At 47.7% G+C, this 115343-nt stretch carries 77 protein-coding genes and 2 tRNA genes (2 of these 79 cut by a window edge); 46 read left to right on the top strand and 33 right to left on the bottom strand.

The features are described from left to right. Nucleotides 1-10096 carry the 3' portion of an IPT/TIG domain-containing protein gene (locus I5M27_RS10025; protein ID WP_200506075.1) on the top strand. It extends 4625 nt beyond the left edge of the window, so 10096 of the gene's 14721 nt are visible here — the last part of the coding sequence; the start codon falls outside the window, past its left edge; the stop codon is at nucleotides 10094-10096. 266 nt (nucleotides 10097-10362) lie between these two features. Here the strand turns inward: I5M27_RS10025 and I5M27_RS10030 are convergent. From I5M27_RS10030 to I5M27_RS10040, 3 genes are all read right to left on the bottom strand, one after another. Further along, nucleotides 10363-10436 (bottom strand) — tRNA-Asn (locus I5M27_RS10030). A 132-nt stretch (nucleotides 10437-10568) separates the two neighbouring features. Then, nucleotides 10569-10997 (bottom strand): QcrA and Rieske domain-containing protein, encoded by a 429-nt coding sequence (locus I5M27_RS10035; protein WP_200506076.1) that lies wholly within the window; start codon nucleotides 10995-10997, stop codon nucleotides 10569-10571. Then, on the bottom strand, nucleotides 10981-11844 hold the full coding sequence (locus I5M27_RS10040; protein ID WP_234462476.1) for a 3-hydroxyacyl-CoA dehydrogenase NAD-binding domain-containing protein: 864 nt from the start codon (nucleotides 11842-11844) through the stop codon (nucleotides 10981-10983). The genes I5M27_RS10035 and I5M27_RS10040 overlap by 17 nt, the downstream gene beginning before the upstream one ends. A gap of 294 nt (nucleotides 11845-12138) precedes the next feature. On the opposite strand from I5M27_RS10040, the gene I5M27_RS10045 reads away from it, so the two are divergent. From I5M27_RS10045 to I5M27_RS10055, 3 genes are all read left to right on the top strand, one after another. Further along, complete coding sequence (locus I5M27_RS10045) at nucleotides 12139-12780, top strand: histidine phosphatase family protein (RefSeq protein WP_200506077.1); 642 nt, start codon at nucleotides 12139-12141, stop codon at nucleotides 12778-12780. Between the two features lie 75 nt (nucleotides 12781-12855). Then, nucleotides 12856-13566, top strand: coding sequence for an acetolactate decarboxylase (locus tag I5M27_RS10050; RefSeq protein ID WP_200506078.1), 711 nt, complete (start codon nucleotides 12856-12858; stop codon nucleotides 13564-13566). A gap of 66 nt (nucleotides 13567-13632) precedes the next feature. Then, the gene (locus tag I5M27_RS10055) at nucleotides 13633-14445 is read left to right on the top strand and encodes a rhomboid family intramembrane serine protease (protein ID WP_200506079.1); all 813 of its coding nucleotides are present in this window, start codon (nucleotides 13633-13635) and stop codon (nucleotides 14443-14445) included. Nucleotides 14446-14507: 62 nt separating this feature from the next. On the opposite strand, the gene I5M27_RS10060 is transcribed toward I5M27_RS10055, so the two are convergent. Further along, nucleotides 14508-15977: a hypothetical protein gene (locus I5M27_RS10060; protein ID WP_200506080.1), complete on the bottom strand. Its 1470-nt coding sequence runs from the start codon at nucleotides 15975-15977 to the stop codon at nucleotides 14508-14510. 353 nt (nucleotides 15978-16330) lie between these two features. Between I5M27_RS10060 and I5M27_RS10065 the strand changes: the two genes are divergently transcribed. The 5 genes from I5M27_RS10065 (at nucleotide 16331) to I5M27_RS10085 (ending at nucleotide 21250) form a co-directional block, all read left to right on the top strand. After that, entirely contained in the window at nucleotides 16331-16486 is a 156-nt protein-coding gene (locus I5M27_RS10065; RefSeq protein WP_200506081.1) for a hypothetical protein, read from the top strand. Nucleotides 16487-16583: 97 nt separating this feature from the next. Continuing rightward, nucleotides 16584-18311, top strand: a complete 1728-nt coding sequence (locus tag I5M27_RS10070) for an ABC transporter substrate-binding protein (RefSeq protein ID WP_200506082.1) — start codon at nucleotides 16584-16586, stop codon at nucleotides 18309-18311. A gap of 26 nt (nucleotides 18312-18337) precedes the next feature. Then, nucleotides 18338-19657, top strand: coding sequence for an ABC transporter permease (locus I5M27_RS10075; protein WP_200506083.1), 1320 nt, complete (start codon nucleotides 18338-18340; stop codon nucleotides 19655-19657). A gap of 15 nt (nucleotides 19658-19672) precedes the next feature. Next, nucleotides 19673-20728: an ABC transporter permease gene (locus I5M27_RS10080; RefSeq protein ID WP_200506084.1), complete on the top strand. Its 1056-nt coding sequence runs from the start codon at nucleotides 19673-19675 to the stop codon at nucleotides 20726-20728. A gap of 288 nt (nucleotides 20729-21016) precedes the next feature. Then, on the top strand, nucleotides 21017-21250 hold the full coding sequence (locus tag I5M27_RS10085) for a hypothetical protein (RefSeq protein ID WP_200506085.1): 234 nt from the start codon (nucleotides 21017-21019) through the stop codon (nucleotides 21248-21250). Between the two features lie 97 nt (nucleotides 21251-21347). Here the strand turns inward: I5M27_RS10085 and I5M27_RS10090 are convergent, their stop codons facing one another. Further along, nucleotides 21348-21734 (bottom strand): T9SS type A sorting domain-containing protein, encoded by a 387-nt coding sequence (locus tag I5M27_RS10090; protein ID WP_200506086.1) that lies wholly within the window; start codon nucleotides 21732-21734, stop codon nucleotides 21348-21350. Nucleotides 21735-21894: 160 nt separating this feature from the next. On the opposite strand from I5M27_RS10090, the gene I5M27_RS10095 reads away from it, so the two are divergent. The 3 genes from I5M27_RS10095 (at nucleotide 21895) to I5M27_RS10105 (ending at nucleotide 25047) form a co-directional block, all read left to right on the top strand. Then, nucleotides 21895-23004 (top strand): NAD(P)/FAD-dependent oxidoreductase, encoded by a 1110-nt coding sequence (locus I5M27_RS10095; RefSeq protein ID WP_200506087.1) that lies wholly within the window; start codon nucleotides 21895-21897, stop codon nucleotides 23002-23004. A 233-nt stretch (nucleotides 23005-23237) separates the two neighbouring features. Then, entirely contained in the window at nucleotides 23238-24353 is a 1116-nt protein-coding gene (locus tag I5M27_RS10100; RefSeq protein ID WP_200506088.1) for a type III polyketide synthase, read from the top strand. Continuing rightward, a complete protein-coding gene (locus I5M27_RS10105) occupies nucleotides 24343-25047 on the top strand; it encodes a methyltransferase domain-containing protein (RefSeq protein WP_234462477.1) in 705 nt (234 codons plus the stop codon). Before I5M27_RS10100 ends, I5M27_RS10105 begins: the two co-directional genes overlap by 11 nt. 799 nt (nucleotides 25048-25846) lie before the next feature. Here I5M27_RS10105 and I5M27_RS10110 read toward each other — a convergent pair. Continuing rightward, on the bottom strand, nucleotides 25847-27301 hold the full coding sequence (locus I5M27_RS10110; RefSeq protein WP_200506089.1) for a hypothetical protein: 1455 nt from the start codon (nucleotides 27299-27301) through the stop codon (nucleotides 25847-25849). A gap of 251 nt (nucleotides 27302-27552) precedes the next feature. Between I5M27_RS10110 and I5M27_RS10115 the strand changes: the two genes are divergently transcribed. Beyond that, the gene (locus tag I5M27_RS10115) at nucleotides 27553-28209 is read left to right on the top strand and encodes a porin family protein (protein ID WP_200506090.1); all 657 of its coding nucleotides are present in this window, start codon (nucleotides 27553-27555) and stop codon (nucleotides 28207-28209) included. 90 nt (nucleotides 28210-28299) lie between these two features. On the opposite strand, the gene I5M27_RS18800 is transcribed toward I5M27_RS10115, so the two are convergent. The 4 genes from I5M27_RS18800 to I5M27_RS10135 all read right to left on the bottom strand — a co-directional run bounded on the left by I5M27_RS18800 (nucleotide 28300) and on the right by I5M27_RS10135 (nucleotide 31999). Then, nucleotides 28300-29583 (bottom strand): gliding motility-associated C-terminal domain-containing protein, encoded by a 1284-nt coding sequence (locus tag I5M27_RS18800; protein WP_200506091.1) that lies wholly within the window; start codon nucleotides 29581-29583, stop codon nucleotides 28300-28302. Nucleotides 29584-30353: 770 nt separating this feature from the next. Next, nucleotides 30354-30908: a type 1 glutamine amidotransferase domain-containing protein gene (locus tag I5M27_RS10125; protein WP_200506092.1), complete on the bottom strand. Its 555-nt coding sequence runs from the start codon at nucleotides 30906-30908 to the stop codon at nucleotides 30354-30356. A gap of 117 nt (nucleotides 30909-31025) precedes the next feature. Continuing rightward, complete coding sequence (locus I5M27_RS10130; RefSeq protein ID WP_200506093.1) at nucleotides 31026-31544, bottom strand: acyl-CoA thioesterase; 519 nt, start codon at nucleotides 31542-31544, stop codon at nucleotides 31026-31028. Nucleotides 31545-31639: 95 nt separating this feature from the next. Further along, a complete protein-coding gene (locus I5M27_RS10135) occupies nucleotides 31640-31999 on the bottom strand; it encodes a glycosyltransferase family protein (protein ID WP_200506094.1) in 360 nt (119 codons plus the stop codon). Between the two features lie 299 nt (nucleotides 32000-32298). Here I5M27_RS10135 and I5M27_RS10140 point away from each other — a divergent pair, with 299 nt between their 5' ends. The 4 genes from I5M27_RS10140 to I5M27_RS10155 all read left to right on the top strand — a co-directional run bounded on the left by I5M27_RS10140 (nucleotide 32299) and on the right by I5M27_RS10155 (nucleotide 36561). Beyond that, the gene (locus tag I5M27_RS10140; RefSeq protein WP_234462478.1) at nucleotides 32299-32919 is read left to right on the top strand and encodes a C40 family peptidase; all 621 of its coding nucleotides are present in this window, start codon (nucleotides 32299-32301) and stop codon (nucleotides 32917-32919) included. Nucleotides 32920-33210: 291 nt separating this feature from the next. Then, entirely contained in the window at nucleotides 33211-33936 is a 726-nt protein-coding gene (locus I5M27_RS10145) for a YkvA family protein (protein WP_200506095.1), read from the top strand. A 307-nt stretch (nucleotides 33937-34243) separates the two neighbouring features. After that, nucleotides 34244-34948: a M48 family metallopeptidase gene (locus I5M27_RS10150; RefSeq protein ID WP_234462479.1), complete on the top strand. Its 705-nt coding sequence runs from the start codon at nucleotides 34244-34246 to the stop codon at nucleotides 34946-34948. A 170-nt stretch (nucleotides 34949-35118) separates the two neighbouring features. Then, nucleotides 35119-36561: a T9SS type B sorting domain-containing protein gene (locus tag I5M27_RS10155; protein ID WP_200506096.1), complete on the top strand. Its 1443-nt coding sequence runs from the start codon at nucleotides 35119-35121 to the stop codon at nucleotides 36559-36561. An 821-nt stretch (nucleotides 36562-37382) separates the two neighbouring features. Here the strand turns inward: I5M27_RS10155 and I5M27_RS10160 are convergent. From I5M27_RS10160 to I5M27_RS10180, 5 genes are all read right to left on the bottom strand, one after another. Then, a complete protein-coding gene (locus tag I5M27_RS10160) occupies nucleotides 37383-37646 on the bottom strand; it encodes an acyl carrier protein (RefSeq protein WP_200506097.1) in 264 nt (87 codons plus the stop codon). Nucleotides 37647-37653: 7 nt separating this feature from the next. Further along, on the bottom strand, nucleotides 37654-41076 hold the full coding sequence (locus I5M27_RS10165; RefSeq protein WP_200506098.1) for an efflux RND transporter permease subunit: 3423 nt from the start codon (nucleotides 41074-41076) through the stop codon (nucleotides 37654-37656). A 177-nt stretch (nucleotides 41077-41253) separates the two neighbouring features. Then, entirely contained in the window at nucleotides 41254-42384 is a 1131-nt protein-coding gene (locus I5M27_RS10170; RefSeq protein ID WP_200506099.1) for an efflux RND transporter periplasmic adaptor subunit, read from the bottom strand. A gap of 54 nt (nucleotides 42385-42438) precedes the next feature. Next, on the bottom strand, nucleotides 42439-43788 hold the full coding sequence (locus tag I5M27_RS10175; RefSeq protein WP_200506100.1) for a TolC family protein: 1350 nt from the start codon (nucleotides 43786-43788) through the stop codon (nucleotides 42439-42441). Nucleotides 43789-43801: 13 nt separating this feature from the next. Then, nucleotides 43802-44416, bottom strand: coding sequence for a TetR/AcrR family transcriptional regulator (locus I5M27_RS10180; protein ID WP_200506101.1), 615 nt, complete (start codon nucleotides 44414-44416; stop codon nucleotides 43802-43804). Nucleotides 44417-44635: 219 nt separating this feature from the next. Between I5M27_RS10180 and I5M27_RS18720 the strand changes: the two genes are divergently transcribed. The 4 genes from I5M27_RS18720 to corA all read left to right on the top strand — a co-directional run bounded on the left by I5M27_RS18720 (nucleotide 44636) and on the right by corA (nucleotide 47972). Further along, nucleotides 44636-44758, top strand: a complete 123-nt coding sequence (locus I5M27_RS18720; RefSeq protein ID WP_262896448.1) for a hypothetical protein — start codon at nucleotides 44636-44638, stop codon at nucleotides 44756-44758. A 94-nt stretch (nucleotides 44759-44852) separates the two neighbouring features. Next, nucleotides 44853-45878 (top strand): phenylalanine--tRNA ligase subunit alpha, encoded by a 1026-nt coding sequence (pheS, locus tag I5M27_RS10185; protein WP_200506102.1) that lies wholly within the window; start codon nucleotides 44853-44855, stop codon nucleotides 45876-45878. Nucleotides 45879-46012: 134 nt separating this feature from the next. Beyond that, nucleotides 46013-46873: a bestrophin family protein gene (locus I5M27_RS10190; protein WP_200506103.1), complete on the top strand. Its 861-nt coding sequence runs from the start codon at nucleotides 46013-46015 to the stop codon at nucleotides 46871-46873. A 148-nt stretch (nucleotides 46874-47021) separates the two neighbouring features. Then, nucleotides 47022-47972, top strand: coding sequence for a magnesium/cobalt transporter CorA (gene corA, locus I5M27_RS10195; protein WP_200506104.1), 951 nt, complete (start codon nucleotides 47022-47024; stop codon nucleotides 47970-47972). A gap of 300 nt (nucleotides 47973-48272) precedes the next feature. Here the strand turns inward: corA and I5M27_RS10200 are convergent, their stop codons facing one another. Both I5M27_RS10200 and I5M27_RS10205 read right to left on the bottom strand, forming a co-directional pair. Next, nucleotides 48273-50678: a glycoside hydrolase family 65 protein gene (locus I5M27_RS10200; RefSeq protein WP_200506105.1), complete on the bottom strand. Its 2406-nt coding sequence runs from the start codon at nucleotides 50676-50678 to the stop codon at nucleotides 48273-48275. A 26-nt stretch (nucleotides 50679-50704) separates the two neighbouring features. Then, nucleotides 50705-51481, bottom strand: a complete 777-nt coding sequence (locus I5M27_RS10205; protein WP_200506106.1) for a beta-phosphoglucomutase family hydrolase — start codon at nucleotides 51479-51481, stop codon at nucleotides 50705-50707. Nucleotides 51482-51716: 235 nt separating this feature from the next. On the opposite strand from I5M27_RS10205, the gene I5M27_RS10210 reads away from it, so the two are divergent. Together I5M27_RS10210 and I5M27_RS10215 are read left to right on the top strand one after the other, a co-directional pair. Next, the gene (locus I5M27_RS10210) at nucleotides 51717-52010 is read left to right on the top strand and encodes a hypothetical protein (protein WP_200506107.1); all 294 of its coding nucleotides are present in this window, start codon (nucleotides 51717-51719) and stop codon (nucleotides 52008-52010) included. A 961-nt stretch (nucleotides 52011-52971) separates the two neighbouring features. After that, nucleotides 52972-54615, top strand: coding sequence for an ABC-F family ATP-binding cassette domain-containing protein (locus I5M27_RS10215; RefSeq protein ID WP_200506108.1), 1644 nt, complete (start codon nucleotides 52972-52974; stop codon nucleotides 54613-54615). 105 nt (nucleotides 54616-54720) lie between these two features. Here the strand turns inward: I5M27_RS10215 and I5M27_RS10220 are convergent, their stop codons facing one another. After that, nucleotides 54721-55470 carry a DUF2490 domain-containing protein gene (locus I5M27_RS10220; RefSeq protein ID WP_200506109.1) on the bottom strand — a complete coding sequence of 250 codons (750 nt, stop codon included), beginning with the start codon at nucleotides 55468-55470 and terminating at the stop codon, nucleotides 54721-54723. Nucleotides 55471-55719: 249 nt separating this feature from the next. Between I5M27_RS10220 and I5M27_RS10225 the strand changes: the two genes are divergently transcribed. From I5M27_RS10225 to phoU, 9 genes are all read left to right on the top strand, one after another. Then, entirely contained in the window at nucleotides 55720-57180 is a 1461-nt protein-coding gene (locus tag I5M27_RS10225; protein WP_200506110.1) for a TolC family protein, read from the top strand. Between the two features lie 21 nt (nucleotides 57181-57201). Then, nucleotides 57202-60540, top strand: a complete 3339-nt coding sequence (locus I5M27_RS10230) for an efflux RND transporter permease subunit (protein ID WP_200506111.1) — start codon at nucleotides 57202-57204, stop codon at nucleotides 60538-60540. Next, nucleotides 60537-61661, top strand: coding sequence for an efflux RND transporter periplasmic adaptor subunit (locus I5M27_RS10235; protein ID WP_200506112.1), 1125 nt, complete (start codon nucleotides 60537-60539; stop codon nucleotides 61659-61661). Before I5M27_RS10230 ends, I5M27_RS10235 begins: the two co-directional genes overlap by 4 nt. Before the next feature lie 645 nt (nucleotides 61662-62306). Continuing rightward, on the top strand, nucleotides 62307-63599 hold the full coding sequence (locus tag I5M27_RS10240) for a porin (protein WP_234462480.1): 1293 nt from the start codon (nucleotides 62307-62309) through the stop codon (nucleotides 63597-63599). 42 nt (nucleotides 63600-63641) lie between these two features. After that, entirely contained in the window at nucleotides 63642-64526 is an 885-nt protein-coding gene (locus I5M27_RS10245) for a phosphate ABC transporter substrate-binding protein (RefSeq protein ID WP_200506113.1), read from the top strand. Between the two features lie 28 nt (nucleotides 64527-64554). Further along, nucleotides 64555-65760 (top strand): phosphate ABC transporter permease subunit PstC, encoded by a 1206-nt coding sequence (gene pstC / locus I5M27_RS10250; protein ID WP_200506114.1) that lies wholly within the window; start codon nucleotides 64555-64557, stop codon nucleotides 65758-65760. A 3-nt stretch (nucleotides 65761-65763) separates the two neighbouring features. After that, the gene (gene pstA / locus I5M27_RS10255; protein ID WP_200506115.1) at nucleotides 65764-66648 is read left to right on the top strand and encodes a phosphate ABC transporter permease PstA; all 885 of its coding nucleotides are present in this window, start codon (nucleotides 65764-65766) and stop codon (nucleotides 66646-66648) included. A 111-nt stretch (nucleotides 66649-66759) separates the two neighbouring features. After that, nucleotides 66760-67512, top strand: coding sequence for a phosphate ABC transporter ATP-binding protein PstB (gene pstB / locus I5M27_RS10260; RefSeq protein ID WP_200506116.1), 753 nt, complete (start codon nucleotides 66760-66762; stop codon nucleotides 67510-67512). 264 nt (nucleotides 67513-67776) lie between these two features. Then, nucleotides 67777-68520 (top strand): phosphate signaling complex protein PhoU, encoded by a 744-nt coding sequence (gene phoU, locus I5M27_RS10265; RefSeq protein ID WP_200506117.1) that lies wholly within the window; start codon nucleotides 67777-67779, stop codon nucleotides 68518-68520. Between the two features lie 70 nt (nucleotides 68521-68590). Here phoU and deoD read toward each other — a convergent pair whose 3' ends face one another. The 3 genes from deoD to I5M27_RS10280 form a co-directional block, all read right to left on the bottom strand. Continuing rightward, the gene (deoD, locus tag I5M27_RS10270) at nucleotides 68591-69289 is read right to left on the bottom strand and encodes a purine-nucleoside phosphorylase (protein WP_200506118.1); all 699 of its coding nucleotides are present in this window, start codon (nucleotides 69287-69289) and stop codon (nucleotides 68591-68593) included. Nucleotides 69290-69550: 261 nt separating this feature from the next. Then, nucleotides 69551-71464: a PKD domain-containing protein gene (locus tag I5M27_RS10275; protein ID WP_200506119.1), complete on the bottom strand. Its 1914-nt coding sequence runs from the start codon at nucleotides 71462-71464 to the stop codon at nucleotides 69551-69553. Between the two features lie 648 nt (nucleotides 71465-72112). Further along, complete coding sequence (locus tag I5M27_RS10280; protein ID WP_200506120.1) at nucleotides 72113-72691, bottom strand: HutD/Ves family protein; 579 nt, start codon at nucleotides 72689-72691, stop codon at nucleotides 72113-72115. Nucleotides 72692-73486: 795 nt separating this feature from the next. Between I5M27_RS10280 and I5M27_RS18805 the strand changes: the two genes are divergently transcribed. From I5M27_RS18805 to I5M27_RS10300, 4 genes are all read left to right on the top strand, one after another. Further along, a complete protein-coding gene (locus tag I5M27_RS18805) occupies nucleotides 73487-76339 on the top strand; it encodes an InlB B-repeat-containing protein (protein WP_200506121.1) in 2853 nt (950 codons plus the stop codon). A gap of 305 nt (nucleotides 76340-76644) precedes the next feature. Further along, complete coding sequence (locus I5M27_RS10290) at nucleotides 76645-79053, top strand: TonB-dependent receptor (protein WP_200506122.1); 2409 nt, start codon at nucleotides 76645-76647, stop codon at nucleotides 79051-79053. 34 nt (nucleotides 79054-79087) lie between these two features. Further along, entirely contained in the window at nucleotides 79088-80311 is a 1224-nt protein-coding gene (locus I5M27_RS10295; protein WP_200506123.1) for a DUF4374 domain-containing protein, read from the top strand. Nucleotides 80312-80390: 79 nt separating this feature from the next. Beyond that, entirely contained in the window at nucleotides 80391-81620 is a 1230-nt protein-coding gene (locus I5M27_RS10300; RefSeq protein WP_200506124.1) for a PepSY-associated TM helix domain-containing protein, read from the top strand. Between the two features lie 466 nt (nucleotides 81621-82086). Here the strand turns inward: I5M27_RS10300 and I5M27_RS10305 are convergent, their stop codons facing one another. After that, entirely contained in the window at nucleotides 82087-84801 is a 2715-nt protein-coding gene (locus I5M27_RS10305) for a DUF7619 domain-containing protein (protein WP_200506125.1), read from the bottom strand. Nucleotides 84802-85081: 280 nt separating this feature from the next. On the opposite strand from I5M27_RS10305, the gene I5M27_RS10310 reads away from it, so the two are divergent. Continuing rightward, on the top strand, nucleotides 85082-85234 hold the full coding sequence (locus I5M27_RS10310; protein ID WP_317193584.1) for a T9SS type B sorting domain-containing protein: 153 nt from the start codon (nucleotides 85082-85084) through the stop codon (nucleotides 85232-85234). 101 nt (nucleotides 85235-85335) lie between these two features. Here I5M27_RS10310 and I5M27_RS10315 read toward each other — a convergent pair. After that, nucleotides 85336-85407, bottom strand: a tRNA-Arg gene (locus I5M27_RS10315). Nucleotides 85408-85544: 137 nt separating this feature from the next. Beyond that, nucleotides 85545-86738 carry a Pycsar system effector family protein gene (locus I5M27_RS10320; protein ID WP_200506127.1) on the bottom strand — a complete coding sequence of 398 codons (1194 nt, stop codon included), beginning with the start codon at nucleotides 86736-86738 and terminating at the stop codon, nucleotides 85545-85547. A gap of 342 nt (nucleotides 86739-87080) precedes the next feature. On the opposite strand from I5M27_RS10320, the gene I5M27_RS10325 reads away from it, so the two are divergent. After that, nucleotides 87081-90863 (top strand): metallophosphoesterase, encoded by a 3783-nt coding sequence (locus I5M27_RS10325; RefSeq protein ID WP_200506128.1) that lies wholly within the window; start codon nucleotides 87081-87083, stop codon nucleotides 90861-90863. A gap of 143 nt (nucleotides 90864-91006) precedes the next feature. Next, a complete protein-coding gene (locus I5M27_RS10330) occupies nucleotides 91007-92059 on the top strand; it encodes a DUF6268 family outer membrane beta-barrel protein (RefSeq protein ID WP_200506129.1) in 1053 nt (350 codons plus the stop codon). 104 nt (nucleotides 92060-92163) lie between these two features. Here I5M27_RS10330 and I5M27_RS10335 read toward each other — a convergent pair whose 3' ends face one another. From I5M27_RS10335 to I5M27_RS10350, 4 genes are all read right to left on the bottom strand, one after another. Then, nucleotides 92164-93561: a gliding motility-associated C-terminal domain-containing protein gene (locus I5M27_RS10335; RefSeq protein ID WP_200506130.1), complete on the bottom strand. Its 1398-nt coding sequence runs from the start codon at nucleotides 93559-93561 to the stop codon at nucleotides 92164-92166. 1260 nt (nucleotides 93562-94821) lie between these two features. Next, nucleotides 94822-96309: a T9SS type A sorting domain-containing protein gene (locus I5M27_RS10340; protein ID WP_200506131.1), complete on the bottom strand. Its 1488-nt coding sequence runs from the start codon at nucleotides 96307-96309 to the stop codon at nucleotides 94822-94824. Between the two features lie 652 nt (nucleotides 96310-96961). Next, the gene (locus tag I5M27_RS10345; RefSeq protein WP_200506132.1) at nucleotides 96962-97702 is read right to left on the bottom strand and encodes a methyltransferase family protein; all 741 of its coding nucleotides are present in this window, start codon (nucleotides 97700-97702) and stop codon (nucleotides 96962-96964) included. A 310-nt stretch (nucleotides 97703-98012) separates the two neighbouring features. Next, on the bottom strand, nucleotides 98013-98591 hold the full coding sequence (locus tag I5M27_RS10350; protein ID WP_200506133.1) for a SixA phosphatase family protein: 579 nt from the start codon (nucleotides 98589-98591) through the stop codon (nucleotides 98013-98015). Nucleotides 98592-99039: 448 nt separating this feature from the next. On the opposite strand from I5M27_RS10350, the gene I5M27_RS10355 reads away from it, so the two are divergent. From I5M27_RS10355 to I5M27_RS10370, 4 genes are all read left to right on the top strand, one after another. Beyond that, nucleotides 99040-101433, top strand: a complete 2394-nt coding sequence (locus I5M27_RS10355) for a TonB-dependent receptor (RefSeq protein ID WP_200506134.1) — start codon at nucleotides 99040-99042, stop codon at nucleotides 101431-101433. A 92-nt stretch (nucleotides 101434-101525) separates the two neighbouring features. Continuing rightward, a complete protein-coding gene (locus I5M27_RS10360) occupies nucleotides 101526-102797 on the top strand; it encodes a PepSY-associated TM helix domain-containing protein (protein ID WP_200506135.1) in 1272 nt (423 codons plus the stop codon). Nucleotides 102798-103236: 439 nt separating this feature from the next. Beyond that, nucleotides 103237-104406 (top strand): DmpA family aminopeptidase, encoded by a 1170-nt coding sequence (locus tag I5M27_RS10365; RefSeq protein ID WP_200506136.1) that lies wholly within the window; start codon nucleotides 103237-103239, stop codon nucleotides 104404-104406. 230 nt (nucleotides 104407-104636) lie between these two features. Then, on the top strand, nucleotides 104637-105929 hold the full coding sequence (locus I5M27_RS10370) for a hemolysin family protein (protein WP_200506137.1): 1293 nt from the start codon (nucleotides 104637-104639) through the stop codon (nucleotides 105927-105929). 152 nt (nucleotides 105930-106081) lie between these two features. Here I5M27_RS10370 and I5M27_RS10375 read toward each other — a convergent pair whose 3' ends face one another. The 4 genes from I5M27_RS10375 to I5M27_RS10390 form a co-directional block, all read right to left on the bottom strand. Continuing rightward, on the bottom strand, nucleotides 106082-106429 hold the full coding sequence (locus I5M27_RS10375) for a histidine kinase (protein WP_200506138.1): 348 nt from the start codon (nucleotides 106427-106429) through the stop codon (nucleotides 106082-106084). A gap of 48 nt (nucleotides 106430-106477) precedes the next feature. After that, a complete protein-coding gene (locus I5M27_RS10380) occupies nucleotides 106478-107728 on the bottom strand; it encodes a PAS domain-containing protein (RefSeq protein WP_200506139.1) in 1251 nt (416 codons plus the stop codon). Nucleotides 107729-107963: 235 nt separating this feature from the next. Continuing rightward, nucleotides 107964-109169, bottom strand: a complete 1206-nt coding sequence (hflX, locus tag I5M27_RS10385; RefSeq protein ID WP_200506140.1) for a GTPase HflX — start codon at nucleotides 109167-109169, stop codon at nucleotides 107964-107966. 134 nt (nucleotides 109170-109303) lie between these two features. After that, complete coding sequence (locus I5M27_RS10390) at nucleotides 109304-110014, bottom strand: c-type cytochrome (RefSeq protein WP_200506141.1); 711 nt, start codon at nucleotides 110012-110014, stop codon at nucleotides 109304-109306. 171 nt (nucleotides 110015-110185) lie between these two features. On the opposite strand from I5M27_RS10390, the gene I5M27_RS10395 reads away from it, so the two are divergent. Both I5M27_RS10395 and rfbC read left to right on the top strand, forming a co-directional pair. Next, the gene (locus I5M27_RS10395; protein WP_200506142.1) at nucleotides 110186-111304 is read left to right on the top strand and encodes a glycosyltransferase family 4 protein; all 1119 of its coding nucleotides are present in this window, start codon (nucleotides 110186-110188) and stop codon (nucleotides 111302-111304) included. Nucleotides 111305-111344: 40 nt separating this feature from the next. Further along, on the top strand, nucleotides 111345-111887 hold the full coding sequence (rfbC, locus tag I5M27_RS10400; protein WP_200506143.1) for a dTDP-4-dehydrorhamnose 3,5-epimerase: 543 nt from the start codon (nucleotides 111345-111347) through the stop codon (nucleotides 111885-111887). 130 nt (nucleotides 111888-112017) lie between these two features. On the opposite strand, the gene I5M27_RS10405 is transcribed toward rfbC, so the two are convergent. Next, nucleotides 112018-113313: a UDP-N-acetylmuramoyl-tripeptide--D-alanyl-D-alanine ligase gene (locus tag I5M27_RS10405; protein ID WP_200506144.1), complete on the bottom strand. Its 1296-nt coding sequence runs from the start codon at nucleotides 113311-113313 to the stop codon at nucleotides 112018-112020. 27 nt (nucleotides 113314-113340) lie between these two features. On the opposite strand from I5M27_RS10405, the gene I5M27_RS10410 reads away from it, so the two are divergent. Next, nucleotides 113341-115343, top strand: partial view of a T9SS type A sorting domain-containing protein gene (locus I5M27_RS10410; RefSeq protein WP_200506145.1) — the 5' portion only. It continues 262 nt past the right edge of the window; the window shows 2003 of its 2265 coding nt (coding positions 1-2003); it begins with the start codon at nucleotides 113341-113343; its stop codon lies beyond the right edge, outside the window.

Raw genomic sequence — 115343 nt, forward strand, 5'->3', positions numbered from 1 at the left:
GGTTTCCGGTTCCACGCTGTACGTGGGCGGCGATTTTTATAATGGTTACGGCGCACCCCGTAATTACCTGGCAGCTTACAACCTGAATACCGATGCGCTGATTTCCGGTTTTAACCCGAATTTGAACGGCCGGGTGAAAGCACTGGCTCTGGACGGCACAACGCTGTACGTGGGCGGTGAATTCACGACGATCAACGGTCAAACCCGCAACCGCCTTTCTTCCTTCGATATCGGTACCAATTCCCTGACTTCCTGGAATCCAGGTGCCAATAGCACCGTGTTTGCTCTTGGTGTAAATACAACGGCATTATATGCAGGGGGGTATTTTTCAATTGCAGGCGGGCAAAACCGCTACGGTGTTGCGGCAATAGATAAGGTATCCGGTACAGCTACTTCCTGGGATCCCGGCCTTAACAGCCATGTAGAAGAAATTCTGGCAACGGATACCAGGGTAATATTGGGTGGTGCCTTTACTCAGGCTAATGGTCAGCCTGTAAACCGGGCGGCCATTTACGGTGCTTCGGGCAACGCCCCAGTCTTTACACCACAATTCAATAATTCGGTATTGACTTTTTCGCTCAATTCCGATACCCTTTTAACCGGTGGCAGCTTTACCACGGCTAACGGCGAAACCCGCCAGTATATGGCTGGTTTTACCTTAGATGCCACGCCAACCATTATCTCCTTTTCCCCAGTAAGTGGTCCGGCAGGTACCGTGGTAACGGTAACCGGCTCGGGCTTTACCGGTGTAACTTCTGTAACCCTGAACGGCGTGAACGTTCCGGTTTACAATGTAACCAGTACTACCCAGTTCACTTTTACTGTTCCGGCCGGCGCTACTACCGGGCTTATCGCCGTTACAGCAGCCACCGGCACAGGTACCAGCTCGCAGGTATTTACGGTGCTGCCGGCAGTAGCTATTACCAGTTTTACGCCCACCAGCGGCAAAGCCGGCGACGCGGTAAACATTTACGGCAACGGTTTTACGGGAGCAACTTCGGTAACCTTTAACGGCACAGCTGTTCTAAGCCCTTCGGTTTACAGCAATACCCATATTTACGCTGTTGTTCCGGTCGGAGCTACTACCGGCCCGATCGCCGTTACGTCTCCTGCCGGAACCGGTACCAGCGACCAAGATTTTGTAGTGATTCCTTCCCCAACCATTACTAGCTTCTCGCCGGGCAGCGGCCCTTCAGGCACCATGGTTACTATTACCGGCACGAACTTTGGTGGTTTGAATGCGGTGAAGTTCAACGGCACAAATGCTTCTAACTATACCCTGATTTCTTCCACTACTATTACGGCAGAAGTTCCGGGTGGAGCAACCAGCGGATCTATCTCAGTAACCGCTGCGGGTGGTACCGGCACTTCTGCGAGCAGTTTTACGGTGGTGACTTCTCCGGAGATCAGCAGTTTCTGGCCGCCAAGTGGCCCGGCGGGCACCGTAGTTACCATTTACGGTAACTACTTTACCAATGCCACGGAGGTAAGCTTTAACGGTGCCAATGCGCTGGCCTTTAACGTGGTGAACAGCACCCAGATAAACGCCACCGTACCGGTTGGCGCTACCGACGGCCTGATTCGGGTAACAACTCCAAGCGGTACTGCCACCAGCGCTACGATCTTCGATGTAACCCCGAGTGTAACAGTAAGCTACGCCTACGGTCCTTCGAATTCTTACAATGCAGCAGCTATCGGAAATACTATTACGGTACACGGCTCCGGTTTCTCTGGCGCTACTTCTGTGGAATTTAACGGCGGCACGGGTACTAACCTGGTGGTGACCAGCTCCTCTCAACTCACGGTAACGGTTCCGGTTGGTGCCCAGACTGGTCCGATCAGTGTAACCACACCTTTCGGCACCGGCACCATGACCACCGACTTCAACATTATACCCGCGCCAACTATTACGAGCTTTACGCCAAGTTTTGCTACGGTAGGTTCTTTGATTACGATTTACGGAACGGGTTATGCCAGCGGCGGAACAGTAACCTTCGGCGGCAATGTGAACGCTACTTACCTTTACAATTATGGTCCGAACTTCATAACCGTAGCGGTACCTACCGGTGCCAGTACCGGTCTGCTCTCGGTTACGACCCTGGGCGGAACGGCCACTTCGGCTACGGTATTTACCGTAGTAGGGGCGCCTACCATCACTGCCTTTTCTCCGGATAACGGCTTACCGGGTACTTCGGTAACCATAACCGGGACCAACCTGACGGGTACGAACCAGGTGAACTTTAACGGTACGCCGGCTACTTTCAGCAACGTAACCAGTACCTCGCTTACCGCTGTAGTACCAGCCAATGCCACTACCGGCCCGATTGCGGTCTACACGCCGGCTGGCTACTATACTACTGCCAGCAATGGCGCTGCTGGCGTATTTACCGTGCTAAGCCTGGTACCAACCATCAGCAGTTTTACCCCAACCGGTGGTCCGGAAGGTACTTTGGTAACGGTTTCCGGTACCAATTTTACCGGTGCTACCAGCGTTACGGTAGGGGGTGTGCCGGCCATCAGTTTCTCGGTGCAATCGGCAACCAGCCTGACGCTCTATATCCCGACAGGCGCTATTACCGGCCCGATCGTGATCACGAACCCAAGTGGGACAGCTACCAGCGCCACCAATTTTACAGTAGTTCCGGCACCGGTCATTACTTCGGTTTCACCAAATAGCGAAGTAGTAGGTGCTTCGGTGGTGATCTATGGCAGTAATTTCCAGAATGCCAGTTACGTGGGCTTTAATGGTACTTCAGCTCCGGGTTATGTGGTGAATAGTTCGGGCACCGAAATTACCGTTACGGTACCAGCTGGTGCCACCACAGGTCAGATCAGGGTTACTACGCCGGGAGGTACTACATACAGCAGTAGCAACTTTACCGTGTTGGTGCCAGCCCCAACCATTACTACCTTCTCCCCGGCCAGCGGTCCGATCAACACCGCAGTTACCATTACCGGTACAAACTTCACCAATGTCAGCAGTGTGCGGTTCAACGGCATTGCTGCCGGCTTTACTCAGAATTCCGCTACCAGCATTACGGCTACCGTACCGATTGGTACCAGCACCGGCCCGATCACGGTTACTACGCCGGGCGGCACTGCAACTTCTGCCACGGACTTTATCTTTATCCCGGCTCCGGTACTTTCTTCGCTGGCGCCAACAAGCGGAGGGGCCGGTACCGTAGTTACCCTGTCCGGCGGCAACTTTCAGAATACTTCGGCAGTGCGCTTTAACGGCGCCCTGGCTTCCGGATACGTAGTGAACGGAAACGGTACCCAGATCACAGTTTCTGTGCCTGCCGGGGCGAGCACCGGTCCGGTAAGCGTTACTACGCCGGGCGGTACCGCCACAAGCACCGGTAATTTCACGGTACTTAGCGCGCCAACCATTTCCGGTTTCACGCCGGCAAGTGGCCCGGCGGGTACCAACGTGGTAATTACGGGGACTAACTTAAACACTACTACCGGCGTGAACTTTAACGGTACCCTTGCAGGTTTCACTGTGAATTCCGCTACCCAACTTACCGCCACGGTGCCGGCCACTGCAACTACCGGTTTCGTAACCGTAATCTCGGGCGGCGGCTCCAACAGCAGTGCCGATCCGTTTACTGTGATACCAACAACGCTGGCAGCTTTCGATCCGGTTTGCGAGACTGGCAGCGCCTTTAGCTTAAGCGGAGGTTCGCCGGCGGGCGGCACTTATTCCGGTCCGGGCGTAAGCAGCAATCAGTTCAATCCGGCTACAGCCGGCGTAGGTACGCACACCATTACCTATACCTATACCCTGAACAGCATAATCACCAGCGCTACTCAAACCTTAAACGTAGAAGCCCGGCCAACTGTAACGCTGGCCTCGCAAAATGCAGTTTGTCAGGGAACGGCGGCTTTTAACCTGGGCGGTGGTTCGCCAGCTGGCGGAACCTACTCTGGTACGGGGGTGAGCGGTGGCCAGTTTAACCCAGCCGTGGCAGGAGTTGGCACCCATGCAATTACATATGCTTACACGAATGCCGCGGGTTGCAGTAGCTCCGCAATCCAACAGCTGACCGTATTGCCAACACCGACGTTTGCCAGCTCCGCCACCCAGGTTTGTAGCGGACAACCGGTAACGCTTACGGTTAGCAACGCCGGGGCGGGCGCTACTTATGCCTGGAGCACAGGTGAAACTACGGCCAGTATTACCGCTTCGCCAACTGTGCAGACCACCTATTCTGTAACAGTAACCAATGCTGCCGGTTGTACTTATCCGTTCAGCCAGCAGGTAACTATTAACCCGTTTACCTCGGCTCCGGGCGTGGTAAGCCAGCTCCAGCCGGTAGATAATTCCAACGGGTTGAGTTTGCCAATTACTTTCTCCTGGAACGGTACCGGTCAGGTTTCTACCTATGACCTTTACATATGGCCTGTCAGCGGACTGAAACCTGTTACGCCAACGGCAGCAGGCATTAATTCTTTGCAATATACCTTCTACGGAACCCTGCCTTACGGCGCGCAATATAACTGGCAGGTAGTGGCGAAGAACACCTGTTTCACCACCAATGGGCCAGTCCTTACCTTTGGCTTACGCGAGTTGCCGGACCTGCGGATAACCCTGATCCAGAATCCGGATACGGTTTATGCCGGGCAGACCATGCAAATGAGCTGGAATGTTACGAATTTTGGTTTGGGTAGCACGCTGGCGCAACAATGGCGCGATGAAGTGTGGCTGAGCCAGGATTCAGCTTTCAATGCAGCAACTGCCATAAGAGTGGGTGATTGGGGAAATACTACCTTCCTGCAAGCCAATGCGACTTACATTACCAACGCTACTTTCCCGGTGCCGTATTCTCAGGCCGGCTATTACTACGTTTTTGTGAAAGCGAATACGGGTTCCCTGCTGGAAACCAACCTGAATAACAATCGCCTGCGGGCTACTGGTCGCACTTTGATGATCGTGCCGACTACTCCTGACCTGACGGTGGAGAACTTCGTGTCGCCGCCGGATCCATCGGTAAGCTACACTGACGTTACTATGCGCTACAATGTATATAACCGTGGTTCTGTGGCCGCTATTGCCCATCGGTACGATGAGTTTTTTATCTCGCCGGATACCATTCTGAATATCAGTCAGAATACCGGCCGCCTGGCGTTGGGTCCGAATGCCATTTCGCTGGGCCGCCGCCTGGTAACCGATACCCTGCTTACCAATGGGCATTACCAGCGTACTGTAACCGTGCGTATTCCGCATACCGAATTCGGTACCCGTTACTTTTATGCTTATACTGATACTGATAACCAGCTCTTCGAAACGGCCAGTACCAACAACGTGAATCGTCCGGTACCGGTCGAGATCATCCTGCGGCCGCCGGCGGATCTTATTCCGATCGCGCTGAATGCCCCGGCTAACATGATCGCCGGAGCCACTGCTGCTATTACCTGGGATGTACGGAACGCAGGCAACAATCCCCCGGTAGCCGAAGAACGGTACTGGAGCGATAATTTCTGGCTGAGCCCGACCGCTACCTTCGATCCGGCAACTGCCATTCCGGTAGGAACACTCAATATATTCGGAGGCGATACCCTGGGCGTGCAGCATCACTACCGGCGTAGCGTGAACCTGAATATTCCGAACGGCATTTCCGGCACATATTACGTTTTCGGCCACGCTGATTATGTAGCAGGGGCAGTGCGAGGCAATGTGTTCGAATACAACCAGGAAAGCAACAACATGCTGCGCTCCGGCGCAATAAACGTAGGCTTGACTTTTGCTGACCTAAACCCTGCCGTTTTCAACGGACCAACCAGCGTGGATGCGTTCCAGACCTTTACGATTAACTACACGGTGCAGAACACTAATTCTGCCGTAGGCGCCGCTTCCGGTTCCTGGACCGATGCTGTATGGCTGCATAACCACAACAGCAGTGCCGCGAACTGCTCGCCGTTAGCCACCGTAACCCGTAGCGGTCCATTGGCTCCGGGTGCCACTTACTCCGGTACCATGACGGTTTCTATTCCGCGTTACATCGACCCGGGCACCTACGACCTGGTGCTCCGAACCGACAACGGCGGCACCGTGTACGAATACAACCTAGAGAACAACAATGACCTTCGTTATACTTTCACCTATAATTATTCCGATGATCTGGAACTCACTGCGTTGGCAACCAGTGGGGCCGCGCTTTCCGGCCAGACCATTCAGGTGAATTTCAGCGTAGAAAACCAGGGCGCCTTCCGGACGCTGGCAACCGGATGGGCCGATCAGTTCTATCTTTCTGCGGATGCCAGTCTGGATGCCAGTGACCTGCTGCTGAACACGGTAACCCGCAACGGTGACCTGAACATCGGGGAAAGCTACAACGGATCAACTACAGTTCGAATGCCGCATGGCCTTCAGGGTAATTATTTCCTGATCGGCAAAGCCGGAGTGCGTGATGGTCGTGGAACCTGCAACGGGATTGCTTCCAGCGTGCTCGTGGATACTGACCCGGCCAATAACTTCCGGACCATCGGTTTACCAATTACCCTTACGCCACCAAGCGACCTGATCCCGGTAACCTACACTCTGCCAACCGACGTGGTAGCCGGGCAGCAGGTTACTATTCCGTTCACTATTCAGAACCAGGGAACAGGCGCTACTTTGGAAGGAAACTGGGACGACGGAATTTATCTGAACACTTCGCCTACTGTGAACGGGGCTGTGCGCATTGGTACGGTACGTCACGCGGGTACCCGTGGTGCCGGGCAGAGCTATTCAACTTCCATTACGACCACCATTCCGGCTTATATGGCAGGCAACTACTATATCTTCCTGGTAACGGATATTTCCGGCGTGAGCGGCTATATTCCAAGCCAGCACTGGGGCGGAGCTGTGCAGTACGGCACTGTGTATGAACATCAGCAAGAACTTAATAATGTGGTACAGGGCAGTATCCTGATCCGGGTGCCGCAACCAGCTGACCTGGTAGTTACCAGTGTAACGATCCCGGCCAACCGTAAACTGGGGGAAATGATGACGGTTCATTACGAAGTGAAAAACCAAGGCGTGAACCCGGCCATCGGCCAGTTGAAAGACGGCTTGTTCCTGAGTCTGGATGCTACCTTAAACGGTGCTATTGATCAGCTTTTTGCCACCAGTACCGGAAACGTTGTTCTTGCTCCGAACCAGACTTTCAGCGGTACGGTGCGTTCCCGCCTGCAGGGCCTAATGCCGGGCACCTATCATGGTCTGATGGCTACCAACCTGTTCAATGACATTTACGAAGGTCTGACCGCCAGCCCGGCTGCGAACAATAACGTGACCGGTGCCGGCAACCAGCTGGATCTGGGTGTGAACGTACTGCCATTGCGCACTCCAACCAGCTTCCCGCTCATGAAAGATTCGGTAGTATATTACCAGGTAAACCCGGGTGAGAACAAAGATATGGTGCTGACGCTGACGAGTAATCATAGCCTGGGTCAGAATGAAATGTACGTAGCCTATAACCGTGTACCGACTCCGGCTGATTACGATTTCATTTATCTGAACCAGGTAAGCACGTCCCAAGAGATACTGGTGCCAACCACCGGGGCGCTGCCGTATTATGTGCTGGTGAAAACGCCTTATCAATATTCCGGTTTGCAAACCGCTACGCTATACGCCGATACCCTGGGCTTCCAGGTGCGAAGCATAACCGCCAATAAGGTAGGCCGCGGTCGTGTAACTACCCAGGTGCTGGGTGCCGGCTTCCGTCGCCTGAAAACCGGAACCAACGGCTACCCGGCCACGCGATACTACCTGACCAAAGGCAACAACCCGGCAATTAGAGCCGAAGCCCAGGTGCTGAAATACCATAACAGTACCGAAGTAACGTTGCGCTGGCGCCTCGATACCCTGAGCGTAGGACTATACAATGTGGTAGCCGACAACAACGGTACCCGCGTGCAACTGACCAACGGCCTGACCGTAGAGCCGGCTCAACCGCTGAACGTGGATTTTGCCACTATTATTCCGCAGGTGGTGCGTGTAAATTCGCATGCCAACTGGACCTACTTCCTACAGAACAATTCGAATGTGGACGTACCTTACTGGGAATTCCAGTATGAGTTGCCGCCTGGCCAGAATCCGGTGATCACGCATACACCGAACGTACGGAAGAAAAGCGATTTCTATGCGGGCGCAGCCAGCAGCACTCTGCGTAACCGGATGGACAATGGCCTGACCGAAGTTTTGCCGTTCGTAGCGCGCGATTTGCGCCCGGGTGAGATTATTCAGGTAAACCTGCGCCTGACCCCAACCGCTACCGGCGGGTTTCCGGTGGTATGGAACCAGGCTGCTTTAACGGAAGAATGGTACACCCGTCAAACTCTTGATCACATTGACCGTTACCGCGCCGCCGTACTGGCCAAGCCAGCTGATTTCCCGGCCGGAGTAGCCAACCTGGCTGCTAATGCTACGGCCTGGCAAGACAGCCTGCGCCGCTACTACGTGAGCCAGGGGCTTCTTGATACAATAGCCCTGAAAGCCCCGAAACTGCGCACCGGTTACACGGCGCTATCCAACAGCGTGCAGATCCCGGGCGGGGTTTGCGGTACCTGGGGCGTTACAGAATGTGTGCGGCCGTTCCGTCCGGATCCGTTCGATGCTAATGTGTACCCGGCGGCCCTGATCGGTTGCGCTGATTCCATTGTGTTTACGTACAAAGGCCGCGGGGTTAGCTGCACGCAGGTAGTGGGTTCTCTGGATCCGAACCTGATAGCGGGGCCATCCGGAACCGGTCAGCGGAAAATGGTAGGCAATCAGCAGCGCTTGAGTTACCAGGTACAATTTGAGAACGATCCTTTACTGGCAACGGCGCCGGCCCAGGTGGTACGGGTAACCGTTCCGCTGAATCCGGCCTTCGATGCCCAGCAATTCCGTCTGGGTTCATTCGGTTGGGGAAATTACTTGTTTGAAACCCCGCCAAATTCCAGTTCTTATACTTCTGTACTCGATATGCCAGACAGCCTGGGTTACGACGTGCGGGTGCTGGGAACGGTAGACGTAGTGGGTCGCCGCCTGATCTGGCAGTTCGAAACCCTTGATCCGGCTACCGGCGTTGCTCCGGCTGATCCGAATAAAGGCTTCCTGCTGGTGAACGATTCTACCGGGCGGGGCCAGGGCTTTATTAACTACACCATTAAAGCTTCTCCAACGGCCGTAACCGGCGATACGCTGGCCGCGCAGGCTACTATTGTGTTCGATAGCAATCCGCCACTGGCTACTAACCGTTGGGTGAACCTGCTGGATGCTGTTGCGCCAACCAGTTTGATAAATGCGCTGCCACTGCCTTCGGTTGAACCTTCTGCTATTCTTACCTGGGCAGCAAACGACGATACCAATGGTTCCGGCCTGCTGACCTATGATCTGTATGTAAGCCAGGATGGTGGCCCTTTTGAACAAAAAGTAACGGGACTTACAGACAAAACCTACACCTTTAATGGGGAGCCAAAAGTTCGTTACGAGTTCTTTGTTCTGGCCAGAGACAGCGCTGAAAACCAGGAAGCCATGAAGTCAGCCTTTGAAGCGGTGCTCTTCCACGATCCGGGTACGCCGCTGCCGGTAGAACTGGTAAGCTTCAAGGCAACCCGTAAAGGACAGGACGCCCTGCTGGAGTGGCAAACCGCCGAAGAACTGGACAATGCTGGTTTTGAAGTGGAAGTGTCAGAAGATGGAAGAACCTTCAGGAAGTTGCAATATCTGGAAGCTAAAGGGCGAAACAGCCATTATAGTTACCTGGATGCCGGACTTAACAAAAAGGGAATGCGTTATTATCGTCTGAAACAGCTAGACCTGGATGAAAGCTTCAGCTATTCGCCGATCCGCACCCTGGATTTTGGCGATGTCAAAACTGTTACTACCGCCTGGCCAAACCCGTTCAGTTCGAACCTGTTCGTAAAACTGACCACCCAAATAGAAGAACCGGTAACCCTGGTAGTAACCGATGTGCTGGGCCGGGTGCGTTACAAACAGGAATTCAACCTGAAGCCTGGTAACCATCAGGTAGAACTTGAACTTGCCGAAAATCTGCCGGCCGGCCTTTACCTGCTGGAAGTGATCAGGAAAGAGAGCAGGGAAGCCCTGAAAGTGATCAGGAAATAAGCTTTCCGGCTAAAACTTAAAAAGCAGCCCCGGCAATACCGGGGCTGCTTTTTTTTTATGAGCTTTTGATGGGGGGGTACTGTGAAATTTTCTGTTTCGCCGCCTAACTATTGATCATGGTAATCAAAAAAAGTACTGAATTGGCTGGATAATCTGAAAGTGCGGCTTTCGAAATCAAGCGGCAGGGGATGGGAATAGGAATAGGAGCGTGCAAATTGTGTGCAAACAAAAAAGCCACTCAGATTGCTCTAAGTGGCTTTTCGTTGCTCCCCCTCTTGGGCTCGAACCAAGGACCCCATGATTAACAGTCATGTGCTCTAACCGACTGAGCTAAGGAGGAATCTTTTCTTCAGTTTCGCTGGTGCGTTGCTGAATTATGATGCAATATTACAGGGTTTTTTAATGCGGTGCAAGTGCTGCCGATAAATTTTTTTAAAGTTTTTTGTAAAATCCTGAAAACCAAAAGGAAAATTTAGTTCGAAATGATCAGCGTATTGCCCGAAAGCGCCGTTTGGTACTGCTTGAGTGGAAAACGGGCCGGGCCGGAAATTACCGCACCCTCAAAATCGAACTGCGAACCACAGCATTTGTCTTTCATGAATAGCTTCGAATCATCAACTTTTACTACCGCGCAGGTATCGGTGGACTGGTAAGTGCAGGTTTGTTCGAAGGCTAAATAACGGTTGGCATTCTGGCGGACCACAATTATGCCCCGCGCCCCCGCATTCAGGTAAACAAAACCCCTGTCCTGGCGCAAAGCCGCGTACTGAATGTTGGTCAGGTTCAGTTGCTGGCTCACGTGCACGTCCCGGATGTAAGGCCGTTGTTCCTTGTCATCGTCGGAGCAACTGGCCAGAAACGGTAGGGTTAAGAGTAAAAAAAGTCTAAGCCGTGTAATCATAAAATCCTCTGCCGGTTTTTCTGCCATGGTGGCCGGCTTCCACTTTCTGTTGTTGTATACGGTTCGGGCGGAACTTCGGGTCGTAATGAAACGCTTCGAACATAGACGAGGTAACCGAGAAATTCGTGTCCACCCCGATCAGGTCCATGAGCTGAAAAGGCCCCATTTTAAAGCCGCTGCTCTGCACCAGTTTGTCTATGGTTTCCAGGTCGGCCACTTTCTCTTCCAGAATTTTCAGGCCTTCTACGTAAAAATGGCGCGCCACCCGGTTTACAATAAAGCCCGGCGCATCGGCAGCGTGAACGGCTACTTTGCCCAGTTTTTCGGCCAGTTTATATACCGTTTCGGCTACTTCCGGGGCCGTAGCCACTCCCGAAATTACTTCCACCAGCTTCATGATATGGGCCGGATTGAAAAAGTGCATGCCTACCACGCGGGCCGGGTTCTGGATTTTAGCCGCAATGCGCGTGATCGGAATAGACGAAGTATTGGAAGCCAGAATGGTTTCGGAGCCGTTGATCATGGCCAGTTCCTGGAAAATGCTGTGCTTTACTTCCAAACGTTCTACCACAGCTTCTATTATAAAATCGGCGTGCACATCGTTCATGCTGCCGGTAAAAAGCAAACGGTCGAGCGTTTCCTGTTTTTCCGTGTCCGAAAGTTTGCCGCGCTCCACGGCTTTTTGCAGGTTGCTTTCAGATGTCTGGCGGGCTTTTTCTAAAACCGGCGCGTTTATATCGAATAAAATGGTTTGGTAACCGGCCTGCGCGCAGATCTGGGCAATGCCCTGGCCCATGGTGCCGGCGCCAACCACGCCAATGGTTTTAATATTTTCGAAAGCGATCATAACAAAAAACGGTATGGTTTAGAAGCAAAAAACTGAATATGCCGGTAAAAATAAAGATAATTTGGAGATTTGAAGATTAGAGAATTTGAAGATTGGAGATTTGAATATTTGGCGCTGGTTAATACGACTACCAGGCATTAGTTTTTAAGTTGAAAAGCATAGCGTTTTGTGAAAGTATTCGGACTACGAAATCCCCTGCTTTTAAAGGTTCTTTCCCATCTTCAAATTTCCAAATCTAGAATAACCCCTGCCATACTTTTGCGTTGAAAAACGGGGAGATAATATTGAAGATTTGTGGATACAACGGCAGGTTTACGGCATATTTTTCTGGTGCGGCACTACGAGCCCGATGTGGAGCGCAGCGGCTTTTTTAATTGCGAAGAAGCTACCCGTTTCCTTTCCGATTACGATGCTGCCAGCCTGGTGAAAACAGCTTTTACGCGCCCGGCCGGCTTGCCCGAGAACCTGCCGAAAGTATATTGCAGCACTTTGCCGCGCGCCAGGCAAACGGCCCGTTTGCTTTACGGCGAAGAGATTGAACTGGTGGAAAATGCCGATTTCAACGAGTTCCAGCGCAAAATTTTCCAGCTGCCCTTGTTTAAATTCCCCATAGAAGTGTGGCTCACGGCGGCGCGTTTTTCCTGGCTGCTGGGCTTAAACAGCCGCGGGATCGAAACTTTTCGGCAGGCCAGGAAACGCGCCATGCGCTGCGCCGAAACCCTGGCCGGCTACGCCGAAACCGAGGAAGAAGTGGTGTTGGTGGCGCACGGTTTTCTGAATGCCTTTATCCGACAGGCGCTTAAAAAACTGGGCTGGCGCATTGTTCGGCACGATGGCAATTCCTATCTGGGAGTAACGCAGCTGGTAAAACCCCATAGTTTGCAGGTGCCCGAAGAAATAGCCGCCATTTTGGCTGAAAAAAATGTTATGCGCTGAATTTTTCCGGAAACACAACCCTGTGCGCACTTTTTGAGTTTCGGGAGAAGAATTAGATTACGGCCTACCTGTTTTATGAAATACCTGTTTTACCTGAGTTTTCTTTTTGTGTTTTTTTCCTGTAGCAGCCGCGAACCAAAAAGGTTTCCGGTAGTGAAATATGCCGGCGCCATGCGCAACGTAACCGAAAACCAGGATACTACCAATCATATTTATTTAGATACCATTAATCCGCACCGCCGTTTGTATGGTTTGGGACCTCTGCAGGGCATGACCGGCGAGATCCTGATCATCGATGGCCGGCCGTATGCTTCTAAGATAAATGCCAAGGGCCGGAACCGGGTGCGGCAGACCTTCGAAGCGCGTTCGCCTTATTTTGTTTATGCCCACGTGAAAGCCTGGGATCCGGCCGAACTGCCCGAAGACAGCATACTCGATAACCGCAAACTGGGCATGTATCTCGAAGAGCTGGCGAAAGAAAGAGGTATTGATGTAGAAAAACCTTTTCCGTTTATGCTGCAGGGCGAATTCCGGAAAATGAAATACCATGTTTCGTACATGCCAAAAAAGAAAAAGAAGCACATGCCACCCGAATTCTTTACCGAAGAAAACGCTGATGTGATCATTATCGGATTTTTTTCCAAGCATCATCAGGGTGTTTTTACCGAACCCGGCTCAAACGTAGTAATGAGTTTCATGACAACTTCGGCCTCGCACATCGGACAAATTGACCAACTTACGCTGAAAGGAAAAAGGGTACAATTACTGCTACCCGAATTTCCGTAATCCGTTTTGTGGCAGGCAGTTTTCGGGCCCGGAACGGTAGCGTTTTCACCCTAAAAACTATTGCCTGTGGCTGCAGCTTTGCCTCGTTTTTTACATGACCCGGTGCAGGAAGACGGAAACCGTTTGCGGCGCAGTTTTTTGCCGGGGCTGCTTTTTGCGGGTTTAATGTGGCTGGTTTTTGTGCCGGCATTTTTCCTCGATCTGGAATTAGGGCAATACGGCCTGTACCCCCGGCGGAGTTTTGGTTTGCTGGGAATCTTAACCGCGCCGCTGCTTCACGCCGATTGGGCCCATTTGCTTTCCAATACGTTTCCTTTAATTCTGCTGGCGGCCATGGTTTTTTACATGTTTCCGCGAAGTTCCGGCTGGATCATGCTTCTGCTTTACCTGGCTTCCGGAAGCCTGGCCTGGCTCATGGCGCGTCCCGGGTATCACGTGGGGGCTAGTGGGGTGGTTTATGCGCTGGCCAGTTTTATTTTTTTCAGCGGCATGTTCCGCCGCGACCGCAACGCCGTTATGTTTTCGGTGGTCATTTTCTTTCTTTACGGCGGCATGCTTTACGGTATTTTTCCCGCCGAGGGCCGGGTTTCCTGGGAATCGCATCTGGCCGGCGGCATAGCCGGTATGTTTGCAGCGTTCTTTTTCCGGCACACCGAACTTTCGCCTGCAGAGCCAAAACCAGAGATCCGCACTGATTACGATTTTCCGCAAACCATTACCAACCCGCCGGCCATAAATGCTTCTTTTACCGGTCAGCCCCAGCTCGTAATTCGCTATACTTTTGTGCCTAAAAAGCCGGAAGAAGTAAAATTGCTGCTTTCAGAAAACCCGGAGCCCGGCATAAACCCGGAATCGCCGGAGGAAAAACCCGGCTTCTGAAATAAAAAAACGCTATACTTTTCAACCTGAAAAGTATAGCGTTTTTTGTTAGACCAGATTGCTTATTTTTCCTGGAGAATCCGCAGGATCTGTTCCCAGAGCGCCTCGTAAGGAATGATCTCGATCTCGGCGTAGGCATCGCCGGGCGCGGGCGTGTCGGCTAATTTATCGGCCAAAGCACGGCCTTTGCGGCGTACCTTAACAGGGTCCAGGTCTTCTTTTACCACCAGCATCAGCAATTTAAAGAAATACTGGGTGCGTAAACTGAAGTTATCTTTTAAATGTCGCCCCGAATATTTTTTCAGGCTTTCGATCCGGTACAAAAGCGCTTCCACTTCTTTCGATTTCAGGTAGTGCAGATATTGCAGGATCAGGATCGCTACGTTAAAGCCCTGTTTGTCTTTGCTGTATTCGGGTACCGCAATAACAAAAGACTGGTAACTGAACTGGCGTTTTAAATGCCCATCCGGGAAAATAAAGTACAGGTAGGCGCGGTAAAGTTGCCACCGTTCCTGGGCTGCCCGGTTAATTTTCTGAAAGAACGGGTTATTATAAACTTCCTCGATCAGCTTCGTGGCTTCGTTATAATTCCCTGCGTGCATGGCCAGCAGGAAGTAGTTTTCCATGAACGCAAACCAGTTATTCGAAGAACGGTTAAAGCTATCTACGGCTTTGGCGGCAAAAGCCAGGCCCTGGGTAAACTGCTTGTCGCGCAGGTGGGCGTAAACGTTTATAAATTTGTTGTAGCGGTCGTCGAAGCGTTTGGGGTTTATTTTCTTCTTTTGAAGCATGCGCTGCGCCTCTAACGTTATGGTTACAATGTCGGTGAAGTTATTGGTGAGTTCCTGGTACCAGATATTGGCTTTATAATAGGCCTCGAATAAACCAAAAGACTTGTATTTCTCCCAAAGGGCTTTTAAATGCTCAATATTGCTTTGCAGCGTAGGCAGGTATTTCTTTTTTGCACTTACCGACCGGTTTATTTCCAGTTTGGCCGTGTTGTAAATGGTTTCTGCTTCCTGTTCTTTTTGCAGCAACTCCTGATAACCCGGAATAAGCTTCGCTAAAGCTTTGTAACGAACAGCGCTGCCGGTTTGAGAATAAATGAACTGCAGTAGCTGGATCGAATTAACGATGGAAGAGGTGAGTTCGCTTTCCTGCGCTAACTTAAGTGCTTTGCGCAGGAGCTTTTCCGATATTTGATATTCGCCTTCTCTTATTAAAATATGGGCTTCGTAGATCAGGTTGAGGCATTCCTGTTCGTGCCGGTACGAAACCTTTAAAAAAGGATCGTTAAAATTCAGGAAATGCAGGTGATTAAGTAATTTCCGGCGCAGGCGGGCCCGGGTCATGCGCAGCTCGGCTGAATCAGGCGTTTTCTTTTTATTTTTAGGATCAGTTATTTTCCCTTGCTGGTAGGCCTGAAAAAGTGCCAGTTCTTTCCCTGGTTTTTTCTCGGTAAAGTTTAGCAAAGGCGCATTTTTTTGATGCCTTTTTGTTACAATTTGCACCAATTTTTCCAGTTCTTTCATTTTGGTAAGTGCATAAGTGTCTGATTTACAATGTAAATTGTAAATTATGGGGCGCTGGTGGGGTTAAAATAAGGTGTTGCTTTTAAGGGTGCTTTTTCCTTTTCTACGCGCTTTATTTGTTCTTCCTTTGTAAAAGGGATTTCAGGCTTATTTGTTACAAATAAGCAAAATTTCGTCTAAAGAAAAAAATGAAATCCTTTAAATTATGGAATAATAGCTTGATTTGATTGTGAAAAATTAGTTTGGTGCAATAGCGTAGCGTAAAAATTATTGTTACATTTAAGGGCATTGTTTCCTTTTATGCGGCTCTTTATTGGCTCACCTTTGCATAAACAATTAAACAATCACAAGCCATGATCGAATTATTAGTCGCCGCCCTTATTCAACTTGGTACTCTTACTGGTACGCCTACTGAAACTACAACTGCAGCTGCTGCTACTCAAACTACAGCTACCCCACCTCCAGCGCCAGGTACAGGCGGTACAGGCACTTGGGATGATAGCAACTAAGCCATTTAATTAGCACGCCTTCCTTTCAATTTTAAGACTTACGGATATTTTTTTCTTACTTTGTTTCTGAGCCCAGGTTTACGGGTTGCTGAAGCGCATGAAGAAAATTAGTGTTTACCTGTTTGTTTTATTACTGATCATAACGGGCTGCCGGCGCCCGCAACCAGCCGGCAACGAAGTGCGCATCCGCATGGGGCAAGACCCGGAAAACCTCAGCCCGGTGAGCTATACCAGTAAAGATGCTGCCCAACTGATTAACCTGCTTTACCAGAGTTTACTAACCGTAGACCTGGCCGATGGAAAACTGAAGCCTTTGCTGGCTGATAGTATGCCAACCGTGGTGAAGCAAGATAGTGTTTCGTTTTTTACGTACCGTATTCGTCCGGAAGCAACCTGGGCCAATGGTGCGCCGGTAACGGCCGCCGATGTGATTTTTTCGCTGAAAGCGATCAAGTGCCCGCTGGTTAATAACGAAAAGATCCGTCCTGATTTTGAATTTATTCAGGAGGTCCGGACAGATGCTGCCGACCCTAAAAAGTTTACGCTGGTTTGTAAAGGCTTTACGCCCGAACACCTGCTTATGAGCGGCGAACGCTTTTTTATAATGCCCGAGTATCTAGGCGACCCGCAGGGTTTGCTGAAGCCATTTACGTTGCGGCAGCTGCAAAATAATTTCGATGCCTTAACGCAAAACCCGCAGATCGCGCAGTTTGCCGAACAGTTCAACAGCGCCGATTTTACCCGCAACCCCGAAAAACTGCAGGGCAGCGCCGGTTATATTCTGGAAAACTGGACTACCGGCCAGCAGATACGGTTTAAGCGCAAGCCGGATTGGTGGGGAAATAAAACCTCGGAAGCCATTGGGCATCTTACGGCCAATCCCGAAAAAATAACCTTCCGCATAGTGCCCGACAACGCCGCGGCTTTGGTGGCTTTAAAAAACGGGCAACTGGACGTGTGGCAAAATGTTCCGGCCACGATTTTTCAGCAGCTGCGCCAGGATAAAACCCAATCCGGGAAATTTCAATTCTTCACGCCGCAAACCTATTCCTTTGTTTACCTGGGTCTGAACGGGCAATCCGAAAAATTCAGCGATCCGCGCACCCGCCGCGCCATGGCGCATTTGTTAGATCTGGATGCAATTATCAAAACTACCCAGCAAAACCTGGCCGTAAAAACTGTTGGCCCCATCAGTCCCGCCGACAAACGTTTTTACAATTCCGCAATTCAGCCTTATGCCTATAATGTAACCCGAGCCACCGAATTGCTTTTGCTGGCCGGTTGGCAGAAAAACGGTAGCGTTTGGGAGAAAAAAAGTAACGGGCAAACCATTCAGTTGAAATTGAATTTAAGCTACAACGCCAGTAATTCCGAATACGAAAGCATTGCGCTTATTTTTCAGCAGGCCGCTGCCAAAGCCGGCATTCCCGTAGCCCTGCAGCCGCTCGAAAACGGAGTACTTACCAAAGATCTGAAAGCAGGAAACTTCGATGGGTTTATTCGTTCGCTAACCGGAAATCCGTTTGTGTTCAATTTTAAACCCATTCTGCATTCCGAAAGTATCGGCCCGGAGGGGATGAATTATACCGGTTTTGGTACGCCGGAAAGTGACCGGTTAATTGAAGCGCTGTACACCAGTAATTCCGAAACCGAAAAAGCAAAAATGCTGAAACGTTTGCAGGAAATTCTGCACGACGAAAGCAATATGAGCTTTCTGTTCTTTCAGCAGGACCGCATTGTGGTAAACAAGCAATTGGGCAATCTTAAAATTTCGGGCATAAAACCGGGATATGATGTAAGCGCCTTTACTTTGCAGCAAGATTAAGCATGCTTAAAAAAGCCGGAAAACGTATGTTGATCCTGTTGCCGGCAATCTGGCTGCTGGCTTCGGCAGTTTTTCTGTTAAGCAAAAGCATTCCCGGCTCGGCTACTGAAATGCAGTTTGAGCAGGCGGCCGAAAGCGCGAACAGCAGCGCGAAAGCCGAAGCCCGGCAACGCGCGTACCGGCAGCTTTTGCACCGCACCGGCCAGGATCTGCCGCTCTTTTATTTTCGCGTGGGCACCGTTGCAGAACCCGATACGCTGCATGAAATATTTCCGGAAAATGACCGCGTTGCCTTAAAAAAACTGGTCCACACCTACGGAAACTGGCCCGAGATTTCGGCTTATTATTTAGCGCTGCAGCAATTTGAAAAAATACTTCCGGGGCAGAATATTCCGCTGGAAACCAAACGGAAAAGTCTGCAGTTTGCCGGACAACTTTTAGAAACTTCAGATCCGGTAAAGGCCAGAAAAACATTTACTGCGCTTCAAAAAATGCTATGTTTTCCAGCTGAAAAAGTGCTTTGTGATGATCTGGTAAACCTGCAGGCACGTTTTGAAAATGTAGTTGCGGCGCAAAAACCTGCTTTAAATTACCAACCGAAGTTTTTCTGGTACGGCACGCAAAATCAATATCACCGCTGGTTTGGGAATTTGCTGCGCAGTAACCTGGGTTACTCCAGCCGCGATATGCGCCCCGTTTCGGAAGTTATTTCCGAAGCCTTTGAGGTTACTATCTGGCTGGCCCTGGCGACTTTTGTATTGGTTGCTGTTTCGGGACCGGCAATCGCTATGGTTTTAAGCCGGAAAAGTATGCATAAGAGCCGCGGAATGGTTTTAGGTTTTCTTTACGCCCTGGAAAGCGTTCCGCTATTTATCGTGGCGCTGGTTTTTCTGTCGGTAGCCGGTTATCTGGGTTGGTTTGGAAGTAATCCGGAAGAAACGGGTATGGGGCTGGCAATTGCGGTGCTGGCTCTGGTAAATCTGCCATATTTTACAACCCAGGCGTTTGTGGCTTTGCAGGGCGAGCTCCGCGAAAATTACGTGCTGACGGCGAAAGCCAAGGGGTTGTCTGAGAATAAAGTTCTGTTGCAGCACGCTTTCCGGAATACCCTGCTGCCGCTTATTACCTTGCTGGCCGATTTTTTTCCGGTATTGCTGGCAGGTACAGTAGTTCTGGAAATTATTTTTTCGTTGCCGGGCATGGGGCGTTTGCTGGTAAGCGCAGTGCTGGCACGCGATTACGAAATTATTGCCGGCCTGGTATTGCTGACCGGTTTGCTTAAAATGCTGGCGCATTTGCTGGCCGATCTGTTTTATAACCTGGCCGATCCGCGCTTGCGAAATTAAACCTGAACAAATAAAATGATCTGGCAACGGCTGAAACGCGCAAGGCAACAACAATGGACTTTTAAACTGGCAGCGGTTTATTTGCTGGTTTTGCTGGTTTGTATGCTGTTTGCGCCGTTTTTATCAGCCGGTTTCCACCCCAATTTCCTCGATCTGTCTCAAACCTACCAGGCGCCTTTTTTCTTTCAGGCCCATTGGCTCGGTACCGATCAGCTGGGCCGTGATGTGTGGGCCAATTTGCTGTACGGCTGCCGCACCGCTTTTCTGGTAGCAGTTCCGGTAATGTTGCTGGCCCTGGTTGCAGGCACTGGTTTGGGAATGGCAGCGGCGTGGTTTGGCAATAAACTTTTGCATTTCAGGCGAGCTGCTGCGGTTAGTTTGGGTTTGTGGCTTTTTGCGGTTTGGTTCTACGGGTTTTACCGCGCAGATTTTTCTTCAGAATTAGATCAGAATGCTGCCGGCTTGCTGCGTGTCGGTTGGCTGGCTGTTCTTTCAGCGGTTGCAATCGTTTTAAACCGGCTGCTGAAAACGCTACCCTTTCTGGCCAAAAAAGTACCTTTGCCGCTCGATGAGCTGCTTTTGAAAACCATGGAAGTACTGGCATCGGTGCCCCGGTTAATATTGGTGTTGAGTTTTGCGGCCTTGCTTTCGCCGGGAATCGGGAACGTGGTTTTGCTGCTGCTGCTTACGTATTGGATTGGCCCGGCCCGGTTAGCGCGTGCCGAAACCCTGAAAATGAAACAGTTGCCTTATATAGAAGCGGCGCAGGCAAGTGGTTTGCCCGTTTGGCGAATTTTGAGTCGGCACGTTTTGCCCAATGCCGCCGCGCCCTTGGTTACGGCTTTTTGTTTCGGTCTAAGCGGACTTTTAGGCCTGGAAGCAACCTTGTCTTTTCTCGGAATTGGTTTGCCGCCCGAAACGCCCAGTTTGGGCCGGATGCTGGCCGGCGCCCGTCTGAATACCGATGCCTGGTGGTTGGTTTTATTTCCGGCTTTGCTTTTGTGCCTTACCATTTTAGCCATTCAAACCATCGGGCAGGCCTTCAGAAAGGCGCTGGAAGTTGAAAAGTAAGATGTGTTAGTGTTGCATTTGCTTGCTTTTTAAGGATGTTTTTAATTCGATTCGAAAAGCTTTTGACTTATTTTTATAGTATAAAAATTTGATATTCAGATAGTTAATAATTTAATATGTAATTTTGTTTGCTGAAAGCATAGCGTTTTTAGCTGAAAATTTGCTGTTACGTTGATAGTGGCATTGTCCTGTTTTTTTGAAAATTGCGGAGTTAATATTGTAGCATTATTGAAGTGTATTCCACCACCACGATATATAAAATTAGATTCTCACCCAAATTTTACCAAAATGGAAAGCGTAGTAAGCCAGAGTCCGAATTTTCTGAAAATGTTGTTCGGGGGCGTTAACAAAACCGCTGTAACCGAATCAAAAACGGTAGTTTCCACCATCGACGGCGATATTATTAGCCAGCGAGCGATGGACGCCGCTGTGAGAAACGGCAAGGGCGTGATGATAGGAGGTTTTTTTGTCGGCTCAACGCACAATTCCGACATAGACTTTGGATACACGCTTTCAATCTGATGTAGCAATAATTTTAATATCTCACCCTTTAAAATTGTTACCTTTCTGCGAAAAAAAAGCCCCCGGAAATCTCCGGGGGCTTTTTTGCTGCTGTTAATTATTTCAGCACAATTTTTCGGATCTCACTATAATCCTCTGCATCGAGCTTAATGTAGTATAAGCCATTGGCCTGCTTGCTCAGGTCAATGCTTTTGTTTACGCGGCCATCTACCGTAGGCAATATTTCCTGGTACACCACTGTGCCAATTACGTTTACCACCGAAAGGGTAGTCCGTTTACCGTTAAAGCCCGTAAGCGATAAATTCACAATGCCGGTACTGGGATTCGGGTACACGGTCAGGTTTTTATCATCACCTTCCTGCACCCGGCCCACCTCAATACTTCTTTTAAGCTTCGTGGCGGCCGGCGGCTCCATGGGTTTTACCTGGGCCCAACCGTGGCTGATAAGCAAAAAAGATAACAAAACGAGTAAGTTTTTTTTCATAGATAATAAATTAATAGATTGGTATAAATTGGTTTAACATTATAGTTAACGGGCTTTCAGGTTTGTGGTTATTGGATTCTGAGTGGTTTCTGCTGGTTTATGGGTATTATGGCGTTAAGTTAATTGCACTTAAAGAAGATAGCTGAAAAGCGCAGAATATATGGAGCAGGTAATCGTTATCGGGGGCGGACTGGCAGGGTTGAGCAGCGCTATGCTGCTGGCCCGGGCCGGAATTGGCGTTACGCTCATCGAGAAGAAAAATTACCCTTTTCACCGGGTTTGCGGCGAATACATTTCCAACGAAGTGCTGCCTTTTTTAGAAACCCTGGGTGTTGATTTAAACGCCTTAAACCCCGCCCGGATAAACCATTTCCAGCTTACTTCGCCATCGGGAAAAATGCTGCAGGCACCGCTCGATCTGGGTGGTTTTGGGATCAGCCGTTTTGTTTTAGATCATTATTTATACCAGCTGGCATTGCAACTGGGCGTGAAATTCAGACTGCAAACTACTGCCGAATCGGTAGTTTTTTCCGGAGATAAATTTACGGTTACGCTTTCCGACGGCACGGTTTTGCAAAGCGAAGTCGTTGCCGGAACCTTTGGAAAGCGCAGCAATTTAGACCGGCAACTCAATCGTTCCTTTTTCACGGCGCGCTCCCCTTTTCTGGCCGTAAAATATCACCTCAAAACCGATCTTCCCAAAAACGTAATTGCGCTCCATAATTTCGAGAATGGGTACGCCGGTATTTCTGCCATAGAAAACGACCGGTATTGTTTCTGCTATTTAACCACCCGCCAAAACCTGAAAACGCATAAAACGGTAGCTAAAATGGAGGAAAAAGTGCTGTGCCAAAACCCGCATCTGCAAAAGATCTTCCGCGAAAGCAAATTTCTGTACGCGCAGCCTGAAGTGATAAACGAAATTTCTTTCGCCCCGAAAACTGCTGTTGCTGATCATGTGCTCTGCGCCGGTGATGCCGCCGGGCTCATTACGCCGCTTTGTGGTAACGGCATGGCCATGGCTTTTCATGCCGGCAAAATTCTGGCCGAAGAAATTGCCGCTTATTTTCAGCACCGCAACCGCGCTCTTTTGGAAACCCGCTACACCATCGCCTGGCAAAATCAATTCAGTGCCCGTTTGCGCGTTGGCCGTGCCGTACAGCAGGTTTTCGGCAAGAAAATACTCTCCGAAATGGCCGTTAGCGCCTTGCAGAAAATGCCCTTCGCCGTGCAGTTCATCATGAAAAACACCCACGGAAAACCGTTTTGAGTTTCGTTATTCGTTATTCGTTGTTCGTTGTTCGTTGTTCGTTGTTCGTTGTTCGTTCAATTTTTGGGCATTCAAGTTACGAAGAAATCTAAAACGGGTTTTTTAAACACTAATCATTAACCATTACTTAAAAAACGCTAGGTTTTCGGGCTTAAAAAGTGTTGTTTAAAAATATCTTTTAGAAAACGGCCGGGGCTAAAACAAAAAGCCGCCGAATTACTTATAAGACTTCGATGAAGAGCTATATCTGTGCCATCGGCACTGCCAATCCCGCGCATAAAATTCCGCAAATGCAGATCGCCGGTTTCATGGCCGGTGCGCTGCAGTTCGATGCTGCCAATACCCGCAAACTGAACGCACTTTACCGTATTTCCGGCATCGAAAGCCGCTATACGGTGCTGGAAGATTACAGCCGCGCCAACGGCGATTTTGAATTTTTCCCCAATACCGCCGGCCTCGAACCTTTTCCGCTGGTAAGCCAGCGCATGCAGGCCTATCGCCAGCACGCCTTACCGCTTTCGCTGGAAGCCGTGCGCAATTGTTTCGAGCAGGTAGATGCATCTGATCCGCGCCAGAAAGTTACGCACCTGATTACCGTGAGCTGCACCGGGATGTATGCGCCCGGCCTGGATATTGAACTCGTAGAAGCGCTGGAATTACCTTCCCACACCGAACGGACATCCGTGAATTTTATGGGTTGCTACGCTGCTTTCAACGCGTTAAAACTCGCCGATAATATCTGCAAAGCCAACGCCGAAGCCAACGTTTTAGTGGTTTGTACCGAACTTTGCACGCTGCACTTTCAGAAATCCGTGGAACACGATCACCTGGTTTCCAATGCCTTGTTCGGCGATGGCGCGGCGGCGGTTTGGCTGAGTAGCAAGCCCCAATCCGGTTTTAACCTAGCGTTCGAAGCCTTTCATTGCGAGCTGGTGCCTTCGGGGAAAAAAGACATGGCCTGGCACATCGGCGATTTCGGGTTTGAGATGACGCTTTCGGCCTACATTCCGGAGCTCATAAAAAAAGGCATCAAACAATTTGCGGAGCGTATTCTGGATAAGCTGGCTTTGAAACCCGAAGCCATTAACTGGTTTGCCATTCACCCCGGCGGCCGCAAAATTCTGGAAGCCATTGAACAGGAACTCGGTATTACCAAAGAAGACAACCGTTTTGCCTACCAGGTTTTGCGCGAATTCGGCAACATGAGTTCGGTAACGGTATTGTTTGTGCTGCAAAAACTCCTGGCCGAACTGAAGCCCGAAAACGACGGCGAACACGTACTCAGTTTTGCTTTCGGCCCCGGCCTGACCATGGAAGCCATGCTGTTAAAGATCTGCCATGTTCGGTAAACGAAGCGAAGCCCTGGAGTTGATGGACGATCTGCAGCTGAGCAACGAAGCCCTGCGCCAAAACCTTGACGAACTCGAAACTATCAATACCTGGCTGGGCGGCTATAACGTAGTTTTAAAAACGCTATTGTTTCTGCAGCCAAAACTCGCGCAATTGCCCCGGCCTGTAACCGTTGCTGACCTGGGCTGCGGCGGCGGCGATACGTTGCGGCAAATGACCCGATGGTTCAGGAAGCAAAACCTGAAAGCTAGTTTAACCGGCATCGATGCCAACAACTTCATGCTGGAATATGCCGCACCCAAGGCACAACATTTTCCCGAAATTACCTTTCAGCAACACGATATTTTTTCCGAAGCCTTTAAGCAGCAGCGCTACGATGTGTTGGTGTGCAGTTTATTCTGTCATCATTTTTCGGATGAACAATTGGTGGAGCTTTTAAAACAAATTTACGCGCAGGCTAACGTAGCTGTAATCATCAACGATCTGCACCGCCACCCGCTGGCCTACTACAGCATTAAAGGCCTTACGCAAGTTTTTTCGAAATCTTATTTAGTGAAGAACGACGCGCCGCTTTCGGTTTTAAGGGCTTTCCGACGGAAGGAATTGGAAGCTATTCTGGCTGTTGCGGGTATTGCCAATTACCGCCTGAAATGGCAGTGGGCGTTTCGCTGGCAATTGGTTTTGTTGAAGTGATTTTTTTATCATCCTGCGTGTCCCGAAGTATTTCGGGGAGTGATAGGGAAGGATCTTGTCAATAAATAGTAGTTTTTCTGCTACAAAGGATAGCGTTTTCGATTATTCCGCCTCTTTTCGTCATTACCACTTTTCTTTGTGATTTCGAGGATAGGAGGGGTGTATTTAGGCTAATAAGAAAGTTTGCTATTGAGTTTTTATACTTGAAAGGATAGCGTTTTTATAGCAAGCTTTCGTTCTTAACTAATTCCCTTTTGCTTTCAATCAAGCTTTTTCCCTCAAGCCGGGCGGCTTCGTTTCTGCGTTCGCGGCTGCAACCCTTCCTGCCCTTGCGGGCTGCCTCGTTCCTCGGCACCGGAAGTCTTGGAGGCCGCTCTCACAGAAACTGGTGTCATTCTCCTTTGTAGCTGGCTTTCTTTTTAGTTTAGTTTTCTGGATAACGTGATTTTCAAGGTACGCTGCGCTGGCGATATCGTGTAGGGATAAAGTGAAAGAGTACGCATAAGTGGTGTCTCTACAGATAAATCTTAATTCGTGATTCTGATAATTCTCAAAATTCAGTAAATTCTGATTCAGAAAAATAATCCTTTAATCCCCTAATCTGATAAATCCCAATTCAGACAAATAATCCTGTCTATTATTTCAATCTCTTAAAATCGTGTTCAAATTCTTACCGTCTGCTTTAGCTGGCGGTTATAAGCGATTGCGGATCAAAGCCCGCCCCTGAATTAGGGGAGGGTTATGTGGGGGATTTTTGATCCTGAAAATCCTGATCCGGAATCAGCCATTTCCTGTTTCATTACTTTCTTTCATACAAGATCATTTTCACCTGCCCGCTTTTCCAGCTTTTCACAACCTGCCATTGCGTCTGCAGATCCGAAAGTTCCTCATCGGAAAAGCCGTTGAAAATATTGGAATAGAGCACCAATTTGTCGGTTTTCAGATCTTTAGGCTTGAAATGACGGATATCGTTATTCAGGTTGGTAATACTTAAAGGTGCCAGGTTAGGGTAATCGCTGCCTACGGTTTCTAAAGGAATATTTTTTTCGTCCAGAAAAGCGATGGCTTCCCGGCGCAGTTCGAAATAAGGGGTGTGCGCGAGGGTAGCATCCCAGCCTTTGGCCACGGAATCGGGGTAGATCCAGAAATGGCCCGTCAATAAACCCGGCAGCATAAATCCGTAGGTGATCTTTCGGAATAACCGGTTAGGAATGTGCGCTAATAAATAGCAGACCAGCAAAGCCAATAGCAGAAAAACGACCAGGTAATAGCGGTGCCCGATCGGGTTGGTGAAAGGCAGAAAAACCAGGCTGAATAAAAAAAACGGTATGGTAACGAGGGTAAAAAGTCTATATGTTTCCGGTGGAAATTGCAGGCGTTTGCGGAAGTAGTAAAGCAGCGTTACCAGGAAACCGAAACCAATAAACAAGCGGCCAAAATCGAATAGCCGCCAGGTAATTAAAGCTGCGTTGCGGATCATACCTTTCAGGCCGGCAAATTGCGACAAGGTGCCCCACTCCGAATCGGGATTGTAGCCGATCCAGCCGAAGTGCCGGAAATGCAGGATCTGCCAAAAAATTACGAGTAAACCGGCCGGTGCGTAAGTCAGAAACAGCGTAGTAAAATGCTTTAAAGTGCGGGTTTCCTTCTTTTCAAACCAGAACAAGCCGGCATCGGTCAGGAAAAGCGCGAACGCGGCAATGGTGCCCCGCGGACTGAGCAAACCCAGGAAAATAAGGCTGAAGATCAAAAGCAAGCGGCGTTTTTCCAGGATCTTATTCAGGCTGAAAAGGTAGAGGAAAACCAGCAACACATCGGGCGCTACCTGGGTGCACTGGGCTAAAAGGGTAGGGTCGGCAAGTAAAAGCAAAGCGGCCCAGGCGGCAGGATTTTCGGCCAGAAACTTCCGGCATAACTTTAAAACCTGCTGCACAATGCCCAGCGCAAATGGCAGAATAAGCAAATGGCTTACCACCAAACTTTTTCCGAAGATCTTCCAGCCCAAAGCCATGTACATGCCAAAGAGCGGCGGATAACCGGCTATGTTTTCGGGCACAAAAAGCGTACTGAAATTGGTGCTGAAATACCAGTTCCCGTAGCGCGAAGCCAGTAAAATGCTGTCCCAGAAAAACCCGTTGTTTATGGATAAAATTACCAGCAGCGCATAGCCAAAATATAGGAATCCCGGCAAAGTCCGCGCCGCCCAATGTTGGCTTTTTTCGGCAGAAACGGGCTTGTGAATGATAGCAGGCATGGCATTATTTTAATAAAACGCTATTAGTTTACCGCGAAAAACCCGGCCTTTAGATACCGTTAGAGAGAGGTTTTACGGCAGGACTATTCAGCAACGGCTAAAATACACATTTCCGGTTAACCGGGCATGTTTTGGCTTGTTGCCGATTGAAAATGAGGTGAAACATTATCACAGGGCGGAAGTATAAGAGGCAAAAGCAACCTTGAATTTTGGTTACGAAACAACCACGTACTAATTACCAAAATAAACCTATGAAAAAAATCTTCTTACTATTCGCGGGCCTTTCTTTAAGTTTCTGCACGTTGGCCCAGAATACCAACGTTACAACCCGTTTGCCCCAAAATCATAACTTGGAAGGGGGCGGCGGAAATGTCGATAATTCGGGCTTCGGGATCAAAGGCGGCGTGAATTTCAACCAATTGCGCGGCGACGATAAAGGCAATATTAACAACCTGAAAAACCTGACCACCTGGCACGCCGGTATTTACGGGCAATTCCCGGTAGCCGGTTCCCGCGTATTTTCCATTCAGCCCGAAATTTTATTCAACCGCCGGGCTTTCGAAGCGCAGGATACCGTGGAAATGAAAATGGATTACCTGGAAGTGCCGTTCCTGTTCGTATTCAACGTGCTCGATAACCTCAGCTTTCACGTTGGTCCGCAGGCTGGCGTATTGCTCACGGTGCAGGAAAATGAACGCGAACTCGGCGAATCTACCAAAGACCGGATGAACAGTTTTGTTTACGGAGCCGTGGGTGGGGTAGAAGCCCGGGTAAGTTTTGCGCGCGTGGGTGCCCGCTACCACTTAGGCCTGAACGAAATTTACAAAGAGCCCAGCACCATTGCCGGTAAAACGGTAGAAGATCTGAAAAACGGACAATTCCAGATCTACGTGGGCGTAGGATTTTAGCAATTAAAACTGTGAAAAGCAAAAAGGAAGCTTCTGCAAAGAGGCTTCCTTTTTTGTTTGGGATAAACGCTATGCTTTCTGCCTTGAAAACTACTTAGCCACTTCCAGCCAGCCTTTATAGGTTTTGTTCAGTTGCGGGTCGGAGAGTAGGTAATAATAGGTGCCGCTGCTGATGTTCCCTTTTGGCCAATCGTTGCGGTAATCTTGCTTTTCGTAAACCAGCACGCCCCAGCGGTTGTAGATTTTCAGGTCTAATTTGCGGTTGGTTGGCGTAGCAATTTCAAAGAGATCGTTGTGGGTGTCGTGGTTGGGAGTAATGATGTTGGGAACGAAAATGGTGTTGCAGTCGCGGTATTTAACTTCCATTTCATCCGAAAAACTGCTGCAGCGGTCCGATGCGGTTAACTTATAAATACCCGGTTTATTGATCGTGCGTGAAGCCATTTTAACGCCATCGTTCCACAAGTAAGTAAATCCGGGCTGAGCCAGAATATTGAGTTTCAGGGTTTGGTTTTCGCACAAAACGATATCCTTTCCGAGGGAAAAACCCAAAAACGGCGCTTTCAAACGAACCGTTACCGAATCGGAAACCGAACAACCGGCCGCTGAAGTAGCAGTAACCTTGTACTTCCCCGGCTGGCTCACAACTAGGTTTAGCGACGTTTCCCCTGAATGCCATTTGTAAGCAGCAAAGCCCGCTGCCGGAATTAACGTTACACTTTCACCTTCGCATAAAACGGTATCGGTAAAGCTGAAAAGCCTGCCGGGCTGGAACTGCTCAATTACAATGGTATCGGAAATAGAGCCGCAATCGTACGTGGCCGTTACCCAATACGTGCCGGGCGCGGTGGCGAAAATGTTTTGCGTGGTATCGCCGGTATTCCAGCGGTAAGTGGTGAAGCCTCGTTTGGTACGCAGCGGCAAGCGAAACGGACCTTGTGCGCAGATAACGGTATCGTTTCCGAGCTCAAAACCCGCAATGAAGCTGGGCTTGGTATCGATGCGAATAGTATCGGAAAGAAAGCCGCAGCCAAAATCAGCATTTACCCAATACGTGCCCGGCTGCGCAACCTGAATGGAGGCCGTGGTTGCGCCGGTGCTCCATTCGTAAGCCGCAAAACCAGCCGGTGCTGCAAGCGTTTGGTTAATGGGCTTGTTGTCGCAGTAAATTGTGTCCGGGCCGAGGTGTAAGCTGTAGTTTGTTGCCGTTACAGGAATTACGGAAACGTCGTCGAGGAAATAGGTGGCTGGGATTTCCCTAATTGTATCATTAAAGGAGAGGCGTTGAAAGTTGCTTGCCAGATTACTTTTAAAATTACCGATCGTTAAATATCGTTCACCGCCGGTAGCAGTATATAAACCTGATATCTTCACATATTGATTTGTATTCGTTAAAAGATTTCCTGAAGGATTGCTTATTTGCGGCGTTAAGAATAAATAATTGTTGCTAACACGAGTAGTGGATAAATAAGCTCCTATTCCATCTGTAGCTCCGTAATCAGGAAATGAGAATGTGCCGGAATCGCATCTAATGTAAAATTCGACCTGATAAACACAGTTAGCCTGTAATGATCTTAAAAGCTTTACTTGTGGAAATGCGCGTACTTCAGGTCCATTCCAGCTGTAATCCCATTTGTTATAAAGGTATAAGAAAATACAGCCTTGTCCTGATCTTGCATTATTGTAAATATTGTTGAAAGTGGTTTGTGGATCAACAGAAAAACAATCATTAAAATAAAGAGCAGGGTGATGGATGATGTTTGATTGGTTTAGTTGCGAATTAAACCAGTTATGAATAATTCTGGAAGACTGCTCAATCGTATCTATTACCACTGGGCCAAGCACTGTATCGCAACGAATGGCCTGTTCAAATCCTGGGTTTGGTACCAAATTCTGACTAAAACCGATACTGGTAAATGCGACAAACAGCAAAAGGAAAAATAATTTCGGGAAGGAAGCCTTTTTCATAGTTGGTGAGAGCCTGATTCTAGGAGACAAATATATTAATTATGTAACATGAAACAGCCAGATTTAAAGTTAATTTCTTGTTTCAGAAACGCTATCCTTCCGCCCTATAAACTAAAAAGCCCGGCATCGCTGCCAGGCTTTCTTTATAAAAACGGTATCGTTTCAGACTGAAAAACTCAGCGGTTATGCCGGCCTTCGGCAAATTCCTCGATCATCTTTTTGTTGAAGGCCGGGATATCGTCAGGTTTGCGGCTGGTTACTAAACCCATGTCGGTTACTACTTCTTCGTCTACCCAGTTGGCACCCGCATTTTTCAGGTCGGTTTTAATGCTTTCGTAGCTGGTCATTTTCCGGCCTTGGATCATACCGGTTTCTACCAGCGTCCAGGGGCCGTGGCAGATGGCGGCTACGGGTTTTTTTTCGCGCATAAAAGCGGCGGCAAAATCTACGGCATCGGGGTTCATACGCAGTTTATCGGGGTTCATTACGCCGCCCGGCAGCAATAAGGCATCGTAATCCTGGGGTTGGGCATCGGCCAGTTTTACGTCTACTTTCACTTTTTCGCCCCAGTCGGTGTGATTCCAGCCTTTTATTTCGCCGCTGTTCGGGGATATGATGTGCGTGGTGGCACCTTCCGCTTCCAGCGCTTTTCTTGGTTCCAGTAATTCTACCTGTTCAAAACCATCGGTAGCCAGAATGGCGATTTTCTTTCCTTCCAGTTTTCTGCTCATAATATATAACGTTTTTTTTAGTTTCGGGAAGGTTTATAAACGCGTGGAAACGAATTGGGTTTATAAAAAAAAGCACCGGTTCTGGGCCGGTGCTTTCAAATATTTAGCTGCGAAGCGTTATTTCGTTTCGGTTTCTTTCAGTTGTTTGCTCAGCCGCTTAATGCGTTCCTGGAAACCATCCGGATCGTAGTAGATCGCATCGTCGTCAAGAACTTCCAGCAGATCCATCAGGTCGTCGGAATGGTCGGTGGCTTTGCCGGTTTCAGTGCTGATGTAGCGGTACGTGGTCCAGAGCACCGATTTGAGTTTGGAGCGGGTTTCGTTTAGCATCACGCTTTCCACCACAATGGTAGAATTATCGAAATGAATGATGCGCGTTTGAAGGTGCACGGTTTCGCTGTGGCCGGCCGGGCGGAGGTAAGCGATCTGGTGATTGGTAACGACCCAGGCCGTGCGGTGCTGTTGCAGCAATTGCATCAGGTTTAGGGCGTAATGTTTTAGCGTATGTTCCTCGCGGGCGTTCAGAAAAACATCCAGGTAACGCACGTTATTCAGATGCCCCAGCGGGTCGCAATCCTGAAACCGGATCACGTACGTGCTTTCGGGGGTTTTGGGCAGCCTTTTGTTGGTTTCCATTTTTTACAGAAAAGGTGGTAGGCAAAGGTACGGTTCCGTTCGTATTTATTTCTGCATTTGGCCGAGAGTTTTTGGGGCCGAAAGTATAGCGTTTTTTAAGTCTTTTCCGGTTTGTGCTTTTCCGAATCGTGCACAGCCAGTCCGGCATTTTCACGGCCCACGCGGCGGGCTTCAGCTTCAAACTTATTGTTGTAATATCCTCTCCGGCAACTTTCTATTAAATACTTGCTCAGAAAACCCGCCAGGCCATGATCTTTATATTGCTGCACGTGGCAAAGTTCATGCTCTACCCAATAACGGTCTTTCAGGAAATCTTCTTTTTTTACGCCGCTCAGGTGAATCTGCCGCCCTAAAACCATGGCCACGTTCGGAGTTTTGAGCACCCAGCGGGCAATGCGCGCCAGCCACGAATGCTCTACAATATGGGCGCCGGCTGCCTGGATTTTGTGGTGCATAAACTTTTGTTAAATTGGTTAAATCCTGTTTTTAATTGTACTGAAATTGGCTGAAAGGGTTTTGCATTTAATCGTTTAAAATGGCATTTAAAACAGAGTAAGCGCCTTTCTGCAGGCTAAAGATTTGGTTGTTTGAAAAATGCTGTTTAATTTTACCCTTATGCCGGTGAACAATCTTGTAAAAAATTGCGCTCCCCGGCCCTGTTCGCAGGTTTTGAACCTCGGAAAAATAATAAAATTAAAACAAAACCGTTGGGCAAAAAAGCCCGAAACGGCATGTTTCACCTTAAAAGCCGATAATGAAAAATATAATTTTGAGTTGTTTCGCGATTGTTGCCCTTGGCCTTTCTTATTTCTACGAAGTAAAACCCGCCGACGCAAATTCCGAAACTCAGAATTTCACTTTCGAGAACGCTTCGCTGATCCCTTTTTCGCCGGACGGCAACCATACCACCAACCCTTTCGAAAAAGCGGCCAATACCCTTACCTACAAAGACTCCCTATTCTATAAATACTATTCCCAGAATTTCGCCGTAAACCTGGAATTCAACGAAGATAAAGAACTGCTCGAAACCGTGAACGAGTGGATCGGCACGCCTTACCGCAGCGGCTCCGCTTCTAAAAGAGGCACCGATTGTTCAGGTTTTGTAACCTCTATCTATAGAGAAGTTTACGGCATTAATTTAAGCCGCAGTTCCCGTTCCATGTTTCAGGATGTGAAGCGCATTAAAAAAGACAGCGTGCGCACCGGCGACCTGGTTTTCTTTCGCCGTTCGCCTAAGCAACCCATTTACCACGTAGGCATTTACCTGAAGAACGGCAAATTTGTGCACTCAGCCACCAACGGCGGCGTAATGATCAGCTCCCTGAAACAGGCCTATTACCAGCGCAATTATTACGCGGCCGGCCGCGTGAATTAAGAAACAGAAAACGCTATGGTTTTCCGGAAAAAAAGTCCGGCTTGTTGCAGAAACAAGCCGGACTTTTTTTGTTTCTTGCTTCTATATAAAACTTTGCTAATATTTGAAGTGAGCTCGTTACTTTTGCAAAACTATTTCAACCGGAAACAGTATATGAACAAGCACTGAAAACGGGTAAACACCGGGGCCGGAAATATGTTTTTATAGCATGCTGTTATTTTTCAGCAGCTTCAATTCCGGGTGCCGAAAGGCCATTCAGCTGTTCCGTATATATACAAATTCAACCAGAACATGGAAAACCAAGCAAACCAACAACAAGGCAAAACTGTTGCTTCTACTCCCTTATTTAAAGGTATTCTGAATCGCGCCGAAGGCTATTTAAAGCAACCGCTCCGCATCAAGCAATTACTCAACGACGCTTATAAAAAAGCCAGCGAGAAAAAAGATTTCGGCTCCATTGCCCACGAAGTCTGGGAAAACCTGCAGCAGCTCGGACGCATGATCAAGGCTTCTGTGGCCGGCGATTATCACGGCGTACCCACTTCTACGCTGGTTGGCGGAGTGGCCGTATTTCTGTATTTCCTTACGCCCATTGATTTTGTGCCCGATTTTATTCCGGTAGTAGGTTTACTCGACGATGTAAGTTTACTGGCCTGGTTTATGACCAGCATTAAAGAAGAAATAAACAAGTTTGCCGATTGGGAAGCTGCCGGCAGCGTTTCTCATAATGTTTCCGGTTCCGGTAAAGCCCTGGCCGCTAATAATTCCGGTTCAGAAACGGAAGCCAAAACTGCTAAAAAGAAAACCGAAAACGGGGCAAAGTCTGCTGAAGCCGAAGTGAAACATATTCCGGCCAAAAAGAACCCCATAGAAGAACACCCCACCGAAGAACACGCTACCAAACGCGCCGCAGCATCCGGCTCGGGCGAGCCCAACGTGCGCGCTTCTACTACTGACAGTACCCGTAATTCCAGCAAGAACCACGACGATTTCACGGCTGGCGGCAACGTGCGGTAGTTGAACCCAAGATTCGCTTTCAGAAGCCGGCTCCGTAAAAAGGGCCGGCTTTTTTATGTTTCTTCAGCTGAAAAACGCTATGCTTTTAAGGCTGAAAAGTCTTGCCTGCGGTTCCTTTAATTTTCTTTATAGCCTGCTCCCCGCCCAAACCCAAATTTCCATCTCTTAAATCCCGAACAACGAAACCCGCGAATTATTCTGAAAACCAACAACTAACAACCAATAACTAACAACTAAAAGCCGTATCTTTGCAGCCGGAAAGTTAAGAGTTGTTGTGGCCGTTTCTCCTGTATTAAAATCTGTTCAATTGCACATAGAAGGTGTGGGCACGGTATTGCTCGAAAAAACGCCGAAAGCCCGTTACATGCGCATCAGCATCCGGCCGGAAAAAGGCATCCGCGTTTCCTTGCCCCTGCGCGGGAGTTTTGATAAAGCGGAGGCCTTTGTGCACGAAAAACTGGACTGGATCAAGCACCACCAGCAGAAAATTGCGCAGCAGGAAAACCGGCTGACCCTTTTTACCGAAGAAACCGAATTCCGCACCTTTTCCCACCAACTAAAACTCGTTCCTTCCGAAAAGCCGGATGTAAAAGCCCGTCTGCACCAGGATTTTCTGGAGATCAGTTTTCCGGCTTACCGCCCGGTTACGGAACCCGCCTTGCAGCAAACCATCCGCCACGCCATAGAAGAAACTTACCGCCACGAGGCCAAAGTTTTTCTGCCCCAAAGGGTAGCGTTTTTCGCGGAAAGATTCGGGCTGCAATTTGGCAAAGTAACCATAAAAAAAGCCAGTTCGCGGTGGGGCAGTTGTTCGCATACCAACAACATTAACCTGAACCTGCATTTAATGCGTTTGCCCGAACGCCTGCGCGATTATGTTATTTTGCACGAACTGGCCCATATTACCGAGAAAAACCACGGTCCGCGTTTCTGGGCGTTGCTCGAGCAGATGTGCCCCGGCTCCCGGCAATTAGATAACGAAATGAAAACATACCGGATCGGGATTTATTGAAATTTTAGCAGTAACTTTGTGATGTTATCCTACAGGAAGCCAATATGTTTTCTAACCGCATCCTCTCTCTCTCAAACATGATTTGCCTTTTTCAGGCAGACAATCTTATTATTTAACGCTCTATTCTATAAGCAAATTTTTACCATTTTATGAGTATTCATACTAAAATCATGCGCGCTCCGCAGCTTCTGAAATTTATCTGCGTTTTAGTTTTTGCTTTCGCGCTGAACCAGGCCCAGGCCCAGACTGATAACCTGATGATCGTGAAATATGTGGACTGGAATTCCGGCTCCGGCGTAGGGGTAGTGATCTGGAACCCAACCCCCAATGTGGTAAACCTGAGCAATTACGAATTGCGCATTTACGGCAACGGCAGCAATACCGCCACCACCACTTCGCCGCTTTTAGGCACGCTGCAGCCCTGCGGCACCATCCTGGTAGGCAACGATGAGTACATCAATACCAATTGCCGCAATACGGCCAGCACCGCCAATTTTACTTCCTTTGGCCCCGGCGTGAATGGCAACGATATTGTAGTGCTGGCGCAAACCAACGGCCAGATTGTAGATGCCATTGGCCGAATTGGCTACGATGCCGGCAATAATAACAGCCAGAAAGTAGCCAACGTAAACGACGCTTTGTTTCAGCATACCCTGGAAAGAACTCCCGGCAATACTGCGCGTTACTCTTTAACTTCCGGCCAGTATAATCCGGGCGTTACCAACGCTGCCAATATCTGGCCGAACAACAAAACCACCAACGTTACCGGCTGGATCGTTTCCAACGCCAGCTGTATTACCAACAACTGGGCATCGGCAACAGCTACTGCCGATGCTGGTCCGGATATTACGCTGGCCTGTAAAACCACGGCTCCAATAACGCTGGCAGGCGCCACCGCCACCGGCAACGGCGTAACCGTGCAGTGGAGCGGCGGAAAAGGCACGTTCAGCAACCCGAATTCCCTGATCACTACCTACACGCCAAGCCCGCTAGATCACACCGGCATTAAGCTTACATTGCGCGCCACCAGCGGCTGCCGTCAGGTTACTGATTCGCGCATGATCTTTAACGGCGATTCTACCCAAACCGCTTTAGGCTTAACCTTTACCCCGCAAAACCCGATGATCGGCGATACGGTTACCTTCACGCTCCAAACGGCAAATCCAAACACCGTTATCTTAGGTGAATTCGATTACGGCGATGGTACGGCTGCTGAAATAAAAAGAATGGTTGCCAAACATGTTTACCGCAGCGCCGGTACTTTCGATGTAGAAGTTACTACCGCCAGCAGCGCTGGTTGTCCGCTTAACACATTAACGGCGCGCGTGACGGTAGCAGAAAAACCTGCCCCGGTAGAAGTAAAAATTCCTAACATCATTACGCCGAACAACGATAAACTGAACGACACTTTTAAACCGCAACTGCCCCCAACCACAACTTATGAACTGAAGATCTATAACCGTTGGGGCGTACTGATTTTCGAAAGCAACTCAGCAGATAAAACCTGGGACGGGAAAAATGTTTCGGCCGGCGTTTATTTTGCGCACCTGAAAACGGTATTCGTTTCCGGCGAAAAACTAGACAAGAAATTCCCGGTTACTGTTATTAAATAGAAAAACGGTATCCTTTTCCATTCAGAAAGTCAGGCTGCTCCGGCAGCCTGACTTTTTTGTTTTAAACCATCAGCTAAAGCAGACGGCTATGAGGGTTGTCTGAACACGATTTAAGTGATTTAGGGGATTTACAGGATTTTAAGATTGGTCCATTTTGGATACTTCGCTTTTACAGTGTGAATTGCTGCATCGAAAGCAACCACCCCCAACCCCTCCTTGGTAAGGAGGGAGCCTTTTTACTTTCTGCGTTATTTGACTTTTTAAGCTTAAAAGGATAGCGTTTGGGCCCTAAGGTTTAAAGAATAGCCACTCCATTTAAAGCTGGCTACAAACAGTTCCCCTCCTTGAAAAGGAAGGGCTGGGGTGGTTGTTTCAAGCATATCGCCAGCGCAGCGTAACCTGAAAACCAAGGTCTGAAGAAAACTAAAATAAAAGAAAGCTGACTACGGAGGAAAACAGACACCAGTTTCTGTGAGAGCGGCCTCCAAGCTTACCGGTGGCTTTAGCCAGCCCGGAAGGGCAGGAAGGGTTGCAGCCGCGAGCGCAGAAACGAAGCCACCCGGCTTGAGGTAGAAAGCTACCTAGGAAAGTGCAGAGTTATGAGTTAAAATTGAAAGTTAACTATGAAAACGGTATGCTTTTAACCTTCAAAAGTCAATAAGCAACCTTTCTTATCAGCTTAAACAGATCCCTCCTATCGTCGGGATGACGAAAAGAGTCGGGATGATCGAAAAAACGTTATCCTTTCAAACCCAAAAAACCTAATACCAAAAAAAAGCCCCCGAACGTATCCGGAGGCTTTTTTTAAAGGAAGCAAATTCTTAGATCCAGCTGAACTGCCGGGTCGTATGCGAAGAAACATACCGCACAAAGTCGCCTACGGTGCTAAGCTGAACTTCATCCGGAATTGTAATGTGAAATTTCTTTTCAACCTCCAGTATTACATCCACTACGTCCAGATTGTCGAACCCAAAATCCCGGCTCAGGTCCGAATTTTCCCGCAGGTGCGATGGTTTTAAGGCTTTGGTTCTGCTGATGATCCGGATCACTTCGGTCGCGATCCGATCGGTTTTATGAGTTAACATCTTCTTTTTATACAATTAATTCTTCCACACTTGCCGGCGCACCTTGCGGGTGCTTCTCCACATTTGCTAAACGATTTTTATTGCCGAAAATTTTATTTTTAAGCTTTTCATTTAGCAGATACATTACCGGAACAACCAATAATGTAAGGAAGGTTGCAAAAGCCAGACCAAAAATAATAGTCCAGGCCAGCGGACCCCAGAAAACAGCGCTGTTACCACCCACAAACATGTGCGGATCAAGTTCGCTGAACAAGGTAAAGAAGTTGATGTTCAGGCCAATAGCAAGAGGGATAAGTCCTAAAATAGCCGCGGTTGCTGTTAAGATCACCGGGTTCAGACGTGTTTTACCGCCCATTACAATAGCCTCCTTCAGTTCCATGCCCTGGCTGCGCAATACATCGGTAAATTCTACCAGCAGGATCCCGTTTTTCACCACAATACCCGCCAAGGCAATAATGCCTACGCCCGTCATTACCACCGAAATATTCATCCCGAAAATAGAGAAGCCCAAAAGCACCCCGATAATACTGAACAAAATTTCCGAAAGAATGATCAGCGGTTTGGAAACCGAGTTGAACTGCGTAACCAGGATCAAAAAGATCAAACCAAGCGACGTTAACAGGGCTACGCCCAGGAAATCGCCGGTTTCTTTCTGGTCTTCCTGCTCGCCGCCCATTTTAATTTCAAAGCCTTCCGGCGTATCGATCTTTTCCAGGGCTTTGCTGATGTTCCCCACCACTTCGTTCGCGTTATAACCTTCCAGCACGTTCGAACCAATGGTAATTACCCGTTTCAGGTTTTTCCGCTGAATACCCCCATAAGTAGTATTATATTCAATTTTTGCCACCGAAGAAATGGGCACCTGGCGCACCTGACCCGTATTCATATCGCGGAACGTAATGCTCATATCCATCAGCGCATCTATGTTTTTGCGGTATTTTTCCGCGTAACGCACCTGGATCGGGTATTCATCCTCGTCGCGCTTGAATTTGCTGGCTTCCGTACCGTAAATAGCCGTTCTGATCTCCGAACCAATTTGCGCGGTGCTCAAGCCTTCGCGGTTGGCGCGTACGCGGTCTATAGAAACGGTAAGTTCCGGGTTGCTGTCTTCCAGGTTCGAACGCAGATCTTCGATACCGGCAATCTGCAATGAATCTACGTAGCGCTCTACCTGGTTCGATAACTTGATCAGGCCCTGGTAATCTTCCCCGGAAACTTCAATGGAAATAGGTTTGCCCACCGGCGGACCGTTCTGTTCCTGTTCCACTACAATCTCCGCTCCCGGAATGCCTTTTACCGCATCGCGGATCTGGTTCAGGTACGTGCTGGTATTGGGGCCGGTGCGGTACTGGTATTCCTTGAACGCCACGCTCACTTTTCCTTTCTGCGATTCCGCCTGGAAAGAAGGGGAATTCGGATCGCCGGCACCAATGGCTACGTTCGAAATAATGGATTCCACGTCCGGGTTATCAGCGCCTACTACTTTTGTAACGCGTTGTTCCACGATTTTAGTAATGGAATCGGTCGTGGTTTGGTCGGTGCCTACGGGCAGCACAATGTAGGTGTAAATAAAGCTCGGGTCGCCTTTCGGGAAGAAATCTACTTTAGGCGAACGCACAACGGTAATCGCTATGGAAAGGAACAGTAAAACTACCATGCCTGCCATTACCATAATTGGTCGTTTGCCTACCAGCATCCAGCGCAGCACGCGTTCGTACCCGTTCATAAAAGCCGGCAGCACTTTCGTCTGGAAGCCGTTAATCCACTTCGTGAATACGTATTTATTCAGGGCAATGAACAGCATTACGAAAACCGTAAAGTTGGCCAAACCTATCCAGCCGGCCAGGTAGCAGATGCCTGCAAAAACCGCCAGGGCAATCATGGAGTAAAGGAAGACTTTGCGCGCTTTCGGAGAATTTTCCTCGCCTTCTTTTCCCATAAAACTCACCGCAAAAACCGGGTTCATTAAAAACGCCACGATCAGCGACGACATCAGGGTTAAGATCAGCGTGATCGGCAGGTAATACATGAACTTACCGATAATGCCCGGCCAGAAAAGCAAAGGCACGAACGGGGCCACGGTAGTGAGCGTACCGGCCAATACCGGCACAAACACTTCGCCGGCTGCCAGTTTCGCCGATTTTATAATGGGCAGGTGCATCTGGTGATGAATGCGGTGTGTGTTTTCAATTACCACAATGGCATCGTCCACCACAATTCCCAGGGCCAGCAGGAATGCAAACAACACGATCATGTTCATACTGAAGCCCATGGTTGGCATAATTAAGAAAGCCAGGAACATGGATAACGGTACCGAAAGCGCCACAAAAAGTGCGTTGGTGGTGCCCATAAAGAACATCAGGATCAGCGTTACCAGCACAAAACCGATAATAATGGTACCGATCAAATCGTTCAGCGTGTGGCGGGTTTCGTTACTCTGGTCGCCGGTAATGGTTACTTTCAGGTCTTTCGGGAACTGGGTTCCTTCCATTTCCTTTACAATAACGTTGATCTTATCCGACGCTTCGATCAGGTTTTCGCCGGAACGTTTTACCACGCTCAGGGTAATTACCGGTTTGTTATCGAGGCGGGCAAAGCTTTCGCGCTCTTTAAAACCATCTACCACTTCGGCAATTTCGCGCAAGGGAATGTTGCCGCCCGTAGCCGATTTAATTACGATGTTGCCAATTTCGTTCGGATCGGTGTACTGGCCCACTACGCGCACAGCCCGTTTCATTTCTCCTACCGGAATGGTACCGCCCGAAATGGTCATGTTTTCCATGGAAATGGCCTGGATCACGTCGCGGAAGGCAATTTTAGCAGCCTGCATCTTGTACATGTCCACGTTTACCTGCACTTCCTGATCCAGGGCGCCGATAATGTCTACCCGGGTAATTTCCGGCAGGGCTTCAATTTTATCCTGCAGGTCTTCGGCGTATTTCTTCAGGCGTTCAGCGCTGTAATTTCCCGAAAGGTTCACCGACATGATCGGGAATTCGGCAAAGTTGATCTCCCGCACGTCCGGCGCGTTCGGCATATCGGTCGGCAGGTCGGGTTTGGCTTTGTCTACAGCGTCTTTTACTTTCTGCTTCGCATCGGCCACGTCCACATCCGTGTTGAATTCCACGGTAATTAAGGAGAAATCCTGATTGGAAGAAGAGGTTACTTTTTTAACCCCGCTCTGCGATTTGATCTCCTTTTCGATGGGCCGCGTTACCAGGTTTTCCATATCCGACGGCGACGTGCCCGGGTAAACCGAAGCCACCATAATAGTTGGAATTACAATGTCCGGGAAGTTTTCTTTCTGGAGTTTATTGTAGGCGAAAATACCGGCCAGCGATATAATAACCGTCATGATATACACGGAGGTCTTATTATCGATGGCCCAGCTGGTTAGCCAGAACTCTTTTCCTTTATCTTTTTCTTGCATAACTTTTCTAATTAATAATGAATAATTAAGAATTAATCATGGGGTTTTCCGGAGTTTTTTGCTTCAAAAGCATAGCGTTTTGAAGCAGCGTTTTGGTGAATATTTTGCGTTTTGCTCCGGGTTTTGAGCCTCAGTTATCTGTTCAATAATTATTAATTATGAATTCTTAATTATTAATTAAAATGCCACCGGCTGGCCTTCGTTCAGATTCTGGTAGCCGGAGCTGATTACTTTATCGTTCTCCGAAACCCCGCTCAGCACTTCAATCTTATCTTTGTAGCTCTGGCCGGTAGTTACCGGGCGGCGTTTGGCAATTTTCTTTTCGCCCTGCTGTTCCACCACGTACACGTAGCTCGAAGTTTCGTCTTTCTGGATCAGGTTAACCGGCAGCACCATGGCGCTTTCCTGGCTGTAATCGTTGATCCGCACCACAGCGATCATGTTCGGATTCAGCTTAACATCCTGGGTGTTTTTTAAGCCTAGTTCAATGGTGAAAGCCCGGTTGTTAGGATTAATAGCTGTTCCTACCACCCGCACCGTGGCCGGTATTTCTTTGTTCAGATCCGGGAAGAAAACCACAGCTTCGTCGCCTTTTCTGATTTTAGCCGCATACGATTCTGAAATATCGGCCACGATCTTTGTGCCCGCAGGATTTACCACCCGGATAATGCCCACGCCTGGAGCCACCGCTTCGCCGCTTTTCGGTAAAACTTCATCTACCAAACCGCTGATCGGGGCTTTGATGTTGTATTGGTCGCGTTGTTCCTTCAGCGTAGCCAGTTTATTCTCTAAAGATTCTTTGTTGTTTTTGGCCGTTAAGTACTGAATTTCGGTGCCGATCTTCTGATCCCAGAGATTTTTCTGCTTATTAAATACCGTTCTGGCCAATTCTACGCTCGATTGCAGTTCAGCAATGCTCAGGTCTAAGACCGAGGCATCGATAGTGGCCAGCGTCTGACCTTTGGAAACGCGGTCGCCGCGGTTTACCCGCACACTGGTTAATACGCCCGGTACTTTGGCGCTCACCATTACGTTCTGATTGAAATCTACTTTGCCTTGTACTTCCAGGTAATGTTTAAAAGCCTGTGGTTTTACTTCCAGCACATTTACCGGAACCGGTTTTTCAGTTAACTCCGTGCCTTTGCCGGCAATTTTCAGTTCGCCCTCAAGGGTAGCAATTTTAGCTTCAATTTCGGCTTGTTCTTTTTTCAGTTGGTCCAGTTGGGCTGTTTTATCGCCGCCGCCGCTGTTGCAGGCCGAAAACGCTACGATTATTGCCAGCGAAAGTATGGTAATTGGTTTTTTCATTGTATAGGGAGTTGCGGTTTACTTTTTTAGTTACTTATGATAGCGTTTTTTGAATTACTTCTGACCCAGCGTACCCGTAGCTTTGTCAAGGTCAACTTTGGCGATCAGGGCATCGAATAGAGCCGCGTAATAGTTGGTTTGGGCTTCACGCAGGTCGGTTTCGGCGTTAATAATTTCTAAGTTAGAGCCAACCCCTTCCTGGAATTTAATTTTGGAAACGCGGGCAATATCTTCGGCTAACGCCATGGTCTGTTTCTGAGATTCTAACTGCTGCAAAGCATTGGTAAGATTGGCAGAAGAAGAATTAAGTTGCAGGTCTATGCTTTGCTCGGTAAGTTTTAAACCATGCTTGGCATTTTCCAGGCGAAGTTTTGCCTGTTGGGTTTGGTAATGTTTGCTCAGACCATCGAAAACCGGAATTTGTAAACCAAGACCTACATATCCGAAACTCAGCCAGTTATCTGGTTTCGTAACGGCGCTGAAAAGATTGTTGGCCATGTTGCCGCCATATCGGGCATTCAGCGCAAGTTTCGGGTAATACCCGGCTTTTATATTTCTTATATCCAGGGTAGCCAGATCACGTTGCGTTTCCAGAATAGAATATTCGATGCGGTTCGCATAGTTGAAATTTTCCACCTTTACCTTATTCAGATCTACTTCCACATTAGCCAGTTCGTCCGTTAAAGTAATTGGCTCCTTCTGGTTCATTCCCATCTGAAATTTCAGCAGCATCTCGCTTAATTCTATCAGACGGTCGGTTTTTTGCTGTTCAATATTCAGGTTATTGTAAGTTACTGTCAAGCGGTCCACGTCCAGTTTTTCAGCAAAACCATTCTTTTGCATCTGAATGGTTTGCTTTAATAAGGTATCGAGCCGGCTCAGGTTTGCGGTTAACAATTCACGGCGAGCCTGGCTTACCAGAACGGTGTAATATGCTTTAGAAACCTGTTCGGTTATCTCAATTTCGGTTTGCTGTAATTGTTTTTGGGATAATTGAGAAAAGGTGGAAGCCGCTTTTAAGCCGATCAGGTAAGAACCGTCGAATAATAATTGACTGGCCGAAATAGCTGCGGAGCCGGTATACTTTGGCGTAAATTCAACAGGAAGGAACTGACCTGCAGGGCCACCAAATATTTCGGCTGGTAAAAAGGTGCTCTGCGGAATAAAGTTATTGCCTACTTCTGCCCCGATATTTACCTGCGGCAAACCAAAAGAACGGATCTCACCGATCCTGGCATTTGCTATTTTGGTTTCGTTCTGGGCAATTTTTATGCGCTCCTGGTTTTGCAGGGCATAATCTATGGCCTGTTTCAGGCTGAAAGCCTGCGGTGCATTTTGGGCCCGGCCGGCCACGCTGGAGAAACCCAGCAAAGTCAGCAGAAATAATTTAAATATAGTTTTCATACAACTGCGGTTATTATTCTTCTTCGGTAACGTGTTTGTATTTATTGATCAGTTTGTGGCCTTTTAAAGTAGCAATTCCCAGCATGTAATGTTCCAGGCAGGCAACCTGCACTTGCTGGTGGTTAAATTTTTCCGGCGGAAAAGTGTCGTGGTTAAAAATGATCCCGATCTCGGCCAGCCGCAGCCGGGCCATGATCTCGATGTTCAGATCGGCACGGTAAAAGCCTTCCTGAATGCCGCGCTCCAGGTTATTCACAATTTTACAAAGCAGAAAAGTTGATTTAAGCTCCTCTACCAGTTGCCAGGCGTTCGGATGAAATTTCTGTAGATCGTAAATAACCGAAGGATGAATGCCGTTGAACATCTGGCGCACCATATCCATAGTATTAAATAATTCGTGCATGGCATTTACGGCATTGCCGGCAATTACTTCGCAGCTGTTGCGGGTGCGCTCCAGGTGGCTCCCGATGGCGGCAACCACAATGGCATCTTTGTTTTCGTACCATTTATAGATCGTTTTTTTCGAGATACCTAAGTGCTGGGCAATATCATCCATAGACACGCTACGGATGCCCTGGCGGCAAAAAAGCTGAAAGGAAGCCTCTGCTATTTTATCTTTTAACTCCATCCTTTTTCTATTCGGCTGCAAAACTATGGAAACGTTTTTTGTATCCAAAGTTTCCGGCCGGAATAATTTTGCTGCCGCGCCTTACCGGTTCAATTTCTATAAATAAGCCAGTTTAAATTCGGAAAATACTGTTTTAACCAACCATAGCGCGTAATTCAGCAGTAGTTTTCCGGCTTTGCAAACTTCTATATTGCGCATTCCTGATTCAACATTATTCCGATGAGTGGCAGAAATTGCCGGTTGAATGGCGTAAAAATTTTAAGCCTGCAGGAAGCTTCGGATGGGAAAACGGTAGGGTTTGCGCCCGAAAAAATGCTGAAGCAGCTGCAACGGTTGCGGTAGAATTAAAATCATTTCCAAATTCTCTCATTCACGCAATTTCAAATCTCCAAATTTCCAGATCTTCAAATCCTAAAATGAGTATCTTTGCAGCCTTATGAAAGAGAAGATTGAACAGGTAGCGCAGGATATCCGCGCTTTTGTAATAGAAGATACCGCGCAGCTCGAAGCATTCCGCATTGCGTATATGGGCCGCAAAGGCCACATTGCCGATCTTTTCGATGGCATGAAAACGGTACCGAATGAGGAGAAAAAACTCGTAGGCCAGCAACTGAACGGTTTAAAGCAACTGGCCCAGGAGCGTTTCGACGAAGCGCAGGAAAAACTGGCCGGTTCGCAGACTTCCGCCGCCAAACTGAATTTAGACTTTACCTTGCCGCCGGTACCCAATACGCTCGGCACGCGCCACCCGCTTTCGCTGGTGCGGGAAGAAATTATCCGCATTTTCGGCCGCATTGGGTTTAACGTTTCCGAAGGTCCTGAAATTGAAGACGACTGGCACAACTTTACGGCCCTGAATTTCCCGGAAAACCACCCGGCCCGCGAAATGCAGGATACCTTCTTTGTGCAGAAAAATCCGGATTTCCTCTTAAGAACGCATACCTCTACCGTGCAGGTGCGCATCATGGAAAACAACCAGCCGCCCATCCGTACGATTATGCCGGGCCGCGTGTTCCGCAACGAGGCCATATCGGCGCGGGCGCATTGCATGTTTCACCAGGTAGAAGGCATTTTTATTGACGAGAACGTAAGCTTTGCGGATCTGAAACAAACCATTTATCACTTCGCCAAAGAAATGTTCGGCGAAAAAACGCAGATCCGTTTCCGGCCGTCGTTTTTCCCGTTCACCGAACCCAGCGCTGAAGTAGATATTACCTGCTTGATTTGCAAAGGCGAAGGCTGCAACATTTGCAAGCATAGCGGTTGGGTAGAAATTGGCGGCTGTGGCATGATCGATCCGGCCGTGATGGAAAGCTCCAAAATAGATCCGGATAAGTATTCGGGTTTTGCGTTTGGCATGGGCATTGAGCGGATTACCATGCTCAAATACCAGATCAAGGATCTGCGCCTGTTCACCGAAAACGACGTGCGTTTCCTGAAGCAATTCGAAAGCGTGGTGTAGTTTTTCAGCAGAAAAGCATAGCGTTTTATACCAATTTTTTAACCTCACAGCGTTCCAGGACCTGTGAGGTTTTTTATTTCCGGAAATTCAGAAAAAAAGAAATCCGTATTTTCGCTGCCGTTTTCGCCTCAGCCATGATCAATTACAATCCCAAAGACTGGTTCATTTTCATATTCCGGGTAACCAAAGCCGATACCTTCCGGAAATTGCTGCCTTTAATGGTGGTGGTGAGCGTTTATGCCGGTGGCGTGGCTTACCTGGAAACCAATTTTCTGAAGCGTGAATACGCCGATCAGATCAAAAATATGGGCCTGATGCATACCGTGCTGGGTTTTGTAATTTCCCTGCTATTGGTTTTCCGGACGAATACGGCCTATGACCGCTGGTGGGAAGGACGCAAGATCTGGGGCAGTTTAACCAACAGCGCGCGCAACCTGGCTATAAAAATTCAGGCCTTTTTGCCCGAAGAAAACGACCGCCGGTTTTTCCGGCTCATGATCCCGAATTATGCTTTCGCCCTGAAAAATATGCTGCGCGAAAACGAAGATTTTCACGAGCTCGACCCGGTTTTAGACCTGAAACGCGGCCGGCATTTGCCCAACCAGCTGGCGGCCGCCATTTTTAAAAAAGTAAGCGACCTGCACCTGGAAAACAAAATATCGGCGGCGCAACTGCTGCTGCTCAACGAAGAAGTAAAAAGCCTGACGGATGTTTGCGGAGCCTGTGAACGCATAAAAAATACGCCCATTCCGTTCACTTACAGCGTTTTTATCAAGAAATTTATTTTTCTCTACGTCATGACCTTGCCGTTTGGCTGGGTCTTCAGTCTGGGTTATTTTATTATTCCGGTGGTGGTGCTCATCATGTATGCCCTGGCCAGTTTAGAACTTATTGCCGAAGAAATCGAAAACCCCTTCGGCACCGACGAAAACGATTTGCCCATCGATCAGATCTGCCACAACATCCGCAAACACGTAGGCGAATTGCTGACTTAAAACGGTATCCTTTTCGCATAAAAAACTAAAATCCTGAATATTTTCGCACAGCTCCGGTTAAAAAACAATAAGTTTGCAGGCAACCCAGGCCGGAGGTTTTCCGTGAACAGGCAAGCACTTTTTCTTACCAAATCCTTACCGTTGGGCCATGATCAGAAGCTTTTACCTCCAGAACGACGAGCTGCACTGGGAAAAAGACCCCGAAACCTTACAGCCCACAGCAGGCAAAAACACCATCTGGATCGATCTGCAGGCACCTTCCAACGAAGAATTGCTGCGCGTAGAGCACGAATTCGGCATTGAGTTTTTCACGCCCCAGGAAGCCGCCGAAATTGAAAGCAGTTCCCGTTATTTCGAAGACAGCACCGGTTTTGAGGCCAACTCCGCGTTTGTAGTGCTCGATAAAGGCAATTACGAAACCCGGCAGATATCTTTTATTCTCAAAGACGGCATTCTGTTTACCCTCCGCCGCACCGAAATGAAAGCATTTGCTGAAACGGTGCGCAAAATGAAAACTTTTAAAAGTACCACCACCAAAGCGATTCAGATCTGGCTGCTGCTGCTCGAAACCCAGATCGATTTCGACGCCGATTTTATCGAATTCCTGACCCGCACCACCAACGCCGTCAGTAAAAAGCTGGTAAAAGAGCAATCCATCGACGAAGAAGTGCTCATCCGCATTACCGAACTGCAGGAAAATACCATCCAGATCCGCGATAGTATTGTAGATAAACAGCGACTGGTATCTTCGCTGCTGCGTAGTTTTTCAGTGGAAGATCCTGAGAAAGACCGCCTCCGCATCATCATAAAAGATATTAATTCGCTGCTTCAGCACGCCCAGTTCAGTTTCGAAAGGCTGGAATACCTGCAGAATACCTTCCTGGGTTTAGTGAACATCGAACAAAACCAGGTTATTAAAATTTTTACGGTAGTAACGGTGGTTTTCATGCCGCCCACGCTCATTGCCAGCATTTACGGCATGAACTTTAAAGTAATGCCCGAACTGGAATGGATGGCCGGTTACCCTTTTGCGCTTATTTTAATGATCACGTCTTCCATGGGTTTCCTGTGGTATTTCAAACGGAAGAACTGGCTCTAAAACTCATAACCGATCACTTCATCATCGGTCATTCTGAGCCTGTCGAAGAAACTTATTGGTACTACAATGGAATTTTGAGCGAAGAGCGATAAATTCCTTACCGGTTCGGTACGCGTTAGTTCCCTCGGCTTCGCTCGGGATGACTGAATAAATTCTTAAGTTGACGGCATTGGGTCGCGACCTGTCCCTACATAATCACGCAAATCAAAAAAATCACAGTTCAGACGAAATCCTGGCAATCTTTTAAATCCTGAGAATCGTGTTCAGACAAAAATCCTGTTCCGTTTGCTGACAGTTGAACTAATGATTCAGGTTAATCTCTTTTACTTCGCCGGCTTTTAATTTGTAAAGGTTGCCGCGGATGTTGATGGTAATGTCGTTAGTCCAGTCGGGATCGGGGGCGATGATGAGTTTCTGTTGGGTTAGGCGCAACGAAAGCCAGTGGCCGAGGTATTTGAGGCGGAGTTCGAGGTAATAGATATTATCAGGTAATACCGGATTGAGTAACAATTCATTATTAAGCAGTTCCAGGCCCGTAAAGCAGCGTTGCACCAGATCTACCGAGCCCGACATGGCACCTAAATGAATGCCTTCGGAAGTGGTGCCGCCCTGTAGATCATCGATGTCGCTGAGGAGCGCGGTTTGGAAATTACTCCAGGAACGTTTGCGGTCGGCGCGCGCCAGCACCCAGGAATAAACAATTTTACTCAGCGTTGATCCGTGCGTGGTGCGTTGTTCATAATAAGCAATGTTGGCCGGAATATGTTCGGGCTTAAAATCGTAGCCTAACCGGTCGAAAATTCCGATGAGTTTTTCGGTGGAAAAAAGATAAAAGAGCATGAGCACATCGGCTTGTTTGCTGGCTTTAAAACGGTTTATATCCAGGCCTTCTTTTTCCAGAATGCGGTCCAGGCGCAGCATTTCGCCGCCGGTTTCGCGGTATTTGCAAATGTCCAGGTCTTCCAGCTTTTCGTAGCCTTCAAACTGACTGATAACCTGCTGCGATCCATCTATAAAAGGAATGAACATTTTCCGGCTGATCTGGTCCCAGCGTTCCAGTTCGGCATTGGAGATCTTCAGTTTTTCGTAAAGTTCGGTCTGGCGTTGCGCGCCGATAATGCCGGGCAATTGCAAGGACGTTTCCAGCACCCAAACGGCCATGATGTTGGTGTAAGCATTATTATTCAGGCCGGGTTCTTCGGAATCGGGGTAACGGGTGTGGTATTCGTCGGGACCTACTACGCCTTTAATTTCGAAGCGCTGTTTTTCTTCGTTCCAGCTTGCCAGGCTGGCCCAGAAAAGGGCAATTTCGAAGATCATTTCGGCACCGTACAGATTCAGGAATTCGATGTTGCCGGTGGTCTGAAAATAGTGCCAGACGTTGTAGGCCACTGCCGCATTGATGTGCCTTTGCAGATAGGTATCATCGGGCAGCCAGTTTCCGGATTTCGGGTTCAGGTGAATGACCTGGCTTTCTTCGCGGCCGTTGCTGCCGCTTTGCCACGGAAACATGGCGCCCCGGTAACCGGCCTGGCGGGCAGCGGCCCGGGCGCCGGGCAAACGCCGGTACCGGTACATGAGCAGCTCCCGGGCAAGTTCGGGCAAGCGCAGGTTCAGGAAGGAGAAAATGAATAATTCGTCCCAGAAAATATGACCGCGGTAGGCCTCGCCGTGCCAGCCCCGCGCCGGAATGCCCACGTCCAGATCGGCGGTGTGCAGCGAAACGGTTTGCAGCAAATGAAAAATGTGCAGCCGCAGGATCTGCTGGGTGCGATCGTTGGTTGCTACTACCAGGTCGCAGCGTTGCCAGAGTTGTTGCCAGGCCAGGCGGTGCGCTTCCAGCAGTTCAGAAAAAGTGGGTGATTGTTCCAGGGTCTTTCGGGCTTCGAACAAGGGTTCGGTAATGGCCATGTCGCGGGACGTGTACAGGGCTACAACTTTTTCGATCCGAATGGTTTTTTGTTTTTCGCAGGAAAGTGTCCACTGGTGCGCTACGTAATTCTCCTGCTGCACCAAGGTACTGACCGGCCACTCGGCGGGAAGCTCGGAATAGAACCGGGTGCGGGCCGCCTGCGCCATGCGGATCTTCGACTGGTTGGTTTGGGCTGCCAGGAAAATAACAGAGCTGTCTTTTTCTTCGCCGGTTTCGGTGATCTTGAGATGCTGGTTATTCAGGGCCTGGTAACGGGCTACGCCGGCGTTGCGCACGCTGCCATCCAAAGCCGACCGGATCTCGATGGGGCCGGACCAATTTTCGGGGGTTAATTCCCATTCCATAGCGGCCAGATGCGGTTGGGCCATGCTCACCAGGCGGGTAGTTTTCAGGGAAGTTTCCCTACCGTTTTTATCGCGAAAACGCAGCTGGCGCAAGAGCAGCCCGGTTTTAAGATCGAGTTCCTGTTTAAAATACACGATGCTAACCTGGGCCAGATCGAACCAGTTTTCGTTGGGGTGGCGGAATGTAAGGGGCAGCCAGTTGGGCCAGTTTACCAGGTCTTCGTTCTCGATTATCTTGCCAGCGATCTTGGATTGCAAACGGTTGTAGCCGCCAGCCAGGTAGGTGCCGGGGTAATGGACGTTGCCGGCAGCACTTTCTTCGGCAGCACCGCGGGTAGCAAAATAGCCGTTCCCGAGCGTGCAAAGGGCTTCGCGAAGGGATTCCTGAGCGGGCAGCCAGTTTTCATAGGTTATTTTCCAGTTCTCCATGCCGGCAGCGTTTTGGTTTGCTTGTTTTACTGCGACCCCGGGAATTGGGTTATCACCAGGCCGCCGCCGCTTTCCAGTAAGGCTTTTGCTTCGGAAGCATCTTTGCGGTTTACCCCTACTACCAAACCGAAATTCCCGGCTTTACCGGCCTGGACGCCGGCGCGGGCATCTTCGAAAACGGCGCAATTGGTTGGGGAAATATTTAATTCCCGGGCGGCTTCCAGGAAAATATCGGGTTCGGGTTTGCTTTTCAGGTTGCGTTCCTGGGAAATGTTGCCATCTATCCGGACGTCGAAGAGGTTTTCAATTTGGGCGGCCTGCAGCACCTGAAGGCAATTTTTACTGGCTGAAATGATGGCGGTCCGGAAATTTTCGGCGCGTTTTTGTTTGATCCAGGTAATGGTATCGGGGTAAATGGCTACGCCCTGGGTTTGGAGCAGCTGCTGGTAAAGTTCATTTTTATAGTTGGCCAAACCCCACACGCTGCGTTTTTCAAAAGTATCTTCGGGCTGGCCGGGCGGGAGTTCCAGGTTGCGGGCGAGCAAAAAATTCCGGATGCCATCGAGGCGGGAAATGCCGTCTAAATATCGCGGGTAATCGGTTTGGATGCTGAAGGGCGGCTGACTTTTCGGGCCGTTTTCTATACCGTTTTGCAGGAATTCGTCGAACATTTTTTTCCAGGCGGCGGCGTGCAGTTTAGCGGTTTGGGTTACCACGCCATCGAGGTCGAAAATAAGGGCTCGGATGTTTTTTTGCTGCAGCAGCTTGTTCAGGTTTGGGGCAGTTTTTGGGCTTGCAGGCATACCGTTTTTCTGAGAGTTTTCCTTCCGGCTTACTCTAAAAATCGGTTTGCGGTTCCTGGTGGAAGGCCTCAGTATTTCAGGCTAAAAGCATAGCGTTTTTTAAATATATTCAACTGACTATCAAACGGGTATACCTGGAATTTGAGGCTAAAATTTTAACGGCAAAAAATTAAACATTAATTATATAGCTGCCGTATGCCTGCATTGTGTCACATCTCTAAACCGAAATAAAATTATGGAACAATCAGTAAATGACCTGAAAAACAAAGCCGATAATTTCAACCCGCAGCAAAAAGAAGGACCGGTAGCTAAAGCTATTGAAGAATATACCGCCAAGTTGCCATCTGACCTGTTTTTATGGGCTGCTTTAGGCTCTATGGCGGTTTCGGCTACGTTAAAAATTATGAAAAAAGACGAAGAAGCTTTATTTGTAGGGCAGTGGCCGGCACCATTCCTGCTTTTGGGCTTGTATAATAAAATTGTGAAAGTGGAAGGCCACGACAAAACCGATAAAGGCGGCCGTCGTTAAGCTTTAAAACGCTTTTCTAACAGCAAAAAAGCTGCTTCGCAAAACTGTGGAGCAGCTTTTTTAATTTTTCGGGCTAAATGGATAGCGTTTTCTATCATTCGAATGCTGTCAATTCAACAATTTTATTGGGTCATCTTGAGCTTGTCGAGGGAACTAACGTATACCGATCCCGCACGTCAGTTCCTTGCAAACCTGATAGATAGGAATTTATCGGTCTTCGCTCAAAATTCCATTGTAGTACCAGTTAGTTTCTTCGACAGGCTCAGAATGACCTGATAATTTCCTATTGATTCTCTTAAGTTGACTGGATAGGGACGAGACCTGTCCGCACGGTATCGGATCAATTCGTTATCTGAATCAGAATTTATATGTAGAGCGGCTTTCACGTTATCAGATTTCACGCATATCGCCAGCGCGGCATATCCTGAAAATCATGATTTCCGAAAACCTTAACTGAAAGAAAACCAGCTACAAAGGAAACAGGTGCCAGTTTTTTACGTGCGCGGCCTCCTATTCATACGGTGCCGCAGGCAGGCCGATAGACCAGTTTGAATAGAAGACGCGCGCGCAGAAATCGAAGATTCAGCGGAGCTAAACGAAGCCGCCCGGCTTGAGGGAGAAAGTTAATTTGAAAGTTAAAAGCTAAAAGTTAGCAAAGAAGTCAATTTGAAAAAGAAAAGCAAAAGTCCTCCCCTGAATTAGAGGAGGATTTAGGTGGGGTAAAACGGTATCCTTTCAAACCAAAAAACTCAATAGTAAACTTTCAGCCATCCGGATGAGATTTCTCCACACGTCGAGATGACGCAAAAAAACGGTATGCTTTCCACCTCCAAAACTCCTTCCCGAACTAAATCCCCCGTTTCTGCTGTTTGCCTCCTGATTCCCGCTTCAAAGCCACAACACAAAACTGCGGCAAAAGGGGAAATTAAATAGTATCTTTGCGCGCTTATTTTATAAAATCATGATCTCAGTAGACGGTGTAACGGTTGAATTTAACGGTTCGGCCCTTTTCAGCAACATAGCTTTTAACATTAACGAAACCGACCGCATTGCCCTGATGGGGAAGAACGGCGCCGGAAAATCGACTTTGCTCAAAATTATTGCCGGCGCCAGCAAACCTACGCGCGGTAAAATTTCAGCGCCCAAAGATGCCGTAATTGCCTACCTGCCCCAGCATTTGCTTACCGACGATAATTGCACCGTTTTTGAAGAAGCAAGTAAAGCGTTTGCCAAAGTGCTGGACATGAAAAAGCGCATGGACGAACTGAACGCCCAGCTCGAAACCCGCACTGATTACGATTCCGACGATTATTACAAACTGATCGAAGAAGTATCGGAATTAGGCGAAAAATATTATTCCATCGAAGAAATTAACTACGACGCCGAGGTAGAAAAAACGCTGAAAGGCTTAGGCTTTATGCGCGAAGATTTCAACCGCCCGACCACCGAATTTTCCGGCGGCTGGCGCATGCGCATCGAGCTGGCTAAAATTTTGCTTCAGAAACCAGACCTGATCCTGCTCGATGAGCCAACCAACCATCTCGACATCGAATCCATTCAGTGGCTTGAAGATTTCCTAGTAAACAACGCCAAAGCCGTGATCGTGATTTCCCACGATAAAGCCTTCGTAGACAACATTACCAACCGCACCATAGAAGTAACCATGGGCCGGATCTACGATTACAAAGTGAATTACTCGCAATATCTGCAACTCCGCAAAGAGCGCCGCGAACAGCAGCAAAAACAATACGACGACCAGCAGAAAGAAATTGCCGACATTCAGCAGTTCATCGACCGCTTTAAAGGCACGTATTCCAAAACGCTGCAGGTGCAAAGCCGCGTGAAAATGCTCGAGAAAATGGAGCTGATCGAGGTAGATGAAGTAGATACTTCGGCCTTAAGTTTGAAATTCCCGCCGGCGCCACGCTCCGGAAATTACCCGGTTATTGCCGAAGAATTAGGCAAAACCTACGGCAACCACACGGTTTTCAAAGATGCTTCGCTTACCATTGAACGCGGCGAAAAAATTGCATTGGTCGGTAAAAACGGCGAAGGTAAATCTACGTTCGTGAAAGCCATTATGAACGAGATCGATTACGACGGAAAACTGACCTTGGGCCATAACGCCATGATCGGGTATTTTGCCCAGGATCAGGCGGCAAAACTCGACGGCGAACTGACCGTTTTCCAGACCATCGATCAGATAGCCGTAGGAGAGGTGCGGACCAAGATCAAAGATATTCTGGGTGCGTTTATGTTCAGCGGCGATACCGTAGAAAAGAAAGTAAAAATGCTATCGGGCGGGGAAAGAACGCGTCTGGCCATGATCAAATTGCTGCTGCAACCGGTTAACCTGCTGATTCTCGATGAGCCAACGAACCACCTCGACATCAAAACGAAAGACATTCTGAAAGATGCCCTCAAAGCCTTCGACGGCACCTTGATCCTGGTTTCCCACGACCGTGATTTCCTGGATGGCCTGGCTGAAAAAGTATTCGAGTTCGGTAACAAGCGCATCCGCGAGCACTTCGAAGACATCAACGGATTCCTGCGGAACAAAAAAATGGATAACCTGCGCGAAATTGAAAGAACGGTAGTTAAATAAGCGCCAAAAGTATAAGCAGTTTTTTTAATAAGTGAATTGCTCCTGAAATAAATAAAAAGCCGCTCTGATTAATTCGGAGCGGCTTTTTTTATTGATGAGTAAAATTTATTGTTCTCCAGCGGGCGGTGGCGTTGAATGCTCTACTTTTTTCTCTTCCGGGAAATCGAAGTTGAAACTTATACTGGCCAGTAAGGTGTGGTTGTATTCAAACCGGAAACCGTTGCGCTGCGCCACGATCTGGTTCAGGTAACCCAATTCAAACGCCAGGGCTTTGGAATAACGGTACCCTAAAACTGCCGAAGCCCGGTTCTGATCGAAGATATTATTCCCAACTTTTTTCCCGAAGTTGATAAAGAATTCATTGGCCGCAGCAACGTAAAATTCACCATCGTCTATGGTTTTGCCCTTAAACGGATGCGCTGCCCGCACATGATACCGGAAACGGTTGGTGTAAATGAAAGCTTCGGTTCCCGCCAGTCTTATAAACCGTTGCTCCAGGCGGTAACGATGCTGAAAGCTCACCGAGCTTACGTTGCCTTTAAAGAAAAATTGCTGGTAGCTGCGGTGCTCCGGAAACTGCTCGGAAGCCGGAAATTCGCCGTACGGGTAGGTATGAACATAAGCATAACCCAGGGTGAGCATAATGTTTTTGCTAATGTTGTAATTCACGCCAAAACGCGGCATAAACTGCATGGGGTGCTTGTAGAGCTGGTAGCGCCGCAATACAAATTCCGTATGCACTCCCCATTTCTCTGATAAATTATGATCGCCGCTGTAACTCAGCCAGCCATTAATGTTATGATCCTGCACGCGCGGAGGAATTCCCTGGGCCTGACTTTTTTGGCTTAAAAGCATACCGTTTATTATCAAGATCAGGAACGAAAAAAGCCGTTTAGGCTGGTAAATAAAATGAAACATAAGCAACAGGCAGGCTTGTAATTAGATCTTGAAAACTTCCGGTAATTAAAACGTATCGGAGGCATAAAAGTAAAGCAGCATTATTAAAATGGGATTAAAAGTTTAAAAATGCTTCCCATTTCTTTCCGGTTTTGCCGTATAGGTTTGGCAAAAGTTTATTGAACTTCTATATATAAACCGGAAAATATGTTTTCAGAAAATTGTCCTGTTCCTATCCCGGAATCTCCTTTTTCAGCCCCAGATTTTAAGTTTCGGGTTGAAAGAAAATGCAATCTCAAAGCAGTTTTTTGGCTCTTTTCCCTACCGTTTTTTTTCGCAGTTTCCGCTTCGGCGCAAACCCTGAACCTGAAGGAGGCTTTAGAAACCGGTGCCGCCAATTACCCTGCCATCAAAGCCCGCCAGGCCGACGTAAAAAGCGCCGGCAAGAAAGTAAGTTCCGCCCGCGCCGCCTACATTCCTGATCTGAACGTGCAGCACCAGTACACTTTTGGCACCGGCAACAACGTAGTAGGACCCTATTATGCCAACAACGGAACTACCATCAACCCCTCGGGCGGCGACCGTGAAGAAAATATTTACCAGGGCGCATTCGGTTCGTTGTCTACCGCTTTGCTGGAGTGGGATGTGTTTAGTTTCGGGAAAGTGAAAGCGAATATAGATGCTGCGAAAGCCGAGGAGAAAACCGTGGAAATGGCCTACGAGAACGAGCTTTTTCAGCACCAGATCCGCATTGCCGACGCGTATTTGCTTTTGCTCACCAACCAGCGCTTAAAAGAAACCCAACGCCAGAATTTACTGCGCGCCGAAGCCTTTAAAAAGGCCATCACGGCTGCCACATTATCAGGTTTGCGGGCTGGCGTAGATAGTTCGCTGGCCAACGCCGAACTGGCTAAAGCGCGCATTCAGTTGCTGGAAGCTGAAAAGAACGAACGGTCGCAGCTTTACAAACTGGCCGAACTTACCGGCGAAGTAAAAGAGCTGAACATCGATTCCATGGCTTTTTTCAGCCGCCTGCCCAACCCGCAAAGCCACCTGCACGACGACATTACCCAAACACCCTTGCTGCGGCTCTACAGCGCCCAAACCGAACTAAGCCGCCGGCGCGCCACCGCCATTAAACGCCGGTTTTACCCCACGTTTACCTTAATGGGAGCCACCTGGGCCCGGGGTTCGGGTATTTCGAACAAGACCGGCGAATACCGCACCGATTTTGCCAGCGGCACGCAATACCAGGTTTACAATTACATGGTTGGCGCGGCCGTGCGCTGGAATATCACCGATTTTTTCCAGGTCCGCAACGATTTTCAGGCCGAGAATTTCCAGCGCCAGCGCCACGAATATTTGTACCAGGAACAACAACTTAAACTAAGCCGCCAACTGAAAGAATCGGATATGCAATTCCAGCTTTCTATGGAACAGGCGAAAGTGGCGCCCTTGCAGTTACAAGCCGCGCAGGCCGGTTTCCGGCAGGCCCAATCGCGCTACGAAAGCGGCCTTACCGATCTGCCCACGTTCACGCAAAGTTTAGTAACCCTGAACCGCGCCGAAACCGACCGCTATATTGCCTACATCAATGCCTGGCGTTCACTTTTGCTGGAGGCAGCCAGTACCGGCGACCTTTCCATCTTCCTGAACCAGGTTCAATAATTTTTCAGCTTAAAAAACGCTATGTTTCAGATCATAAAAAGTGCCTTGCGCAAGCCGATCTCCGTGCTGGTAGCCGTACTGGGCATTGTTTTCTTTTCCGTGCTTTCCCTCTTCCGCATTCCGGTAGATATTTTCCCGAGCCTGGATCTGCCCCGCATTTTCATTGTGCAAACGTACGGCGGGATGGCTGCCGATGAAATGGATGCCTTTGTGGCCACCAAGTACCGCGACCACTTTTTGTACGTTTCCGGCATCAAGAACGTGGATATCAAAACCATTCAGGGCTTGTGTTTGATGCGCTTGGACTTTTACCCGGGAACCGATATGGCGCAGGCTGCCAGTGAAGTTGCGAACAACGTGAACCGCGCCAAAGCGTACATGCCCGAAGGGATGCAGCCGCCGCAGGTTATCCGTTTCGATGTAAGTTCGGTGCCGGTAGGTCAGCTGGTATTTCAAAGTAAAACGCGGAGTTTGGCAGAATTGCAGGAAATGGCTTCTTCGCGTATCCGGCCCATGTTCTCGCAGATCGAAGGTTCGTCCAGTCCGCCGCCGTTTGGGGGTAACCAGCGTTCCATCGTGATCAAGATCGATCCGAAACTGGTGCGCAGCTACAAACTCACGCCCGACGAAATCATTCAGGCCATCATCGCGAACAACCAGCCGTCACCGGCCGGTAACATTCGCCTCGGTGACCAGGCCGTCATGACGCCGGTAAATGCCTTAATTGATAAACCCGAAGACTTCCTGAACATTCCGATCCGGACCGGTTCGGGCCCAACGGTTTTTGTGCGCGACGTAGGAACCGTGGAAGATGCCGCCGATATTACCGTAAGTTACGCATTGGTAAACGGCCGCCGCGCGGTGTACATTCCGGTGGTAAAAAAATCCGATGCGTCTACGTTAGACGTGGTAGATGCCGTGAAAAAAGAGCTCCCGAAATTCCAGAGCGCGCTGCCCGACGACGTGAAAATTTCCTACGAATTCGACCAGAGTACCTACGTAACGAATGCGTTGAAAAGTCTCGTGATAGAAGGTGCTTTGGGTGCGATCCTGACGGGTTTAATGGTACTGCTTTTCCTGCGTGACTGGCGTTCCGTAATTATTGTAGTGTTGACTATTCCGATCTCGTTATTGTCGGCGGTAATTCTGCTCAATTTGTTTGGGCAAACCATCAACATCATGACGCTTTCCGGCTTGGCCTTGGCGATTGGTATTCTCGTCGATCAGGCCACGGTAACCATCGAAAATATTCACCAGCATTTGGAGATGGGGAAACCGAAAGTAATTGCCATCCGCGATGCGTGTAAGGAAATTGTGTTCCCGGAATTCCTGATCTTAATTTCCGTACTGGCCGTTTTTGCGCCTTCGTTTATCATGTCGGGCGTACCGAAATCGATGTTCCTGCCACTTTCACTAGCCGTTGGTTTTGCCATGATCGCTTCGTTTTTGCTCTCACAAACGTTCGTTCCGGTTTTAGCCAACTGGCTGCTGAAAGATCATAAACACGATGCAGGGCATGATGCAAAAACGGTAGGGAATTCAGCTGAAAAAGTCGAAACGAATCCGGAAAGATTGTTGCCAGCTCCGGGTGAAACTACGGAAATAATTTCCGGAAAAACGCTAGGGATTTCAGAAGAAAAAGTCGCGGGAACGCATTACCAGGCTAATGAAAAAACACCAGGCAAAAATGGCGAAAAACCGCTTTTCGATCGCTTCAAAGATAAGTACGAACGCGTGCTTACCAACGTAGCCAACCGCGCCAAGTTCTGGACCACGGCTTATCTGGTGGCTGCTTTCGCCTTAATTGGAGTCAGCTTTTTCCTGATCGGAACGGATATTCTGCCGCGCGCTAACTCCCGGCAGTTTCAGGTGCGCATTAAAGCTCCGGACGGCACCCGCGTGGAGCGCACCGAACAGGCTACCCTGAAAGTGCTGCAAGCCATCGAAAAAGAAGTGGGCAAAGAGAACGTGGAAATCTCTTCGGCCTTCGTGGGTAACGTGCCTTCCAGCTACGGTACTTCCAACATTTTCGTGTTCAACAGCGGTCCGCACGAAGCCGTGATGCAGGTTGCCGTAGCCAAAGCTGCCAACGTGGAAATGGATGTGTTAAAGGAAAAACTCCGCGCCAGTATAAAGAAAAACGCGCCGGAACTGGCCATTTCTTTCGAGCCGATGGAGCTGGTAGATAAAATCATGAGCCTTGGCTCGAATACCCCGGTGGAAGTAAGCATCGGTGCCCGCGATATAAAGGAAGCTGCCAGATTTGCTAAAAAAATAAAGGCGGAAATGGAAAAGATAACCTACCTCCGCGACGTGCAGATTGCCCAGCCCTTGAATTACCCGGTGCTGAACGTAGAAATAGACCGCGAACGCGCCGGCCAGTTGGGCGTAACGTCCACGCAGGTGGCGCAAAGCATGGTGGCTGCTACCTCTTCGAGCCGGTTTACGGATAAAAACATCTGGCTCGACCGCGAAAAAGGGTTGGGTTACCAGGTGCAGGTACAGATCCCAATCAACCAGATGACGAACGAAGAAGACCTGGGCGCCATTCCGTTGCAGAAAGAAGCCCTGAACCCGGTTTTATCCGATGTCGCCACGTTTCACCGCGATGAAGCACCCGCGCAATATGACCGTTCCGGCGCCAATTTGCTGGTAACCGTCAGCGCCAATTTACACGATACCGATTTGGGAAAAGCCAGCAAGGAAGTACAGGAAGCCATTAAACGCGCCGGTGATCCGCCTAAAGGTGTAACCGTAGAACTGCGCGGCCAGGCTCCCTTGCTCGACGAAACGCTGAGCAGTTTGCAAAGCGGCTTGCTCGTAGCCATCGCGGTGATCTTCCTCATTCTAACGGCCAATTTCCAGAGTTTCCGGCTTTCGTTGCTCATTCTGGCTACTGTTCCGGCGGTAGTGGCGGGTTCCTTGCTGCTTTTATTGTTGTTCGGGGCTACGCTTAATTTGCAGTCGTACATGGGCCTGATCATGAGCGTGGGAGTTTCGGTAGCAAATGCCATTCTGTTGGTTACCAAAGCCGAAAGTTTACGTCTGGAAATGAAAGATGCCCGCAAAGCCGCCATTGCTGCTGCCTTAAACCGGGTACGCCCGATCTTAATGACCAGTATTGCCATGATCGCGGGAATGGTGCCGATGGCTTCGGGCTTTGGTGAAGGCGGCGATCAGATCGCGCCGCTGGGCCAGGCCGTAATTGGCGGATTATTAGTTTCAGCGTTTGCGTCTTTGCTGATCTTGCCAGCCATTTTCACGCTGTTGCAAAAGAACGCGTCGCTGGAATCGGTGTCGTTAGATCCTTCCGATCCGGAAAGTAAATATTATGAGCATTCAAATCTTCAAAAAGCATGAGAATTTACCAATATAGTTTCTTACCCCTGATCATTTGCGGATTGTATGCCTGCGGCCCCAAGGAAAAGCCTGCCCAGGAAAAACCGCAGGACGAAACGCCAACCGTAAAAGTTACGGAAGTGCAAAGCCTGCAGCCCAACAAACCCATTGTAATTCCGGGCGAATTACACCCTTTAAACAAAGTGGCGATCTTCGCCAAAGTAAAAGGTTTTGTACGCGAGGTGAAAGTAGACCGCGGCAGCGTGGTAAAAAAAGGACAAGTGCTGGCCATTTTAGATGCGCCTGAAACCGGTGCCGATTTTGCGCAGGCCCAGGGCATGGTGCGCGCCGCCGAAGGAGCTTTAACCGAAGCCAAAGCCCGCGCCTACGCCTCCAAACAGAATTACCTGCGCCTGCTCAAAGCCAACGAAATTGCCGGTTCCGTAGCGCCCGTAGAACTCGATAAAGCCGAAGCCAACATGAAAGCCGACAGCGCCGCGCGGGTAAACGCCGAAGGAAATCTGAAAGCCGCCCGTTCGGTGTTCAGTTCCAAAGCTGAAATGGTGAATTATTTAACCATTACGGCACCTTTTTCCGGCACCATCACCGAACGGCACATCAGTCCGGGAGCCTTGGTGGGCGGCTCGGGCAGCGAAGCATTATTCCAGCTGGAAGACCAATCTACGTTGCGGTTAACCATTGCTATTCCGGAGAAATACACCAATATCGTGAACCGCGATACGTCGGTTACTTTCTCGGTGAATGCTATTCCAAACAAGGAATTTGCCGCGCCATTTAGCCGCAGCTCGGGCAGCGTGGACGATAAAAACCGCGTCATGCTTACCGAATTTGATGTGCCCAACCCGACCGGCGAATTAAAAGCCGGCATGTATGCCGAAGTGAAACTGCCCTTGGTGCGGAAGGAAAAAACCTTGTTCGTGCCGGTCAGCAGCGTGGTTAATTCCGACGAAAAAATATTCGTGATCAAGACCGTGGGCAATAAAGCGCAGTGGGTAACCATAGAAAAAGGCATGGCTATCGATACGCTGGTGGAAGTTTTCGGGGATGTGAAGCAAGGCGACAAAGTGGTGCTTAGAGCCTCCGAAGAACTACGGGACGGCGAGCCGATCAAAGTCCGGTAGTAAGATCAGCGGGTAGTTTTTCCGCGCGGAACCCTACCGTTTTTTCTGTAAAATTTCCTGATTCCTTTGCCAAACCACTGCCGGGAAGGCAGCTTTACTTGCAGGCCAGGCACCGGTTCAGAAAAATGCTAGGGTTTATGCCCGAGAAAGTAAAAAGCCGTTCCGGAATTTTCCGGAACGGCTTTTTTTATGGATGGCAGTTTTAGGATATAAATTCTGGTAGCATAGGTGCCGGAGTACGGAAACGGTAGCCTTTTGAAATGCAAAACCCAGGCTCTGTCCGAAGTTTTAAAGCTACAGGCAAAGCAGGCTGTTAATATAGCGAGGCGTGAAATGGTTGTTAAGCAGCGGTTTTATGCCTTTTTTCTGTTTGCTGTGCTTTTAATGCCGTTCAGAAAGTGCCTGTTAACATTTCGTTAACAATAAGATAATTTACCCATAACCGCTGCTGATTTTAGAAACCCGAACTTTGCAGCAGTAAAATGGAAGAAAAAAGTTTAAAGAGAACCTTCGGCCGCTTTCTGGTTTCTGAGCCTGACTAATTCAGAAATTCTGGTTGCCGGTTTCTCCTAAAAAACACCGCGTTGCGCCTGACTAACCTACGCTGCTTTTCCTCCCGGTAAATTCACTTAAAATACAAAAAACATGTTTTCACCCGCATGTCTTACAGTTCTGAAAGCGCGGCGCGCTTATTTATTTATTCCGCTTATGGTGGTTTTTCTGCTTTTTTCCGGAACTGCCCTGGCCCAGGTAATGCCCCCCGCCATAAAAGATTCGCTCCGTACCGTGCCCAGTGCCGATAATATTAAACCCAAACCGGTGATCTTGCCGAAGTGGTACGAAAATATTTCGCTGCGGGGCTACACCCAGATCCGCTATAACCGTTTGCTCGAAACCAACCCCGAACTGAGATCGGATTATGACAAATCTATTGGCGATAAAGGCGGTTTTATGATTCGCCGGGCCCGCCTGGTTTTTAGCGGAAACGTAAGCGACCGGGTTTATATTTACATCCAGCCCGATCTGGCATCCACGCCTTCCGGCAGCTCAAGCATTCATTTTGCCCAGCTCCGCGACGCTTACTTCGATCTTTCCTTAGACCCGAAAAAAGAATTCCGGTTCCGGGTAGGGCAAAGCAAAGTTCCTTACGGTTTCGAAAATACGCAATCGAGCCAGAACCGCCTGGCCTTAGACCGCAGCGATGCACTGAACACCGGTGTGCCCAACGAGCGCGACCTGGGCGTGATGTTCTACTGGGCTCCTGATACGGTACGCAAAATTTTCAGCAGTATCACCAACCGGGGCTTAAAAGGCAACGGCGATTACGGCGTGTTCGGGTTAGGTATTTATAACGGCCAAACCACCAATAAGGCCGAAGCCAACAATAACCTGCACGTAGTAGCCCGCCTTTCTTACCCCATTGTTTTTAAAAATGGCCAGATCATTGAACCTGGCGTACAAGCTTTTACCGGTATGTATGCAGTTACTGCCGACCAGTTAAGCAGCAGCGCCGTAAAAGGCGGAAACTTTACCGACCGCAGGGCCGCTGCCAGTTTTACGCTATACCCTAAACCATTTGGCTTTCAGGCCGAATACAACGTGGGCAAAGGTCCGCAGTTCGATCCGGAAACAAAAACCATAAAAGTGAAATCGCTGCAAGGCGGTTATGCCCAGGCCATGTATAACCTGAAAGTGAAAAATCAACTGTTGATCCCGTTTGTTAAAGTGCAGTATTATGAGGGCGGGAGGAAAAATGAACTCGACGCCCGCGCAAACCGTGTGCGCGAAACTGAGATCGGGATTGAATGGCAACCGGTTCCGGCTTTCGAACTCTCAACCCAGTACACCATTACCGACCGCACCACCAACGATGGCCGCAGTCTGAATAATCACCAGACCGGCAATTTCCTGCGGGTGCAGGCCCAATTTAATTACTAACAAAATAGAATATAACCGAAATAAAAACAAATAAAAAACGGTATGAAAAATTTGAAAAAAGTGCAGGTAGTGGCTTTATTTCTGGCTACCACTTTATTAGGCGCTTGCGGCGGCAACAATGCTAAAAAAGAGAATGTAGAAGGCGATAATAACGCAACTGCTTCGGTAACGCTAACCGTTAAAGGCTCCGACACCGTTTTGCCGCTGGCGCAGCAGGAAGCTGAAAAATACATGCAAAAGCATAAAGAGGCTGCTATTACCATTGTGGGCGGCGGAACCGGGGTTGGCCTTTCGGCTTTGGAAGAAGGCACCACCGATCTGGCCATGGCTTCGCGCGATCTGAAAACCGAAGAAAAACTGAAATTCAAAGCGGCTAAAAAAGACATTAAAGAAGCTTTGATCGCTTACGATGCGCTTTCGGTAGTGGTACACCCGGCCAACAAAATAAACCAGCTAACGCGCGAGCAACTCGAAGAAATTTTTACCGGTAAAATCACCAACTGGAAGGTAGTAGGCGGCGCCGATGAGAAAATTGTGGCCTACAGCCGCGAAACCAGTTCCGGTACCTACGAATTCTTTAAAGACGAAGTGCTGAACAAGAAAAACTACGCCAATAATATCCTCATGATGCCGGCCACCGGGTCTATTGTGCAATCAGTTGGGCAAACCAAAGGCGCGATCGGTTATATTGGCCTGGCTTACGAAACCAATGAGGTGAAAGCACTGAAAGTTTCTTACGATCAGGGCAAAACTTTTGTAGCGCCGAGCGTAGAAGCTGCCAAAGACAAAACGTACCCGATCTCCCGCCCGCTTTACTTCTTCTACGATGCCACGGCCGAAAGCAAAGTAAAGCCTTTCATTGATTACGTACTGTCGGAAGAAGGCCAGAAAATTGTGCTGGAAACCGGTTACGTGCCTTTAAAATAAAAAACCGTATCCTTTTAAGCTATAAAACTTGAAACGTTACTTCCATAATTTTGGCGAACGCATCATAGAAGGAATACTTACGCTGAGCGGCGCGGTTACCAGTTTAACCGTGGTGCTCATCGTGGTGTTCCTGTTCAAGGAAGGCTTGGGCATCTTCTCGCAGCAGCCCATTGCCGAAGGCGGCGTAATTGCGGTAAACAATCAGAACCCGGTTAAGCAGCTTTCGGCTAAAGAAGTAAAAGAAATATTCGATGAGAATATTAAAAACTGGAAAGAGATCGGCGGCCAGGATGCGCCCATCAAAACTTTCCGGCTAGACGATATTACCGATTATTACTCCGAAGAACAACTGGGTAAAGATTTCGAATTGCTGCCGCAGCGCCTGAGCGAACTGGTAAGCAAAGAACCCAACATCATCGCCTTTTTTCCGGACGAATATTTAAGCAAGGATTTTCAGGGCCACCAGATCAAGCTGGAAAATATTTCGGCAGGTGATTTTCTGGGCGGTACGGAGTGGTACCCCACCATTTCGCCGGCCGTGCAGATGGGCGTTTTACCGCTTATTTTAGGTACGCTCTGGGTTAGCCTCGGGGCTATTCTTATTGCCTTGCCTTTAGGGTTAGCCACCTCCATCTACCTGGCCGAAATTGCCAGCAAACGCGTGCGTAATACCATGAAACCGGTAATTGAATTGCTGGCCGGTATTCCGTCGGTAGTGTATGGTTTCTTTGGCCTGGTAGTGCTGGTGCCGCTTATTCAGGAAATGTTTGGTTTGCCCGTAGGCGAAACGGCTTTGGCGGGTAGCATTATCCTGGGCATTATGGCGCTGCCAACCATCATCTCCGTTTCCGACGATGCCATGCGCACCACGCCGCGCGCCATGAAAGAAGCGAGCTTGGCGCTGGGGGCTACCAAGTGGCAAACCATTTACAAAGTGGTAATTCCGTATTCCATTTCCGGTATTTCTACGGCGGCCATTTTAGGCATTGGCCGCGCCATCGGCGAAACCATGGCCGTACTCATGGTTACCGGTAACGCTTCGGTTATTCCTACTACTTTTCTGGAACCGGTGCGTACTATTCCGGCTACCATTGCCGCTGAGCTGGGTGAAGCGCCGCAGGGCGGTATTCATTTCCAGGCCCTTTTTGCGCTCGGTTGCATCCTGTTCCTCATGACCCTGATCATCAACGTTTCGGTAGATCTGGTATCTGCCAAAAAGAAAGAAAACCGCTAAGCCATGGAATTTACCAGCAACCCGAAATTAAACAAATCGAAGCGGATGCGGCAGAATTTTGCCTTTAACGTTTTCCGTGTGCTCAGCTTACTGGTAGTTGCCATTCTGGTTATTATCCTGGGCTTTATCATCATCAATGGCATTTCCGTGATCAGCTGGGAATTCCTGACCGAAATGCCGCGCGAAGGCATGACCAAGGGCGGTATTTTACCGGCCATTGTCGGTACGCTGGTGTTGGTTGCCGGCAGTTTGCTGTTTGCCTGCCCCATCGGGATTCTTTCCGGTATTTACATTAACGAATACGCCCCGCACGGCTGGCTGAAACGCTTTATTAAACTCATGACCAACAACCTGGCGGGGGTGCCTTCCATCGTTTTCGGTTTGTTTGGTATGGCTTTGTTTGTAAACAGATTCGGCTTCGGCGATTCTATTCTGGCAGGCTCTTTAACCCTGGGTTTGCTGGCTTTGCCGGTCGTGATCCGTACTACCGAAGAAGCGTTAAAATCCATCGACAACAGTTTCCGGATCGGGAGTTTAGCTCTGGGCGCCACCAAATGGCAAACCACGTATAAAGTAATTCTGCCCATTGCGTTTCCCAATATTATTACCGGCATTATTCTTTCCATTGGCCGCGTTTCCGGCGAAACGGCACCTATTTTATTTACCGTAGCCGCTTATTTTTTACCTAAATTACCAACCAGCATTTTCGACCAGGTAATGGCTTTGCCGTATCACCTGTACGTAATTTCTACCAGCGGCACCAACATTGAAGCTTCGCGGGCTATGGCTTACGGCACGGCTTTTATCCTGATCCTGATCGTGCTGATCGCCAATTTGCTGGCCAACTGGCTACGGGGTTATTTTGGCCGGAAAGTGAAAATGAATTAATGCTGCGGCATGAACCTGCAAGGCAAAACAGGAGAAAAGTTTCCTTACGAAGGGAAACAGAAAGAGCCGGGCGGGAATTATTAGTTTTAAATTGAAATTTGAAATTTCAGAATGAATAGTTTAGAGTCAAAAGACCTTAATTTATATTACGGCGATTTTCATGCGCTGAAAAACATTACCATGAGCATGAAGAAGAACGAAGTTACGGCGTTTATCGGGCCTTCGGGCTGCGGTAAATCTACGTACCTGCGTTGCTTTAACCGTATGAACGACCTGATCGACAACGTGCGGATCACGGGCGAAGTATTGGTAGACGGCGTGGATATTTATCAGAAAAATATTCTGGTAGATGATCTGCGTAAACACGTGGGCATGGTATTTCAGAAACCCAATCCGTTCCCCAAATCGATCTTTGAGAACGTGGCGTATGGCCTGCGGGTGAATGGCAGCAAAGACAAAAAGCTGATCGAAGAACGGGTGGAAGTTTCGTTAAAACAGGCTGCGCTTTGGGACGAAGTTAAAGACAAACTGAAGAAATCGGCTTTCGAACTTTCCGGTGGGCAGCAGCAGCGCCTGTGCATTGCCCGCGCCCTGGCAATTGAGCCTTCGGTGCTTTTAATGGACGAACCGGCTTCGGCGCTTGACCCGATCTCCACGGCCAAGATCGAAGAACTGATCTACGAGCTGAAAAATGATTATACCATTGTAATTGTAACGCACAACATGCAGCAGGCCGGCCGGGTGAGCGATTATACGGCATTTTTCTACCTGGGCGAACTGGTAGAGTTCCGTAAAACCAAAAACCTATTTACCAGCCCCAAAGATACCCGGACGCAGAATTACGTTACCGGCCGTTTCGGTTGATTTTTAGTGATTAATGATTAGTGGTTAATGTAATAGGCAGTTTTTCGGCTTAAAACCATACCGTTTTTTTATCTGAAGTTGCTACGGCGTGAAGCTGGCGGTTTTTCAGGTTCCGGGTTAATTTTAAATTACATACCCCCGACTTTTTAGGCGTAAAGCCATAGCGTTTTATAATGATAGAATGCGTGAATTATTGAATGATAGAGTAAATAATTAAATTCCTAAATTCAATAATGCACGCATTCAATAATTAAAATTGAAAATATGAGTCATTTAGATAACGAGTTAGGCCGGATCAGAACGAAGGTTAATGAGATGTGGGACCTGGTGGAATTTCAGGTACGGAGCGGACAGGAAGCCTTGGTAAAAGGTGATAAAACCCTGGCTGAAAAGATCATTAAGCGCGGGAAAAAGGTAAACGAATACGACCTGAAAATTGATCAGCTTTGCGAAAACCTGCTGGCCTTGTTTAACCCGCTGGCGGTAGATCTGCGCCTGATTCTGGCTATTCTGAAAATAAATTCGAACCTGGAGCGCATCGGCGATACGGCCGAAGGCATTGCCGGTTTAATTCTGGAAGCCAATGCGCCGTTAGAAAAAGATCTGATGGAAATGAGCCGGGTGCTGGAAATGTACGATGGCGCGTTGCTCATGCTTTCGGAAGTGAAACGCGCTTTTGTTGAGGAAGACACCCAGCTGGCTAAACTGGTAATGCGGCAGGACAAAACCCTGAATAAAATTCACCGCAACACCGATAGAGTGATCATCGATTACCTGAAACTTCATGCCGACAATATTGACCAGAGCTTAAAAGTGGGCGGTATTATCCGCAAGTTGGAGCGCATCGGCGATCACGTGACCAATATTGCCGAAGAGATCGTGTTTTACGTAGATGCCAAAGTGGTGAAGCACAAGCCCAAGCCCTGGAAAGAGAAAAAACGCAAAGCCGATTTTCAGGATGACCCCAATAACAAGGGCGAAGAAACAGATCAGGAAAATGCGTTATAAATAAAAACAAAAACACCCGCCGGCTTTTCTGCTGCGGGTGTTTTTGTTTTAAGCGATTTGCCGAAGCCGTTCAGGCGAGTTCCAGGGCCAGGCGCATCATTTCGCTGCTGGCGTGTTCGCGTTCTTGGGCGGTAGTTAATTTTTCGGTAATAATGTTGTCGCTTACACTTAAGATCGACAGCGCTTCTATCTGGTTGTATGCTGCCAGGGCGTATAGAATGCTGGTTTCCATTTCTACGGCCAGAACGCCTTTTTTTATCCAGTTATCCCAGCGGTCCGCAGCTTCGCTGTAGAAAAGATCTGAAGTAAAAACGGGGCCGGATATAATCGGGATCTGCAGCTGTTGCGCGAGAGTTATGGCTTGTTCCAGCAAACGGCCGGGGGCAGGGGCCGCCGAAGCCGGGTCCGGGAAATAAAGCTGGTGGGTGGCCGAATCGGTATAAGCGGCTTCGGCTATAATAAGCTGCCCAAGTTCCAGCTCCGGCTGAATGGCCCCGCAGGTGCCTACCCGGATGATCTTTTTCACATTGTAGCTATGCATAAATTCGTGCACATAAATAGCCGTAGACGGAATACCCATCCCAGTGCCCTGCACCGATACGCGTTTGCCCTTATAAAAGCCGGTAAAGCCCAGCATGCCGCGCACCTGGTTGTAGCAGATCACTTCGGTAAGCATGGTTTCGGCAATGTTGCGGGCCCGGAGCGGGTCGCCGGAAATTAAAACGGTTTCGGCTATTTCGCCGGGCTTGGCACTAATGTGTAAACTCATAGTCTGAAAAATTATACCGGCAAGTTATGGCAGAGCCGCTTTATTAGCAATGATATTGGTCAGGTAGCTTTTAAAAAGAAATGATGGCAGGAGCGGCTTTGGAATTACTGCTTCGTGAATTACGGAATAAAGGCTCAGAAAACGGAATTAAGCACTTTTTAAGGCCAAAAGTATAGCGTTTTCAAACAAAAAATCCCGCTTCCTTTTTATGGGAAACGGAATCTTTTGTTTCTATAGACATATACCTGAAGCTATCTTTTTCTAATTACGGACCACCTTGAATAAGCGGTAGGAATTGGAGCTCTGGAGCAGGAGGTAATAGATGCCCGCTGTGCGGATCTGCGGGGAAAAGTCGAACTCTATTAAGTTGGTTTCATGTTTCTTTTCCATTGTTCCATTCGTAAGCGTGTAACCTACGGCTGAATAAAGGCTGAAGTGAACCGAGCCCTGAATCTGATCTGAAAGCTGGATCTGCAACCGGCCGTCGGGGGTTGGGTTGGGGTAAAGGGACATTTGTTGCGATCCCGCCAAAGTTGCCTGGGTCTGATTTACTGTTTCCGGACCACTGCCTAAAATATCTTCTCCATTTTTCATATGCTTAAGTATTTTAAAATTATCTTCACCATTACTTGCTGAAATTTTATTACATAAAGAATTACTGCCGGCCTCTGCTTTCATCTGCCAATAAGCGCCAGGGCTTTGCGTAGCCCGCGTATGATTTCCGCTCAGGCCCGAATTTGAATAGCCACCTGTTCCAAAGTTTCCGTTGTTCGTTTTTGAAATATTATGAGCAAGTTCTTTGCCGGTTCCTTCGTAGATATTATCCTGTGGTATGGCTGGCAAATGCTGTTGTTTGCTTTTGGTGATCCTGAAACGGATGGAATAGGAAGGGCCGGTTGGGGCACCCATGTGTTTTTTGGTGCCTGCATGCGGGGTTGCGCTAAGGGTATATCGTCCTTTGTCCGGTTTCCAGGAATAGTAATTGCCCTTTCTGTCGTCACCTTTCAGGGCATAGGGGGCCACATCATCTATCCTGGTTTCTCTTTCTTCTCCTCTTAACTTAAATTTTACAACTGCCGGAGCGTTTGTATTGGCCCGGATATTTATTTTATCTACGCCTAGTGCGGTCAGATCTATTACCGCACCGTCCGTTATCGTCATGATGTCAGTGTCTTTTACCGCATCTATGAGGGTGAAGCTGTGAATTTGCTGGCTTTGGTTTATGCTGATAATAGCTGAGTCTATGCCCATCATCTGGTCGGTACTGTTGGCCCTTAATCTTACTTTATAAGTACCAGGTGCCAAGTATAGATGGGTTGGGTTGGCTGCGTTGCTAACACTTTGGTCGCCAAAAGTCCAGTAATAAGAAGTGGCCCCGCTGGATTTGTTGTTAAACCGTACCTCGTTTCCGGTAACGGTAAAGCTGAAATCGGCTTTTGGTACCGGCCCGGTAACAGGCAGGTTTACCACATCGGCGTGTTCAATAACCTGCACCAGATCAATATTGGTTTTCATGAATGGATTTTGCGCGAGAACCTGCCTTTCGATCGAAAGAAATCCCCAGGGAGATTCAAAAGAAGGAGCAAAATTGGGGTAATTCCAATGCGTCTGCATAACGCTGTGGCTGGCAACAGGATTTGTTACTGGAATATCGGAAGGATGTGGAAGCCCTAAAGTATGCCCCAGTTCATGGGCATAAGCACCTTTAGGGGTACAGGGCCAGGCGCTTACGCCACTTCCGCCCGGACATACTCCGCCGCTATAAAGCGGATTGTTAAATTGCGGAATAATCTCTACCCCTAATAACGCTGTGCCGCAGTCTTTACCGCAGAACTGGGCGCCTAATGCCTGCCAGCCTGCACCGTGGGCCCAAATAGCGGTAATGTAGCCCGGAGACCAGATCGGGGCGGCACCGCTTGCCTGAATTTCCGGAAGTAGGGAGTTCCACCAATCGCCATTGTCTTTATAGTATTGCCTTGGGTGCTGGGCCATGTAGGTTATTACGGTATCGGGATAAAGCATTTCAAAGGTCTTGCCGCCGGTTGCCAACTGGTACCAGCCCTGCATTTCAGCAGTCATAACTTTTAAGGTGTCCAGTACAGCCTGGTTAAAAGCCACATCGGTAGGTACCACATATACCACGGCCACTTTATGCGGTAATACTTGTGAATACAATTCCCGCGGTTTCAGGATAGTAATTATGCATAGGCATAGCACGAGTGAGCAGAACTTTTTCATAGGCTAAGACAGAATTTTAAGATGACTCGAGAATGCGAAAAAGAAAGTGACTCGTTACTGGGGAAAGAACAACAGAGCAAGCGGGAAGCTTTAGCCTGGAAGGGAGGGTGATATGATTTAAGTTATAGGAATTATACCTTTTGCAATTTTAATGGTTTCATAGCTTGTATAAAACTTTGTTTAATTAGTAATATTACTTAGTGAATGCCTGAAGCTGTGGATTTTACGTGCAGGCCTGGTATTCCTGAAAAGATTTCTTTTGCTGATACCGAAGACTTAATTCCGGTTTCTAGAATGCTATAGATATGGCGTAAAAGAAGAGAAAAAAAGCGGAATTAAGCTTTGCAGAATGTAAGAAAACGGAAACGGGCGAAGGTTTTTTGTAAGGCAGCGCCTGAAAAGAAAATCCCGCTCTATTTTTAGAAAAAGAAAGCGGGCTTATGAAAATCGACAGGCTAGAAAGAAAGGATCGAATCTTATTCACCGGATTTAAGCCTGGGTTCAGGGTATATGCCTGCAAACCAGATACTTTTAATCCGGTTCAAACTAGAGTGCTAAGGCTACTTCCTTTATTTATTCCGAAACTTATTGTCTGAGATTCTGCGGTAATGACACTTCTATTGCTATCAGATCGCAGTGCTCCAGTGCATGAACATCCACCGTTGTTCCGTTCTCAAGCCGGATCAGATCTCCGGTGTTGGCTGTAATTCCGTTGCTTAAAGTAGCTGTTCCCGAAGCGAAGTAAAGGAAATACCAGGCAGTTTTGGCGGCCAAAGGCATACCGTTTCCGGCTCCGATCCGGCGGTGGGTCAAGGAACCCGTAGCGCCGGCTTTCAGCATCAGGTTGAAGTCCGTGACTTTTCCCTTGCTCCGCGTACACCATTCACCGGAAAAGGTATCCTGTTCATAGGGTTTCAGGTATTTGGTATAACGTCCTTCGTGAATCAGCTCTAATTCTCCTTTCAGGATCATGAGATGGCGGGTAATACCTTCAAAAAAAGTAAAAGTTGATTCTTCCGCTTCTACCGTTGCTGTGCTGATGCGGAACAGGAAATTACGGTCCGCAAAACTTCCGTCTGGAGGATAAATGAATATTTCGGTACTGGTGCCGCTGGCCCAGTTGATGGTGTTTCGGCTATCGGGAGTAAACTGCTGGATGCTCATTCTGGGTTAATTCTTTGGGCTAAGATCCGGTTAAATTATCAGAAAGATAGAAGGTAAAGCGTTCATTTCTGAGTTTTCAGGCTAAAAATGATACCGTTTTGGCCACTGTTTTATCCAAACAGGCCGGATTTCTATGGTGAAGCATTCGAAAACCTGAAGATTTAGCTGTACTCTAAGGTATTAACTTCCGGCGGGTCATGCTACCTTCCTAAGTTTATTTTCTCCGGTAAGTTCTCCGCCAAAAGTGAGCAAAGTGTTCATGACCATTTGCGGAATTCAATCAAAAAAAAACCGTTGGATGCTTACACGGAGGTGGGATTTATTTGGTCCAAAATGGCGCTTCTATATATTTAAAGCCTGATTTTCAGCCACTCTGAAATCAGGTCTTCTCATCAGGTCTTTTCAACAGTTGGCCAATTAAGCCATTGTTTTGTGTTAAGGCAAGAACGAATTATGATTTTCTAAGTTTAAACTAATGGGTCATTGTTCCGATTAATTACCGCTTCGATCCGAGAAAGTATGCTCAGCCTCATCTAATAAGAAAGCTTCCAGGGAGATTGATAAAATTATGTTGCACTTTTTTTATAATGAAGGCGTATGGAAAACTCTAACCCTATAATTAAATTTTCTGGCCTTGCTTTCCTGCCGGGGCCGTCCGAAAAGAGTGGCGGAGCCTGTTGCTCTGGGAGCCAATTTCGCAGGAATTCCTTTTTTCTGGTTTTTCTGTTCTTGTTTACCTGTTTAAGCCTTCCGGATGCGCTGGCTCAGACGCAGAAAAAAACCTATATAGGAACAGTGCAAGATGTAGCCGCTGCCTTCCGGACAAAATATGAGGCGAAAGAAAGCAGAGGAAAATTAACCGACCAGCAGGTGCAGTATAAACCTGAGGGGGCGCCTGCCCTGGATCTGACCATTTCTACCTCTAAAAAAGAAGCCGCTGCTACATTTTATTACGGTAACGTAAATGGGGCTGAAAACAGCACATTTTATCTGAAGGTATTGGCAAATGAAGTGTCTGGCGCTATTTTAATGCGGGAAAGCAAAAAATACTTTGAGTTTTCTTCTACTTCCGCAGGTCTGGTTTATTTAACCGAACAGGATATAGATAAAAAGCTTTGTGTAGATTTTGAAAGTGCTTCGCAGGTATCTGGTACAAATGCCAGAACCGGGGTAGGGGCAGTTGCCTTGCTGGAAAGTTTGCCCGGGGCAACGGCCGTAGTTTTGCTTGATTTCGATGGACATACGGTTTCCGGTACCACATGGAACTCCCAGTTTACCAGCGGTAATGTAATAACGGCAGCGCCGGCTAATCTTACCAGCGTAGAAATACTGGAAACCTGGAAACTGATCAGTGAGGATTTCCGCCCGTTTGCGCTGAACATTACTACCAATGAAGCCGTGTTTAACAATGCTCCGGTAAACATGCGGGTGCGGGCAGTTTTTACCCCTACTAATTACTTTTTTCAGAATGCCGGTGGGGTAGCCTATGTTGGTTCTTTTGCCTGGGGCGGAACTGCTTATGGCGAAACTCCGGCATTTATATTTAATACTACTTCTAAATATGCCGGTGAAGCCGGATCTCATGAAATTGGACATGCCTTGAATTTACATCACGACGGGCGGGCAAACCCGATTGAGGAATACTATGAAGGACATGCTGACTGGGCACCCATTATGGGGGTGGGTTATTACCGAGATCTGGTGCAATGGAGCAAAGGCGATTACCCGAATGCAAACCAGTATGAAGATGATCTGGCTGTAATTACCACGCAAAACGGGTTCGGTTACCGGCCCGACGATCACGGTAATACTTTTGGGGCAGCTACCCCTATCGTTTTAGACAGTTCCGGAAATATTGTGGCCGCATCGAATAAAGGCGTAATCTCTACGCGGGCAGATATAGATGTTTTCTCCATTAACCTGACCGGCATGCCTGTTACGCTAACTGTAGATCCGGAGCCGATATATGGAAATCTTGATGTGATTCTGACTCTTAAAAATGCGGCCAATGTAACCGTTGCCCAGGCAGATCCTACTACCCTGGGGGCATCTGTTTCCGGTACTTTTCCAGCCGGTACTTATTACCTGCACATAGATGGTACCAAGGGGGCTCTGGGTGCAGATACTGACTATAGTTCTCTTGGAAATTATTTTATTTCCGGGGCTATTTCGAACCAGTTTAGTTTGAGCGTTACAATAAACGGCAACGGCACAGTTACTAAAAATCCGGATCAGGCTACTTATGCGAAAGGCTCTACTGTAACGCTTAAGGCCAACCCTGCCACAGGCTTTCAATTCAGCGGCTGGAGCGGCGATACTACCACTACTGCTAATCCGCTGACGTTGATCATGAATAGCAATAAAAATATTACCGCTACTTTCACTTCCATCTCAAACGCAGGCGTTACGGGCTACAACCTGATCGATGCTTCTACCAATCAGCTGATCCAGCCATTGGTTTCAGGCGCGGTGCTGAACCTGGCTACTTTGCCAAACCGCAAGCTTAATATCCAGGCGGTAACCAATCCCACTATTGTTGGAAGCGTTGCCTTTAAGCTGAGTGGGCGCCAAAGCAAAACCAGGTCGGATGAAAGCGGGCCGCATTATTCTTTGCACGGCGATAATGATGGAGATTACAGCTCCTGGACCCCGCCCGTAGGCAATTATACCTTAAAGGCCAGAACCTATACGGGGCCAAACGGCAGCGGCAAGGCCAGTGCATACACTACTATTACCTTTACCGTTATCGACCAGGTGAATGCAACGCTTTACAGCTTAAACGTGGCGACTTCCGGCAGCGGTACGGTTGCTAAAAGCCCGCATCAGACAAGCTACCTCAAAGGCTCTAAGGTTACTTTAACTGCAGTTCCGGAACCTGGCTACCATTTTTCAGGCTGGAGCGGAGATGCCACGGGTACTTCGAATCCGCTTAAGGTTACCATGAATAGCAGTAAGAATATAACGGCTACTTTCACCGCCATAGAAGTTACAAGCTTCAACCTGATCAATGCCTCCACCAATCAGCTGATCCAGCCCCTGGTTTCAGGCGCGGTACTGAACCTGGCTACTTTGCCAAACCGCAAACTTAATATCCAGGCGGTAACCAATCCCGCTATTGTTGGAAGCGTTGCCTTCAAATTAAGTGGGCGCCAAAGCAAAACCAGGTCGGATGAAAGCGGCCCGCATTATTCCTTGCAGGGCGATAATAATGGGGATTACAGCTCCTGGATTCCTCCGGTAGGTAGTTATACCTTAAAGGCCAGAACCTACACGGGGCCAAACGGTAACGGCACGGCCAGTGCATATACTACTATTACCTTTACCATTATCGACGAGGCAATTGTCAATACCCGTTTGGCAGCCAAGGGTAACTATACAAAAACGGTAGGAGAACAGGATGTAAAAGTATCTCCCAATCCGTTTAAAGATGCGCTTATTCTGGAGTTGCAACCTGGCATAAAAGCTGAAAAGGCTACAATTGCCCTGACTACTTTAGTAGGGAAAATCGTGTACCAGAAGGAAGTAAGCGTGCATGGCAACCTCCAAACAATAGAGCTGAATGACCTGGCTGCATTATCTTCCGGGTTGTATCTGCTGAGGTTGCAGTTTGATGAGAAAACAATTATTCTGAAAGTTGTAAAGCAGTAAAAATCTGGTTTGTTGCAGGTTTAAGATCACGCTGGCAGCAGATCAGGTTTAAGTAAATAAAAAGGCCTGCAGCGTTAACTGCAGGCCTTTTTCGTAGCCCAAAGGAGTGAAATATCGGACTTTATCCAGCACGGTTTAATTTTATTTGCTGAATTTGAAATTACTCAAAGAAAATACAGCACTCATTAAGGTTTCTTAGTTGAGTTGAGTCAAAATTATTTATAATTAATCTAAATAACTTTTGGCGAATCCTGTTTTCATTATACCTTTGCAGTAATTTAAAATCAATCTAAATAAATATAGCTTTGCTGCAGTATATTCCGAACATCAAGGCGTTAGTAGTTCTCATCACATTGGTAAGCCTCGCAAATATTGCCTGGAGCCAGCAGGCGGAAAAAGCAAGCATTTCCGGAAAAATCAATGCTACTTCAGGTGAAGCGCTGGTGGGCGTCAGCGTTGTTTTAAAAGGCACAACCTATGGCTCCGTTACCGATTCTAAAGGCCGCTTCGAAATAAACAACCTTTTGCCTGGCAACTATACATTACAGATCAGCTTTGTAGGTTTCGAGATCCAGGAAAAAGTCATCCAGCTCAAACCTGCACAGAAAGCTGAATTGAATATCAGCCTCCGCGACAAAACTTACGAAATGCAGGGTGTGGAAATTGTGGGCAAATCTGAAACCCGCCAGATAAACGAACAACCTTATGCAGTTACCGCCATTTCCGTGAAAGAATTGCAGAACAGCTCGCAGGATGCCAAAGAAGTGCTGAACCGCGTTTCCGGGGTGCGGGTGCTGGAAGAAGGCGGCCTGGGTTCCCGGCTTAATTTTTCGCTCAACGGTTTTTCCGGCGATCAGGTGAAGTTTTTCTTAGACGGCCTGCCCATGGATAATTTCGGATCTTCCCTAAGTATGAGCGATATTCCGGTAAATTCTATAGACCGAATTGAAGTGTACAAAGGCGTGGTGCCAGTATGGTTGGGTACCGATGCTTTGGGCGGCGCGGTGAACATTATTACGAACAAAAAAGCGAACTTTCTGGATGCGTCCTATTCCATCGGTTCTTTCAATACGCACCGCATTTCTTTGAACGGCGCGCATACCCACGACAGCAGCGGCTTTACGGTTAGAGGAAACGCTAACTACAATTATTCCGATAACAATTACAAGATCTGGGTACCCATTAATGACCGGCTTGGCAACGTAATAGATTCGGCGGAAACCGAACGTTTTCATGACCGCTACCGCTCCGGCCTGGTGAAAATGGAAGCCGGCTGGGTAAACCGCAAATTCGCCGATAACCTCCTTTTTGGCATTATGGCGGCCGCCAACGACAAGCAAATTCAAACGGGCGCTACCATGAACAACGTTTATGGCGGCGTAACCAGAACCAGTCAATCGATTGTGCCAACCTTCAAATTCAGCAAAGACGATCTTTTTATAAAAGGCCTGAACCTGAGTTTGTTTACCGCTTACAACCGCACCAAAAGCGAAATTGCCGATACCCTGGCCGGCGTGAAATACAACTGGCTCGGCGAACGCTTTTCCTACAATTCCAATCTAGGTGAGATCGGGAACAAAGTTATGCTTGCCACCTTTACCGACGATGATTTTAACAGCCAACTCAATGCCGGTTACGCCATCAGTTCAACAGTTTCGCTGGCGCTGAATTATGCCTATTCGTATTTCTACCGCACTATTTTCGATGTCAAAGACCCGGACAAACGAGAAAACCGGTACCCGAAATCGCTGACCAAACAGCAACTGGGTTTTGCCGTGAAATTCGACCCTTCAGCGCAATGGAGCACCACGGTTTTTGCCAAATATTACGCACTGCAAACCAAATCGAGTAAAGAAGTTGATTTTGGCAATGAACAACGGCGCATCGAAGCAACCCGTTCCGAAAAAGAAAACTTAGGCTACGGACTGGCTTCTACTTATTTTGTATTGCCGAATCTGCAGGTAAAAGCTTCTTACGAACACGCTTACCGCATGCCCTGGCCCGATGAGATCTTCGGCGACGGCCTGGCGATATTGCCCAGCCCCGATCTGGGTCCAGAGCAAAGTGATAACCTGAACGTGGGCGCGGCTTATGAATTTAAACTGGGTCAGGAAAACCGCTTCAATCTGGAAAGCAGCTTTATTTACCGCGAAGCCAGCGACATGATCCACCGCCCCGGTACCTCAAAACCACAGAACCCTTTTCTGAATCTGGCCGATGCACGTACGCTGGGCGTGGAAGGCAGCTTTAAATATAACTGGCGCGAATTCCTGAACGTGGGCGGCAGTATTACTTACCAGCACATTACCGACGAGGCCGATTCAGTTTACAACGAATCGTTTACCGCCACGGGCTGGCAAAAAAACTGGCAGAAAGGTTACCGTTTACCGAATACGCCTTACTTATTTGGCAATGCAACGGTAGGGTTTACGGCTAAAAATCTGCTTACCCCGGAATCGGTATGGAAACTGAACTACTATTTCAACTTTTCGGAACAATATTTTCTGGGCTGGACCAAGCTCGATAACCCCGACCCGCAATATCTTATTCCCCGGCAGTTCTCGCATAACCTGGAACTGGCCTGCAGCCTGAAAAACGGCAAATACAACGTGGCCGCCGAATGCCGCAACTTCCTGGATGCCCGCCTTTACGACAAATATTTTTTGCAGAAACCCGGCCGGGCCTTTTACCTGAAACTCCGCTACGTGCTTTAAATTCTTTAACTCATAAAAACTAACGAAAAACCATATGTTCTCCATTAAATCTGCCAGAAAGCTGGCCTTACCGGTACTGAGCCTTTCGGCTGCCTTCGCGTTTACCGCCTGCAGCAAAGACGACGATACTGTTTCTACACCACCAACCACCGAAAGCCAGTTTGTGGTTTCGATGGCGGTGCAGGGCAGCAACAATACGTTCACGTATTATTCCGTGCCTTTTTCCGATGTAATGAACGGCACCATTTCGCCGCAGGGCAAAGGCATTGAGCAACCGGGTTACTTCGATTTTACGCAGATAGACAAAACCGTTTACAGCATTGGCGGCCTGGATGACGTAGCCGTAGTAGGCATTGCGAAAAACGACAAAGGCGAACTGATCAAGGTGGGCAATACGTCTTTCCAGACCAGCATTTCTGATATTGTGAAGGCCGATGCCAATACCCTGGTAGCTGTAGAAATGAAACACCCTTCTACCGTGGTGAAATTCCATACCATTAACGCGAATACCGTAATGGTAACCGGCACCAAACAACACCCCATTACCGATTTGAGCCCGCTTTCAGCACCGTCTTATTCGGGCATGCGCGTGGTAGGAAACCAGTTGTTCCTAAGCTACTACATCTCCGACCCAACTACATTCAACACGCCATCTACCGATTCGGCCATGATCGCGGTTTACTCTTACCCGGAGCTGAAATTCCAGAAAGTTATTTCCGATAAGCGCACCGGCCCGGTAGGCAGCTTCCACGGGAAAAACGGTTTGATCCAGGATGAGCAGGGCAACATTTTCGCGCTTTCTAATTCAAACCCGGCCAATGGTTACAGTCAGTCAACCAAAAAAGGTGGCATCCTGAAAATCAACAACGGCAGCACCTCTTTCGATCAGAATTATTTCCTTGATGTGGAAGCGGCTACCGGCGGCACTAACATTGCGCACATAAAGTACCTGGGCAACGGCAAAGCTATAGCCGAAGTAAACATGCAGGCCAACGCCAGCCAAAGCAAATGGTCGGATAGCCCACTAAAAACCGCGATTTTAGACCTGAATACCAAAACCTTAGATTTCGTGACCGGCATGCCGCAGCACAACGGTATTGGCCGCCGCTTAGCCGCGTTGCAGGATGGCAATTTTGTGTACATGGCCATTCCGGAAAACAACAAAGTTTACGTTTACAAAATAGACCTCCAAACCAAAGCCGCTACCAAAGGCGCCGAAGTACAGGCCAACTTTGTAGCCGGGTTTTCGAAGCTTTAAGCCTACCGTTTTTTTTACCAGCTTCATTCCTGAAAAGTGAAGCTGGTACTTATTCCTTAAAATTCCCTACCGTTTTTCCATGATCAGCAAGAAAACAAACAAACCTGGTATACTCCGACGCATTAACGATTGGCTGCACCTTTGGCTGGGCCTGGCTTCGGGCATTGTGGTTTTTATTGTGAGCATAACCGGTTGTTTGTATGCCTTCGAATCGGAAATTAAAGATGCGCTGGAACCCTGGCGTTTTGTAGAAGCCCAGGAAAAAGCCTATGTTCCACCAAGCGTACTCCTGGATACCGCCATGGCTTACATGCCCGGTGCCAAACCGACCGGCCTTACTTACAGCGACCGCGAAGGTGCGGCGGCCGTTGGTTTTAGCAGCATGGAAAACGGGAAACGCAGCTTTACCGCTATTTTTATGAATCCGTATACCGGCGAATTCTTACAAAAGCAGCAATCGGTAGGCGGCAATGAATTCGACTTTTTCCGGTTTGTGATAGACGGCCACCGCGCGCTGTGGCTGCCTTATGAAATTGGCCGGCCTATTGTGGGCGTTGGAACACTTATTTTTCTGGTGTTATTGGTTACCGGTTTAATAATGTGGTGGCCGAAGAACTGGAAAAAATCGAACCGCGATAAAAGCTTTAAAATTAAATGGAACGGCAGCCTTAAACGGGTGAATTACGACCTGCATAACGTTTTAGGCTTTTACAGTCTCGTTCTTGCGCTGGTTCTAGGCATTACCGGTTTGGTCTGGAGTTTCCACTGGTTCGAAGATTCGTTGTATTACATTACCTCCGGCGGCAAGGAAAAACCGGGTCATGTGCATCCGCATTCCGATGTTTCTAAGGCCGGGCTAGCTGTTACCGATTCCATTTCTGCCCTGGATAAAGCCTGGTTTAAAACCATAGCCGTAGAGTCGCACGCACAAGGCTTTTACATGACCCCGATCCTGGAACATGAAGACGATCCGATCGAGGTTACTGCTTACCAGGACAAAGGCTCGTGGTACAACCGCAACGAATATTTCTACGACCAATATACGCTGCAGCGTTATCGCCAGCAAGGCGACCGCTACGATGAAGCCAGCTTTGCCGATCAGCTCACCATGCTGAATTACGACATTCACATTGGGGCGGTGTGGGGTTTTCCGGGGAAGTTATTAGCGTTTTTTATCAGCTTAATCAGTGCCAGTTTGCCGGTTACCGGTTTCCTGGTTTGGTGGAATAAAAAGAAGAAGTCTAAAGTAAAAGAAGGCAAAACCGGTAGCCAAAGAAAGTTAAAGGAAACATCTGTAGCTAAAGTTTAAAGGTTGTAAGAATTGTGTACAATACAGTATTGCAATATCTTTAATTAATAGTTGGTATTGTAATTGATCGATCTCAAATTAAATGAAATACTAAAAGCACTGTCTTGTAAATATTGATGCTATTTTAATTTGTTTGCATCCTCAATACTGACAAACGTATAGCCTATAAAAACAAAAGCAACACGAAATTGCTGAACCAAAAAATCCCGCTCCATTTTATGGAAAGCGGGATTTTGTTTTCGTAGACCAAAAGAGCGAAATATCGAACTTTATCCACCAGGATTTAGATATCCTTTCCGGATTTTTATCATAAGATTTAAATGGGACTTATTACCCAAACCTCACATAAGAAACTACTACACCTTAGTCAACTTTGTAAAAAAAATACAAACGAAAGCTATTTAAAAAAACGGCTGCTTAATTAAGAGCAGCCGGCTTAAAAACGCTATACTTTTGAACGCAAAAACTACTGGATCACCAATCGCTGTGTTTGCATACCAGTTTCAGTTTGAAGCTTGACAAGGTACATGCCTTTAGGTAATTCATTTAGCGGTAGCTGATAATAAACCTGGTTGTTAGCTGGCAAGTTTAATTTGGAGAGTGTCTGGCCCAGTAGGTTTTCTAATGAAACGGTTGCAGAAGCGTTGTTTTTGAAAGCAGCATATATCATTACGTAGTTTTTAGCCGGATTCGGGTAAAGTTTAAAGCCCTCAATATTGGTGCTTCGTTCTTTTATGCCGTTGGTAAGGGAAATTCTGGTAACCGCATAATTGGTTAGGACAGGCGCATTGTAATCGAAATAAATAGCTGCTCTTGATTTTATTTCATCACCTAAAACTAGGTTGTTTTTCGGTTGCATGCGGTAGCGGATAAAACCATGGCTGGCCGGTTCGTTGCGGTTGCTGTCTGGCAGTAAAATATTATCGAAACGCCATTCTGCCATGCCATTTTCCAACAATCGGAAAGTATAAGGGTGGCTGGCTGAGAGTAATTCAAAGCTTGGCATGTGTAATTTATCGCTGATCGAATCTCTTACAATTACCGTGAAAGCCGTATCGTTGCCGGTATTCTGAAAACGGATTACGTAATTTAAAAGCGTACTGTCGGCTACCAGCTGCGGCGTCAGCCAGCTGCGGCTTACTTGCTTATCATTCGGGTCGAATGAACCAGTTACAAGGTGATGCAGCGTGTCTTGGTTGTTCCAATTTATGTAATCGGTAACCGGGTTGGCAATGGCGTGTGCCATTAATTGTGTATTGAGAGGAGTTGTAGATGCAACAGTAAACTGAACATCAATATGCCGTTTTTCTAAAGGCGCTAGCGGCTGATAGACCCAAGCTAGTTTGCCAAGATTATGCAAAAGTGGGGTTACTGAAGCGGAAATATAGGTTAAATATTGATTGTCATAATTTAAATTGATCGAATCTGAAATAGTAGTAGTACCTACATTTTCATAAGTTATGCGGTATTTCATTATAAAACCTGGGCGGGTTGGGGTAATATTCGTTACAGATATTTTTACATCGTCGCGGTTCGGAATGGGCTGGAGTGCAAAATCTTTTATTTGAGTTTGACCTGAGCCAGTAAAAGTAACGCTATGGTTTTGCGGATTAAAAGTATAGTGTGGTGCAGCCTTTATCCCTTTTATTAAAAATGTGCCTGAGGGAAAATATGCGTTATATATGCCTTTAGGCGTGGTGCTTAAATATAGCTGACTGTTTGGGATTTCAATAATCCCATTTTCATAAGGAATTTCTGTAGAATCTTTTAAACCATTTTTATTTAAGTCCAGAAACATTGTGCCACTTAACGCATTTCCGTTATCTAAAATCTTACCCAGAAAAAAAGAAAGGCTTGGATTTGGTCCAATTGAGTTAAGCGGTATATTCCTGAAATTCATAGTAGCACCAAATCTACCGGAAAGATATACATGGCCTTTAGGGTCGACGCTAATATCATGTAAATTTTGCGTATACGAGTTAAGTGGTACGTCTAACAAAAAAGCATTAACTGAAACGCCTGCTGTATCAAAATGTGCTACAAATGTATTTCGGTCGCTTAGGCTTCCGGTCATACCTAGCCAAACACTGCTTAATCTTATCTGGCCCTCAAAAGTGCCGGCAATTGATAACCGGTTATTGGGTTGTATTTTAATTGTATAGTTGAAGGGATTATAACCCCCAGGAATTTCTTTAGCCCAAATCCAATTTCCGGTGCCGTTAATTTTAGCAATAAAGCATCTTCCGATATAATTGATTTGATTTATATAACTCAAATTATGAGTACCAAAAGTAACCGATGAGTTGAAGGCACCACATATATAAGCATTCCCGTGCTCATCAGCTGTAATATTAAAGCGTTCATCAATCATTGTATTTTGAGGATGCACTATGTTTTTAAGCCATATCTGCGTGCCAGTAGGTGAGTATTTTGATGCTTTACGAAGGATTTGGCCTGTGGAAAGCTGGTAATGCGGAGCTACAAAAATCTCACCAATTGGCGAAATTGCAACAGAAATTGAATATAAACGAGGTGGGAGTGGTGAGGAAGGCGTATATACATCGGTAACTACATTTGTAGTAAAAATAGTCTTGCCTTTCGGATCTAATTTGTGCAAAAATGCTGTATTCCGGTAGCCGCCGGTAAGTAAAATATTTCCAGACTTGTCAATTGCCATATCTGGATTGAAAATTTCTTTAGGAAAATTAGTTAAATTCCGTAACCAAAGTAGGTTTCCTGCAGGTGTAAATTTGGCCAGAAATGCAGCACCATACTCGGGTGTGGTTATAGTTTTATTATCTATTGATAAATTAAAGGTATAAGTGCCAGTTACAACTATATTCTCATTCCCGTCCAGTTTTGCAACCACATGCCCTACATAATCGCCAATTAAATGCTTCGCCCATTGTACATTTCCAGAATGGTCTGTTTTGACTAAAAAGCCATTATGAGGATCATTAGAAGATAAATATGTACTCGTAAAAGTCTGATTTCCGAATTTAATGGTATTCACGAATAAACCGGCAAAGATCAAGCTATGTTTGTCCGTTTCAATGTTCATTCGATTTGATTTCTGACCAATCTGCTCATGCCCAAATACTTTTGCCCATTGCGCATTCTGTGCTGATAAATTTCCAGTAATGACGATGAAAAACAAAAACAAGAAAGCCAGCTTTTTCATAGATACGGACTAGGTAAGGATTAATCTTAATAGTTAAATGTAAGGATGTTATTAATTAATAACAAAAAAAACGTGAGGGAATAGTTTATATTCAAGAATTCGCCGATTCCCATATTTCTTTTATTGTTGTTAATTATACACTTAAGATTTCGTTATTATACCCTACCAATTCTAAACCTGCTAACAAGTCCACATCTATTATAAAACTGCGCCAAACAGTAATGGTAAAAATGATACTTTTAGTCTACAATACCTTTAGGCAGGAAAATGGCAATTACAAATACTTAACCGTTGGTGTGTGAAATTTTTCGAATCGGAAGATTATCAGAATAACTGGCCAGATAAGAAAATACCTGATGGTACTTATTATTACCATTTAAGAAATCCTGAAACCGGACAACAATACAAAGGTTGGGTTGAAGTGGCACAGTAATTTAGAGTGCAATGGTTTAAATAAAAGGATATTAACCAAAAGGAAATTATCGAACCAAAAAATCCCGCTCCATTTAATAGGAAGCGGGATTTTTGCACTTGTAGCCCCGGCGAGAATCGAACTCACATCTAAAGTTTAGGAAACCCTTATTCTATCCGTTGAACTACGGGGCCGGTAAAAAACGCTACCAAAAGTAACGAAAAAACCGGCCCGTTGCAACGAGGGAAAGATTGAATTGGAGAATGCATGAATGACAGAATAAAAATCTATTCTCTAATTCGCTCATGCAATAATTCCCTCATTCCATAAATCAGATCTTATAAACCATGGCTACAATAAACGAAAGCACCGTTAAAATAAGCCCGAACATGAAAATGGTATAAGAAACCCGGAGCAGCGAATACTTCTTTTTCAGCACTTCGCCAAGGTAATAAATATCGGTGATCATGTTGTTGTAAAGCGTGTTTTTGTCGCGCATAATTTCGTGGATCGAGTGCTGGAAATCTTCCAGGGCAATGCGCGTAAAATTGCCGAAGAAGAGCATGTTTATTTTGCGGTTTATCACTTTCTGCGGTTTCACAGCAAAGCTGGTTACTTCGGGCTGCGCGCTTAATATGGCAAAGATCACCGAGCCCAGCGTAGCTAAAAGCAAACTGCCCACCGGCACCAGCAAGATCGGGTTTTTGGTGAACTGCGCCCCCAGCATCGAGGTTTTCGCGCCCAGGTAAGTAATAATTACCGACATGATAATGGCGTTGAGGCTGATCATCATGTTGGCTTTATTATCGGCCATGGCGCTCAGTTCCATGTGGTTCTGGTACATGCTCCGGAACATGGTTTCGATGCCGCGCTTGGGCTGGGCATACGTGTCCTGGCTTTTGATCTGGGTCTCTTTTTGTTTTTTAGAGGTTTTCTTCAGCTTTTCGCGTTGCCGCTGAATGTTTATTTCGCGCTGCGCTTCAAAACGTTCCTGTGCCGGTTGGGTCCGAAAAGCATGGCGTTGCAAAAAATCGAGTTGTACCTGTGCCCATTCAAAATCGGAATAAAAGCGGTTCAGAAAAATTTCCCATTCCACGCGCAGCAATTCGGCTGAGCCTTCAAAACTATCTTTTCCCAGATGGGCCAGGTCGGCATCCAGCAGAATATGGGCTAAAAGTTCGGTGCCTTTGTCCTCGATCCGCGATTCTCTGATGCAGGCCGCAATTTTGGCAATGCCGTCTTCGGGGTAGTTTTGTTCGCGCAAAAAAGCAATAGCCCGGCGCGCGCTGTTTTCTTCGTGGCCCTCGTAGGTATCTACATATCCGGTGTCGTGAAGCCAGGCGGCCAGCAGCAGCATTTCCATTTGCTCAGGCGGCAGGTTATGGGCCTGACCTAAAAGGCGGGCTTCGTTTACCGTTTCGGTGGTGTGCTTATAGGTGTGAAAAACCAGTTTTTTCGAAAGTTTCTCCTGGAAGAGCTTAAAAACATAAGCGCTGGCTCTGTGCAGAATCTCGGTATCGTTCATAGGAAACTATTAGGGAATAAGGGCGGGAAAGGGCGGTTTTTGTTTGGTTTGGTAATGCGGTTCTTAAATTCCCGTACAGCGTTCAACGCTAATAACCCGGCGAAGGTTTAATTCAGAAAACGCTATGGTTTGAGGGCCAAAAAGTATGGGCCGGTTGCCGCGGCAGATAAAATGTTAACCTTAAAGCGCGGGTTTGCGTTTGTCTTCTCAATCTGCCAGGGCAAAACATTTCAGCGTCTTTATACGTCCAATATGCTATATTCTTAAAACGGTATCTTTTTAGTGCCCAAAACTGCCGCCCAATTTCCTGTTATGAATTTATTGCTGCCGAAAGCTATCTCCATGAAAAATAAGCACTTCGCATTATTTCTGAATTTTTGTATCCTGATCTTTGCCGCCGGTTGCGCGGGTTTAAATCCGCCGCCCAATTATAAATCTGAAGTTTCTAACTGGAAAACCCTTACCCCGCCCGATAGCCTGCAGATCAAACATTCTGTTTTCCTAATCGGCGACGTGGGTGCTCCCAAAGACAAACCCCGCGAGCCTTCGCTCCAGCTCATGCGCAAACAACTGGAAGTGGCCGATTCTAATTCTACGGCCATATTTCTGGGCGATAACGTGTATAGCTACGGCCTGCCCGAACCGGGTGCCTACGACCGTAAAATTTCCGAACGCCGCCTCAATACCCAGCTCGATATTCTGAAAGATTACCGCGGTGAGAAATACATGATCCCCGGCAACCACGATTGGGCGCAGGGCCTGAAAGGCGGCTGGGCAGCAGTGATCCGTCAGGAACGCTACGTGGAAGAATACCTGAAAGACTCAGCTTTTGTAACGGGCGGCGATTTTTACGTGCCCGATGGCGGTTGCCCGGGCCCCTACGAAGTTAAAATTCAGGACGATGTGGTGATCATTGCCCTGAACTCGCAATGGTGGCTGCAATACGAAGACCGGCCTTACGGAGGCAGTTCGGGTTGCAATGCAGTAAACGAAACCGATGTCTATATCCAGATCGAAGATATTATTAAGAAAAATCAGGGGAATAATATCCTGGTTGTGGCCCATCATCCCATGTTTTCCGATGGCGTGCACGGCGGTTATTTCACCCTGCTCGATCATATTTTCCCGGTTTCTATTGTGCATAAATGGGCGTTAATTCCGTTGCCGGTTATTGGTTCTATTTACCCCATTGCGCGCCGCTTTGGCGGGGTAACCCAGGATATTTTTCACCCTTCCTACAAAGCCTATATCCAGAACCTGCTCAATATTTTCGAGAAGTACGATAATATTATTTACGCCGCCGGCCACGAACACAACATTCAGTATTACAAACATAAAAACCTGCATCACATTGTAAGCGGTTCGGGTTGCAAAGTGCAACATTTGCGCGCCAAAGGCGATGCTTTATTTTCGCATAAGGAAAAAGGCTGGGCCAAAGTAAACTACTACAATACCGGCGATGTGTGGGTAGAATTCTGGGAGCCGAGAGGCGACGGAAATACCGGCGAACTGATGTTCCGCTACCCGCTTTATGCCAAGAAAACGGCTGCCATAGCCGAACTGGATCTGCCAACCCGCGATTTTTCTGATAGCTCCGTTACCTTGCCGGCCAACCCGGCTTACGCTGCCGGCAATACCCGCTCTTTCTGGCTGGGCCTGCATTACCGCGACGAATGGGTAACACCCGTAAAAATGCCGCTCCTGAACCTGACTACCGAATTTGGCGGCTTGGTGCCTTATAAGACCGGTGGCGGCAAGCAAACCAAATCTTTAAAACTGCGCAACGAAGCGGGGCAATTATACCAGCTGCGTTCGGTAAATAAAGATCCGGCCAAAGCCCTGCCCGGCGACTTGCGCGAAACCGTAATTAAAGATGTGGTGCAGGATCAGATCTCGGCGCAGCATCCGTATGGAGCCCTTATTATTCCCAAACTGGCCGATGCCGCCGGCGTGCTGCACACCAACCCGAAGCTCGTTTTCATTCCTTCGGACCCGGCCCTGAAACGCTACATTGCCGAATTCAGCAACACCATTGCGTTCCTGGAAGAAGACCCCAACGAAGGCCATGAAGACGTAGCCAGCTTAGGGAATGCCAAAAACCTGGTAGGCACCGAAAAAGTGCTGCAACGCCTGCGCGACGATAACGACAACCGCGTGAATGAACAGGAATTTGCCCGCGCCCGCCTTTTCGATATGCTGGTTGGCGACTGGGACCGGCACTCCGGGCAGTGGCGCTGGAAAGAAGACAAAACCGAAAAAGCCCGCATTTTTACCCCCGTGCCGGAAGACCGCGACGTGGCTTTCTTTAAAACCGATGGCCTGATCCCGTACCTGATCACCCGGAAATGGGCCGTGCGCAACATTCAGAATTTCGGCTACGATTACGGCGATTATATTGGCCTGAACTTAAGCGCGCTGAACAACGACCGCACCTTTCTTTCGAGCGTTACCAAAGAGCAGTGGGTAGCCATTGCCAACGATATGAAGAATTCCATTTCGGATGCCGAAATTGAAGAAGCCGTGCGCGCTTTGCCGCCGGAAGTGTTTCCGCTCTCGGGCCCGGAAATAATTGCCAAACTAAAATCGCGCCGCGACCTTTTGCCCAAGGTGGCCGCCGATTATTACAAAGTGCTGTCTAAAGAAGTAGATGTTGTAGGCACCGATAAGCACGAAAAGTTTGAGGTGAAACGCCTCGATAACCAGCGCACCGAAGTTACGGTGCATAAGATCACGAAGCAGGGCACCGAACGCGGCATTATTTACCAGCGCACCTTCAACACCCGCGAAACCAAGGAAATAAGGCTCTATGGCCTGGATGGCCGCGATATTTTTGAAGTTACCGGCAAAGTCCGCAAAGGTATTCTGGTGCGCATCATCGGGGGCAACGATCCGGACAGCATTACCGATGTTTCTAAGGTAAAGGGCATGAAAGATAAAACGGTAGTTTACGATACGGAAAAAGACAACGTATTTGCTTTCGGTTCTGAAACCAATGATAAAACCGAACCTTTTAAAGAAGTGAACGTGCTGGACCGCGATGTTTATAAGATCCCGTATTCGGCACCCAAACTGTTCCTGGGTTATAACGAAGACGATAAAGTTTATCTGGGCGGCGGTTTTGTTTACCGTAACTACCGCTTCCGGAAAACGCCGTTCGCATCCGAGCAATCGCTGGTAGCCAATATTGCGCCGGCCACAAATGCCTTTAATATTCGTTATACCGGCGAGTTTAAGCAGGTTATAAAAGATAAATACGACATCGGCATACTGGCGGCATATTACGGCCCCCAGCTGCTTTATAACTATTTCGGTATTGGTAACGACACCGAATTTAACCAGGAAAACGACATCGAATATTACCGCGTGCGTTTCTCCCGCTTCCTGTTCTCGCCAACCATAAACAGCGATGTTTTCAGCTTTTTCCAGGTAGGCATTGGCCCGCAGATCGATCTGTTTAAAATAGACGAGAATTCGGGACCGTTCGTGCGCCAGGAAGCCGTAAGCCCGGAATATAGCGAAGCGCAGGCCACCACGGAAGATTTTCAGCAGAACCGTTTTCTGGGCTGGCGCGGCTTTGGTAACCTGGAATCGGTAACCAACGAAATAAATCCGCGCCTGGGTATCCGGTGGCTCAACAACCTTTCCATGAACTGGCAAATGGAAGAATCCGGCCGCCGCTTAACGCGCTATGGTTCTGAATTGGTAGCTTATTTCAGCCCGACCTTGCCGTTCCAGCTTACAGCCGCTTACCGCCTGGGCGGAGCACATAACTGGGGCGACTATCATTTTTACCAGGCCAATACCCTGGGGGGAACAACCAACCTGCGCGGTTACCGCCGCACGCGTTTTGCCGGCCGCAGCGCAATTTACCAGAACCTGGAGTTGCGGGTGGAAATGTTCAACTTTAACTTCTACCTCTTCCCGGGCCGCATTGGCGTGGTTGGGTTGTATGATATGGGCCGCGTATTTGCCGATACGGATACCAACAGGAAACTATTAAGCGATCTGCACACCGGCTACGGCGGCGGTATGTGGCTGGAAGTAATGAAAAAACTGGTAGTGGTAGGTACTTATTCCAAAGGCGAAGAAGGATTGTTTAACCTTACCTTTGGCTTCCTGTACTAAAATATGGTTTTCCGGAGCAGGTAATAGAAATAAACAGGGCTTAACTAAAACTTTATCAGATAGATAAAGTATGATTTCTGATATAGCGTCTTCCATTTTACCCCGGAAAAACGCTATTGTTTCCGGCCTAAAAACTTAAAACTATGAAAATTTTTTACAGTACTCTTTTTACTTTTCTTGCCCTGCTCAGCAGCTTAGGTGCGCAGGCCCAGGATGCAGCGCAGGATACCAGCCGCCAGGATAAAGAATATGCCAACCCATCGGTGGAAGGTACGCCCAGAGGCCGTTTCTTTCTGCTGCGGTACCAGCGCTTATTCAGCCACGACTTTAATTCTACCGGCGATTGGAAAAACCTGCCCGTAAGCAAAGATGCCAGGATCAACACCAACAACGTTGCCGAGATCAAAGGCTTTATTCCGATCTGGAATAATCCGCACTTTAAAGCGGTGCTGGGCGTTGGCTATGAGCGCGAAGAGTTCAATTTTGAGGACAGCCACGAACTTGCCTATCTCTACCATGAGAACCTGCAGGATAAAGGCTTGAAATCGTTGAGCGCACAGATTGCCACAGTAAAACCTTTGAACTATAAGAATTACCTGGTAATGCGGGTAAAAGGGGCGCTGAACGGCGATTATACTTCCGACGAACTCAACTTTAACGATTACCTGAAGTTAACGGCAGAGGCTTTGTATGGCTGGAAAAAGAACAAATACTTTACCTGGGGTATCGGGGCGCAAGCGGGTTATACCTTTGGGCGTTATTCCATTTATCCGGCCATTTTATATAACCGCACTTTCAACGACCGATGGGGCATAGAAGCAGTTTTCCCGGCAAATGTTAAGGTGCGCCGAACGTTCTCCGAAAAATCGTATCTGTATTTCGGCTACAACCTGGACGGGTATAGCTATAATATAAAAGTACAGAAACCGCCGTTCTATAACAGTCCGGTTTTTGGCGATATTAAAACAATTGAGCTGCGCCATAACGACGTAAGAGCGCAGCTTCGCTGGGAGAAAGAGATCTACGATTTTCTCTGGTTCTCGCTGGAAGGCGGTTACCGGTATAATATTGCCTTCGATGCTTTCCGTACCGGCAGCGACCGCGACGACAGGCTTATTTCAACCAACTTAGGCGGGGCGCCTTACGCCGCGGTAGATCTTTACTTCGTAGTGCCAAGAGCTTTCCTGAAACGCTAGGGTTTAAGTCTTAAAAACTAAAAAGCCGCGCCGGATTTACTTCGGAGCGGCTTTTTTATGTGGTACTTTTGGAGCTGAAAACGCTATGCTTTCTGGCTTTAAAACTATTTCGCCACTTCCACCCAGCCTTTGTAAGTTTTGCCGGTTTGCTGATTGCGCAGTAAATAGTAATAGGTGCCGTCGCTGAGTTTTTTATCAGGCCACTGATCCTGGTAGTTTTGCTGCTGGTAAATCAGGCTTCCCCAGCGGTTGTAAACGCTGAGCTCATACGTTCCGGCTTCCAGTCCTTTGGGTTCGAATTGGTCGTTTAGGTTATCATTGTTGGGCGTAACGATGTTGGGAATGAAAGCGGTTTTAAAGCAGCGCTCGGTTTTTACTTCCAGGGAATCGGAGAAGAAGCAGCCTTTTACGGTTTCCAGTTTTACATGGTAGTTTCCGGCTTTAGCAATCGTAATGCTTTGCGAAGTAGCGCCGGTGTTCCAGCGGTAGCTTAAGGCTTTGGGGGCGGTAAGTGTATAGCTGTCGCCGTTGCAGATGGTGGTATCTTTAAAGCGGGCTTCGGGCAGTTTGTTGAGCGTAATCTGGATAGAATCTCTTACGGTTGTACAAGCAGTGGTAATTTCGAGCCAGTAAGTTCCGGAAGTAGTAGCTGTGAAAGTAGGAGCAGTGCTGCCATCCTGCCATAAATAACTTAATGCAGCCGGGTTTGCGCCGTTTATTTCAAAAGGCTGCGTGCTGCAAAGAACCGTATCTTTCGGTAGCCAGTTATTCTTCACGACCGGCCGGTAATTTACGGTAATGGAATCGCGCCAGGAGCCGCAGGCATTGCGAAGGTCTGCCCAATACGTGCCGGGTTCAGTAACGGTAAACGTAGCCGCCGAAGTAGAATCACTCCAAAGCAGATTGCCGCCAGCAGCATTTACCGAAAGCGATAAAGTTTCTCCCGGGCAAAGCGTGGTATCACTTGGCAAAGTTAAACTCAGCGGGCTGTCAAAACGCACCACAATCGTATCGCCCAAGGTGCCGCAGCCGTTGGAAACTGAAACCCAGTACGTGCCCGGTCGGGTAACTACGTAAACCGAATCGGTGTTAATGGAATCCTGCCATTCGTAAGAGGCTCCCGGTTGGTAAGTGTTCAACCGTAAGGTGTCGCCCAGGCACAAAGTCGTATCGTTGCCTAAGCTGGGTTTTACAATGGTAGCCGGAATGTAAACAGTTTGGCGGAGCGTATCGGAATCGAAGTTGAAATGCACGATGGCTTGTACCTGCTTGGGGCCGGGCGTGGCGTAGAAGTGCTTGGGATTGAACAAGGTGCTCGTATTATGAATGCCCGAAGCCGGATCGCCGAAGTTCCACTCCACCGAATCTACGTATGCCGGGTTGCCCAACGCAAAGAAAGCCGTATCGCCGAAACAGGTTTGCTGCATTGTGATCTTCGGCCGGTAAAAATAGCTCTGGATGAAGGCGGGGAGGGTGGTTGGGCCATACAAACTGGTATCCATTTTTGTCTCAAAACTATAAGGAACAAACCGGCAGGCTTTGCCTTTTAGGTTTGGCCGATGGATCACGTGAAATTTGGCTGCAGAATCTTCAGCGGCAATATAAATCTTACCATTGGGGGCTACTTGTATTGGATTGTTAAGATTTAGAATAAAGGTACCAGTAAAATTATATTGCAAAATATTAACAGCACTATTAAATATATCTGTCGGTGTTGCTGTTCCCGCTTCGAGATCATACTGTATCAGCTCTAAATTATCTGGCATTGTCAGGTTGTCTTTTATCCTGATGGAGTATAGTTTAGTACCATCAGGTGAAAATTCCAGCCCCATATGGTCTGCTGTATCAGGAAGAACGCCCTTGTATGTTATAAAACCTGTGGTAGCATTAAAGTTTAATAAGAATATACCACTTCTTCCCCCTCCTGCTGCCTCCGTAAATGCAAGAGTTTTACCATCCGGAGATATTTTAATGGAAGTTCCATTTCCGGCATTAAAAAGAGAATAATTAAGTATCCGGCTAGTTACAGGATTAGTATTTAAACCGGATGGTCCGACAAGATAAGAATCAAAAATGTGTGAAGAGTCCTGTTGCTGAATTACCCAAAAATCGCGGTTATTGCGGTGCTGTACGCCAACTTTATTGGACCACATTAGACGTGAAAGGCAAATATTCTTAGTTACAGTTACATCACCTAATCCGTTATTCAGATTCATATCTACTATAGAATATAACTCACAGGAAGGTGGGTTGGTGAAATTACTATAGAACACATAATATTTTTTAGCTTGGGCTGGCCATGGAACAATTAAGCTATTGTAAGTTGAACCCATAGAAATGGCGCTGCTGTTGGGCAAAGGCTGATGGTTCCGATTCCATAAGCCGTAGATTGAATGATTATCTCCTGTGTAAAATAGAAGGTTACCATTAGCATCAGAAATGGCGGCATGGCCTAGATGCATTAATGACTGCCCGCCCTGTAAGTTACGTGGTGGATTATAGTTGAAATTAATGCCTACGCCACCACCAAAATACCAGTTATTAGCTTCCTTCTGGCCATAAACGTTTGCTCTCAATAGTAATAGGACATTTATAACTAGAAAAAAAGTTAAAAGATTTGAAGGAATTGTTTTCATGGCTGGCAGTGGTAAAGACTTAATTCAAGCAGGCTTTATTCAAAAATACAAATTAATATGTGTTACAAAAATCTTCCGGCAAATGCCGGAAGATTTTTAGGATAATTAACATAGCGCCACTTAAGACTACTTCTGTATTTTAACAGTTTGCTGTGTATTATTCGTTATAAAACGAAGCACGTACATTCCTTTTTGCAGATTCTCAGTTTGTTTTGAGTGCAGGGATAATTGGTTCACACCTGGTACTAAGTTGCTAGTTTCAAAATTAGCTACTTTCTGTCCAGCTAAATTATACAAGGACAGAGATTTTACTACATCACCTTCTTTTAATGTAATCTCCATCTGACTTTGATCTGTAATTGGATTTGGATAAATTTTTAAAAGATTGGGAGCAAATGGGTTTGTTGCTGAAGTACCATTTGGATTAGCTGTTCTTAAACTTGAATTTAACCAATGGCTTTCTTTGTAAAGGATTGCTTTTTGGTCTTCATCCACAAACATGTAAAATGTATTACCAGGATTAATATTTCCAACTATAGATGGTGCAAACTGATTTCCGTTTGTTTTTAGGTTTACAACAGAGAAATCTACTGTTACGGGTACACCACCCCAATACAAGCGGGTTGCTAAAACTTCTTTGTTATTAGTTCCTAATTTGCCAGCATCGCCATAGCTCCATGCAACAATAACATTATCACCAGAATAAGTAACTACCGGCTTTTCGTTATTGCCATTTCCAAATTGCGCACTATTTGTAAGTGCTACAGAATATACATTTGAAAAATTATCGTTGGTAACTGCACTGTATACATCATTATTCACCTGAACTACAGCTGCAAAATCATTGTCATTGAAGTGACTTGGACTATGAGGAGCAGTTATTCTTGGATATTGCATAACATCAGTGTAACTCGGGGCTTGTACCACCGGTATACCACTTATGCCAGAAGGCGTAGCTGTAATACCAACCGAAGAGAATGGCATTTGTAATACTGCAGTTTCTTTAGCAGCATTCACAACGTCATCATTTACATAAATAAAAGAAACAACCACATTATTACCTTTTTTATTTACTGCTACATCCGGGTGGTAATTCTCCAAGTCACCAAAAGGGTCATCTACTATTTCCTGTGCAAAAGCACTTGCTGGCCAGGAAAGGGTATTGCTTACATTATAACTCCGGGCAAAAATAGCATTGTTATGCTCGTAAACCACTACAGCTTCCCCGCTTGGAGTTATATCGATATTAGGGTTTGTGCAGCCAGATGCCTGGCTGCTGACAGTTTTTGCTGCAGCCGATGTAAATTGATTTGTTGATGCATTATAGGTGTAACGGTTACAAGTAGCTCTGCCTACACTATTTATAAAGACAACAAAAGCATAAGTAGTAGTCCCGTTAGAATATAAAGCTACATCCGGATTTGTCGCACCAGAAGGTAAGGGAAAAGGTACGCCAGTATTGCCATTGAGTTCACAAACAATTGAAGGAGTAGCGCCGTCATAAACCATTGCACGAAGAATGCTATTTGAATATGCTATTTCATCTACACCAGTATTTAATATGGTTGGGGTAGTAGCAAAAGTAGTAGCTATTTTATCAGGGTTCGTTGCCATGATGAATTGTTGCGCTTTAGCAACTTGTGCTACCCATAAACATCGCGCCAGCCAGGAGCGCACTGAGGAATAAATTTTTCTTTTTCATGTAGTTCTTTTTAAAAGATGAAAGTTTGTTAAGTGATGATGAATCCAGCCCGATTTTCAGCCTGGCAATAAACTGAACCGCGTTTGCAAACAGGTTAAATTTGTTATCTCAAACAACGCTCAAATTCACCTTCCTAAAAAAGACAATTCTCACCGCAACGTAACATTTCATTCTGTCAATAATTATTACGTTCTGTTAATTAAATGTGGAAATTTAGAATGTGGCAGCCTTTTTACTTTATTAAAATACAGGGAAAATAGCACTAAATGCAACGCAAACAATAGATGGTATTGTATATTGACTTATTATTAAGATGCTTATGGAGACAAGTATTGATTCTTTACAATCAAGCTTTCTTGTTTTGTTTTAAGTGGTTTTATGTTGTAATTAAAAAAGAATAGATATAGTAACAGTTTATTTAAATGTAAATAAATCTTCGACTTGCTATAAGAGAGAGCACAAATGGCCCAAAATGCTATAAAAAAACCTGTCCCAATTCTGAGACAGGTTTCTTAACCCAAAAAACGCTATACTTTCGGGCCTGAAAACTATTAATAACTAGAGTCACCTTCCCGGTTCATCGAGCAGGTTGGTATTTTTTCGCAAAAAACGCAGCAGCACAAACAGGCCGGTGCCCAGCAGTAAAAGCAATTGCCAGAGCGGGTCCATGAAAAAGCGGCCTTCGTAAATAAAGTAACTGATGGCGTTGAGCGCGGCAAACGAAAAGAACATGGCAAACAAACCGTTGTATTCGCGTTTCAGCACGTTTTTAAAAGAGAAGCTCGCCGGGCTGGAAACCCAACCCGTAAGGGCTGGCAGAAAAGCGGGCGTGCGTTCGGCCCAGGTTTCGTATTCGGCGCCGTAGGTTTTGCGCAGGAATTCTTCTTCGGCATACATAATGCGTTCGTAATAAAGCCAGTAAGCCAGGCAGCAAATCGCCACAAACCACCACAAGCCAATATACAGGAACAAACCCAGCCACATCAGGAAATTACCCAGGTAAAGCGGGTGCCGCACTACCGAATAAATGCCGGTGCGGTTCAGCGTATCGGCTACCTGTTTTTCGGTATTGCGGCCCGAGGTGCCTTTGGGCGTAAAGCCAATGGTAACGGCCCGCACCACCAGACCCAGAAACGAAATGCCGAAGCAAAATAAACCCCATTGCGGATGGCTCATGCTGCGGTGCGTATCTTCGGGGTAAAACGACATGATGAGCAAAGCAAAAGCGTAAAGAACGAGCGGTAACCAGCTTCTTCTGCGGAATAGCCAGTTTCCCGACAATTCAAATTCTTCTCTTAAAGGCATGCGTAAGCGTAAGATCCTGAAACGAAATAAAGTGCAATATGCGGATTTATTTTAATAACCGGCTCCAAAACCAGCGGTTTTTTGTATAGATCCGCACCTATCGGATCAGCAGATTTTCAGGGTTATGATGTTAGGGAAACGTTTGAGTAAGACTTCCTTCAGATTCCTTCCGCCTGCGTCGTTACAAGCTTTTCCGGCTTCTTTTTGGGCAAAGAAAAGACCGGGGCAGAAACGGACGCAGGCTTATTTCATGCAAACAATTAAATAATCAGCCGCCCCAGGCTTTTAGAATCCATAACGAACCAAAGAATTACTCCTCGGTCCTGGCTTTATCTTCCTTACCTTTTTTCTTATCCTTGTCTTTATCTTTATCCTTGTCTTTATCCTTGTCCTGCTGTTTATAGTTTTTCGGAAAATCGAAGAAAAGGAGTTTGCTTTTATCGCCGCTGATGTCGAGCCAGGAGTTGCAGTTAAATTCGAGCGCTACCACGCCCGCGGTAGGCATATCGGCCAGAGCCTCCGGCGATAGTTTATTGGCTACTTCCGATAGCACCGGGTTATGCCCAACCACCAGCAGGCAGTCAATATCGTCGGGCACGTGCTGTAAGATCTTGATCAGTTCGCTGCGGCCGGCTTTGTAAACGCTTTCTTGGCTCTGTATTTTTTCGCGGTCGTAATCCAGCTCTTTGGCCACCAACGTGGCGGTGGTTATGGCGCGCACCGCCGTGCTCGATATAATAAGGTCGGGGATCACATCGCGCGAAAGCAATTGCTGACCCATTAAAGGAGCATCCTGCCGGCCCCGCTTGTTCAGCGGACGGTCGTGGTCGCTCAGTTCCGGAAAATCCCAGCTCGATTTGGCGTGGCGCATTAAAAATAAGGTCTTCATATAATTGGTTTGATATAAGCTTTTGCAACTGCCGGAAAAACGGTAGGGTTTCAGGCCCGGAAAGTAGGCGCGCGCCGGCAGATTGTAGTTCTTTACTCTTTTGGGGCCTGCAAGGTTTTCTGTCCGGAACGCGGTAGATTCCCAGGCCCGTTTTTCCTTTTTTCCTTTCCTCCGTCAAATCCCTTCCGGGTAGCCGCAAGCACTTTTTCCGGCCCGAAGCATAGCGTTTTGGGAGGATTTTGAGCTTGGCCGGTATTAAATATATTAAAAACGCTATGCTGTAGAGGTTCCACGACTGATGTTTCAGAATATTTAAAAAAATTCTTTATTTTTTATTTGGAAGCAATCTAAATAAGATAGTAAGTTTGCCATTATTTAAAATTAGTCTAAATAAACACACCGCTATAACTACAGCTCTATGAATAATTTCTACCACTTTAATCAAACTATGAAATACGGGCTTGTCCTGTTGCTTTGTTTCTGCCTGCAGCTTGCCGCATTTGCGCAGAACGGCAGCATCGAGGGCCGCATAACGACCAGCGAAGGCGAACCGGCCGGTTTCGTGAATGTTTATTTAAAAGAAGCCGGAAAAGGCACCGCTTCTTCCGAAAACGGCAACTACACCCTTAAAAACGTAAAACCCGGCAACTACACCCTTATTACCAGCCTGATCGGTTTGCAAACCCAGGAAAAAACGGTAGCCGTGGAGCCCGGAAAAGTAACCAACCTGGATTTTACCTTGTCGGAAAGCAGCCAGAAATTATCGGAAGTGCAGGTTATTGCCCGCCGCACCCAGAACGACCGCCCGGTGGCCGTTGGTAAAATGGCCGTTCGCCCCATGGATATGCCGCAAAGCATGGCTGTGGTAGGCACCGAAGTAATTACCGAACAACAGGCTTCCAAACTAAGCGACGTAATTAAGAACGTGAACGGCGTGGCGCTGGGAACTACCCGCGGCACCACTTCCGAAACGTTTTTTGCCAGGGGCTATAACTTAGGCGCCAACAACATTATGAAAAACGGCGCCCGTTCCAATTCCGCCGTAATTCCCGAAGCCAGCACCTTAGAAAGAGTAGAAGTTTTGAAAGGCAGCGCGGCTTTATTATACGGCAACGTAAGCGGCGGCGCGGTAATTAACATGGTTACCAAACAACCAAAATATGAATTTGGCGGCGAAATTTCCATGCGCGCCGGCAGCTACAACCTTTACAAACCGCTGGTAGATATTTACGGCCCGATCAGCCAGAAATTAGCGTTCCGGGTAATCGGAACCTACGAAACAGCCGGCAGCTACCGCAAAAACATAGAATCGGAGCGTTTATACGTAAACCCATCCTTGCTTTACAAGATCAGCAACCGCACCGATATTTTGCTGCAGGCCGATTACCTGAAACACGACCTGACCCCTGATTTCGGTGTAGGCTCCCTTGCCGATACCATTCTGAATACCAAAGTGGGCCGTTCGGCTACTTTCAACACGCCCTGGGCTTATAATAACGTAGCGCAAACCAACGCCTCCTTAAGCGTAAATCACCAGTTCAACGAAACCTGGAAACTGAATTTCATTGCCGCCCGCCAGGATTTCGACCGGAATTATTTCTCTACCGAACGCATTCAGGCTCTTGCTAACGGCAACTGGGGACGTAAACTTACCCGCTCAAAAATTGCTGAAGATTACTACAACAGCCAATTGAACCTGAACGGCGCGTTCAAAACCGGAGCCCTGGAACATACGGTTTTAGTGGGTGCCGATGCCGAACGGTACATGAATATCACAAACGGGTTTAATGTTTTAGGTTTACGCAAAGGCGGCGTTTACGACAGCATTAATGTGTTTGACCCGAACAGATTTGAGGCCCGCACCGATCTGCCTGAAACCACCAATATTACCCGCACCGAAACCCCGACTTACCGTTACGGCGTTTTTGCCCAGGACCTGATCAGTATTTCGGAGAAGTTTAAAGTACTGGCCGGTTTGCGCTGGTCGTACCAGGAAGCGGCGCAAGCCAAGATCTACGACCTGGAAAAAGATACTGTTACCACCGGTGCCAAAGCAAAATACGATCAGGCATTTTCGCCAAGAGTTGGTTTGGTTTACCAGCCATCGGCCGCCACTTCGGTTTTTGCCAGTTATTCCAACAACTTCACCACCAATGCCGGCACCGATATCTACGGCAACAACCTGAAACCATCCATCATCGATCAGTATGAAGTTGGGGTGAAAAATGACCTGATCAAAGGCCGCCTTTCTGCCAACGTTACCATCTACCGCATCCTTAACAACGACCTGGCGCAAATGGCCCGTTTCGATAAAGACGGCAAAGAAAACGCGAACGCCAACTTCAAGGAATTTACCGGCCAGACCACTTCCGACGGCGCCGAAATTGACCTGAACGGAACCCTGCTGCCGGGCCTGAATTTCCTGGCCGGTTACAGCTACAACTTTATGCGCTACACCAAAACGCCGGGCAACAAAGGCAGCTACAAAGAAGGCGAACGCCTGGTAAACAACCCGGCTCATACGGGTAACGCGAGTTTATTCTACACCTTCAGCACCGATAAATTAAAAGGTCTGAAAGTAGGCGTATCGGGTTTTTATACCGGAGCCCGCAATGCCGGCTGGAACAATACCTATGGCCAGACCCAGCAATTCAGCCGCCTGATTAAAGTAGATGGTTTCACGACTTTCGATCTGACCGCCGGTTATACCTACAAGCAGATCTCCTTGCTGGCCAAAATGTCGAACATCACCAACGAACTGAACTACTACGTGCACGAAAACTACAGTGTAAACCCGATCGCGCCGCGGCAGTTCGTAACCACGGTTTCTTATAAATTCTAATTATTTTTGCTCTCACGCAAGCCCGGAGTTCTGATCGGAACTTCGGGTTTTGCAATTAAAAAAGGCTATCCTTTTGCCGCTAAAAACTACCCATGAAAAACTTTTTCCGCGACATTCACTTGTATCTGAGCCTGGCTGCCGGGCTGGTAATTGCTGTTCTTTGTTTTACCGGGGCGGCCCTTGTTTTCGAGAAAGAATTGCAGCAAACCATTTACCCGGAACGCTACCTGGTTAAACCCGCCACCCAGCGCGCCAGCCTGGAAGAAATGGTAGCCGTTTTAAAGGAAAAAGTGCCGGGTGCGAAAGTTTCGGGCGTAAAAGTGTATGCCGACCCCAGCCGCACCGTAGAAATAAATTACCTCGATCCGAAAGACCAGGAAGGCAAAGAAGGTAAGGCCGGGAAAGAAAAAGCCGACGCAAAAACGGTAGGTTCTGAAGGCAAAAAAGTCGGGGAAAAGGCCGAAGGGAAAGGCGATGGTAAAAAAGATAAAGGCGGCAAAAAAGAAGGCGGCAAAGAAAAAACCACTACTGCTTTCATGAACCCGTATTCGGGCGAATTGATCAGTTTGTATAGCCACCGCAACTCGTTTTTCTACACCATGTTTGCCACACACCGCTGGCTTCTGGCCGACGATATTGGGAAAATGATCACCGGGGTTTCTACGCTTATTTTCCTGTTTATTCTGCTTACCGGTATTATTCTGTGGTGGCCTAAAAATAAGAAGATCCTGAAGCAGCGCCTGCGTTTTAAGTGGGACGGCGGCTGGAAACGCATGAACCACGACCTGCACATTGTGCTCGGTTTTTACACGGCCATTTTCCTGTTCGCGTTTGCGTTTACGGGTCTGGCCTGGAGCTTTAAATGGTTTAACGATGCTATTTATGTAGTTACCAATTCCGAAAACAAAAAGCCCGAACCGCCAAAATCTACCCTGGCTGAAAATACACAAACGGTTTCCTTCGATCAGATTCTGGCAACCATAAAAACCCGGGAACCTGAGGCGCAATTCTACAGCCTGAATGCGCCGAAAGAAGCTGACGGAGCTTTTTCCGTTTCCGCTTTACCCCAGGATCCGGCCCACGAAAAAGCGGCCAACCAGTATTTCTTCGATCAATATTCCGGCAACCTGCTTGAGCAAAACCTGTACGCCGATAAGAATCTGGGCCAGCGCGTGCGGGCTACTTTTTACCCGGTACACGTCGGTTCGATCGGAGGGTTACCGGGCCGTATCATTGCCTTTCTGGCTTGTATTGCCGGCGTAACGTTCCCCATTTCCGGAATCATTCTCTGGATAAACCGCCTCCGGAAAAAAGACAGTAAGAAAGCCAAAAAGAAAGCGCGGGTAGCAAATGCCGTAAGGTAATAGTTTGCAACAGTTTGTCCGTTTTAGCCCTCTCCTCATTCAGGAGAGGGTTTTTTATTTAATCGGGATTTTCAGGGTAATTGTCTGAATCAGAATTTACAGAAACGAAGTTCGGCGTAGCCAATTTAGAATTTCCGGAATAAGCCCCTCTTAAATAGCTAAAAACAAGGAGGGCTTTCATTACGCACTTCGCCTGCCTTTCTTTCCAAGTATGTAATATGCAGCAGAAGATAAAAATCCGCTACAATGGAAATCAGGAGCACCGGCTTTGCTGTTTTGTTGCGCAGATTATAACCCGATAAAACTGCCGGGGAAAAAAGAAAAGTTAAAAGAAACACCGGCAGGCGGAAGAATATCGAAGTTTAACGATGTTGTAAAATTGTTATAATTTTGCCGGCTCTTTTTACTTTTATTCCCTAAAACCCTAGCGTTTTTCTGCATGAAATTTCCCTTGCTTTTAGCGGCCGCTTTATGCCTGGCTGCCGGCGTTTCGGCCCAATCTCAAACCAAACCCCGCGCCCGCGAATTAGGCGTTCCCTTCGAGGGCGTAACCGGAAAATATAACGCCATAACCGATGTGCCGGGCGTTTTGGTTGGCTATAAAACGCTCATAAAAGGTAAAGGGAAACATAAAGTTGGCAAAGGCCCGGTGCGCACCGGCGTAACCGTAATTCTGCCCAAAGGCAAAACCGACGAAGCCGTTCCGGCGGCCTGGTTCAGCCTGAACGGCGACGGCGAAATGACCGGCCTGCCGTACGTAGAAGATTACGGCACCACTTCCGGGCCCATCGGCATCACCAATACCAACAGCGTAGGCGTGGTGCGCGACGCGATAGGCGAATGGAGCATCAAAAACTTTTCCACCAACGAGCTCATCGATTTTTCTTTTGGATTGCCGGTGGTCGGTGAAACGTTTGATGGCATTCTGAATGATATTAACGGCCTGCATGTAACCAAAAAAGATGTTTTCGATGCGCTGGATAATGCCAAAAGCGGTCCGGTAGCGGAAGGCAACGTGGGCGGCGGTACCGGCATGAGTTTGTTTTTATTTAAAGGTGGCAGCGGCACTTCGTCGCGCACCATAAAACTCGATACGGCTACCTATACGCTGGGCGCTTTTGTGCAGGGAAATTTTGGCGGAAGAAAAGACCTGATGGTGGCCGGCGTACCGGTTGGCAAAGAAATTACCGACCTGCGCCCGATCATCAACACCAAAGAAAAGGACGGTTCTATCATCGTGATCATTGCCACTAATGCGCCGCTTTTGCCTTCGCAACTGAAACAAATTGCCAAACGGGCCTCAATTGGTGTGGCGCGCACCGGCGGTTTGGGCCGCAATTCTTCCGGCGATATTTTCCTGGCTTTCAGTACGCAGAACGCGCAGCCAAACGCAAAAGGCACCCTGGAAGTTTGGCGCTCCATTCCCAAAGATCACCTCGATGCTTTTTACCAGGCAACCGCCGAAGCCACCGAAGAAGCCATTATTAACGCGATGCTGGCCGCTGAAGACATGGAAGGTATAAACGGGAATACGATCTACGCGCTGCCCGGCCAGCGTTTGCAGGAAGTAATGCGCAAATACAACCGCCTGAACGAACCGAAAAAGTAAAAAAAACGCTAGGGTGTAAGCCCCAAAAACAAAGGTTTATTTATTCGGAAGGGTAGCACTTCTCATAATTGATTTTGCCACAAACAATATTCTAAGCAATTTCTACCCCGTAAAACCGTTGATCGGGCAAGCGGAAATATTAGTTGCCATTTCTGAAATTTAAACCCGGTTATTTAAAACCCGGAAGGCATTTATTTAAACAAATCGTTGCGGTTTCCGCTAAGCAAGCTATGGAAATTCTTGTACTGGTTATGCTTACCTTGCTGAACGGATTTTTTGCCCTTTCAGAAATTGCGATTGTTTCAGTGCGCAAAACCCGGATCGAGCAGAAAGCCAAAGCCGGCAATAAGAACGCGCAAACCGTGCTGAATTTATTAGCCGAACCCGAAGATTTTCTTTCGGCGGTGCAGGTGGGCATTACCCTGATCGGGATCATTTCCGGAGCTTACGGCGGCGCGGCTTTAAGCGACGATGTGCGGCCCTGGCTCGAGCAAATCAGCTATTTAGCGCCCTACGCCGACAGCCTTTCGTTTGTATTGGTCATTGCGGCCATCACGTATTTTTCCATCGTGATCGGTGAGCTTATTCCCAAAACCATTGCAATGGGTAATTCCGAGGAAATTGCCCTTTTTGTAGCGCCCATCATCCGGATCTTTACCAAAGTAACGCTGCCGCTGGTAAAGCTGCTTTCCGTTTCTACCAGCCTTATTTCCCGTTTGCTGCGCGTAAAAGCCCCTTCGGAAGAAAAGATTTCGGAAGAGGACCTGCGGCAGATCCTAAAAACCGCCGGCCGGCAAGGCTTGCTGGCCAAAGAAGAAACCGAGCTGCACCAGAACCTTTTTTACTTTTCCCGGCAACGCGCCCGCAGCATGCAAACCCACCGCAAAGACCTGGAGTGGATCGATCTGTCTGCGCCCATCGAAAAGATCAAAGCCCAGGTGCACCAAAGCATTCACTCCAAATTTCCGGTAGGCGATGGCTCGCTCGATAACGTGGTGGGCGTTTTAACCACCAAAGATTTTTACGAATACCTGCTGGAACCAAGCCTGTCGTTACAAAGCATCATTAAAAAGCCGATCTACGTGTCCGAAACCATGCTGGCCGGCCCCATTCTGGAGCTTTTCCGGAAGCATAAGCAGAACATGGGCGTGGTGGTAGATGAATATGGCGCCGTGGAAGGCATTATTACGCTGCACGACATTCTGGAAGCCATTGTAGGCGATCTGCCCGATATAGACGAAGGCTTTGAACCTGATATTGCCCGCCGCGCCGACGGCAGTTACCTGGTAAATGCGGGTATTTCCATCCGGATGCTGAACCGGGGCCTGGAACAGGAGATTATCCGGAAAGATCCGACCAATTATGCTACGCTGGCCGGTTTTATTACCTGTTTCCTGAGCCGCGTGCCCAAAACCGGCGAAAAATTGCTTTACAACGGCTACGAATTCGAAGTAGTGGATATGGATGGTTTTAAGATCGATAAAGTGATTGTGAAGCGCTTACCGGCTGGGCCGGTTAACTAGTTTTTCTTCCTGAAATGCTATCGTTTTACCCTCAAAAACTAACTGCCACGCCTTGCAAGGCGTGGAAATTACGGCAGTTTTCCAAACAAAAAGGCTACCGTTCTGCTTCAGAAAACGGTAGCCTTTTTTGCTTTAAAAGTAGTGGTAAGCTACTAGGTCAGTTTCGATTCCAGCTGGGCCAGCACGCCTAAAAAGTACTCCGATTTGCTTTCTATCGTTTTTAACCCGTCGTGCGCCTGGTCTATATTGCCGGTGTTGTAAAGTTTAAATAAGTTCAGGGCCGTGGCATTCAGGTCCTGGTGCGTGTCGGCCAATTTTTTCATTTCCGGCTCGTGGCCGTATTTGGGCAAGCCGGTATCATTGAACCAGAAATTTACCGGGCCGGTATGCGAGAAAAAAGCTTCGTCGAAGGTGCCTCCGTAAAGCACCGAGCGCACCTTCGATTTATAAAGGATGTGTTTGATCCGAAGCTGTTGAAAATCTATTTGCGCTGCATTCATATATAAACAGCTCTCCGCCGTGTCAGTCTTTCTAAAGTATTGGGTGAATTAAGCTTTTCCTAATTCCTCTAATTTCTGGCGGTATTTTACCTGTTCATCTACCACGTAACCAAAAACCAGAATGCCGGTAATTTTATCGGTATCGTCGTATAGGGCCTGGTAAATAAAATTCAGATAAACGTCGTCTATATTGCCGGTATCGTGCAGGTCCAGTTTTACCGCAATTTCTTCGGCTACAAATTCTTTTCCGGTAGTGTAAACGTTATCCAGAATAGCTATAAAACCTTGTTCTATCACTTCCGGCACGGCTTCGGCTACGGTGCGGCCCTCCAACTGGCGATTCGGGAAAAGCTGCTGGTATTTATCGTTCACCAGTTTAAACCGGTGCTCCGGGCCGTCGAGCAAACAGAAAAAGGCCGGGGCTTTCATGATCAGGTTTTCCAGCGTTTTGCGTTCCGTTTCGGCTTTTTTATAAGCGAACTGTACCTGGTCCGAAAGTGCCGACATTTGCTCGTTGCTTTGCAACAGTTCCTGCACCATCTGGCGCATGTCATGAATATCGGTGCAGCTGCCGGCCCACATTACAATATTGCCTTGTTCGTCGCGCATGGGCTGGCTTTTGCATAAGAACCAGCGGTACTGGCCATCTTTGCTGCGTTTGCGCACTTCCAGCTGAATATCCTGGCCTTTTTCAAAACCTTCCCGCCATTTCCGGGATATTTTTTCCAGCTCTTCCGCCTCTAAAATATTATTCCAGCCTTCGTTTATCAGGGTTTCGGTGCTAATGCCGGTGTAGGTAGCCCAGCGCTGGTTCAGGTAAGTTAATTTGCCCTGGGGGCTTACCGTAAAAATAAGTTGCGGCAAGGTTTCGGCCATAAACCGGAATTTATTTTCACTGGCAATAGCTTCTAACTTGGCCCGCTCGCGATCTGTTACGTCCGAGGTTTTCTGGATGATATATTGCAAGGCCCCTTGCTCATCGAAAACCGGCGTGTGCGACGCTTCCCAGTAACGCACGTCAAAGGTGCCGTCGGGTTTGGGAATATCGTAGCGGCTTGCCGGAAAATAATCTACTTTTTTAGAAGCCGCGGCACGGTCCAGCGAAAGCTTTACCGGGTTCTGCTCATAGGGCACCGACTCATCCGGGAAAGCTTCCAGCAGGAAAGATTTCCCGACCAGTTCTTCGCGCGAACGCATGGTAGCCTGCAGATAAGCCTCATTCATGGCCAGAATCTTATACTCCGGCGACAGAATAACCAGGTTATCGGGCAGGTTCAGAAATACATTATTGATATCCATAAGGCTGAAGACAGTATAGTCAGCTGACTATACAATTAGATTAAGATAAGCATTTTTAGGGCATGCAAGATACTGCAAGAAAATGAAAGTTTTCAGTAATATTTTTATACAATTGCGGCTGTCGGGGTTTTTGTAATTTTAAATGCTGCGGGGTGTTAATAAACATAAAACGCTACCGTTTTTGCCAGGAAAAACGGTAGCGTTTTGAAGGGGAAAAGTCTGAAGCAGCCCTGAATTAATATTCCTGCTGCGGCAGATAATTAGGGTAGCGCTGCATGTGCAGTTGTTCCACGCGTTTAAAAAGCTCGTCGCGCAGCTCATCTATATTTTGCCGGTTGGCCGCTGAAATGAAAATGGCCGGGTTGTGCATTTTGGCCATGTAGGTAGCGCGCAGTTCCTGGAGCGTAGGTTTTTCGGCACCTTCGCCCATGTCGTTGAGTTCTTCCATTTCTTCTTCGCGGTACAGGTCTATTTTGTTGAATACCAGTAAGGTAGGTTTGTCGCCGGCGTGAATTTCTTCCAGCGTTTTGTTTACCACCGCAATGTGCTCCTCAAAAGAAGGGTGCGAAAGGTCTACCACGTGCACCAGCAGATCGGCTTCACGCACTTCATCCAGGGTAGATTTAAAGCTCTCGATCAGTTTGGTAGGCAGTTTCCGGATAAAACCTACCGTATCGGAAAGCAAAAACGGAATATTGTTGAACACCACTTTTCTAACGGTAGCATCTACGGTGGCAAACAATTTGTTTTCGGCAAACACTTCCGATTTGGAAAGCAGGTTCATGATGGTAGATTTGCCCACGTTGGTGTAGCCTACCAGCGCTACGCGCACCATGCCTTCGCGGCTTTTCCGCTGCTGAAAATTCTGCTTGTCGATGGCCTTTAGTTTTTCCTTTAATAAGGAAATGCGTTCGCGCACAATTCGTCTATCCGTTTCAATTTCGGTTTCCCCCGGACCTTTCATGCCGATACCGCCTTTCTGCTTGCTTAAGTGGGTCCATAGACCGGTAAGGCGCGGCAGTAAATACTGGTATTGCGCCATTTCGATCTGGGTCCGGGCCTGGGCGGTTTGCGCGCGAAGGGCAAAAATATCGAGGATCAGTAAGCTTCTGTCCACAATTTTCACTTCCAGCTCGGTTTCCAGGTTGCGCAGCTGCGACGGGCTCAGATCATCGTCGAAGATCACCATGTCTACGCCGTGCTGCTTTACAAAGGCTTTGATCTCGGCCAGTTTTCCCGAACCCACAAAGGTTTTAATGTCGGGTTTTTCGAGTTTTTGGGTGAAACGGTGTAGCGTTTTAGCGCCGGCCGTTTCGGCCAGAAAAGCCAGTTCGTCTAAATATTCTTCGGTTTTATCTTCAGCCTGCTGTTTGCGGGTTACGGCTACCAGCACGGCGGTTTCCTGTTCTTTGGCGGTTTCGTAAGATTTTTGTTTGGCCATAAAGTATTGGTAAAGGTTCGGCACAATTCAACCCGATGAGGAAAAACTACCCGAACGTTTTGGTTAATTGAAAAGGAGAACGCCGGCAAGTAGTGCCGGCGGCACTCAGGTAAAACGTAAGTTCCGGCCGGAAGTTAGTATTGGTTAAGCATCAGTGTAAAGGCAGCAATTTCTTCGGCTTCCTGCTCGGTGACCTGCCCTTTATACGCCGGCATTAAACCGCGGCCGTTCAAAATTATATTTTTTCTTTCTTCCAGGCCCAACGCGCTGGTAGCAAGGTCGGAAGCATTGTTCAGTCCTTTTTTGCCGTCGGCACCGTGGCAGCTTTCGCACAGTTGCGCGTAGATCTGTTCGGCATTGGCTAAAGCGGTCCCGCTCATTGCTTCGTGAATGGCCGGGGCAGTTTCTGCTTCCGAATCCATACCGTTTTCTTCGGCTGTGTTTGTTGCTGGTGCTTTCGTTTTAGTTACGGTAGGCGCAGCTTTTTTCATCGAGAGGTTTTTGCTTTCGGCTACGCCATAGACGTACACAAAAATTGCTAATGCCAGGGCTACGAGCGGTTTGTTCAGCTTTTTAAGCCCGGTAATGGCCACCGGAATGGCAACTAAAACCAGCGCCACTTTCACCAGCAGCCAGGTAGGAATGCCGTTATACTGGAACATTAAATAGCCGCCGGTAATTAAAATAAGCACCCCCAAAATGATATCAAGCACTTTGGTTTTGCGCTTCAGCTTTTCCAGCGCCTGCGTTTTGTTGGTAAAAAGCATAAACGCTTTAATAATGAACAGGATCAGGAACAGGACCACCACGAGCACGTGGCTGTGCATAAAAGCAGTAATTGGCATTGGGTTTGATTTTTTTTCGGGTAAAAACCGGGTACGGTCGGCTAAGCTACTGCAAAGAACGCACACACCCAAATTCCGGAAAAAAATTGCCTTGTTTCGTTCTGAATTCCTGTGATTTGCCTTGCAGCTCCCGTACAATCTGTATCTTTGCCGGCTGAAAAACTGAGAATTATGCGCATTGCCATTGTCATAAACACTTCCTGGAACATTTTTAACTTCCGGATGAGCCTGGCCAAAGCTTTGATGGCGGCCGGGCACGAAGTAGTGGCTATTGCCCCGCGCGATGCTTATTCGGAAAAACTGGTTGCCGCGGGCCTGCAATACGTGCCTGTAGAAATGGAAAACAAAGGCACCAATCCGGTAAAAGATTTGCTGCTTATCAAACAATTCCACCGCATTTACAAAACCGTTCAGCCCGACGTAATACTGCAGTACACCATAAAACCGAATATTTACGGCACGCTGGCCGCCAGGCTGGCCGGCATTCCGGTTATTAATAATGTTTCGGGCCTGGGAACGGTTTTTATTGTCAAGAACCTGGTTTCGAAAGTAGCGCTGGCGCTTTATAAATTCGCTTTTCAGTTTCCGGCCAAAGTATTTTTTCAGAACAACGACGACCGCGAACTTTTCCTGGAGCACCGCCTGGTTTCCGAACAAATTACCGAAGTTTTACCCGGTTCCGGCATCGATACGGTGCGGTTTAAGCCGACCGAAAATTTTAGCAGAAACAAGGATTTCCGTTTCCTGATGATCTCGCGCGTGCTTTACGAAAAAGGTATTGCCGAATACGTGGAAGCCGCTAAAATTCTGAAAGCCAAATACCCGGAGATCAGAATCCAGCTTCTGGGTTCCTTCGACGAAGCGGGCAATATCGGCATTAAAAAAACGGTATTCCTGGATTGGATCAAAAACGGCGAAATTGAATATTTAGGTACTTCCGACGACGTAGCTTCCGTGATTGCTCAGGCTGATTGCGTAGTTTTACCCAGCTACCGCGAAGGCACGCCCAAAACGCTTTTAGAAGCTGCAGCTATGGGCAAACCCATTGTAACCACCAACGTGCCTGGCTGCAAAGAAACCGTTATCGATAACCAAAACGGCTATTTATGCGAAGTGCGCAGCGGCGAAGACCTGGCGGCCAAAATGGAAAAAGTACTCTTGCTGCCCGAAGAACAATTACAGCAAATGGGAAAAGCCAGCCGCCAGTTAGCCCTCGATAAATTCGACGAAAAGCACGTGATCGGCCAGTATTTTAAAGCCATTCAGCAAATTAGCGAAAGAAAACGGTAGGGTTTAAGCCGGGAAAAGTATAAAGCGAAAATTAACGAATATGGAATACAAAGAGCATTACCTTAAAGGCGTAATTGAATATACGCCCCGGAAGATTGGCGATGCACGGGGCTGGTTCATGGAATCGTATAACCGGCAGGCGCTTGAAAAAGCCGGTATAAAGGTGTCTTTTGTACAGGATAATATTTCGCTTTCCACCAAAAATGTGCTGCGCGGCCTGCACTTTCAGAAACCACCTTTTGCGCAGGCTAAACTGGTGCGCGTACTTTCTGGTCGGGCTTTGGATGTGATCGTTGATATCCGCAGCAATTCTCCTACGTACGGGCATCATCTGAAAGTGATCTTAGACGCCGGACAAAGCAATCAGTTATTTATTCCGGCAGGTTTTGCGCACGGTTTTTTAACGCTCGAAGATAACACCACCTTCTTCTATAAATGCTCTGATTATTACAACAAAGAATCGGAAGGCGGTTTGCTCTGGAGCGATCCTGATCTGAACATTGACTGGAACGTAACGGATCCGATCATTTCGGAAAAGGACCTGGTACAGCCGGTCTTCAAAGATTTTAAATCACCGTTTTAATTTGGTAGCTGGTATTTAGTTTCTGGTATCTGGATTTTTAAAACAGAAAGCCCGATGTAAAACATCGGGCTTTCTGTTAAATGCTATGTTTTAGCGTTAAAAAGTTCAGATATCAAATACAAAGTACTTTTTACAGCAAATTCAATAGCGTTTCCAAGCCCATGCCACGCGAACCTTTAATGAGCAGATAGCTGTTTTTAACCGGGTTTGCTTTCAGGTAGCTTTCCAGTTCGGCTTTGGTTTCGAAATGTTTGAACGCAGGATTGACCTGGGCTGCAGCCTTCATTTTCTGGCCGCAAAGCCATACCATTTCGATGGGTTGCTGCGCGATCAGTTCACCTAATTTTCGGTGTTCGGCTTCGCTTTCTGTACCTAACTCAAACATATCGCCGGCAATTAAAACTTTTGGTTCGCCGGCACTGCTGCCGAAGTTTTTAATGGCCGCTTCCATGGAACTTGGGTTGGCGTTATAAGCATCGAGCAGAATGAAATTGGAGTTCTTTTCGATGACCTGCGAGCGGTTGTTGGCCGGAATATAATGGGCCAGGGCTTCGTTTATTTTATCTGCCGGTACGCCAAAATATTTCCCGATACAGGCGGCCGCGGCAATGTTGTCGAAATTGTACGTGCCCATTAAATGCGTTTTTACTTCCTTGCCGGCTTCGTCTTTATAAACAATGTTGGGCGTGGCTTCCAGTAATTCAAAATGCAGGAAATCGCCATTGTTCGGGTAGGTAATTTTACTTTCGATGCGGCGGCTCATGCGTTGCAGGTGGTCGGAATTGGTATTCAGGAAAATGGTGCCATGCGTTTCATCTACGAATCTATACAGTTCGCTTTTGGCCCGTGCCACACCTTCCAGACTCCCGAAACCTTCTAAGTGTGCTTTGCCAATATTAGTGATAATGCCGTGCGTAGGAAGGGCCAGGCGGCAAAGCATGTCGATTTCGCCTCCGTGGTTGGCGCCCATTTCAATAATGGCCATTTCGTGCTCGGGTTTTATGCGCAGCAAGGTTAGTGGCACGCCAATGTGGTTGTTCAGGTTGCCGGTGGTATAAAGCGTATTGAATTTCTGGCTTAAAACCGCGTTGGTCAGTTCTTTGGTGGTGGTTTTGCCGTTGCTGCCCGTAATGCCGATTACCGGAATGCCGAGTTGTTTGCGGTGATATAAAGCCAGTTGCTGCAAAGTTTCCAGGGTATTTTCTACGTACAGGCAACGGTCGGAGGCCATTTCTTCGTCCTCTACTATAGCGAAGCGCGCGCCTTTTTCCAGGGCCGTTTGCGCAAATTTTGCACCTTTAAAATTCGGGCCGTTCAGTGCAAAGAACATAGCGTTTTGCTGATCGGCGCGCGAATCGGTGCTTACAAAATCGCAGGTCAGGAATTTTTTATAGAGAGCAGGAATGGTTTCCGGAACAATATTCATAACAATTCAGAAATTCAGATTAGAAAAATGAAGTACTTTTTTACCGCGCTTTTTTTGTGCTTTTCAATTACTGTTTTTGCGCAGCAGGGCTTTTTGTTTGAGCAAAAAAACGATGTAAAAATAGTGATTGGCAGCGATACTTTAATGCATGCCTGGGTGGGTGGTTTTAATTCGCCGGTTTTTTCGAAAATAGACCTGAACCAGGATGGCACGGAAGATCTTTACGTGTTTGACCGGGAAACCAAACGCTCCACTACTTTTTTAGCCGATCATGCTTCCGGAACCTGGAAATGGAAACCGGCACCTCAATACGAAAGTTTGTTTCCGGATAAGCTCGCACACTGGGTTTTGCTGCGCGACTATAACGGCGACGGCAAAAAAGACCTGTTTACCATTCAGGATAATAACGCTTTAGTAGTTTGCAAAAACGTAAGTGCTGCCGGCGGTTCAGTGTTGTTCGATCAGCCGAAGTTTCTGAAAGAAGGGAATGCTCAGACGTTTACAATTATTTCCGAATCTAAAGATGTATTACCTTCCATAACCGATCTGGACAACGACGGGGACCTGGATCTGCTGTTTTTTTCCGGCCAGAATGGAAGAGAGCTACAGTATTATCGCAACACCAGTATCGAAAGTTATGGACGGGCCGATAGTTTGTGGTTCAGTAAAGCGGCGCAGAGTTGGGGCGGCCTTTACCGCTGCGCTTCTCCCGGCATATGCAATGCGTTCGCTTTTCAGAATTTTACTACCTGCAAAGTAAGCGGCACCAACCATAACGGTTATGCCAATGTGTTGGCGCTGGACCTGGACAATGACCTGGATAAAGATCTGCTGCTGGGAGAAGACGGCTGCAACACGCTGGTGCGCTTAACCAATTTCGGCACGCCGGCAGCTGCCCAAATGAACCCGTACAGCCTGCAAACTTCTTATCCGCCCAACACTACGCCGGTATTGCTGGAAAATTACCCGGCCGCTTATTACGAAGACGTAGATTTTGATGGCGTGAAAGACTTGCTGGTAGCCCCGTTCGTGAAAGACAACCGTTCTGACAAGGTGCCGATGAGCAATACAGTCTGGTTTTATAAGAACATGGCGGCAACGGCCGCGCCCGTTTTTTCTTTTGTGAAAAAGAATTTTCTGCAGGATGATATGATCGAACTGGGCGAAGCGGCCCGCCCCGTTTTTGCCGATATTGATGCCGACGGCGACCAGGATCTGCTTATCGGGAATTATGCTGATGCATACAGAAATCAATACATTAGCACGGTAAGTTTATTGGAGAATATCGGCACTGCTACAAAACCGCTTTTCAAACTTACCAACCCAGATTATCTGCAATTGAGTGCCGATTCGCTGAAAGACCTGAAACTGCAGTTTGCCGATATGAACGCCGACGGTAGCCTGGACCTGGTCATAAAATACATAGATGGAAATGTGGCGTCGCTGAAATATATTCCGAATACGGCTTTGCCAAACCAGCCTTTTCAGTTTTTGAAAACAACCAAATTACTGATCGGCATTGGTGTAGATAAGGAAGACGCGCCTTTCTTTGCAGACCTGGACGGCGACGGCGATCTGGATATGTTGCTGGGTACCCGGTCCGTTTCCCAAACGGCTCCGTCTAGTGGTGCGCTTTGGTACTATAAACGGATCGGTGCCAATGCGGGCAGCTACCAGTCCTGGCAATTAGATAATGCCGATCTGGGAGTAATTCCGCGCGATTTTGAGCACTACGAGCTTCAACCCACTATACTCGATATGAACCAGGACGGGAAATCAGACCTGGCAACGGTAAGCAACAGCGGCCGGGTAGAAGTTTATTCCGATGTGATGAGCAATCTGTCCGGCACTTTTTCAGCTTATACACATACCCTTTTCAACCCCCTTAAAAATGTTTATGAGCCTTCCCGTTTTGGCTTAACCTTGCACGCCGCATACGCCGATCTGGACGGCGATCAGAAGCCGGAAGTGGTAGTGGGCACCCGGGCCGGCGGCGTGGTTTTCCTGAAAAACAACAGCACCGTGCAGTT

The organism is Adhaeribacter terrigena (assembly GCF_016623615.1).
Classification (GTDB): Bacteria; Bacteroidota; Bacteroidia; order Cytophagales; family Hymenobacteraceae; genus Adhaeribacter_A; species Adhaeribacter_A terrigena.

Bases quoted from the DNA above. Each gene is read 5' to 3' on its own strand.
- I5M27_RS10035 (WP_200506076.1), bottom strand. From the start codon at position 10,997: ATGATTACACGGCTTAGACTTTTTTTACTCTTAACCCTACCGTTTCTG.
- I5M27_RS10040 (WP_234462476.1), bottom strand. From the start codon at position 11,844: ATGATCGCTTTCGAAAATATTAAAACCATTGGCGTGGTTGGCGCCGGC.
- I5M27_RS10050 (WP_200506078.1), top strand. From the start codon at position 12,856: ATGAAATACCTGTTTTACCTGAGTTTTCTTTTTGTGTTTTTTTCCTGT.
- I5M27_RS10060 (WP_200506080.1), bottom strand. From the start codon at position 15,977: ATGAAAGAACTGGAAAAATTGGTGCAAATTGTAACAAAAAGGCATCAA.
- I5M27_RS10065 (WP_200506081.1), top strand. From the start codon at position 16,331: ATGATCGAATTATTAGTCGCCGCCCTTATTCAACTTGGTACTCTTACT.
- I5M27_RS10070 (WP_200506082.1), top strand. From the start codon at position 16,584: ATGAAGAAAATTAGTGTTTACCTGTTTGTTTTATTACTGATCATAACG.
- I5M27_RS10075 (WP_200506083.1), top strand. From the start codon at position 18,338: ATGTTGATCCTGTTGCCGGCAATCTGGCTGCTGGCTTCGGCAGTTTTT.
- I5M27_RS10080 (WP_200506084.1), top strand. From the start codon at position 19,673: ATGATCTGGCAACGGCTGAAACGCGCAAGGCAACAACAATGGACTTTT.
- I5M27_RS10085 (WP_200506085.1), top strand. From the start codon at position 21,017: ATGGAAAGCGTAGTAAGCCAGAGTCCGAATTTTCTGAAAATGTTGTTC.
- I5M27_RS10090 (WP_200506086.1), bottom strand. From the start codon at position 21,734: ATGAAAAAAAACTTACTCGTTTTGTTATCTTTTTTGCTTATCAGCCAC.
- I5M27_RS10095 (WP_200506087.1), top strand. From the start codon at position 21,895: ATGGAGCAGGTAATCGTTATCGGGGGCGGACTGGCAGGGTTGAGCAGC.
- I5M27_RS10100 (WP_200506088.1), top strand. From the start codon at position 23,238: ATGAAGAGCTATATCTGTGCCATCGGCACTGCCAATCCCGCGCATAAA.
- I5M27_RS10105 (WP_234462477.1), top strand. From the start codon at position 24,343: ATGTTCGGTAAACGAAGCGAAGCCCTGGAGTTGATGGACGATCTGCAG.
- I5M27_RS10110 (WP_200506089.1), bottom strand. From the start codon at position 27,301: ATGCCTGCTATCATTCACAAGCCCGTTTCTGCCGAAAAAAGCCAACAT.
- I5M27_RS10115 (WP_200506090.1), top strand. From the start codon at position 27,553: ATGAAAAAAATCTTCTTACTATTCGCGGGCCTTTCTTTAAGTTTCTGC.
- I5M27_RS10125 (WP_200506092.1), bottom strand. From the start codon at position 30,908: ATGAGCAGAAAACTGGAAGGAAAGAAAATCGCCATTCTGGCTACCGAT.
- I5M27_RS10130 (WP_200506093.1), bottom strand. From the start codon at position 31,544: ATGGAAACCAACAAAAGGCTGCCCAAAACCCCCGAAAGCACGTACGTG.
- I5M27_RS10135 (WP_200506094.1), bottom strand. From the start codon at position 31,999: ATGCACCACAAAATCCAGGCAGCCGGCGCCCATATTGTAGAGCATTCG.
- I5M27_RS10140 (WP_234462478.1), top strand. From the start codon at position 32,299: ATGAAAAATATAATTTTGAGTTGTTTCGCGATTGTTGCCCTTGGCCTT.
- I5M27_RS10145 (WP_200506095.1), top strand. From the start codon at position 33,211: ATGGAAAACCAAGCAAACCAACAACAAGGCAAAACTGTTGCTTCTACT.
- I5M27_RS10155 (WP_200506096.1), top strand. From the start codon at position 35,119: ATGCGCGCTCCGCAGCTTCTGAAATTTATCTGCGTTTTAGTTTTTGCT.
- I5M27_RS10160 (WP_200506097.1), bottom strand. From the start codon at position 37,646: ATGTTAACTCATAAAACCGATCGGATCGCGACCGAAGTGATCCGGATC.
- I5M27_RS10165 (WP_200506098.1), bottom strand. From the start codon at position 41,076: ATGCAAGAAAAAGATAAAGGAAAAGAGTTCTGGCTAACCAGCTGGGCC.
- I5M27_RS10170 (WP_200506099.1), bottom strand. From the start codon at position 42,384: ATGAAAAAACCAATTACCATACTTTCGCTGGCAATAATCGTAGCGTTT.
- I5M27_RS10175 (WP_200506100.1), bottom strand. From the start codon at position 43,788: ATGAAAACTATATTTAAATTATTTCTGCTGACTTTGCTGGGTTTCTCC.
- I5M27_RS10180 (WP_200506101.1), bottom strand. From the start codon at position 44,416: ATGGAGTTAAAAGATAAAATAGCAGAGGCTTCCTTTCAGCTTTTTTGC.
- I5M27_RS18720 (WP_262896448.1), top strand. From the start codon at position 44,636: ATGAGTGGCAGAAATTGCCGGTTGAATGGCGTAAAAATTTTAAGCCTG.
- pheS (WP_200506102.1), top strand. From the start codon at position 44,853: ATGAAAGAGAAGATTGAACAGGTAGCGCAGGATATCCGCGCTTTTGTA.
- I5M27_RS10190 (WP_200506103.1), top strand. From the start codon at position 46,013: ATGATCAATTACAATCCCAAAGACTGGTTCATTTTCATATTCCGGGTA.
- corA (WP_200506104.1), top strand. From the start codon at position 47,022: ATGATCAGAAGCTTTTACCTCCAGAACGACGAGCTGCACTGGGAAAAA.
- I5M27_RS10200 (WP_200506105.1), bottom strand. From the start codon at position 50,678: ATGGAGAACTGGAAAATAACCTATGAAAACTGGCTGCCCGCTCAGGAA.
- I5M27_RS10205 (WP_200506106.1), bottom strand. From the start codon at position 51,481: ATGCCTGCAAGCCCAAAAACTGCCCCAAACCTGAACAAGCTGCTGCAG.
- I5M27_RS10210 (WP_200506107.1), top strand. From the start codon at position 51,717: ATGGAACAATCAGTAAATGACCTGAAAAACAAAGCCGATAATTTCAAC.
- I5M27_RS10215 (WP_200506108.1), top strand. From the start codon at position 52,972: ATGATCTCAGTAGACGGTGTAACGGTTGAATTTAACGGTTCGGCCCTT.
- I5M27_RS10220 (WP_200506109.1), bottom strand. From the start codon at position 55,470: ATGCTTTTAAGCCAAAAAAGTCAGGCCCAGGGAATTCCTCCGCGCGTG.
- I5M27_RS10225 (WP_200506110.1), top strand. From the start codon at position 55,720: ATGTTTTCAGAAAATTGTCCTGTTCCTATCCCGGAATCTCCTTTTTCA.
- I5M27_RS10230 (WP_200506111.1), top strand. From the start codon at position 57,202: ATGTTTCAGATCATAAAAAGTGCCTTGCGCAAGCCGATCTCCGTGCTG.
- I5M27_RS10235 (WP_200506112.1), top strand. From the start codon at position 60,537: ATGAGAATTTACCAATATAGTTTCTTACCCCTGATCATTTGCGGATTG.
- I5M27_RS10240 (WP_234462480.1), top strand. From the start codon at position 62,307: ATGTTTTCACCCGCATGTCTTACAGTTCTGAAAGCGCGGCGCGCTTAT.
- I5M27_RS10245 (WP_200506113.1), top strand. From the start codon at position 63,642: ATGAAAAATTTGAAAAAAGTGCAGGTAGTGGCTTTATTTCTGGCTACC.
- pstA (WP_200506115.1), top strand. From the start codon at position 65,764: ATGGAATTTACCAGCAACCCGAAATTAAACAAATCGAAGCGGATGCGG.
- pstB (WP_200506116.1), top strand. From the start codon at position 66,760: ATGAATAGTTTAGAGTCAAAAGACCTTAATTTATATTACGGCGATTTT.
- phoU (WP_200506117.1), top strand. From the start codon at position 67,777: ATGAGTCATTTAGATAACGAGTTAGGCCGGATCAGAACGAAGGTTAAT.
- deoD (WP_200506118.1), bottom strand. From the start codon at position 69,289: ATGAGTTTACACATTAGTGCCAAGCCCGGCGAAATAGCCGAAACCGTT.
- I5M27_RS10280 (WP_200506120.1), bottom strand. From the start codon at position 72,691: ATGAGCATCCAGCAGTTTACTCCCGATAGCCGAAACACCATCAACTGG.
- I5M27_RS10295 (WP_200506123.1), top strand. From the start codon at position 79,088: ATGTTCTCCATTAAATCTGCCAGAAAGCTGGCCTTACCGGTACTGAGC.
- I5M27_RS10300 (WP_200506124.1), top strand. From the start codon at position 80,391: ATGATCAGCAAGAAAACAAACAAACCTGGTATACTCCGACGCATTAAC.
- I5M27_RS10305 (WP_200506125.1), bottom strand. From the start codon at position 84,801: ATGAAAAAGCTGGCTTTCTTGTTTTTGTTTTTCATCGTCATTACTGGA.
- I5M27_RS10320 (WP_200506127.1), bottom strand. From the start codon at position 86,738: ATGAACGATACCGAGATTCTGCACAGAGCCAGCGCTTATGTTTTTAAG.
- I5M27_RS10325 (WP_200506128.1), top strand. From the start codon at position 87,081: ATGAAAAATAAGCACTTCGCATTATTTCTGAATTTTTGTATCCTGATC.
- I5M27_RS10330 (WP_200506129.1), top strand. From the start codon at position 91,007: ATGAAAATTTTTTACAGTACTCTTTTTACTTTTCTTGCCCTGCTCAGC.
- I5M27_RS10335 (WP_200506130.1), bottom strand. From the start codon at position 93,561: ATGGATACCAGTTTGTATGGCCCAACCACCCTCCCCGCCTTCATCCAG.
- I5M27_RS10340 (WP_200506131.1), bottom strand. From the start codon at position 96,309: ATGGCAACGAACCCTGATAAAATAGCTACTACTTTTGCTACTACCCCA.
- I5M27_RS10345 (WP_200506132.1), bottom strand. From the start codon at position 97,702: ATGCCTTTAAGAGAAGAATTTGAATTGTCGGGAAACTGGCTATTCCGC.
- I5M27_RS10350 (WP_200506133.1), bottom strand. From the start codon at position 98,591: ATGAAGACCTTATTTTTAATGCGCCACGCCAAATCGAGCTGGGATTTT.
- I5M27_RS10355 (WP_200506134.1), top strand. From the start codon at position 99,040: ATGAAATACGGGCTTGTCCTGTTGCTTTGTTTCTGCCTGCAGCTTGCC.
- I5M27_RS10360 (WP_200506135.1), top strand. From the start codon at position 101,526: ATGAAAAACTTTTTCCGCGACATTCACTTGTATCTGAGCCTGGCTGCC.
- I5M27_RS10365 (WP_200506136.1), top strand. From the start codon at position 103,237: ATGAAATTTCCCTTGCTTTTAGCGGCCGCTTTATGCCTGGCTGCCGGC.
- I5M27_RS10370 (WP_200506137.1), top strand. From the start codon at position 104,637: ATGGAAATTCTTGTACTGGTTATGCTTACCTTGCTGAACGGATTTTTT.
- I5M27_RS10375 (WP_200506138.1), bottom strand. From the start codon at position 106,429: ATGAATGCAGCGCAAATAGATTTTCAACAGCTTCGGATCAAACACATC.
- I5M27_RS10380 (WP_200506139.1), bottom strand. From the start codon at position 107,728: ATGGATATCAATAATGTATTTCTGAACCTGCCCGATAACCTGGTTATT.
- hflX (WP_200506140.1), bottom strand. From the start codon at position 109,169: ATGGCCAAACAAAAATCTTACGAAACCGCCAAAGAACAGGAAACCGCC.
- I5M27_RS10390 (WP_200506141.1), bottom strand. From the start codon at position 110,014: ATGCCAATTACTGCTTTTATGCACAGCCACGTGCTCGTGGTGGTCCTG.
- I5M27_RS10395 (WP_200506142.1), top strand. From the start codon at position 110,186: ATGCGCATTGCCATTGTCATAAACACTTCCTGGAACATTTTTAACTTC.
- rfbC (WP_200506143.1), top strand. From the start codon at position 111,345: ATGGAATACAAAGAGCATTACCTTAAAGGCGTAATTGAATATACGCCC.
- I5M27_RS10405 (WP_200506144.1), bottom strand. From the start codon at position 113,313: ATGAATATTGTTCCGGAAACCATTCCTGCTCTCTATAAAAAATTCCTG.